The organism is Pseudoalteromonas rubra, from assembly GCF_005887115.1.
In the GTDB taxonomy this organism is placed as follows: domain Bacteria; phylum Pseudomonadota; class Gammaproteobacteria; order Enterobacterales; family Alteromonadaceae; genus Pseudoalteromonas; species Pseudoalteromonas rubra_F.
Genome location: NZ_PNCJ01000005.1, coordinates 230687 through 346029, shown reverse-complemented (window position 1 = coordinate 346029; position 115343 = coordinate 230687). Strand labels below are relative to the sequence as shown.

Sequence of the window (115343 nt, the reverse complement as noted above, 5' to 3'; positions counted from 1 at the left end):
GTTGCGGAAAAAAATACCAGTACCCACATCCAAAACTTCGCCACTGGAAGAACTGAGTTGATAACGCAAGCCTTCCACATCAGTGGAAATAAGGGCGGGTTGATCCTGAAGCGTATAAAGGCTAGTGCGTTGTTTGCTCTCGCCAGGTAATAATTCGATGTAAACGCCGGATAGCAGTGTGTTAAGCCCGCTGATCCCAGATTGATCGATGCGGGGCTTTACTATCCAGAATTTGGCATCTTCTGTTAGCAAGCCATCGTAATGTTTGTCAATTCTAACGGTCGCGACAACTGCTTTTTGCTCGACTTGCAGGCGCAGAGATTCTACAACCCCAATTTTGACGCTTCTGACTCTTACTTCTGTTTTACCCGCTATGACGCCATCTGCATTTTTCATCTTAATGTATATTTGATGGCCTTTACTTTGTTGATGTTGATAGAGCATCCAGCCAGTTATTAATATGGCCAATAAGGGCACAATCCAGATGACTGAAAGCCTGGGTTTGGGCTCGATATATGCTTCTTTATTCATGTTTATTCAAAGAGTCCCAAAGTAGTCGAGGGTCAAAATTGTTCACTGCAAAAATCTGGCAGATAACCATGGCAGTGAAAAACACGATGCCTGGCTGCGGCTCAACGCTCAGTACAGTACCAAGCTGAACGAGAGAAACCAAGAGAATCACGACGAAAACGTCTATCATTGACCATTTTCCAACCGCTTCAAGGGCGCGGTAGAACTTCGCGGTCACTTTTGGGTTGGCTGGACGCTTTACTCGGTATAGTAAATAAAACAGCGTGCCCGCTTTGAGCAGGGGAATGCAAATACTGGCAATAAAAATTACGATGGCGATAGGGTATGAGCCGTTTTGCCACAATACTTCAACGCCACCGTATATTGTAGCGGGTGTGTGCAAACCTAAATTGATGGTGTCCATGATTGGAAAAGACAAAGCCGGGATTAAAAATACCAAAGAGGTCAGCATCCAGGCTGCACTGCGGGAAACCGAATTGTTTTTTCGATAACTCAACTTAGCGAGACAGCGTGGACAGTGCTCATTGCGGCTGATCTGCTGGCAGACCTGGCATTGCTTTAATTGTTGTGAGCTGGCCCGCTTTGCACAGTGTTCTATCGTTGGGGTAAAATGGGCTTGCTGCAACTGCCATAATTGATGTTGGCTCAGTAGAGAAAGGGTCTCAATAAAGCAGAGTACAAACAGTATGTAGGCCCAAAAGCCAAGACCCACTTCTATTTCTGCAAATGCGGTCAGTTTAAATGCACTGATTAACACCGCGACTAAAAAAATATCAGCCAGATTGAGCGGCCGCAGAGTCATAATAAATTTCGCAACTGCGCGAGCATTGTGCGGATTGAGCTTTTGCCAGATTGGCGTGTGAACCATCAGAATCAGAGCGCTGGCGGCGAGTGGTAAGATAACGATACTGACGCTAAGCAACGCGGCTAAGAATACGCTGTAATTCTCTGCCAGTTGCATGATTGCGGCCATCAGACTAATGGTTTGTTTGAGTCCATGCTGAGCGTAAGATATAAAGTGTGGTTGCAAACTTAGTAGCAGAAATATAATTGATGACAGGCTAAAAGCGGCTATCCACTGAGTATAGTTTCGCTGGGTCGTGGCAAGCACATTACCGCAGTGTGGACAAACAGCTCTTTGCTGCTCGCCCAAATCACTTATAGACACTAAATAATCACAATGCTGGCAGGCGACTATCACTGTTCAACCAATACTTTAACTTACTCCTGCATATAGTGTGAGTGACTTAGTAGTTTTTATCAACTGTCAAATACTGCTACGGTTTGTCTACTTAAAGCTAGCAGCGTACCATCTTGCGAAAATAGCTTGGCATCCTCTATTGCGTAACCATGCTCAGCCTGGTGTGTGACAGCTTCCATGGCAAACCACTCTGAGCCTGGTAGCTCAATATCATTAAGAAACTCAATATACCAGGACATACTGCTCGCTGGTGTTGGGCCCTTGCACAGTTGCAGCAATGTGGGAGGCCAGGCGTCAGCCAGTGCCAGTAAATGCAAAACCGAAAGATGGGGCTCTGCAGGGGATTTAAACTTCATCCAGCCACCGATATCACTAGAGTCCGCACCACTGAATGGTAATGCACCTTGTTGCAGGTTAAGATCGATATGCTGGATAAAGGCGGGCATGACACCCTCTATATAAGGCAACGTTTGTTTAGGGTTAATCTCGCTTAATGAAAAGGCATCATCCGCAGGAACCGTGATCGACGAAGTGCGGGGTTTACCAAAACTGGCAAGAGCGACAAGGCAAACCTGATTATTTTGTGTGATGGTTGTTTGCATCTGGCTGGCGCTCTTTCCTGAGCGCAACAGGAGGGTGTTAAGCTCGAATGGTTGTTCGCTTAAAAGCGGGCCTACGAAATTACAGCTAAAAGAAAGCAGGCGTCTGTTTTGGTCGCCTAGTTGATGCAGCATGCTTTGTAACATTAGCGCAGCAGAGAGGCCGCCAAATACGGTTCTTCCCTGACTCCAGCTAGCAGGTAATGAAAGCCGGGCCTGTGCATTTTTTAATGCGGGTAAAGAAATGAGTTCGTCAAATGTCATAACAGTTATTTTAAGTTAGTTTTTGATATTTTATCTGGTCATACCAGGGCGGAAATGTCAAATTTAGCCAATTTTTGATGAAAAAAACGCCATGACGAAAAAATTTCAAAAAAAATCACTTTTTTTTTGTTGTGACGCTTGAATTACAAATTGCCGCCCCTATTTATCAAGTCATCTAACAGAACAACGAATTTTTGAAGTCGGAGAAGATTCACATGGGTAAAATTATTGGAATCGATTTAGGTACTACTAACTCTTGTGTAGCGGTACTTGATGGTGATAAGACACGCGTTATCGAAAACGCTGAAGGGGATCGTACAACGCCATCGGTTATTGCATTTACCGAAGAGGGCGAAACGCTAGTAGGTCAACCGGCAAAACGTCAGGCTGTGACTAACCCTCAGAACACACTGTACGCAATCAAGCGTTTGATCGGTCGTCGTTTTGAAGACGAAGAAGTACAGCGCGACATCGGCATCATGCCATTTAAGATTGTTAAAGCAGACAATGGCGATGCCTGGGTTGAAGTACGTGGCGAAAAGCGTGCAGCACCTCAGATTTCTGCTGAAGTCCTGAAGAAAATGAAAAAGACTGCCGAGGATTTCCTGGGCGAAGAAGTTACAGAAGCAGTAATCACTGTTCCTGCTTACTTCAACGATTCACAGCGTCAGGCGACAAAAGATGCCGGTCGTATTGCTGGTCTTGATGTAAAACGTATCATCAACGAACCAACAGCTGCGGCACTTGCCTACGGTATGGACAAAAAACAAGGCGACAACGTTGTTGCAGTATATGACTTAGGTGGTGGTACATTCGATATCTCAATCATCGAGATTGATGAAGTTGAAGGTGAGCACACATTCGAAGTACTTGCGACTAACGGTGACACGCACTTAGGTGGTGAAGATTTCGATAACCGCGTAATCAACTACCTGGTTGCTGAATTCAAGAAAGATCAGGGCATTGACCTGAAGACCGATCCGCTGGCAATGCAGCGTGTGAAAGAAGCAGCTGAAAAAGCGAAAATCGAGCTTTCATCTGCACAGCAAACTGAGGTGAACCTGCCTTATGTTACTGCTGACGCAACCGGTCCTAAGCACATGAACGTGAAGTTGACGCGTGCAAAACTTGAGTCTCTGGTTGAAGACCTGGTTGCACAGTCTATCGAGCCGCTAAAGCGTGCACTGGCTGATGCAGATCTGTCTGTAAGCGACGTAAATGACATCATCCTGGTCGGTGGTCAAACACGTATGCCTCTGGTACAGAAGAAAGTTGCTGAGTTCTTTGGTAAAGAGCCACGTAAAGACGTTAACCCTGATGAAGCGGTAGCAGTAGGTGCTGCGGTTCAAGGTGGTGTGCTGGCTGGTGACGTAAAAGACGTACTACTGCTAGACGTTTGTCCTCTGTCTCTGGGTATTGAGACTATGGGTCAAGTGATGACTGCGCTGATTGAGAAAAACACGACTATCCCTACCAAGAAGTCGCAAACTTTCTCAACAGCAGAAGACAATCAGTCGGCGGTAACTATCCATGTACTGCAAGGTGAGCGTAAACGTTCAAGCGACAATAAGTCTCTTGGCCAATTCAACCTGGAAGGTATTCGTCCTGCACAGCGCGGTGTACCGCAAATCGAAGTAACGTTTGACGTTGATGCGGATGGTATCTTACATGTATCTGCGAAAGACAAAGACACAGGTAAAGAACAGAAGATCACGATTCAGGCATCTTCAGGTCTGAGCGACGATGAAATTGAAAACATGGTTCGTGATGCTGAAGCGAATGCTGAGGAAGATAAAAAGTTCGAAGAGCTGGTAGGCGCTCGTAACCAGGCTGATGCTTTGGTTCACGCAACTCGCAAGCAGATTGAAGAAGCCGGCGACGACCTGCCTGCTGACGACAAAACAGCAATCGAAGCGGCACTGTCTGAGCTGGAAACAGCGATTAAAGGCGAAAGCAAAGAAGAAATTGATGCTAAGACCCAGGCACTTGCAGAAAAATCTCAGAAGCTAATGGAAATTGCTCAGGCTAAGGCTCAAGCGCAACAACAAGCTGGCGGTGACGCAGGTGCACAGCAAGCAAACAAAGCTGACGACGATGTAGTAGATGCTGAGTTTGAAGAAGTAAAAGACGACAAGTAATTGTTGACTTGTAAGCGCACGCAGGCCTAGCCTGGAGTGCTATACAGGGCCTGTTTATCCTTCAAGTTCTAGCGAATGGCAAAGGTAAGCAGGCTCTGACGTATTTAAATTAGAGCGGATAAGTGGACGAACAGAGGCAGTAAGCCTCATCTGTGGCACAATTAAACACCTATTCGCCAGGCGATCATCATAGTGGCTGATCGCTCAGTAAGATGTGTGAGAACTATGTCAAAACAAGACTATTACGACGTTCTTGGGGTATCAAAAGACGCCGGTGAACGTGAGATTAAAAAGGCCTATAAACGCCTTGCAATGAAGTATCACCCAGACAGAACGGCGGGCGATGCTGAGCTGGAAGCAAAGTTTAAGGAAGTAAAAGAAGCCTATGAAGTCTTAACTGATAGTCAAAAACGCCAGATGTATGATCAATACGGCCATGCTGCCTTTGAACAAAACGGTGGTGCAGGCCATGGTGGATTTGGCGGCGGTGCTGATTTTGGTGACATTTTCGGGGACGTATTCGGTGATATTTTTGGAGGCGGTAGACGTCAGTCACGCCAACAGCGCGGAGCAGACTTGCGCTACAGCCTGGATCTGAGCCTGGAAGATGCGGTACGAGGCAAAGAAGTCGAGATCCAGGTTCCAACCTGGGTATCCTGTAAGCCCTGTGATGGCAGCGGTGCAAAGTCTGGATCTAAGCCTAAGACCTGTTCTACCTGTCACGGTGCAGGCCAGGTGCAAATGCGTCAGGGGTTCTTTGCGGTGCAACAAACCTGTCCTACCTGTCAGGGTAGTGGCCAGGTTATTTCTGACCCCTGTGATAGTTGCCATGGTCAGGGTCGCGTTGAGAAGACCAAAACCCTGTCTGTTAAAATACCTGCTGGTGTTGATACAGGTGACCGTATCAGATTGTCAGGAGAGGGCGAAGCGGGTATGCACGGTGCACCAGCTGGTGACCTGTATGTTCAGGTGAGCGTGAGAGAGCACCCGATTTTTGTCCGTGATGGTAATAACCTGTACTGCGAAGTGCCTATCAGCTACACCACAGCCGCATTAGGCGGGGAAATTGAAGTACCGACACTGGATGGTCGCGCGAATCTAAAAGTGCCTTCTGAGAGCCAGACTGGCAAAATGTTCAGGATGCGCGGTAAAGGCGTGAAATCTGTGCGCAGCGGTGCTGTTGGTGACTTGATCTGTAAAGTCGTAATCGAAACACCGGTTAATCTGAACGACAGACAGAAAGAGCTACTGAAAGAGCTGGAAGAGAGCATGGGCAGCGACGCAGGCAAAAACCGTCCAAAAGCGCAGGGTTTCTTTGATGGCGTAAAGAAATTCTTTGATGATCTGACCAAGTAAAACGATCTTTTTCGTTTACAGTGTCAAACGCTCGAAAAACAAACGGCGCTTAATTGCGCCGTTTTCTCTCAGTTTAAAAGCATGAGATAATCCATATCTCCAGTGCATTTACATGCCAGCACCGTTCGACTGTGCCCTGTTAAAAGAAGTCCATCGGTACAGCCCAATCGTTTGCACTTGGACGTACAGGCCACACTGCTTTCCCAAAAGTAATACTCATTAGTCAAAAAAGATAATGCCACGTAGCTAACCGCACAAACGGCTGCGATACGAACAAGGTGCTTGCTCATAACGACTCCCCGGCGCAATAATACTGTGCGTGTAGAGGTAATTAGACTTTAGTCTAGTTTGACGTTTTGTCTACCCTAAATTGGGGTTATTCTCTATGACACCCCATTGAATTTTTTAAGACAGCCAGGTACAGGACGATAAGGCATGACACCCGCTATCCAACTACTCAATAAGCACAAAGCAGACTTCAACATACTTAAATTTGACCACGACCCGGGCATCACAGATTTTGCTCAGGAGGCGACAGAGGCGTTGGCTTTGGCACCGCAACAAGTGTTTAAAACTCTGGTTATCAGTGTTGATGGCCGACTCGTTGTTGCCGTTACGCCCTCTACACAACTGGTTGATTTAAAAGCTTTTGCTAAGGGCTGCAAGGGTAAAAAGGCGCAGCTTGCAACGCAGCAGCAGGCAGAAAATGCAACGGGTTATCAATTAGGCGGGATCAGCCCGTTTGCACACAAAAAACGCTTACCCGTGATGCTGCACAGTTCCGCACTTGATTATGAGGTCATCTATGTTAGCGGTGGTCGACGAGGTCTGGAGTTAGCGCTCAATCCTGATACGATTAAAGCACTGTGTTCAGCTCAGGTTGCTGATTTTTAGCGCTTCTGTTGTTTATCCAATCCGTGCCCGTGCAACGGCGGGCAGCGAAAGTTTTCTCTTCGACACTTTTTTAGTATGAAAATCACTCAAAAAAATCAATTCAGCGAACACCTGTAAGCTATTAATTATTTAGAAATTTTTTAAACAACTCAGACCTTTCAGTAAAAAACCCGTTAAAAAGTAGCGTAGAGTAATTGATCTAAACGGAATTTTGTGCCGTAATGTAACTATATCAATCTGGTCGGATGAGTTTATTATGAGTTTAAGAACACAACTAAGAAAAATATTGCCTAGCATTTCAGTTACCGAGCAAGAAGCGCTTGATGCGGGAGATGTCTGGCTCGAAGGCTCAATCTATCGCGGCAAACCAGACTTTGACGCATTGCGTGCGGTACCAGAAGCCAAATTAAACAGCGAAGAACAAGCGTTCCTGGACGGCCCAGTACAAGAATTGATGGCGATGATCGATGATTCTGTGATCCAGAACGAAAAACACTTGCCTGATCACATTCTCGAATTCTTGAAAAAAGAGCGCTTTTTCTCTCTTATTATCCCTAAAGAGTATGGCGGCAGAGAGTTTAGCCCTTATGCAAATTCAACCATAGTTGGCACGATTGCTACCAAGTCATCTGCAGTGGCTGTGACTGTAATGGTACCTAATTCATTGGGTCCCGGTGAGCTGTTAATGCATTATGGCACCAAAGAGCAACAGGCACACTACTTGCCACGTTTAGCTAACGGAACAGATATCCCTTGTTTCGCGTTAACCAGCCCTGAAGCAGGCTCAGATGCAGGGGGTATTCCAGATCAAGGGATCGTAACTAAAGGCGAATATAATGGCGAAGAGGTCCTAGGCCTGGAAGTCACCTGGGACAAGCGCTATATCACTCTGGCACCGATCGCCACAGTACTGGGTCTGGCTTTCAAAGTTTTTGATCCGCAAGGTTTGTTAGGGGGCAAAGAGTCTCTGGGCATTACTTGTGCGCTTATCCCTAAATCGCACCCGGGTGTTGAGCTTGGGAATCGCCATGACCCAATGGGCATTCGTTTCTATAATGGTACGACGCGTGGTGAGAAAGTGTTCATTCCGATGGAATTCATCATTGGAGGCCAGAATAATATCGGCCGTGGCTGGCAGATGCTGGTTAGCTGTCTCGGTGCGGGTCGTGGCATTTCACTGCCTGCACTGGGCGTGTCCACCAGTCAGGTAGCGCTTAAGTCAGCGTCTGAGTACGCGGCTGTCCGTGAACAGTTCGGATTGGCAATCGGCCAGTTCGAAGGCATCCAGGAAAAGCTGGCTGACATCGCGGGCAAAACCTATTTGCAAGAAGCCATGCGTGTGCTGACCACAGAAGGTTTGGGCATGGGTCTTAAACCCTCAGTCGTAACGGCGATAGCGAAGTATCACATGACCGAAACTGGTCGAGATGTGCTGGATTCTGCAATGGATATCCTGGCGGGTAAAGCCATTCAGAATGGTCCACAAAATACACTTGCCAGTGGATATGTGGCTCAACCAATTGCAATTACGGTAGAAGGTGCGAATATCCTTACCCGCAACCTGATGATATTTGGCCAGGGTGTAATGCGCTGTCACCCATACTTGCAGTCAATGGTTGAAGCAATTCACAGCGAAGAAGCTGACGCCGATAAAACCTTTAACAAGATTTTACGCAAAACGGTTGGTTACAGCGTTGCTAATAGTTTCCGTGCATTCAAGTTGGGTCTACTGCCTTTCACTGCGGGTAGTAAATCAAGTTTGCCAGAGGTACAGCAATACGAAAAAGCCGCACAGCGTTTGTCAGCGAAATTGGCTGTGTTTGCAGATTTTTCATTGCTTGTTTTGGGTGGAAAGTTAAAACAAGCAGAAATGTTGTCCGCACGTTTGGGCGACGTAATGAGTTACCTGTACGCCGCGATGGCCTCTATTAAGTACTACGAGCAAAAAGTGGCTGTTACAGACCGTGAAGCGGCTGCGCCTTACTTCCACTATGCAACACGCTATGCACTGGTTGAAGCTGAGCAGGCACTACATAAGTTCCTAGATAACTTCCCGGCACCAGGTACACGTAAGTTTATGCGAGTATTAACAATGCAGTTTAGCCACTCAATGCCGCAGATCAACGATGACATGGTGCGTGAGCTGGCTACAGCGGCACAGTTGGACACTGCGTTTAAAGCCCAGTTGACTCACCTGGTTAAACCACAAGCCGGCGATGGTCATGACATCAACGAGCAGGCATACAAAGCCAAAATTGCATGTCTGGATCTACTGAGCAAAGTGAAGAAAGCGTTGAAAAAGCGCGAGATCAAAGCGGGCGTACGCTTCTACGAAACTCTGGATAATGCGCTGATTGCTAAGGTCATTACTGAGACCGAGTACGCACAGTTGATCGACTACAACCGCAAACGTGAAAAAGCAATTCGTGTTGATGAGTTTGACTTTGATCTTAACCTGCTGGACGAACAGGCAGGGTCAGGCACTGTCAAATCTGCTGTGAATCAATAGGCAGTATAATAACAATACTCTAAAAAGCCCCGTTGACACGGGGCTTTTTCGTACGTGAGTGCCATCGCTATCCTTAAAGTATTTTCTGACGTGTTACACTGTGTGATACACACAGCTTCAGTATGCTATCGTCAACATAAACTTAAAACTCAGGGATTGTTATGTCAGTTTCAACACTTGTATCGCATGTCATGACCATGTTGCCAGATTCACAGCACAGCAAGGCGCTGTGGAGTGGATGTGGTCATATTTATAAGTTCTCTTATCAAGGAGACATGCTTGTTGCAAAAGTGGCTTCTGTGCCAGCACAGCTCGATCATAGACATATTACCCAAAGCGAACATTCACTGAATCGTAAACATCGTTCCTACGAAAAGGAACTGATGTTTTATCGAGATACAGCGCACAGTTATGCTATTGAATGTGCATTGCCAGAGGCAAAAGCCTTTGCAAATCGCGATGAGGCTTTTGTCTTTGTGTTCACTGACTTTGAAACTCAGGGTTATCGCAACGTTAGCAAAGCAGAACCAACGCACGTTACTCAAATGGTGGCATGGCTTGCGCGTTTTCACGCAATTGGGCTTGTCAGTTCTTGCGCGCCAAAGGTATATGGGCGTGGAAACTATTGGCATTTGGGTACACGTCCAGACGAATATGAACGCATGATGCCGGGTTTACTAAAAAGTAGTGCGAATCAGATTGACCAAAGGTTGCGGGACTGCCCATATCAAACCTTAATTCATGGCGATGCTAAATTGGCAAATTTCGCTTTTTCTCGAAACCAGGCGTTGGGCTACGATTTCCAGCATATTGGTCAGGGTATTGGGGTTGCTGATGTAATGTTGTTACTAACCAGTTTATATTGTGGACGTGATTTAGAGTTACATGCTGAGCATTATCTTAATCTGTACTTTGAACATCTATCAGAGGCATTAGCTCCGAGTTGGCCTTTAGAGCTGTTTAATGATCTGGAAAAAAGCTGGCGTAAACTATGGACATTTGTATGGGCTGATTTTCATCGGTTTTTACTCGGCTGGAAACCTGATCATGAAAAACTGACATCTTATATGCTCCTCCAGACTGAGCTTTGTCTTGCACAACTTAGAGAAGAGTAATGCTGATAGCCTTGTTTAGTGCTCTGTGCTGGGCGTGTTTTGATTTTTTGCGTAAGCAATTGGCGCAGCAATTTAGTGCTCCGTTAATGTCTGTTATGTTTAGCTTGCTGGTGTTGCCAGGCTACTTGATTTACTGGGCCTGGTTAGAAGCTCCTTTGCCTGCCGTCGCGTACTTTATACCAGGATCCGTTAGCGGTTTGCTCGCTGCACTGGGAAGTGTGTGCTTTATTCGCGGCTTAGCAGTGGGTAAAATTGCCGTTATGCTTCCCTTATTGTCTATTACACCTGTGGTGTCAGGGGCTTTTGCCTGGGTCTGGTTAAGTGAGCCGTTGGGTGAATCTGAGGTCTTGGCCTTGGGGGCTATTACGTTGGCATCTTTCATATTGCAAGGTGGCAGGTTGTCAATGACAGAGCAGGGCACTGGGTACATGCTCGTCACTGCTTTGTGCTGGGGAATGTGCATTGTGTTTGATAAACAGGCACTTGAGTTTGGCAGTGTCAGTTTTCATCTGATTTTTCTGACTTTGTCTGTGGTACTGATAAACAGTATTATTTTTAGACCTGAGTTACCCGTTAAATCAATTTTTAAATTCAAATGGCAGTGGGGGTGTGCGGCATTCGTGTTTTCATTTGCTGTGTTAGGTCAGCTCATCGCTTTACAACAATTGCAGCCCGGGGTTATGGAAGCAATTAAACGTGCAATCGGCATTATCAGTGCAGCAATCCTTGGTGTTTATTTCTACAAAGAAACGTTAAAGCGACACCAGTGGTTCAGCATTTTTGTTATCCTGGCAGGGACCTTTTCCTTATATTAAAGGAGCAAGCTAAGTGCCTGCTCCGGAGCGACAACCTCATCCTTGAGCGCTGCCTTTGTTTTAATTACTTACATTGTGCGCCTTTGCGCCATACATTGCTGAAGATGTCAGGACGAGCGCCCAGTGACCACCAGGTAGCCTGATACTCAAAGCCTTTGTAAGACACTTTATCGCCTGTGTTGTAGTAGGTGCCTGAATTCCAAGCTTCAACACCACTGCAGCCTCCACCATTGCCACCATCGGTGACAGTAACGCTCAGACTCTTAGTCGCAGTTTTGTTATTTGTACCAGTCACTGTCAGAGTAACGTTATAAGTACCGGCCTGCGCGTAAGTGTGGTTGGGGCTGGTTTGAGAGCTAGAGTTACCATCACCAAAGCTCCAGCTATAAGAGCCCGCGCTCGATTTGTTGCTGAACTGTACACTCAGGCCGTTTGGTGTTGCTGAGAAGTCAGCGATAAGGCCAGGACCACTACAGTTACCATTTGTCAGATAATCATAAGCAGCTTTTGCCTGTACGATACCGTGACCATAATAGTTATCGCGTCCAGCAGCACCTTTGTCCTTCGCTGTTGCATTCAACGCTGAGCGGATCTGATCAGCACTACAGCTAGGGAAGTTGCTCCATACCAGCGCTGCTACACCCGAGACGTGAGGTGTTGCCATTGATGTACCACTGATGCTCTTATAGCCATTGTTATTCCAGGTTGAATTAACATTTACACCCGGGCCAGCAATTTCTACTTGGCTATTGTACTGTGAAAACGAGGCAACTCTTTCAGAGCTGTCTACAGCAGCAACAGAGACAACTGCGTCATAAGAAGCCGGGTAGCTGAATGAGCTATTGGAGCCGTTGCCTGCTGCAGCGATGTGTAGCATGCCACGCTGTGCACTTTGGGCGAAAGCATTGCGTTCTGCTGTTGAGCTGCCGCTGCCTCCTAAGCTCATGCTGGTTACGTTTGCGCCAGCCGCTTCACATTGCTCAATCGCCTTGATTAGGTCAGAACCGTAAGCCCAGCGACCTTGGTCATTGAAGACCTTGACAATATGTAAACCAAGTTGGCCCGACGGATTCACACCGACGACACCCTGACCATTGCCACCCAGGGCTGCAATCGTACCTGCAACGTGTGTACCGTGGCCATTGCCATCCTGGTACCAGTTGCCGGTGTCATAAGAGCCATGGCCGTCGTTGCCAGTTACACCTGTGTTTGGCAGGTCAGGGTGGCCACGAGTATAACCAGTATCCATGATACAGACTTTTTTGTTTCCGGCACTGCTGTCACTAACCTGATTTGCCTGAACCATGGTGATGCCATAAGGGACTGACTCTGCGTAAGGAACGACAGATTGGCTGCTCACTTCAGGCAAAAAGCGCTTAGGATCCACCTCTACAGATGCGATGTTTCCGCTTGCTTCCAGATCTGCCAATTGCTCTGGAGTTAATTCCATAACAACAGCATTGACACTTGGCAAAGTCTCTATCGCTTCAATATTGGCCTGTGAGGCAATGTTGGCCAGACCTTGTGCTTTAAACTGAGACAGTTCTGCACCTGATACACGCATGGGAAGTGTATTGGCAACAGCTGAGTCTTTGACTGTAACGATGACACGCTGTGTTTCAGCAGCCTGCGCTGTGCCAAGTGCCGCAGTGACACCTAAGGCCAGCAGTGAGTATTTTACGCCTGTTAGAACTTTGGTTTTCATGATTTTACCTTTATTACATGTTGTTAACTCTTATAACTAAAACAGGGAATGCTAGCGCTGTCAATAATGAAAAAAATAGGAATATTTCCGTGGGGAAATTTTATACTCTTGAGGCCGGATCTGTGGATAGAAATTTGTTGCATATGCAACTTGTGTGGTAATATATTTTTTATATAAAGAATAAAAAAATTAAAATTTTATTTGCTGATTCAGTGTCTTAATATTGTAACTTTGGCCGCCAGTCGTAAATTGCTTGAAGTCTATGTGACGCAAACCACTGCCGTGGAGTGCGTCGTACAATGGTCTAAAATTTTCAGAGTAGGGTCGAAAAATAGCAATTTTTTGTTCTCCGATTGCACTAATCTTGCGATCATGGAATTTTCTAATCTCTGTTAACAAATAGCCGCCTAACAGAACGTGACCGCCCAGTGATACATCAATAGCCTTTTCGTGTCCTTCATCCCAGTTAATACCACCAATATGTACTTGGTCTCTTATATTAAGTTCAGTCGCTGCCTGTGCAGCGCCCCGAGCAATGGCATCATTAGCGCACCAGATCAGCTTTGTATCCGGAAATCGTTGCAGCAGTCCCGTCGCCAATTCGTATGCATTTTTTTCTGACCATTGTGCATCTACCCGATCAACCAGATTGACGCCATAGTTTCTGTTTGTATAGGCAAGCAAACCTTGTTCACGTTCAATTGCTGCATTGGTAGCGACATCTCCGAGCAGCGCTAGCATTGTATTGCGCTCGCCTGTTTTTTGTAATTCATCAGGTAAGGACTGATGGAGTAGTTTTGCAAGCATTCTGCCTGCCTGGTAGTTATCCGGTGTGACGGACCCTATTACGCCAACCCCTTTAGCTGCAAGACGCTTCAGCGCAAGTTTGTCGGGGCTATTGAGTAGGAAGGTGACCCGTTTATGTTCGCCTGCTGCTGTGAGCAATGCGTCGGTAATCACCCCTTTTTCGTCAACCAATACCAAATAATCTGAATTGGAAACAAGTGCTTGTTGAGCAAGCTTCTTCATGACGATATGATTTCTTTCTGCGTATAGCGTCGTGAGCTGGATATCAAGGTCTTCAGCTGCGGCGTCCATGACCTTAGACACATTGTGCCAAAATGCACCTGTAGGGTTATTTTGTTTATGGCCTGGATTGATAAAGGTGACTGTGATTGGTTGGGCGTAACTGGTTGATGCAACAAAAAACAGTGTGACGACCTGGATAAGTAATCGTTTCATTGCACCTCTCAATATGAAGACGTTAGTTTGTTTGCCACGTTTTTACTTATATACTAGCCCATTCTTAAATAAGGGGGGAAAATGAGACGCTTGGTAATTATTCTTTTTTCGCTGTTTTTTGTCCAGTCAGCTATTTCATCACAGAGCCAGGATTTAAATCAGACTATGAAAAATATGGGGCACGCATACAAGCAAGCTATGGAGGCCACAGAAGCGTACGAGATTAATAGACATCTGGATACTATGCTGTCTTTATTAAAGGACAGTAAACAACATAGTTTTAAAGCGGATGTTAAAGCTGAGTCTATACAGGGCCTTGAGAAAGTCACAAGCGTAATAGAGCAAGCTAAGAATTTATTGGCTCAAGAGCAAATTCAACAGGCAAAGGGTTTATTAAAAGAAGTCGATGTATTGCGCAAGCACTATCACAAATTACATGAGCCACCGGGTTTTTGGGAGCTGCTGTTTGGTAAGTAACTTCTAAAACTTCTTTGTTGCCCTGGGGGTCTGTAAGTGGTGAGCCCCAGGGTAACTTCGCTAAATTTGCCAGCTAATATCAAGCTTTATGGTGCGCTCGGTATGGTAGGGGGCATCTTCGTCTGCTGTGGTGCGATGTAGTCGGTTGAATAGGTTCAACACACCCGCTCTGAGTGTCCAGCTTTCATCGACATACCAACTCATATTCAGGTCTGCAACAAGACTACGCTCCAATACTGCTTCACCAGAGCCAACGTTTTGTTTTGCCAATTGATAATGAATAGCGGGTGCAAACTCAAAGGATTGCCCGGCATATCGACCAGACAGGCTCAGTTTGCTGGGTGAAATGTCAGCAAGGTAATCACCCGACTTGCTTTTTCCTTGCTGATGCGTGTACCCAAACGTGTAAGACAGCGCCTTACTGATTTCTATATTAGTGGCAACCTCTGCACCTGAAATTGTTGCTTGGTCCAGATTTTGATAGGTCCTGTCCCCAGACTCCAGTTTAACTCTTTCGATATAGTTATCCAGCTGGGTATGAAACAAGTTAACTGTGGTATCTATATTGTCTTTTACAAGGTGGTAAGTCAGTTCAAGTCCCTGGCTTGTCTCTGGCTCCAGTTCCACATTACCCAGCGTGTTTCCTCTTGGTGTAACGCCATTGAAGTATAGCTCTGTAAGTGCAGGGAATCGGAACGCACTGGCATAGTTTAAGGACAGGCTATGAGATTGCCATTGTTTGGTGACCCCAAGGCTGTGGCTGATATGATTGTCAGATTTGTTGATGCCAAAATTACTCGCACGGAAATGATCAAAGCGCGCGCCAAAATCGACTCTCCAACCCTCGTCTTCCCATATACCGTTAATAAAGGCCGCGATGTTGTCCTGTGTGCCATCGAGCAAAGTACTGCTCGCTGGGTCGCTGGCGACTTTCAGGTTTAATTCTTGATCTGTGACGGATACACCACGCCTTGCAGTCCAGTCCAAGCCTGCGCGCAAAGGAAGGCCCTGCCAGTCGTATTCGTGATACAGATTAGTTCCTAAAGTGTGGGATTGGTATTGGGTTAAGTTGTGTCGTTTACCAACACGTGTGACGTCACTATCCCAATTCTGATAATGATGAAACACATTGACAAACCACTGCTCAGAGTTCAAAGACAGCTGTGCGAGACTGTGCATGTCTTCTGGGTAAACCGCTATCTGGCTGTCAGGAAAAGTGACACTATTTTTTCCAACGTCTTTACTGATGGAGGGGAGCCATGACATGTTCAGTTCGATGCCATTGGTGAGCGTGTGTTGATAGCGTAAACTAGAGGAAAATTGCTCAAATCCATTGTTTAACTCATCGCCGTTTGGCGCGTAGCTTGTTTCTTTCTTCCTGTATGCAAACGCCAGGTTGTAGTGCTCTTCGCCTGTAACAGCAAGGAAACGACGACCATTTCCTGTGTCTTCATAGCCCAGCTCTAGTGTATCTTGCTCCCCCTGAACTGAATTCATGGAAATAACGCCTCCTATTGCTTCTGAACCATAGAGCATAGCGGCAGGGCCTTTTTGGACACTGGCAAGTTGCAGTAAACCGGGGTCAATAAATGAGGCTGAGTTGCCAGCACGTCTGTCTGTGAGTAAAACAATGCCGTTCACTTCTGTCCTGACACGCCAGCGGCTGAGGCCTCGTATACTATAACTCTGATATAAGCCCCCCTGACCAGTGAGCGCAACACCTGGGACCTGTATTATCCAATCTGCAATAGTGTTGTTAGCACCATGCAAATCTTCCTTGCCAATATGTGCAATGTTAACGTTTGTAAATGACTCTGAGGCAAGTAAATTTTTTCCGCCAATTACCTCAATTGTCTCGATAGCGCTGCCTTGCGCCGCGATAGTGGATAATAGTAAACACTGGATCATGTACTGCAAACCCTAAATTTGTTGTTCTTACTCGTTAAGAACTCATTCATATTTGATGAAATTCTGTTATTGTGACATTTCTAATGTACCTTTAATTGCTAATAAGGTTAAAGCAAATGCGGTGAAATGACATTGTTTGTAACTTTCTGTATTTGTGCTTAACTTTATTGATGTTTTTTGGTGTGAACGCTTCAAAAGTAAACTGATGTTTCGGTTTGCTGATATTTAATTAAAACGATAAATAAACTGAAGGGAAAAATATGAAACTCTTACATCCTGTTAGCCTGGCTGTAGCAATAGCGCTGGGCGGTGCCAGTTATTTGACTTATCAACATACGCAACATACGCCGTATGAGCAAAAGGCTGATTATCTGGCGGCAAAAGCTGAGAAAAAAGCCAATTCACCGAAACGTTATGACAAGCCGAAAGAAGCACAAGAGTTTTATATTTCGCAGCGTCTACCCAAAGGCGTAGAGACAATACCGACTGAAAAGTACTCACAGGCTCTGGCTCACATAAAGAATATGCGCCGCTACTCACTGGCTGATAATAAGATTGTTTTTGATTATGTGCCGCAGCTTAACTCTCCAGATGGGGTACATCGTGAACTCGGTCAATGGGAAGAGCTTGGCCCAGGTAACATAGGTGGCCGTACCAGAGCTTTAATTATTCATCCAACTGAACACGATATTATGTATACCGCTGGTGTTGCTGGTGGTGTCTGGAAAACAACTGATGCGGGCAAATCTTGGCATCCATTGAGTGATCTAGCAACAAACCTGGCAGTAACAACCCTGACTTTTGCTCCAAACGACCCTAATACTATCTACGCAGGTACGGGTGAAGGCTTTTTTAATGCAGATGCGTTACGCGGTGATGGGATCTTTAAGTCAACAGATGGCGGGGTGACCTGGACGCAACTGGAAGCGACTGCTGGTAATGAGCTATTCCACTACACGAATAAAATCGTATTTGGTAAGAACGACCCGTCGACACTTTATGCGGCCACCCGCGGGGGGGTTCAGCGCTCAAAAGACAATGGCACCAGTTGGGAAACTGTATTCGTAAAAGAGGAGGCGGCTGTTGGTTGTACTGATCTGGCCGTAGTTGATGGTGGCGATCATGATGTACTGGTCACCGCTTGCGGTTCTTTTGATACAGGTGGTATGCACCGAAGCGCCGATGGTGGTGATACCTGGGCGGCAGTACTGGAACTTGAAACCCAAGGCCGCTCGACGATTGCAGTAGCACCGTCTGACAGCAACATCATGTATGCGCTGCTGGCGAATATCGATGACCACGGTATGGAAGCGGTTTATAAGTCAGAAGACATGGGGGCTACCTGGACCGCGACTGTCACTCGAGACACGGCGGATGATTTTAGCCGATTACTACTTAGTAACACTGTGTACGGGTTATTCCCTCAGTGTGGGTATGGACCTGAGCCTCAATTCTTTAATCAGGGCTGGTATGACAGCATTATTGCCGTTGACCCAGTAAACCCTGACGTTGTGTGGACGGGTGGTATTGATACATTCCGTTCAGATGACGGCGGTAAGACCTTCGTACCGACCAGTATCTGGTGGTTTGATATGGATCATGAGCTGTATGCTCATGCAGACCAACATACCATTGTTTTCCACCCTGCATATGATGGTGTGAACAACACGACCATGTTCGTTGGTAACGATGGTGGTATCCAAAGAACGGACAACGCGCTTGATGAGCGCTTAGATCTTCAACAAGTCTGTGGTGCGTCCAACGATCCTAAAGGAAAAGTGAATTGGCAAACACTTAATAATGGGTATGCAGTAACGCAATTCTACCATGGTACAGTTATGCCTGATGGTACGGCTTATTTTGGTGGTACACAGGATAATGGTACTTTGCTTGGTGAAGACGGCGGATTTAACGATTGGCGTGAAATTTCCGGTGGTGATGGTGGTTGGACTGCTGTTGACCCAACCAACCCAAATATTCTGTTCTCTGAGTTTACAGGCCTGTCAATTCAAAAGTCGCTAGATGGCGGTCAAACTTTCGCGGATGCCACGAACGGCATCAGCGGCGATAATGGCTTCCCGTTCATTACTCGATTCGAAATGGCACCATCCAATCCTCAGGTATTATGGATAGGCGGAAGCCAGCTGTGGCGTACGACAGACCAAGCTGAAAACTGGATGGCAGGTAGCCCGGTATTAGACAGCTCCGTTTATGCTATCGGCATTGCGCCGCAAGACGAAAACATAGTTGCGGCAGGGACCCGAGAAGGTTACATCTATATTAATTATAATGCGGGTGAAGCAGATGCATCAACACCTTGGAATAGCTTCAAAATCGGTGATGAAGATGTTCGCGCAACTATTAGTGCAATAGCATTTGACCCAACAGATGACAAAATTGCTTACGCAACTGTGTCGACTTTTGATCAGCCACATGTATGGAAAACCATTGACGGTGGTAAGAGCTGGAAAGCTATTGATAAAGACATTCCAAATGTGCCTGCAACATCTGTCGCGGTTGACCCTAATAATGCGCAACGCATTATTATTGGCACCGACTTAGGTGTGTTTGTTTCAATAGATGGTGGTGAAAACTGGTTTGCTGATGGTTCAGGCCTGGCAAATACCAACGTCGCTAAAGTAACATTCCACGGCAACGAGGTCTTCGCGTTTACTCATGGTCGCAGTGCGTATAAAGTGGCTTCAGCTACCGATGAGCATTATGAGTTTACACTGGACGAAGACTCTTCAGTGAATGTTGCGTCTGCGTTCGCAGACAGATTCATGAACGCTTTTGTTTCGGTCGAAATAGCATCGCTACCAGAGTCAGGTGATTTGATGCTGGGAGAAGAGCTGCTGGCTGTTGGCGCTGTTATCGCGCCGGATAAGTTTGACATGGTAACCTACAAGCCTGATGCTGATTTTACCGGAGAAGATTCCTTCAAGTTCACAGGTACTACTGAAAAAGCTGAGTCAACTCAAGAGGTAACAGTTGAGCTTACCGTTGAAGGCGTGAATGACATGCCCGTGATCGGAGAACTTGAAAACCTTGAAGTGATGCTGGGTCAGGCTGTTGAAGTTGACTTTAATGACAAAGTTACCGATTTGGACAGTGAAGAAGTTACCCTGTCAATGGAGCCTCAGATCCCGGGCCTGAGATTTTCAGACGGTGTGTTGAGTGGTATTGCGAGCAGCGTATTCAGCGGTGATGTTACACTGCATGCAACAGATGGTGAGCATGAATTATCTGCAAGCTTCTCAGTTAATATTTATGATGCATCTCCTACAATTGAGCCGAATCAGAGCTTCGAAGTAGCTGAGAATACACCAATCGGTACTGTTGTCGGTCAATTGGTATTCAGCGACCCAGATGCAGAGGTATCTCCGGTCGGGAAGTTCCACGTTTACGGTGACAGCTTATTTAGTGTTGACGCAGAAGGTAATGTAATCGTTGCGAAAGAGTTGGATTTTGAGTTCCAGGAAGAGGTCTACTTTGGCGTTCAGGCTGAAGATACCTATGGTAACTTGTCTAACCATGCTGAAGTGCATGTCACAATCAGAGATCTGCGTGGTGATGACGATGATGATGATGATGGCGATTCAGGTTCATTCGCTTGGTTATCACTACTAAGTTTACCATTAGCAATGCTACGCAGAAGACGCAAGTAATCTAACTGAAGATGAATTTAAGGCGAGTCGGTGTTAACTGACTCGCCTTTTTTGTGTCCTGAGCCAGCGCGCAATTTGCACGTTATGCGCAATTTAGTCGAACTGAGGTTACTTTTTATAACAAATTGTTGATAGATTGACCGAACGGCATACAAAGCACTGGATCTTACGAACTAGGCTGATATAACTAGCTATGGATTGAGAAACAGGAATTCGTCATGATGGACAAAACACAACAATTGGATAACAGCGTGATTGCTGAATTACAAAATAAAGACCATTCAGAGCAATTAAAGCAACTGGATAACCTGAGCTGCACCCATGGCGATATCATTGAGCTATTGGCACAGTACCTGGCTTTGAGCGAGCAAGATGATGATAGCCAGTTTGACGCCTGGTACGATGCGTTATGCCCAGATCAACTGACCGTTTTAAAGGCGTTCGAAATTTTTCGGGCCCACTATGAGCAGGCCCATTAATCATTCGAAAGTTGCGGGTGTTCAAAGACCACACTCGTTAGCGTATTGAGAGGTCGTATTTTGCTACCAGGCACTCAATGTATTTATAACGGATAGACATGGGCTTTTCGTGTTCCATATGGTGACTAAGTGCCCGGTTTAAGAGTTTAAGCGCGCTAAGCAACTCAGCTCTGTGCTCTGCTGGGATATGGCTGGCTGTGCGCTCCTCAGTTAAAGCGTCGACTAGCGCACGGCCCAGGTCAATGTATACGACCTCTTCTACGAGCCCGTTTTGGCTGATAACACCGTACTTGCTGCACAAGTATTGCTGCCAGCTTTGCTGAATATGTTCCGGTAAGTCTTCGTTAAATCGACAATCGTGGCTGATCAAGCCTTGTTGAGCACATTTGCTCAATGTCTGAGTGTACTTTTGCTGGAACAATTCATAGGCATGCGATGATTGCTCTACCTGATGTTTAAGTAATTGCTGACCCCATTGTTCCGCTCCTCGTGGATAAAACTCTGTGTGCTCAACACATTCATAAAGCCCAAGATAGGAACTGCATTTTATCTGGTTTTCCAGACTGTAACTGGCATTAGGAAAAATACACAGCTCCTGCCAATTGAGCAGCTGATCCTGCGTGATTCTGAGCGTGCTGCATAGCTCTTCGGCACTGAAAAAGTGTGTATTAAGATGTTGGGACAGACGCATAAAATAAATACTGGTTATATGTACAGTGTTTGTATTGTGTCGGAATCAACCTGTTTAGGCAAGTTGTTTTACAAAATTTCCACTTGCCCCTCGGATCTGACATTTATTTATGTTAAAACTTAGCGCCAACAAAGAACTGAACGATATCCGTATGCGCAACATAAACACCATAAAACAAGCCAGTTTAATTACTGCTATCAAAACACCTTATGATTTGCATGGTAACATCGACCTTGCCGGCTTCGACAGGCTTGTCGACGCTCAGATAGCGGCGGGCGTTGATGGGATCATTGTGGGTGGTACCACAGGTGAAGGCCAGTTGATGAACTGGGAAGAGCACCTGATGCTCATCGCCCATAGTGTGAATAAATTTTCAGACAGACTGGTGATTGTCGGCAATACCGGTAGCAACAACACCCGTGAAGCGGTCAAAGCAACGGAATATGGTTTCGCATCCGGAATGGATGCTGCACTGCAGATCAACCCTTATTATGGACGTACGTCAGAGGCAGGGTTGAATGAGCACTTTTCGCGTTTGCTTGAGATTGGGCCTGCATTTATCTACAACGTGCCAGGGCGTACAGGTCAGGACCTGACACCCGATATTATAGAGCCGCTTGCTCAACACGCTAATTTTGTTGGTATGAAAGAGTGTGCGGGACATGAGCGGATCGCCCATTACGAAGAGAAGGGCATTGCTTGCTGGTCTGGAAACGATGATCAGGCTCATGACAGCCGCCATTTACATCAATCACATGGGGTGATTTCGGTTACCTCAAATCTTGTACCGCAGTTGTTCCGAACACTGATGGACAATAAGAATGATGAGTTGAATGCTCAGTTGCAGCCATTGATGAATTGGTTGTTCTGCGAACCAAACCCTATAGCGATTAACACAGCGCTAGCAATGACCGGCGCGGCATTACCTGTATTTCGCTTGCCTTATGTGCCATTGAACGAGGCGCAACAGAAGCTCGGCGCAGAGCTTATCAACAGTCTGAGTCACGAAGCTGTGGTCGGTGGTGCAGCTACAGTCATCAACTCTGAAGATGTTAAATTATATTAACCGCTTACTATTGGTGACACTGAACCCGTAAATAGCGTATAATCTGCGGCCCTTCATTATTGGTCGCAGGTTTTTTGCTATGAATTTTAAGTCTTTCAGTTTTCCCGATGCCTTACTACAGGCGCTTGATGAATTAAATTTCCATACCCTGACGCCGATACAGCAAGCTGCTATTCCAGTGGTAAGGCGTGGACACGATGTCCTGGCAACGGCGCAAACCGGAACGGGTAAAACCGCAGCGTTTGCACTGCCTGTGATCCACCGTCTGTTGGAGGGAGAGTCACTAGAATCGCCAAGAGCGTTGATCCTGGCTCCGACTCGTGAGTTGGCAGAGCAAATTGCCACTAACTGCGACGCATTTTGTCAATATACCCCTTTAACCGTTCAGGCTGTCTTTGGTGGTGTGAACGTTGATGGCCAAACACAGCGCTTGTCTCAGGGGGTGGATATCCTGGTTGCGACACCGGGCCGTTTACTTGACTTAATTCGCTTAGGTGCTGTCAGTCTTGCACAAGTTAAATACTTGGTGCTGGATGAAGCTGACCGTATGCTGGATATGGGTTTTATCGCCGATATGCAGAAGGTCATTAACATGGTGAGCGAGGACAGACAGTTGTTGTTGTTCTCTGCGACATTCCCTACAGCCGTAAAACAATTCGCAAAGCAAGTGCTTAGAGAGCCAAAACTCGTTCAGGCAGCCAAAGAGAATACAACTGCTGAAACTGTAAGACACGTTGTTTATCCGGTTGAACAAAAACGTAAGCAAGAGTTACTTTCAGAGCTAATTGGCAAGAAAAACTGGTTGCAAGTGCTGGTTTTCGTCAATATGAAAGACGATGCGGATCAACTGGTCAAAGAGCTCGAATTGGATGGTATCAGTGCTACTGTATGTCACGGTGACAAGAGTCAGGGAGCTCGTCGTCGTGCATTGCGCGAATTTAAAGAGGGTAAAGTCAGAGTGCTCGTTGCAACTGAGGTAGCGGCTCGTGGTATCGATATTGATGGTTTGCCACGGGTTATTAACTACGACCTGCCGTATCTTGCAGAAGACTATGTACACCGTATAGGCCGTACTGGTCGCGCTGGTAATTCGGGTCAGGCAATTTCTTTCGTGGCACGAGAGGAAGAGCAGACTTTGATCCACATCGAAACCTTAATCGGGCAAAAAATCAAACGGTATTACTTACCAGGCTATGAAGTTGCCAGCCGCGAGAACCTGATTGAAAATCTTGCCAGGAAACCGTCACATCAGCGCCGAAAAGCGCGCACGAATCGCCCAAGCAACCAGGCCAGTGGTGAAGCTCGTGCTAAAAATCGCGCTAAAATTAGCAATGTGCGTCAGAGATTAAAAGGTGCTCAGCTAAAATTACAGAAATAACTAAAAGCTTGAGGTCTGGTCCGGCGGGCCAGACCTCAGCGATCAGCGGTACATCCCTAATTCAGTCCCTTCTTTTTTACATACCGCTTCAATAGCTGGGTGTCTTGAGATACCAGCTAAGTAGCGTCCCAGATGCTCGAATTGCAGTGGAGGTTTGGCAAGTTCGTCAGCCCAGATGCATAACATAAATAAATAGCAGTCACAAACCGTGAATTGTTCTGCGACCATATAGGTCTTATCTGCAAGATGCCTGTCTAGCAAAGTGAGCATCTCCTGCACCCGTGATTGCTGAGTACGGATAATGTCATCATACATGAGTGCACTTTGTGTATGCCGCTCCGGATAGAAATAGATCATCAACTCTGCCTGAACTGTTGTTGTAAGGTACATCAGCCATTGATAAAACTCAGCTCTGTGCTGTGACTCAGAAGGTATTAGGTTCCCTTCGGGGTGTTTTTCACATAAATAGAGGCATATTGCAGCACTCTCGAACAGAACAAACTCGTCGTCTACCAGAGTAGGGATCCTTCCTGTGGGGTTGAGCCGTAAATACTGTGCCGATCTTTGGACATTTTTTTTTCTGTCGACAAGTTCAAGCTGGTAAGGGATCTGGAGGGCTTCTAGAACAAAGTGGGGTGCTAAACTCGCATTGCGTGGATAGTAAAACAGTGTATACATGGTTAGCCTTAAATAGTTTATGTCGTAGGTTGTAAACTCCTTTTCGGCGATTCCTATAGGACTGTAGGACAGCATCGACTATTAAACAAATAGAACCTTGCATATTCGCCAAAAAAAATGCCAGCAAGCGCTGGCATCATTTAGTTAGGGTTGATAATAAATCGGTGAATTAGGCCCGACAGGTAAGCCAAACCCAAACACCCAGATATAGAAAAGCGCTACCCAGCCGATAAAGAAACACATACTGTAAGGCAGCATGGTTGCGACCAGTGTACCTATTCCCATATCCTTTTTATACTTGGTGGCGACGGCCAGGATCAGGCCGAAATAACTCATCATAGGGGTGATCAAATTAGTTACTGAGTCACCAATCCGGTAAGCGGCCTGAATCGTTTCAGGTGCGTAGCCAACCAACATCAGCATTGGCACAAAAATCGGCGCTGTTACTGCCCACTGAGCCGATGAAGAACCAAGGCTCAGGTTAACAACTGCACACATTAAGATAAACAAAACGAAGACTTCTGGTCCAGTCAGGTTCAGTGCCTGCAACATAGCTGCGCCATTGATAGCCAGAATAGTTCCCAAGTTTGTCCATTTAAAGAAGGCAACAAACTGAGCGGCAAAGAAGACAAGCACTATATACATGCCCATTGAGCTCATGCTTTTACTCATGGCGTCAATGACGTCACGATCGTTGCGCATAGTGCCAACAACTCGCCCATAGACAAAACCGGGAATGGCGAATGTCACAAAGATAAATACGACTATGCCCTTAAGGAAAGGAGAGCCGGCTACGGCGCCTGTTTCCGGGTGACGCAGAATGCCATTTTCTGGCACTATGGTTAATGCTAGCAGAGCAGAAACAACCAGTAAGGCGACACCTGCCCACTTTAGACCTGACTTTTCTTTGTCAGTGAGGTGTTCAATATTGTTGCTTGACAGATCGATACTGGCTTCATCCGGGTTATATTTACCCAGTCGAGGTTCAACAATTGCTTCTGTTACCCAGGTACCCACGATGGCAATCAGGAATACAGATATCATCATGAAATACCAGTTTGCTTCTGGCCCAACTTGATAGCTAGGGTCGATCATCTGAGCTGCTGGAGTGGTAATACCGGCAAGCAAAGGGTCTATCGTACCCAGCAATAAGTTGGCACTGTAACCACCCGAAACACCTGCAAATGCTGCTGCCAGACCAGCCAGAGGATGGCGTCCCAGGCTATGGAATATCATCGCAGCCAATGGAATTAAAACAACATAACCGAGTTCTGAGGCGGTATTTGATAGAATCGCAGCAAATACAACCATAAAGGTAACAAGGCGTTTTGATGCGCCCATTACCATGCCACGCATGGCAGCAGATAGCATGCCTGAATGCTCGGCAACACTCACACCCAGCAGTGCAACCAGAACGGTTCCAAGTGGCGCAAAGCCGGTAAAGTTAGTAACGAGTCCGGTGACAATACGCTGCAGACCTTCTGCGCTCATCAGGCTTACTACCTCAATCACACCGTCTGGCGCGCGACCTTTTGCACCTTCTGGGCGAGGGTCTATGGCACTGAGGCCCATCCAGTCGGCAATGCCACTGAAAACGACAATGGCGACACAGAACATGGCAAACAGAGTGATGGGGTGGGGCAGCATATTGCCCAGAAACTCAACCGTTGCTAAAAAGCGGTTAAACAGGCCGCCTTGCTTTTGGTTGGATTGATCAGCTGACGTCTCTACAGCATTCGACATAGCAAATTTCTCGGTTATAAAAAATGCCGTTACTCTACCACCAATCACTCGCCAGGTTTATAGCAAAGCGTTAATTTTGAAAGATTCTGAGACAAAATGAGTAAAATACGCAGCTGTACCTAACAATAAAGGTCAATCTTTGGCCTCGTTAGCCATTTGATATATAAAGTTGAGCTTATTGATAAAGTCTTCTTTATTCTTTTCGTGCTGGTAATCCATATGATAAGTATTGTGAAAACCAAACCTGAGTAACAAAGCACTGCCTTCAAGATAGATGGTATATCCATCGGGATCTGAGTAGGCACGGATCCCTTCAAACAGCTTACCGTTTTCGTCTGCTTCACCATGTTGCTGAATGTATTCATATACGCCGAGTATTTGACGACTATCGATTTCATTTTTCATATCTTACTCCTGTCATAGCAAGGGATTTGCAAATTCCTTCGACCAGGGCAGTGCAGCCAACCTGACTGAATTCAACTGGCCCTGGTTCCACTGTAACCTAAGCTGTGGCAGGATCAATGTCTCTGACCGCATTTTAGGAGTTGTTTTGCAGTTACATTTTTTGGGGACTTCATCAGGAAGCCCGAGTCTGAGCAGAAACATGTCAGCAACCGGTGTCAGTTTCGACAAAAGCAAATCCTGGTTGCTGGTGGACTGTGGAGAAGCGACTCAGCACCAGCTTCTAAAGTCCGATTTATCCCCTTATCACTTAAGTGTGATTTGTATCAGCCACCTGCATGGTGACCATTGTTATGGCTTGCCGGGCCTACTGGCGTCTATGGCGATGTCAGGCAGACAAGACCCTGTGCATCTAATTGCGCCCCAGGCGGTCATCCAGTTTGTTATGTCGACATTGTCACTGACTCAAGTGGCTTTGCCCTTTAACCTGTATACGATGCCAATTGAGCAAAATGATCAGTTAGTGTGCTTTGAGTTTTGTAAGATAGAAATCATTGCCCTGAAACATAGGGTTCCCAGCTACGGGTTCAAAATCACAGAAACAGGCATCCCCCGTAAATTGAGAGTGGCCCAGTTGGCAAGTGACGGTGTAACGAGTGGCCCGCATTACAACTTGTTGCAAAAAGGTCTGGATGTTGATTTTGCAGGGCAACGATTGCGCGCTGACACTTATGCCTTTCCTAGCTGGCAGCCGCGGGTTTTGATCATTTGTGGTGATAACGAAAAACCTGCATTATTGACGCCTCATTGCGCCGATATTGACATGCTCGTTCATGAGGCAACGTTTACCCACTCTGACCTTATGAGGATTGGCACACACACAGGGCACAGCGATGCGAAACGCGTTGCGCAGTTTGCACAGCAGCAAAAGGTCAGGGCATTAACTTTGACTCATTTTAGTGTCAGATATCATGGTGAAGGCATGCTGGACGCACTTGAGCAGGAAGCCAGAGCCTATTTTCAGGGAACATTGCATCTGGCTTACGACTCTTTGGTGGTCACTATTCCTAAACGACTACTTTCTGAGTGAGCAGAACAGGCCCCAGTCTTGCTCAACCTGACTTGCATATTGGTTTGCTGACGCGATAAGTTCGGCTTTATACTCAGGCATGATGTCACAGACAACTTGCTGGAACATCAATGAGCGACGGTCGCCACGCATATGTGCATAGGCAAGGGCTTTGGCACAGGCTTCCGTATACTGACTCAAACCATTGCGCTCGGCGGCACGTTTGCCTAACACAATGTGCTCCGGATCAATGCCAACACGTGCATGATGCCGGGAGCGTACTAGCCAGTGGACTCCTTGCCATAACGCATCATCCAGAACCAGATCGGGCCTGCGCTGCATCTGGCGCTGACAATTGACCGTCAGGTGAGCATGATTGAGCCGGTTTGTTGGGCTCAGTTCGGCATTGTAATGTAAAGGGGCGGCGAGTCTTTGCTGTTTGACTTCGACGATGTGGTATAGCTCGGCTGAAGAGCAACATTTTGGACCTACCAGTAAGTAATAACGTTTGAGGTTATTCGAACCCGTTCCGGCATCAATTCGCTCGACACAATCGATTATATCATCGTCCACATAAGGGCGAAAATATTCAACTAAGGTATTGTAAAGATCTTCATGAACCCGAGAGAACCTCTCATCATTGTCTTTGAATTTCATCGGGGTGGTGTTGAGGTCTACTTCTTTGGCCAGGCTGCTTTTTATATTAAATGCTGCCCCACCGACCAGGCGTTGCAGGCCTTTTTGCCAACGTTTGTGCAAAATATGCTCCTGACCGAACTCGGTCAGGGCACTTTGATTATTGTTTTCTCCACGCAACGAGGCTTGGCAGGTGGCAACGTAATTGTCAATGAAAGCATGTTGCGCTTGATTTACTTGCGCTGAGTCCGCAAGTGGCTTTTGTCTAAGCTTCAAATCATCGCTGCTGCTTTGAAGCAAGGCACCCTCTTGCTGGGCAAGCGGTATGCTGACTAAAAAGCGCAACAGATCCCAAACAGCATGACCAATACAGGCATCATCAAAATCGTTGGGTGAAAAAACCAATGTTTCTCCATGAGAGCCTTCTTCACTCAAAAAGCCAAAATTACTGGCATGACAGTCGCCCTGAACATAAGTCAGGGGTAACTCAAACAGCGGCTGCGGCAATGTAATGACATCATTTGCAATGTCCCTGTACATTAATGGGGCGCTGCCACGGAAAAAACGGAATGCGCTCGACGCCATTTTACTGTGCTTAGGCAAAGTCATGCTTGGGTGTGTACCATCATGGTGGTCAAAATACTGACCAAGTACATCTGCTCTTTCCATTAGTCCTTCCTTTTATGTTTGATACCTAAATGCTCTTTTGCCAGTTTAACCACATTTGGGTCAACCGGAGGTGGTGTAATATCGACACCCTCACTGAGCGTTTTTACCAGCGTTTTTAGTACTTCTACCCGGGTATACCATTTATGTTTCGCCAGTACCAGATGCCAGGGAGCTTGTTGGGTATCGGTTAGGGTAAACATATCATCTACAGCTTGCTCATATTCTTTGCGTTTATTGCGATTTCTAATATCTTCTTCTGTCAGTTTCCAGCGTTTGTAGGGGTTGTTTAGTCGTTCCTCGAAACGTTTGAGTTGTTCGTCGGCGCTGATATGTAAAAATAGTTTCACCACTTTGACGTTGTCATCATGGAGCAGGCGTTCAAATTCATTGATTTCCTGGTAAGCACGCTGCCACTGAGTTTGCGTAGCAAACCCTTCCACACGTTCAACCAATACTCTGCCGTAATAAGAGCGGTCAAAAATAGTTAAGGTCCCGGCTTTGGGCAACTTGTTATAGAAACGATAGAGATAGTGTCTGCCTTGTTCTTCTTCTTTTGGGGCACTGATAGGGAAAACCTGATACCCTCTTGGATCCAGGCGCTCGGTTATACGACGGATAGCACCGCCTTTGCCAGCAGCATCCCATCCTTCAAAAATGATCAGCGCTCTGCGGCCCTGGTGGTAATACGCTTGTTGTACATGTAGCAGTTCATTTTGCCAGTACTTGAGTGCCTGACGATAGGCTTTTTTGTCATCCAGCGCAGGATGCTCCAACGGCGCTTTGACCGTGATCTTGCGATTCAGTAGTATACTTAACTTTGGTTCAATATTCACAGCTGCACCTCGTTGGCCGTTTATACTGTCATGACCGCGATACGCTGCCAGCTATTCAACCTCTACGCTAGCTCACATAAATGACAGTTTCGTTAAGGTCATTATCCGACAACAGAAAACTTAACCTGTAATCTGCGCTGAAACAACCGATGTGTAGTCACATACTGACATAGTTTTTACAGTGGAGTATTGATCTGGTAAGGGAATAGATTTGACTGACAATAAAAAAGCAGCCGAATGGCTGCTTTGACAAGTTACTGTGATATTCGCTTAGCGCGCGTTAGTACTTTCGAAAATCTTATCGGCTGATGCTGCAACAAATCCCGTGTAGATCTCACCATCAGGTTTGTTATAGCGTAGTGCGAATTCGTAGAAACAGCTTGGAATGCTGAATTCACCATCGCTGAAACCTACAGTGTGGTGGTCTGCCAGGGTAGATGACTGTTCTAGCAACACTTCAGGCGAGCCTTTAATTTCGCCGCCCGACGCGTTTAGTTCAAATCCAGCATCTTTCAGAGCTTGGTTTACGGACTCAATCGTCTCGAAGTTGCTCAGGTGGTTGATGCTTACTGTAAAGTGGTTAGCACGGTAGCCCCATGCTGCCATCCAGGCTGCGTATTCTGATTCGGCTAGTAGCTGTGTGTAAGTTTCATGGCTGACCTGCCAGTGTGTACCTGAATACAGGAAGTTGTCAGCGGTGACTACGTTCTCATCGATCTGCTCAACAAGTGCGTTCACAATGGCCTGAAGTTCTTCAGAACACTTTTCAACCAGTAGCTCAGAGATAAATACTTTTGGCTTAGTCGGGTCGCTGTGTTCGTAATGTTTAGCATATAGTTTTTTAGCTTCGAAGTGGTATTCACCGCACTCTGTATAGCCTACCGCTTTGAAATGAGCAGCCAGCTTTTCCAGGCCAATTTTCTCGTGGTTAAAGGTACGCAGTGCAATATGGTCGTTGATCACGTCATCTTGCTGTGTTGAACCAAGTAGTTCATGAACTTTAACAGCAGATGGAGTAACTTCTAGGTAGTTATTCCATAGTTTTTCAAATAAGCTATCTACATTGTTGTGCATAATGACAATCCTTAAAATGGCGGCCCAGCCGCGTTAAATGTTACGACTAAGCACGACGTAAACGTTTAATTCGGTTGTTACATCAGGTGATGACATTGGCTTGCCACATGGCCTGATGCACATATGTGTTTCAGAGTATAAACCCGCTGATCTCTTCGCCGTCACAGACTTGAAGCGCTGCAGCAATGTCTGCACTTATTTTGAATGTACGGGAGTCTCCACACCATCTAACTTGGGTATCAAAAGTGGCTCTAAAGTCGGCTAAACGACAGTTAGAGACGGACCAGGTTTCGCTGCCAGCCTGGCTAAGTTCAGCTGAGCTGACGATACGGGCAATGCCGCGTTTGGTTTCACGTACTGTTTTAATGTTATGCAGCCTAGACTCTACGGTTGGACCTGCATCGAACAAATCAACATAGCCCCTATGTTCGAAGCCCTCTTTTTGTAGGAGTCGCAGGGCAGGCTTAGTTTTTTCGTGCACCTGGCCGATCACTGCTTGTGCCTTTTTGCTCAGTAAGTTTGCATAGATGGGGTACTTGGGCATAAGCTCATTGATGAATACTTTATCGCCGAGTCCAACCAGGTGATCCGCCTGCGGAAATTCAATACTGAAAAAGTGTTCCTGCAACCATTGCCAAAAAGGTGAATGTCCATCTTCATCACTGACGCCACGCATTTCGGCAATCACTGTATCGCTGAAACGCTCAGCATGCAGCGCCATAAAGTTAAAACGCGTGCGTGACAAAAAACGGCCAGCCAGGCCCTGGCGAAATGGCTCTCTCAGGAACAGGGTACAGATTTCTGATGCACCTGTGTAGTCATTGCACATAGTCAGGATATCGACTGTGTTGTAAACATTCAGGGTGCGTGAGTGATGGACTGTTTTGCCTAAGTGATAGTGATATAGCGGAGTTTGCATGCCGACAGCGGCTTCAATTGCAGTGGTACCTAATACTTCACCACTTTTGCTGTCTTCCAATACAAACAAATAGCCCTCGTCGGTACGCAGCCCGACAGTTTTTTCAAAGCTGTTTTCTGAGCGCGCAATTTTACTGCTTAGTAAATCATCATCAACAGGCAGGGACGTGAATCCGTGGCCAGACTCGATGGCGATGGTTTTTAAAGCCGCAAAATCTTTTTCTGAAATAGGTCTGAGTACTTGCATAGTTTTAGCAGGGCGCTTTCGCGCCCCTCATCATTAACCGTTCACAACATCCGCTACTGCCAGCTCAAAGCGAGCCAGACCAGCCTGGATGTCTTCATCCGGAATAACCAGTGATGGTGTGAATCGAACCACATTCATACCTGCAACCAGTGCCATTAATCCATGCTTGCCGCTGGCTACCAGGAAGTCACGGGCGCGACCATTGAATTTGTCGTTCAAAACCGCACCAAGCAGTAACCCTTTACCGCGCACTTCGCTGAACACATTGTACTTTTCATTGATTGCAGCCAGGCCGTCACGGAAAAGTTGCTCTTTACGTTTTACATCTGCAAGTAATTGCTCATCATTAACAGTATCGAATGCTGCTTCAGCTACCGCACAGGCTAGTGGATTACCACCGTAAGTTGAGCCATGAGTACCGATTTTAAGGTGTTTCGCAATGTCTTTAGTCGTTAACATCGCACCAATTGGGAAACCACCACCGAGTGCTTTAGCCGTAGTGAGGATATCAGGTGTCACGTTCAGACCCTGGTATGCATAAAGGTCACCGGTACGGCCTACACCTGTCTGTACTTCGTCAAAAATCAGCAGTGCATTATGTTTATCACATAATTCACGTACGCCCTGAATGAATTCTTTGGTGGGTGGTATGATACCGCCTTCACCTTGCAGTGGTTCCATCATGACCGCACAGGTGTTGTCAGAGATTAGTTTGGCAAATGTTTCAAGGTCATTGTAATCAACATGGGTTACATCCTGTGGCTTAGGTCCGAAGCCATCTGAGTATGCAGCCTGACCGCCTACGGTAACTGTGAAAAATGTGCGACCGTGGAAACCTTTGTTGAATGCGATAATTTGAGTTTTTTCTTCTGAGTAGTTATCAATTGCCCAGCGACGTGCAAGTTTCAGTGCCGCTTCGTTGGCTTCGGCGCCTGAATTGGCAAAATAGACTTGCTCACCAAAAGTGGCGTCTGTTAGTTTTTTTGCTAAGCGAAGGGCTGGTTCATTGGTCATCACGTTAGACAGGTGCCAGATTTTCTCACCTTGCTCTTTTAGTGCGTTAACCAAAGCTGGGTGACAATGGCCAAGACAGTTTACGGCGATACCACCCGCGAAGTCGATGTACTCGTCGCCTTTTTGGTCCCAAACACGTGAACCCTTACCTTTTACAGGGATCACTTCTGAAGGATTGTAGTTTGGTACCATCACTTCGTTAAACAACTCTCGATTCACTTGCATGATAACTTCCTCTTAATAAATCTCTACTTCTCAGGGCTGTATTGGGCGCTCATCTGCAACAGACGAATTCGCTTCCCCCGCTTTTTTGTCATTATTACGCGTTGTGTTGTCAATTTGCAGTGCAAAAATAAATAAAATGATTAAAATGTCGGTCAAAATGACGATTGAAGTTTTCACAATGATCCATACACAAGACGAACGTTTACTTTCTGAACTGAGGAAAAATGCCCGTGCAAGTATCTCTGAGTTGGCAAGAACGCTTGATATGTCCAGAACAACGGTTCAAAGCCGACTACAAAAGTTGGAACAAAGTGGCGTTATTCAGGGCTATAGTGTTGAGCTGGGCAGACAATATCAGGCGTCTCAGGTTGCTGCTCATGTGTCTATCAAGGTCAGGCAGAAGTTGACCGCACAAACTAATAACGCACTTAAGCAGATCAATAATATCTCGGCTCTGTACGCCATCAGCGGTGAATACGATATGATTGCAGAAGTAGAAGCGCAAAGCCTGGAACAGCTTAGTCAGCTGCTCGATGACATAGGGAATCTGGAAGGGGTTGAGCGCACCACTTCTTCGGTGATTTTAGAAACCAAGTTTAAGCGCTAGAAAGCCGGCTGCGATAGACCTAACTAGATTCCGGCAGCCATACACTGGTTCCCGTGGATGCGATGTGGTTCATATTGCTTTTAAGTACTTTATTACCAACTCGGCTTGAGGTTTCGGGGCGCGAGACCAGGTAACCCTGGACACAGCGTATGCCCATTTGTTTGACCAGCTCAAACTGATCCACCTGCTCGACCCCTTCTGCAACAATCTTAAGATCCAGCTGTGTACCCAGTTCGCTGATTGAATTGAGTATCTTGTAGTACTTAGGGTTATCTTTGGCTTGTGAAATAAATAGCTTGTCAATTTTAATCACATCAATTGGCAAGTCTGCCAAAGTACTCAGTGAGCTAAACCCAGTACCGAAGTCATCGATAGCAATGGTAACGCCCGCTGCACGACAGCGTTCCAACTGAGCGATGATTTCATTACTTGCGGTGATAAGCGTTGACTCTGTAATTTCCAGCATTAAAGAGGTGGGTGGCAGACCTGTCTTTTCTAATGCTGCCATGACCCAGTCGAAAATAGCGCGGTGTTTGAGCTGTATTCCAGAGACATTAACCGAGATGCGCACGCGTTTCATCCCGGCATTGTGCCAGGCAGACATCTGGCGGCAAGATTCAAGTAAAATCCAGTCCCCAAGGTCCAAGATAAGGTTCGACTCTTCTGCAATCGGAATAAATTCAGAAGGGGGAATCAGCCCTTCAATCGGGTGGTGCCAGCGAGCCAAGGCTTCAAAGTAATCGATTGAGCAGTCTTCGACATGTACTATAGGTTGAAATGACAGATGGAAATTTTGTGATGCAATAGCCAGTCGCAACTCTTCCAGTAAGTAATGATAGCGCCTGATTTTGTTGCCCATTTCGGGGGAGTAGACGCGGAATATACCTCGGCCATCTGTTTTCGCGCGATACATGGCAACATCAGACATCTGCAGCAAGGCATTTGGGGTCGCTGCGCTGTCTGGGTAAACCGCAATGCCGATACTTGCGCTGATTTTTACCAGCTTATTGCCCAGTACAAAATCGCGCTCAATCTCGCCCAGAATAGTTTGTGCTACTTCAGTGCAAAACCCTGTATCTTTTAAGTCTGGTATAAAGATAGAAAACTCATCGCCGCCAAGTCGCGACAGGTTTTGGTCAAGTCCATGCACAGCATGCAGTGCTTGCAACTGATATTGGCGTACTACCTGACACAAACGCTCGGCAACCTGAATTAAGATTTCATCACCAAAACTGTGCCCGAACGAATCGTTCACTTGTTTAAATCCGTCCAGGTCGATAAACAGCAACCCGCACTTACTTTGTTGTTGCTCAGCCATCGCTAATTCGTTGCTGATGTGCTCAATATAAGCATGGCGGTCTATCAGTTTGGTCAGTTTATCCTGGAAGACATGACTGTCGGTCTTTATTTTTATACGCTGGATATTGCTTGCTATTGTGTGAACGGCGTGGCTTATCTGGGCGACTGAGCCACCTATTGGGAGTGCTTTGTAGTCTATTTCAAGGTTGCCAATGATGTCCTGCAGGTCTCGGTCAATATCTGATAACGCCTTAGAGCGTGTATGCTGTTGTCTTAATTCACGCAGTCTGGTCAGAGTGAGTAACAACATAACCATAATCAGCAACAGCAAAACGGGTGAAGAAAGCACACGCGTTAAGACGTGCTTTACAGTTACTGAAGTCGTACCCGTTTGATCTTGTTTTATCAAAACATGCGCTTGGTCGTTTACATCTAAAAACCGTTGATCAGGGAACAGGAACCTGAACCAAGGCGCATACTGGGTTTGTACGTTTAGCGGCTGTGTATGTAATACTACAGTGGTACGACCCGTTTGAACGTCGACTACATGCTTTGTAAACAGTAGGCTAATAACGATGCCAATCACAACAAAACAGACAATACAGGTTGCTATATTTTTAAAAACACTTTGCATGATTGAGCGTATCCACCTACCTAATGAAATTCGTCCCTGCCAGGAGCAGTAAGTATACTATAAATAAGCCCTAAGTATGACATGTTTTACACCTAATTCAGGGTGACCTTAATCGCAGCTCAGTGCCTCAGTGTATTCTAATTTATTAATACTGCGGTGATGTGTTTGAGATCAAGTATCAATTAAATTCACTTTACACGAGAATAGTTCTCACCTAACTTTTTAACAAGTTTTGGCGCGTTTATTGCCCGTATACTAATATACAGGCAGTTGTGCCAGCTTTCTAAGTGAAAATCACCATATTTGTGCAAGACTGGACTGTCATTGCACTGTAATGAAGCGTACACACTGTATGTAGACAATGAGCAATTATGCTTTGTAGTTTCACAGCAACCGTTCGTCTAGCTGTAACGGGCACGGCACTGTGGCAAGGATAAACAACCTAGCGGTTTTTTGGAGCCCACAATGTTAACTAAGCGTTTTTTCAAAACAAAAAGCGAAGCGGAAGTCACGTTTGAAATCACTCACCCTGAGGCTCTTAAAGTAGAGTTGGTCGCTGAATTCAACGACTGGCGGCCTTTAACGATGAAATTCCACAAGAAAGACAAACGATTCAAGCTTAAGTATCGCCTACCAACCGGGCATGAGTATCACTTTAGATATCTAATTGATGGTGAATATTGGGATAACGACGAGCAGGCCGATGGTTACGTGCCTAATGGCTTTGGAACGCAAAACAGCGTTGTCGATACACATAAACAGGCCTAATTACGATGCAAGGGCTGGAGCAGCTGTTTTACCTGCATGGAATAGGCTATGACTACACTAAATACAATGGTGAACATGTCTATTTCGACTATCAAACAAGGCTCAGCGCGCTACGCTGCTGTGGTATAAACACTGATGATGGCTCTCGCATTGATGGGTTGAACTTTGAACTCGATATCAAGCCGTGGCTCAATGTGGTCGAAGAGGTGACTCTGGCCGATGCTGGCAGTGGAGCATTTACACTTAAGATACCTGAGTCTTACCATAGTAGCTCGGTACTTATTCGCATTCCAGAATTGTCTGTATGTATCACTGCTGTATTGTCACAAGCACCAGTGTGCGGTGACTATCGCTATGAAGGTCAAACTTACCTTGAGATAAAAGTTGAGTTAGGCCAGTTGCCTGTTGGCTATTTTGAAATGGAAATTGAAGGTCCCTTCGGGACTAAGGTTACGCAACTTTGGTCAGTGCCGAAGCGCTGCTATGCAATAGAAAATGATCATAAGAAACGCCTTGGCCTGTCGGTTCAACTTTATACTTTGCGAAGTACACGTAATTCCGGGGTAGGTGACTTTAGGGATCTATACAAACTGGTAACCAGTGCAGCTGACACTCACTGTGACTTCATCCTGCTAAATCCGCTACATTTATTGTTTGAAGCGCAACCGGAGCGGGCTAGCCCATATAGCCCTTCACACCGTTGTCTCATCAATCCTTTATATATTGCATTGGATTGGGCAGTTGAATTACTCAGTGCGGGCTACCACCAGACTATTGATGTCACTTGCGATTCTGTCCAGAACACTCACCAAGAAGACTACATTGACTATTGCGCTGTAGCTGAGACGAAGTATCGGCAGTTGACGCATTTGTTTGAGCAATGTAGTGATGTGTCTGCAGTTAGCTCAGCGGTAGAAGCGTTTAAAGTAACCAGAATGAAGACATTAAGTTTGGGTTTTCTCAGCGAGCGAGAATGGTTTTTTCAATGGCTCGCCTATGAGCAACTGAGTGCATGTCAGCTGCATGCTAAGGCTTCTGGAATGGCTATCGGGTTGATTAATGACCTCGCGGTTGGGTGCGCAAAAGAAGGGCATGAGTTTGCTCAAAATGAAGCACTATTTGCACAGGGGGCTAACGTTGGCGCGCCACCGGACCCGTGGGCGGAATCAGGTCAAAACTGGGGACTTCCTGCACTGAATCCAGTCACCTTGCAACAAAATAGGTATGCCTATTTTCGTTCACTGGTGCGGAGCAACATGATGTCCGTTGGTGCACTACGCATTGACCACGTTATGGCTATTCGGCGTTTGTGGTGGTGTTTTGAATCCGGCGGTCACCAAAGTGGGTGCTATGTTTACTATCCGTTTGAACATTTACTGGCCATATTGAAAATTGAATCTCATCTCAATCAAACCATGGTGATAGGAGAAGACCTGGGCATAGTACCGCCTGAGATATCCAACGCCATGGAAGAGTCGAACTTATACGGCAATATTTTAATGTATTTTGCCAAAGATCAGCGTGGTCATTTTAAACCGACTCACCGTTATCGCCCAGATACGTTACTGATGGTAGCCAATCATGATGTTGCGCCGTTTTTTGCGTGGTGGAATTGTTTGGATGTTGGTCTTAGAAAAGAGTATCAATTATGTAATGAACAAGATGCTGCGCAGATGGCATTGGCAAGAAATGGAGATAAAGAGCGCCTGTTGTCCTGGCTTGAACTCAGCGCAGAGCGAGTTGAGCAGGTTAAAAGCGATGCAATGAGTGTGTACTGTGCGGTACTTAAAAAGCTCGCAGCGAGTCCGAGTAAGTTGCTGGCTATCCAGCTAGACGACCTGGAACAGCAGCAGTTACCAGTTAACATCCCAGGCACAGATAGGGAGTACCCCAACTGGCGCCGTCGCTTGTCAGTGCAAGCAGAGCAAACGATTGAGCAAAACACTAATTTAATAACAGAAATTAAAAGGATCAGAGAGCAGGCATGAATTCAGCGAGCAAAGCGTCCATTATTACCTATGACTATGCAGCACAGATCTCGGCACTGAAAGCCGGATGTTTTCGTGATGCCTTCTCTTTCCTCGGTTTACACAATGTTGGGCAGGGTTCCATTATTCGAGTATATGTGCCAGGTGCACTGTCGATCTCTGTGATACATGGCAAACAAGTGACCGAGCTGCACAGAATAGACGACTCTGCATTGTTTGTGATGCAGTTTGGGCAAACAGTTTCATCTGGTTACCTGCTGAGAATCGAATACCCGGAAGCGACGATTACAACCCGGGATGCTTACGACTTTAGCAGCGCGCTTGACGAGGCTGCCATGTACCTGTTTAACGAAGGGTCGTTAGAGCATGGTCATTTGCATTTTGGCGCCCGTGCTATTTCACATCAGGGATGTGACGGTACACAATTTTGTGTTTGGGCGCCGAATGCACGCAGTGTATCTGTGATAGGCGAGTTTAATCATTGGCAGGCTTCCCAGCATTTTATGCGCTTTCATCCAGCCAGTGGCGTGTGGGATCTGTTTATACCGCATCTTACAGAAGAGCAGGGATATAAATATTCTATTGTTGGAGTAGATGGTGTTGTGACTGAACGCGCTGATCCATACGCTATCAAAATGCAACAAGCCCCAGGTACCGCAAGTGTTATTCAACCTGCGCAGCAAAATCTGCCTCTCAGCCAGCATGAGCAGGCGCGGCGTCGTAAGCGCAACGCTGTAGATGCACCCATAACAATTTATGAGGTACATTTAGGGTCATGGAAACGCAGAGCTCAAGAAAATGGTCGTTACCTTACCTATCGAGAACTGGCCGATGATTTACTACCTTATGTGAAGGAGCTCGGGTTTACACATATTCAGCTTATGCCCATCAGTGAGTATCCTTTTGATGGCTCGTGGGGATACCAGCCCGTGGGCTTATTTGCACCAACCAGCCGGTTTGGCAGCCTAGAAGATTTCCATTATTTCATTGGTCTGTGTGCTGAGTTGGACTTAGGCATATTAATCGATTGGGTTCCAGGGCATTTTCCCTCTGATCCACATGGGTTACATCGTTTTGATGGTACACATCTTTATGAACATGCCGACAGCCGGCAGGGCTTTCATCCTGACTGGAATACCTATATCTACAACTACGAACGGCCGGAAGTTAAGAGTTTTTTACTGTCCAATGCAAACTACTGGCTGGACGTATTTAAACTCGATGGGCTAAGAGTGGATGCTGTCGCTTCTATGCTCTACCTTGATTATTCTCGTAAAGATGGCGAATGGGTCCCAAACCAGTTTGGTGGCAGAGAAAATCTGGGGGCGATAGACTGCATAAGAGCGGTAAATACACGCGGATATGGCCGGCATCCGCATATTATGATGGTTGCTGAAGAGTCAACGGCATGGCCAGGTGTCACTCAGGCGGTAGAACACAATGGGCTGGGGTTTGGTTATAAGTGGAACATGGGCTGGATGAATGACAGTTTGAGTTACATGCAGCGAGATCCCGTTCATAGAAAATATCATCACCATGAAATGACGTTTTCAATGGCTTACGCTTACTCGGAAAATTATATTCTCCCTCTAAGTCACGATGAAGTCGTACATGGTAAAGGTGCACTTTTGAGTAAAATGCCAGGTGATGACTGGCAACAATTCGCCAATTTGCGTGCCTATTATGGTTTTATGTATGCACACCCAGGTAAGAAGCTTTTGTTCATGGGCAGTGAACTTGCTCCGCGTACAGAGTGGGATCATAATTCAGGGTTGGACTGGACGCTACTGGATTCACCAGCGCACAATGGTATATATCAGACTATCAAGTCTTTGAATCACCTTTACACTAACTCACCGGCTTTGTTTGAGCTTGATAACTCGCCGTGCGGATTTCAGTGGATAGATTGTCACAATGGTGAACAATCGATTTTAAGCTTTGCCCGTTTCGGTAAGTCGCGGGCAGATCTTATGCTAGTGGTCAGCCATTTTACGCCGCAGGTTTTGCACTGCTATCGGATTGGTGTGCCTCAGGCGGGCATATATCAGGTCGTGTTCAACTCGGATGATGCTGATTTATATGGCAGTGGCATAACCCCCGTTGCACATCAACAGCAAATGCTGCAGAGCAAAGCAATTGGTAGCCACGGTTTTGAGCACAGTATAGAAATAACTATTCCTCCGTTAAGCACCGTGTATTTGCAATACCTGGGTACAGATGAACCATGTTAACGTCGCACCGAGGTCAATCTGCCCCATTAGGGAGCTCATTACACGAACAAGGCGTGAACTTTGCTGTATATGCCCCAGATGCGACTGAGGTACAGCTGTGCTTGTTTGATCAAAGCGGGCACAGTGAAATCGCCGCGCTAACTATGTATCGTCATGAGGGAGGCTTGTGGTCTGTGTTTGTTTCTCCCTTGCGTGCTGGTGCGTTATACGGCTTCAGGGTCAAAGGGTTATATGAGCCCGATAAAGGACACCTGTTTAACCATCATAAGTTGCTGTTAGACCCCTATTGTAAGGACTTTCAGGGCGAGTTTACCTGGAGTGAACGACACTTTTGTCATTTACCTGTTGGCACATTCAACACGAGCGACAACGCGGTAGACATGCCCAAATCCAGGGTTGAAGATATCCCCAAATATGACGGAGCCAGGCCCTGTATTCCCTGGTCTAAAACACTCATTTATGAGTGCCATGTGCGTGGTGCTACACAACAATGTGAGTTTGTGCCCAAGCATCTGCGCGGGAAATTTCTTGGCCTGAGTCATAGCAATTTTGTGGCACACCTCGCTAGTCTCGGTGTTACCACGCTCGAGTTGCTTCCTTGTCATGCATTTATTTCTGAGCAGTTCTTAACTGCCAAAGGATTAAAAAACTACTGGGGTTATAACTCTCTGAGCTTTTTTGTGCCTCATAAAGCTTATCTGGTTGAAGGACAGATCAGAGAGTTTCAGCAAATGGTACGTGAGCTCCATCTTGCAGGGATCGAAGTGATCCTGGATGTGGTTTATAACCATACAGCGGAGGGGGGAATGGATGGCCCAATGTTGTCGCTCAAAGGGCTAAATAACACGGGTTACTATCGTATGGTGAGTGAGCCTGCTAACTATATTAACGATACCGGGTGTGGCAACACGCTTAATATTGATGACCCTTTTACCTTAAAACTGGTTGTAGATAGCCTGAGATATTGGGTTGAATATATGGGGGTGGATGGGTTTAGGTTTGACTTAGCAACAATATTAGCACGGACTGAACATGGCTTTACTCATAAGCATGCGTTTTTACAGGTCATTGCGCAGGATCCAGTGCTTAGCAAAGTAAAATTGATTGCTGAACCCTGGGATGTGGGACCTGGCGGGTACCAGCTTGGAGGTTTTCCATCGCCCTGGCGTGAATGGAATGACAAATATCGGGATACGGTAAGGCGTTTTTGGCGTGGCGATGCAGGCACTTTATCAGAGTTGGCTAAGCGGGTGCATGGCTCACATGAGCTGTTTGAACACAACCAGCGTGGGCCGCTCAACTCAGTGAATTTCCTTACCAGCCATGATGGGTTTACGCTGGCGGACTGGGTGAGCTATGAGCAAAAACATAATTTTGCCAATGGAGAAGATAATCGTGATGGCCACAGTGAAAACATCTCATTCAATTGTGGTGTAGAAGGTGAAACAGAACATGAGCACATTCTTTCTTTAAGGCTTCAGATCCAGAAAAGCGCGCTTATAACGCTGATGATGTCCAAAGGCGTACCAATGTTGGCAGCAGGCAGTGAGATTGTTCACTCACAACAGGGCAATAACAACGCCTATTGTCAGGACAATGAAATTAATTGGCTGGATTGGCCTGCGAGTATCGTCGAACGCTTGAGTCATAATAGAAGGTCGACTGACTGGTGCACTAAGGATGAGGCCAGTGCGCTATGCGAGTTGATGGCTCGGCTACAGAAGTTAAGATGTGATTACGCCATATTCCATCATCCATTTTATATTCATACCAAAGAAGAGCGATTCAATATTAGTTGGTTTAGTAAAAGTGCAGCGCCTATGACGGAGGGCGACTGGCATGACAGCCATAACAAAACGCTTATCTATATGCTGACAGATACGCTTAGAAAGCAAAATTTGTTAGTGATATTGCACGCCGGAAACGACGATCAGCAGGTCAAGCTACCCGTGGTTCCAGGAACAATCTGGAAGCTGCTACTGAGCTCAGTACATCCTACTGAAACCAGTGATACTGGCCATCAGACCCAAACCCTGAGCGCGCACAGTGCCTGGGTATACCAATCTCTTAACGAGGATCTCAAGAATGACTAAGAAAACGTCAAATGTGTGTGTTGTAAAGCATTGGCAGGAAGCCCCAAAGCTGGACGAAAGTACGCTTGCGGATGATCTGATGCGACACTTTTACTATACCCTGGGGCGCGACAAAGTTGGAGATTCAAAACACTATTTATTTCAGGCACTGGCGCTGACAGTCAGAGATCGACTGGTAGCCAGGTGCAGAGCAACCAATCAATACCTGGCAGACAATAAATGTAAGCGAGCAGCCTATTTGTCGCTGGAGTTTTTGATGGGGCGAGCATTAGGTAACGCAGTACTCAGTCTTGATCTGGAGAAGCAAACTCGTGATGCACTCAAGGAATACTGCACTGAATTTGAATCCGTGGAACAGGCCGAGCACGATGCTGGTCTCGGGAACGGAGGTCTGGGTCGTCTGGCTGCGTGTTTTTTGGATAGCTGTGCAACGCTTGCATTACCCGTGATTGGTTATGGGATCCGTTACGAGTATGGCATGTTCAATCAGTCGCTGGATCACGGGTTCCAGGTTGAGCATCCGGACAACTGGCTACGAGAAGGTCATCCCTGGGAAATGCCCGCACCGGAGCAATCCCGAGTAATTAAGTTTTTTGGCCATGTTGAGGCCCATCAGGATAAGCAAGGTCGCTCTCATCGCATCTGGGTGAACACTCAGGATGTACTGGCGGTGCCTTACGATGTACCGATCCCCGGATATCGAAATGGGGTTGTGAACACACTGAGACTCTGGAAATCAGAGGCTACGGATGAGTTTAACCTAAAAGAGTTTAATGCCGGAAGTTACTCTGAAGCGGTTGCTAAAAAGAATTTGGCAGAGCAGATCACTATGGTGCTATATCCAAACGACAGTAGCGAAAATGGGAAAGAGCTCAGGCTTCGGCAGCAATACTTCCTTTCCAGTGCCAGTTTGCAGGACATACTGCATCAATGGGTAGAACAACATGGAGATGATTTCAGTGAATTTGCCGATTTGCATGTTTTCCAGCTTAACGACACACACCCAAGTATCGCAGTGGCTGAGCTGATGCGTCTGCTGGTGGACGAACATGAACTGGAGTGGGAGGTTGCCTGGTCGATCACCACCTCGACTATGGCGTACACTAACCATACATTGTTGCCTGAGGCGCTCGAAAAGTGGTCGGTTTCCTTGTTTTCACGTCTGCTACCCAGGTTACTTGAGATTATTTATGAAATTAATGCGCGTTTCTTATCTGAAGTGGCACTTATGTGGCCGGGGGACATGGAAAAACAGCGTGCATTATCTTTGATAGAAGAGGGCGACTCTCCTCAGATCCGTATGGCTTATTTAGCTATTGTGGGTAGTTATTCGGTAAACGGTGTTGCTGCACTGCATACTGAGTTACTCAAATCCGGACTCTTTCATGACTTCTACCAACTTTGGCCTGCTAAATTTAACAATAAAACAAATGGCGTAACACCCAGACGCTGGTTGGCGTATTGCAATCCGGCGCTGGCTAAACTGATTACCAGTAAAATTGGAGCGCAATGGCAAGCTGATTTTTCCGAAATAAAGACTTTGCGACGTTATTACGATGATAAGGCTTTTCAGGCGCAGTGGCAGTCCGTTAAGGAAGGTAATAAGCGTAAGTTAGCACAACTTGTAAAAGCGCGATGCGGCGTTGAGTTTGATGCCAAGATGATGTTCGATGTGCAGGTTAAACGGATCCACGAATACAAGCGTCAGCTATTGAACATATTGCACGTCATTTCTTTGTACGACCGCATTCGTCGCGGTGATACGCAAAATATGGTACCACGCTGCGTGCTTTTCGGCGGAAAGGCAGCCCCCGGTTACGCCATGGCCAAACAAGTGATTAAGCTCATTAATAATGTCGCTAATGTCGTTAATAAAGACGAACAGGCAAATTCATTGTTAAGAGTAGCGTTCTTCCCAAATTATAATGTCACAGCGATGGAGACAATTTGTGCAGCAACCGATCTGTCAGAACAAATATCAACGGCAGGGAAGGAAGCATCGGGAACCGGCAATATGAAGTTCATGATGAACGGCGCACTGACCATCGGCACTTTGGATGGTGCAAACATTGAAATCAGAGAGCAGGTAGGGGCGGATAATTTCTTTCTATTTGGTGCCACTGCTCAGCAGGCAGACGAGGTCCGTCAGCACTATGACCCTAATGCCATAATTCAGTCCAGCCAGGCTTTAAGTAATACGATGACTTTGCTTGAAAGCGGTCATTTTAACCTGTTTGAGCCTGGTATTTTTAACGACATCATTGCCTCAATCCGCAGTCCCCACGATCCCTGGCTGATCGCGCACGATTTTGATAGCTATCTTGAAGCTCAGCAACGTGCCGCTGAAACCTATCAGGACCAATCGCAGTGGCTGCGAATGAGCATACTTAATACGGCCGCTAGTGGCAGCTTTTCTAGCGATCGAACTATTCAACAATATTGTGACGATATTTGGCGCTTAACCCCAATGCAGTAGATCGTAGATAGACTTTTAATGGAGATAATGAATGCCCAGTTATGCAAACCGATATATTAGTAACCTGACCAGAGAAACGTATGCACTGATACTGGCAGGTGGTCGTGGTAGCAGGCTGCACGAGCTGACCGACTGGAGAGCTAAGCCCGCAGTGTATTTTGGAGGCAAACACAGAATAATAGACTTTCCGTTATCAAATTGTATTAACTCGGGTATCCGCCGAGTCGGCATCGCTACGCAGTACAAATCTCATTCTTTGATCAGGCATGTTAATCGTGCCTGGGGTCATTTTAAGAAAGAGCTTGGAGAGTCGGTGGAAATATTGCCAGCGTCTCAGCGTTATGGCGATGAGTGGTACTGCGGCACGGCAGATGCCGTGTTCCAGAATATGGATATTATTCGTCATGAACTACCTAAGTATGTAATGATTTTGTCCGGAGACCATGTTTACCGCATGGACTATGGTGCGTTGCTTGCTAAACACGTGGAAACCGGTGCGGACATGACGGTGTGTTGTATCGAAGTGCCTTGTGAAGATGCTGCAAATACATTTGGTGTGATGACCGTAGATGAAAACAAGCGGGTCAGGCGCTTTGATGAAAAACCACCTGAGCCCAGTGAAATCCCGGGTAAACCCGGTTTATGTCTTGCGTCAATGGGGAACTATGTCTTTAATACAGAGTTTCTTTTTGAGCAGCTAAAAGAAGATGCTGAGCGTGAAGGGTCTGGTCGTGATTTTGGGCATGATATCATCCCCGCAATCATTGAAGAGCATAATGTGTTTGCGTTTCCATTTCGGGATCCCAGTCACCCTGGGCAGCCTTATTGGCGCGATGTAGGGACAATCGACTCGTTTTGGGAGGCCAATATGGAATTGGTTTCACCTCAACCTCAACTCGATCTGTACGATCCGAGCTGGCCAATCTGGACCTATCAAGAGCAGCTACCACCGGCAAAATTCATATTTGACGATGATGAGCGCCGTGGCATGGCGGTCGATTCTACCGTATCTGGCGGCTGTATTATTTCAGGCTCGCGAGTGCGCAAATCTTTGTTGTTTTCAAATGTCCATGTTCATTCATACTGTGAGATTGAAGGCGCGGTTGTGTTACCCGGAGTGGTGATAGAGCGAGGCTGTCGTATAAAAAATGCGATTATTGATCGGAGCTGTCATATCCCCGAGGGGATGGAAATTGGGTATGACAAAGCACAAGACGAAAGAAACGGTTTCAGAGTTTCTAAAAAAGGCATCGTGTTGGTCACTCGTGATATGCTTACTGCATTAGAAAAACAACAGCGGCTGTTAGCAGGGCAAGCCCAGGAAACAGCATAAAAAAGGATAAGCATGCACGTAGTTATGGTGGCAGCGGAGAACGACCGTCTGCCTAATTGTAAAGTAGGGGGAGTTGCGGATGTGATCCGCGACATTCCTTATGCATTGGCAACACAGCAAGTGCGTTGTTCCGTTATTGTGCCTGATTACGGTCAGTATGCATTAAACCGCTCGTTTGTTGCAGACATCGCAGTGCCCTTTAAACAGCACCTGGAGACTGCCACTTTATGGCGGGTTGCCAGTGACGCTGGTGTGGACCAATATGTTGTTTCGCATTCCTTGTTCTCACAGCATAATGGCGCCATTTATTGTAATGATGGTGATCAGCCGTTCGCGACAGATGCCAATAAGTTTGCGCTGTTTTGCGCTGCGGTAAGTGAGCTGCTTGAGCACTCGATGATTGGTACTGTCGATGTACTCCATTTACATGACTGGCACGCAGCAGTTGTTGCGGTACTTAAGGCGTTTAGTCCGCGGTTTGTAAATCTGAAACAAATTAAAACGGTTTACACAGTACATAACCTGGCTCTACAGGGGATCCGTCCCTTTAAGCATGATGATTCCAGCCTCGAATCCTGGTTCCCCACGTTAAGTTATGATGGCAGCCAGATTTGTGATCATGTGCACCCTCACTGTTTTAATCCGATGCGAGCTGCGATTAGTCTCTCTGACAAAGTCCATTTGGTTTCGCCTACCTATTGTCAGGAGGTGCAGCTTAGTAGTGATCATGAAAGAGGCTTCTTCGGCGGTGAGGGGTTGGAGCATGATATGCAAGCAGCGGCTCGAGCAGGAAGGCTCGAAGGGATTCTGAATGGGTGTGCTTATAACACTCAACCTGAAAAAGCAAATGATATCTCTTTACATCAATATTGTGATTTGGCTGAGCAGGCACTGTTTGTGTGGATGGCAAACGAAAGTACGCTTAAACCGGCTCATTATATTGCTCACCAAAGAGTCATTCAGTGGCGTCAGCACTGCGTATTTCGCCGTCCGCTTATTACCAGTGTTGGCCGCCTGACAGATCAGAAAGCTTTGCTGCTGAGGCAGCCAAAAGATGGACGGCTCATTCTCGATCATATTGCAGCTTTGATTAACGAGTATGGTGGTGTACTGGTTATTTTGGGTTCAGGTGACCCCCATCTGGAGTTCCTATTTACTCAGGTGATGGCACGTAATGAGAATGTGCTTTACTTGCAAGGATATGGGCAAGCTTTGGGCGATCACCTATATGCGTTAGGCGATTTGTTTCTGATGCCCAGCTCATTTGAACCATGCGGCATTAGTCAAATGTTAGCCATGCGTTCTGGACAGCCCTGTCTGGCACATCAGGTTGGTGGTTTGAAAGACACCATAATACATGATGAAACAGGGTTTTTGTTCGGTGGCGATAATTTGTCGCAGCAAGCAGAGCTGTTATTGGAGCGCTTAGGGCAAGCGCTTGATGTACACAGAGATGACCCACAGAAATACCTTGAGATCAAAGCAAATGCAGGGGCACAACGCTTCAGCTGGGATACGATTGCAAGCCAATATATAGAGAAATTGTATGAGTAGGCGTTTGCCTGCTCACTCAGCTATCGACTATTCTAATACATTAATGTTTTAGTTTGATTTTTTTTCTAATGAAATGGGGTTAAAATATTCCCCAATAGAACAAACTAATAAAACAAAAGTGCTATTAATTTGAGCAGTAGATAGCTGGGAGCAATGATTTGAAAGTGTTTGTGGCAAGGCAGGCCATCTTTAATCGAAAGAAGCAGGTGGTTGCGTATGAATTGCTGTTTCGTGATGGTAAACAAAATTGCTTCCCCAACATTGCTGATGATGCCGCGACAGCCAGGCTGATTATGGACAACCAGCTTAATTTGGGAACCCGTTATCTGACGTCGGGAAAGAAGGCGCTTATTAATATCGGTGAAGAGTCACTGAATCAGGAGCTTGCACATTTCTTACCAAGCAGTGACGTAATCCTCGAGCTACTCGAAACCATTCCTCCAACGAAGGATAATTATGAAAGAGTGAGACAACTGTTTCATAATAATTATCGTTTGGCGCTGGATGACTTCACCTACTCTAAAGACTGGGAGCCTTTTCTTAAGCTGGTCAGACTTATTAAGTTTGATTTAGTTGAAAGTCCGCTGGAGACGATAGCCCCACTGGTAGAGCAACTAAAGCAGCGCAAAAACCTCAAGCTACTCGCCGAAAAAGTCGAGACTGAAGAAGAGTTCGTGCAAGCGAAAAAGATGGGCTTTACATTTTTCCAGGGTTACTTTTTTGCAAAACCAACCATGATATCCCAGCAGGACATCGAAATTAATTATGCCATAGTCATGTTGATTTATGCCGAAGTGCTGAAACCTCATATGAATTTGGGGCGGATCTCCGAGCTATTCGCCCAGGATACAGCATTGGCCTACAAGCTGCTACGTCTGATAAATTCTGGTGTCTTTCCGATAAAAAGCCGCATCGAATCCCTGAAACAGGCGCTTGTTTACCTTGGTAATGAGCGTGTGCTCAAGTTTGTAAATCTTATCATGACGGCACATGTAGCAACGAACAAGCCAACCGAGCTGACCCGTCTGAGTATTGTTCGTTCACGCTTTTGTGAGCTGATTGCCCAGCAGATCGCCCCTGGCATTGCAAGTATGAGTTTTCTGACGGGGCTGTTTTCATTGCTTGATGCAATTTTAGATAAGCCAATGGAGTTGTTGGTGGGACGTTTGCCATTTCCAGAAATAATACACGACGCGCTGTTAGGTAAATCAAACACGTTGTATTACATTTTGAATGTCGTGAAAGCCTATGAGAGTGGCAGCTGGTGGGCATTACAAGAAGCCTGTGCATTACTCAATATGCCAGACGAAAGCTTACCCGAGTTCCATGCGTCGGCTGTTACTTGGGCTGATATGTATCGTGATCATGTGTATTAATGTCAAGAAACTCATTTATTGACAGTGTAAGGGGGTTTGCCTTACTTGGTTTGAGTCTGACCAACCTGTTTTTTATGGCCAATGTTGAGTACGGCTATATTCCTCCTGTCGACACAGACCTATTTGAACTTGGGTTGTCTTTTGTGACAACTGTATTGGCTGATGGGCGATTTAGAACCTTGTTTTGCCTGGTGTTTGGTGCTGCTTTAATTATCCAGTTTAAAAGATATGAGCAGAGCGCTGATTGCCTTTTCCATATCAAAACCAGGCTATGCGTGCTCGCTGTGTTTGGTATCGTGCATGGGTACTTGCTATGGCCCGGAGACATTTTGCTAAACTACGCGTTGTCAGGATTGCTGGCTCTGATGTGGTTAGACTCAAAACATAGACTGTTTGCAGCTGGCTTACTGACCGTTTTGCCAGTGGGGTTATTGGTTATGCTCAGTTATCTTGTGCGCGAACCCGCGATAGATCGTGCAAGCTTAGAGTATGCCATTATGATAAATACCTTGCCGCTGACCTACAACGAGTTGCTGAGCCAGAATATGGGCAACTTCACCATGATGATTTTACTCATTCCCATTGCCACTTTATGGAATACCCTCGGATTAATGTTGCTGGGTATGGAGCTGTATGAACGCGGATGGTTTACACAGAAAATATTACTTGCTCGGAAGTGGCTATGGGCGGCATGGTGGGCCAGTTTTTGTGTCTCGTTGCTCCTTTGGCTTGTGAAAGAGTCGGTCATGGGGCAGGTGCTCGAAACAGTAAACTGGCTTGCAGCCATCCCTATGGCACTATGTTATTTAGTTTTGATTCAAGCTATATATAAAAACATCCCCACGTTGAGCGGCGTGCTGGCGATAGTGGGGCGTTATTCTTTGACGCTTTACTTAACCCAAACGGTAATCGGAATTGGCTTTTTTCATTTCGTTTTTCCGGACAGCCGACTCTCGTTTACCCGTATCGATTACTTTTTGTTTTTCCTGATCCTTACGCTGGGGCAAGTGATTTTAGCTATACTACTTAATAGGGCTGAAAAGCTCGGCCCAGCAGAGTACATATTGAAGCGTTGCGTAGGGTATCTGGGCCGTGCGTGATACAAAAAAAGGCAGTTTATCGTGAAGTTTATGCAGTGTATTTTCTGGCTATTTCTGTGCTTGTCATCTCATTTGAGCTTTGCAAAGGCGGACTTTTCAGTCCTGTTGGTTAATCCTTCTATATCCGGTGAGCCTTTTTGGCAGAAAGTTGAATCTATTGCACAGGCCGCCAGTAAACAGCTCAATGTTAAACTCGATGTGATATATGGTGACGGAAGTCGCTATATTCAGCTCGCCGAGCTACAAAAGTATCTGGAATATCGTGCCACCCCCGACTTCGTTGTACTGATGCTATATCCGGGCAACGCAGAACAGCACCTGGATCTGTTGGAAAAATATGGGGTTCAATATCTGACCCTGGAACAAACCATTAGTGGACCTGAACAGACAGAAATAGGTAAACCCGGACAAAGGTATAAAAACTGGCTGGGAGAAATTTACTTTAATAATTTTCGTGCCGGGGCCGACCTGGCAAAGGCATTGACAGAGTCTCTGCGAGAGAAAAACAGCGATGTTAAACCTCTGGCGTTTGCAATTAATGGTCACTATGGCAGCGAATCAGATGCTCGCAATCAGGGGGCACAGTCGTATTTCGGAAGTCAGGGGGTCGCGCTACAGCAATCTATCTATGCTAGTTGGTCGAAGACTCAGGCAATGGAAAAGACTCAACGACTACTCAAGCGCTATCCTGATACAAATATTATTTGGAGTGCGTCTGATTTAATGGCCATGGGGGCACTTAGCGCGGTCAAGCAGCAAGGAGGCGACAAAGGCAGGTTTGTTGCAATTGGCGGCTTTGACTGGCTCAATGATACACTTGGACTGATCGAAAAAGGTGAGTTACAGGCCTCCGTTGGTGGGCATTTTATTATGGGCGGTCTTGCCATTTTGTCCTTGTACGATAGATTTCACGGTCATAAATACTGGCAAGAGCACCAGTCAATTACGTACCCTTTGGTTGTCATTAATAAGCATAATGTGCATCGCTATATTTGGTTGGCTGATAAATCAGACTGGTCAGATGTTGATTTTAGCAAGTTCAGTTTACTAAAAAACAATCAGGCGCAATATTTGGTCTCTCCTGCATTTCTGGCACGAGACTTGGCCTCCGGTTTGATATCTGAGTAACAGTTTCTAAGCGCCTGTATCCTTTGGGTGTACATTGATAACGAAACATTTCTACTGGCTGGTAAAGTTTGTTACCATGCGCTTCCTGTAACTCACCTGGTCGTAAGGTGAGTATTGCCTCTATGTACAAGAAAAGATAACAGCTTCTTTATGAATGAACTTAAGCGATTGAATAAATACATCAGTGAAACTGGGTTTTGTAGCCGCAGAGAAGCGGATTCGCTGATCAGCGACGGTCGGGTATCAGTAAATGGCCAGGTCGCCGAAATGGGACTCAAGGTCGGTGATGCAGACACCATATTGATTGATAATAAACCGCTAAAATCTAAGCCAAAGCGGGTGTATATCGCTTATAACAAGCCAGTGGGTGTAACCTGTACAACAGAGCGTAAAATAAAAAGTAATATTGTCAGTGCAATCCAGTACCCTGAGCGTATCTTCCCCATAGGCCGATTGGACAGGCCTTCTGAGGGCTTGATCTTTTTGACCAACGAAGGCGATATCGTCAACAAAATCCTTCGAGCTGGCAATAACCATGAAAAAGAGTACGTGGTGACGGTCGACAAGCCTGTTACTGATGAGTTTATTCGTGGCATGCGTTCAGGTGTGCCAATTCTTGGCACTGTGACTAAAAAGTGTTTTGTTAAGAAAACGTCTGCGAAGCAGTTCACCATAATCTTGACACAGGGGCTTAATCGCCAAATACGACGCATGTGCGAATACTTTGACTATGAGGTACAAACGCTTAAACGTGTGCGCATCATGAATGTCAATTTGAATGGACTGCGCCCGGGGCAGTGGCGTCACCTCAGTGAATCGGAAATGGCTGAGATCAATGCCTCAATCGAAGGGTCATCGAAAACGGAAGAAGCATCCGTGGATGAACAAAAGCGTGTTGCACGACAACCGGCGAGGTCAGACCATAGTCGTCATGAGTCGTCACCAAAAAGTACCAGGAGTGCATCAGGTCAGGCTAAAAAGCATCATGGCCCAAGCAAAAATCGACCTGAAAAAGCAGCACGTTCTGAAAAGCCAAAAAGCCGTGCGGGTGCTAATCCACGCAAGCGAGTTAAAGGGACATTGTCTTTGAAAAAATAAATGAAAAAGGGCCGCATAGCGGCCCTTTTACTATTTCGGTGCGGTTACTTTAAAAAACAAACAGTAAATGACAGGCAGGACTATCAAGGTCAGGACTGTCGCAAAGCCCAGGCCAAACATGATGGTCACGGCCATGGATTTAAAAAACACATCGAACAACAGAGGGATCATACCCAAAATGGTGGTGACCGCAGCCATCGACACGGGTCGCACACGGCTCACACCGGAATCGAACACCGCCTGGTAGGGGTCTTTACCACTGTCCAATTCCAGATTTATTTGATCCATCAGAACTATGCCGTTTTTAATCAACATACCAGATAAGCTGAGTAACCCAAGTAGTGCCATAAAGCTGAAGGGGGCCTGAAATATGACCAGCCCCGCTGTCACTCCTATAATGGCAAGGGGTACCGTGCTCCAGATCACCAAAGGTTTGCGTACAGAGTTGAACAGCAGCACTGTAATGATAAACATGGATAAGTAACCCAAAGGAAGTGAGCCAAAAATTGCCTTTTGCGCTTTGCTGGAGGACTCGAATTCGCCGCCCCATTGCATTTCATAACCTTGAGGTAGCGCTATGGCTTCAATGTCAGCACGGACTCGGGCAAACAGCTTTGCCGGTGTTTCATTGCCAATGACATCATGGTCTGCCATGACAGTGATAGTCCGCTTGCGGTCGCGGCGCATTATCAGGCTGTCCTCCCAGACAACCTCTACGTCATCGAGGATCTGGCCTAAAGGCACATAGACATTGAGAACAGGGCTGAATATCTGCAGGTCAACGAGATTTTCAACATTGCGTCTTTCAATTTCCGGGGCACGCGCCACGATTGGCAGCATTTTGGTCCCATCTCGATACAAGCCGACTTTGTTGCCCGATACACTGGTCAGCAATAGTTGGTCGAGATCGGATTTACTGATCCCCAGGCGGCGTGCTTTTTGCTCATTAAACACAGGCTCCAGCACTTTAGAACGCTGACGCCAGTTATCACGGATATTAAATGCCCCTGAGTCTTGCGCTAACCGATTTTTTGCCTGATCTGCAAGCTGACGCAGGACCACAGGATCTGGCCCAGAAAAGCGGGCTTCAATTTTAGCATCTGTCGATGGGCCAATCTCCATGCGCTTGATTTTGAGTTTGCCGTCGAGTTCATTGTTAGCAGCAAAGTCTCTTACCTTCGCTATCATTGTTGCCACGGCGTCCCGGTCGGTAACCCGAATGATTAACTGGCCATAAGAAGCATATTGTTTTTCCGGGCTATAGGTGAGCATAAATCGGGGGGCACCCTGACCTATAGTAGTTGTGATTTCCTCGACCAGATCATCAGATTGTAAAAACCGTTCAAGTTTTTCTAGGTTGTCTGCTGTACTGCGAATATCAGCCCCCTGATAATGCCAATAGTCGACATAAAACATAGGTGTGTTTGAAGCTGGAAAAAAGGACTGCTTGACTGATTTAAAACCAACCATTGCACACCCGAGTAGTGCAATCATAGCAACAACAGTTGTCCAGCGGAATCGCAGGCAAGCTCTTAGCAGGGCTTTGTATGCGGTGAATATCAAGCCCTGGTAGGGGTCTTCATTGTCGTTACCTTGTCGGATTTCTTCTTTGAATAATATATTTGCAAAAAAAGGTGTGAGAGTGATGGCCGTTACCCAACTAAGTAGCAAGGAAATGAGTAACACCCAAAACAGGGAACCGGCAAATTCACCACTGGCATCAGAACTTAGCCCAATAGGTGCAAATGCGGTGATGCCAATCACTGTCGCACCTAATAATGGCCACTTAGTTTGCTCTACGATGTTGACTGCTGCTTTAACCTTAGTTTGCCCGCGTTTGAGGTTGATTAGTATTCCCTCAGTCACGACTATGGCATTGTCGACTAACATACCGAGTGCGATGATCAGAGCACCCAGTGAAATTCGTTGTAAGTCAATTGCAAACATCTTCATGAAAACGAATGTACCAAGCACTGTGAGAAGCAGGATACCGCCAATCAGAATACCGCTTTTGACTCCCATAAAGATCAACAGTACGACAATAACAATGGCAACGGCTTCAAGCAGACTGACGATAAATCCGTCGACGGATTTTTCTACTTCGTTGGGCTGGTTGTAAACTGTATGGACAGACATGCCGTGAGGGCGTTGATACTCCAGCGAGGCGAGGTGCTTGTCTATGGCTTTACCTACTTCTACGACATTGACACCTGAGCTGAACGAGATACCGAGCAGCAAAGACTGATCGCGATTGTAGCGAGTGATATGCGTCGGAATTTCTGCATACTCACGTCTGACCGTTGCAACATCACCCAGGTAGATTAGCTCTTTGGCGCCTGGCTTTGAAATCAGCAGGTCTTCGAGCTCGGAAACCTGGTTAAATTCTCCTGTGGGATGAATACGGATAGACTCGTCCCCGACACGGATCTTACCGGCATTTGACACACTGTTTTGTGTCTGGAGTAGCGAAAAAATACGGTTGTGTGATATCCCGAGTTGCGAAAGCTTCTGACTGGATATTTCAACGGTAACCTGAGCTTGTTGCTCTCCGGCAATGGTGACCTTGCTGACGCCATCGACTAACACGAGCTCTCGTTTTAGGTAATCTACGTATTCCTTAAGCTCTTCATAGGAGTACCCATCTCCGGTTATAGCATACAATACGCCATAAACATCGGCAAAATCATCCATGATCTTAGGCGGGTAGACACCCGGTGGTAAATTGGGTTTTAAATCGTTTATTTTGCGCCTTAACTCGTCCCAGATTTGCTTGAGATCTTCCTTGCGGTAGGTGCTTTTCATTTCTACCGTAATTTGAGACTGGCCTGGCGAAGAAATGGACGTGACATAATCAACATAAGGCAGGCTTTGAATGGCATTCTCTATGGGATAAGTGACCTCTTCTTCAACCTGCTGAGGGGATGCACCTGGATAAACGGTGATGACCATCGCCTTTTTAAGCGTAAACTCAGGGTCTTCCAGTTGCCCAAGGCCAAAATACGAGACTGTCCCTGCTAATAGCAGCAGCAGTGCAAACATCGCACTGATGACTTTGTTTTCAATAGACCATTTGGCAAGACTCATATTACAGGCCCCGCTCTTTAGTCCAAGGGCGGACTTTCAGGCCGTCACTTAGGTGATGCACGCCGGCAGAGACAATGATTTCGCCCGGTTGCAAGCCACTCTTAATCTCAAATCCTTGTTGGCGTAACAAACCCGGTTGTACTGCCCGTTTTGAAACAAGCTGAGTATTGGGGTTATAGATCCAGACGTAGTGGTTGCCTTCAGCGGCCTGAGTTTGCTCTGAAAATACTGCTTCATTAGGTACGATAATCGCGGAAGTACTTTGATTGGTGATTTTACTCGGGTCGACATAGACATGTCCCGTCATACCTGCAAGCAGATTAAAGTCCTCCGGAATGGGCAGTGAAAACACGACTTTATATGTGAGGGTGACAGGGTCGGCTTGCGTGTCCCACTCTTTAATGTTTAGCAGATAAGATTTGTCCGGGTAGCCGTCGAAAATGACTGTCGGGTGATAATCTAGGTCTTTATTAACGCGGGCAACCAGTTTTTCGGGGACCTGAATAACCACATCCATACGGTCGCGTGTTTCAAGACGCAAAATATTTTGTTTAGCGACAATGTTCTCAAAGTTTTTCACGAATACTTTGGCAATCGTACCGTCAAATGGTGCTCTGAGTTCACTGTTTTCAAGGTTAGTCTGAGCGATTTTAAAGGCTGATTCGGCGACCTGCTCATTTGCCAAAGCTTGATCATACTCCGCTTTACTGGCAATTGACTTTTTATATAGAGACTCAATTCGGTTGAGCTGAGCAACGGCCAGCTCAAATTGAGCTTTCCGTTGTTGATACTGTAGCTCGAAGTCTTCCGGGTCGAGCTTAGCCAAAAGCTGTCCTTTTTTCACTTCCTGACCGGCCAATACCGGAAACTCCATTAGCTCGCCATTGACTCTGAAAGCAAGATAGGAGCCTTGGTTGGCAACGACTTCGGCAGGAAAGCTACGTAACTGACTGGCTTGTGGATCGGACACGGTATGCAGTTTAACAGGGCGAATGACTTGACTGGTTGATGCCGGCTGTGTGGCTTCCTGACAGGCAGACAATAACAGTAAAGCGGGAAAAAAGAGTGCGAGTTTATTCACGAATATTACTCCCTCAGACTAAAATTTAGTGCAGGATAATGAATTTAGGCATAAAATAAAAATTATTAAAACTTTGGTTTAAAATAAATATTATTTATGAAGTTGGCAGACATTCAAGTACTCGATGCCGTGGCAAATGCACAAAGCCTGAGCGAGGCCGCAAAACGATTGTATAAATCACAGCCGGCGGTAACGCAAGCCTTAAAAAGGCTGTCAGATGAGCTGGGCTTTGCACTGGTAACGCGAGAAGACTATCGGATAAGGCTTACAGAACAGGGCAAACGCTTTCATCAGCACGCCCAAAAGTTGTTAGAGCATCACAACCACCTAAAAATTCTGGCGGATGAATTTTCTCAGGGCAATGAAGCAAAATTTCGCATTTGCTATGAACCCATGTGCCATCAGGAGACGTATAACGCCCAGATTAGTAGCACTTTTAAGCAATTTCCTTCAACTGAGCTGGTGATCTCTAGCGGGAGGCGTTTTGTTGCCCTCGAGCAGGTCAATGCTGGCGCTGCTGACCTCGGGATAGGCCCTTGGTTCGACTTGTTTCATGCCACCGGAGAGCTTGAATCCGTTGCAATCGGAGAAACTAAGCTTGGCGTGGTTGCTAAACGAGGCCTGTTGCCTAAACGTATGTACTATGATCAATTGAGTCTCTATCCTTGTCTGGCAATGGTAGAAAGTGGTTTTGATTTTGACAGTGAACGTTTGGCTTATTCCAGGGGATTACATGTGATGAAACTGGATGATGTCAGTACCATTAAACTATTCTTATCTCAGGGGGTTGGGTTTGCATTGACCAGCCTTAATACCTGTCGACAGGAGTTGGAAAGCGGCGAGCTTGAGCGCATTGAGATTATTGACAGGCAACATGAGTTCACTGCAGCAATACACGCATTTCGTCGCCACCAGAGTCATTATGGGCCGGTTGCCCGGCATTTATGGCAGCAGTTCACAGTATTAGGAGCGCAGTTTGCTAGAGGAAGCTAGAGAAGAATTCAGAAGCAAAGTCTTCACCCTGATTGGTGCCATTCCATCTGGCAATGTAGCAACGTACGGGCAAATAGCGGCTCTTGCCGGGGCTCCAAAGCATGCTAGGGCAGTTGGTTACTTGCTGAAGCATTTACCAGTGGAGTCGAGTCTGCCCTGGCACAGAGTGATCAACAGCCAGGGAAAGATATCTTTCCCACCTGAGAGCGATAAGTTCAGTGAGCAGAGTGCGTTATTGCGCTCAGAGGGAGTGCAGATACAAGGTGGTAAAGTTGCTTTACGCCGGTATCAGTGGTGCTAAATCTATCCGTCATTTTTAAGTTATGGAGAGAGCAATGATAGAGCAAGCTTTTAACTTCAACAGCCCAATTAAAATAGGGATTAGCGCATGTTTGGCAGGGGATAAAGTGCGTTTTGATTCCGGGCATAAACGCAGTAATTTTTGTATGGACGAACTGGCTGAGTACGTTGAATATGTACGTTTTTGTCCTGAAGTAGCCATTGGCTTACCCATTCCGAGAAAAACCATTCGTCAGGTCAGAGTAGAAGATGTCATTAAGGTTGGTCCTGCACACAGCGACGAAGACTACGCGCCGGATCTGGCACAATACGGAAAGAAAGTGTCAGATGAGCATGGTGCGCAGTTGTCTGGCTATATCTTTTGTGCCAAAAGCCCCAGTTGTGGCATGGAGCGGGTGAAAATCTACAATGAAGCCGAAACGGGCAATACCTCTGAAGGCATAGGCATTTTTGCTGAACAGATCATGGCACGTAACCCTTTATTACCGTGCGAAGAGAATGGTCGACTGAACGACATGCATCTGAGAGAAAATTTTGTAATGCGTGTTTACGTGTACAAAAGTTGGCAGGAGCTGGTGGTCAGTCACCCTGGGTTACACGAGCTAACAACTTTTCACGCCCGCCATAAGTATTTACTGATGAGTCATAATTACGAGGCTTATCGTGAACTTGGTCGGCTGTTGGCCGAAGGCAAGGGAACAGATTTGGAAGCGCTTAGAGGCACTTACATCAAAGGGCTGATGGAAGCTTTATCGCGTCCTGCTAGACGCAAAGATCAAGCGAACACTTTGTCGCACTTACAGGGCTACTTTAAGAAAGTGCTGGGCAAGGTTGAGAAACAGGAACTTTGCCGTGCAATCGATGATTATCGCATTGGCCAGGTGCCTTTGCAGGTTCCGCTAACCTTATTACGCCATCACCTTATAATGCATCCAAACGACTACCTGATGCAACAGGTGTACTTTCATCCTTATCCTAATGAACTCAAACTGAGGTATGCGATTTAATGTCTGCACTGTTTTGGTTTCGTCGCGATTTACGTGCATATGGTAATGAAGCGCTCATAGAGGCCATAGAAAATGGGGCCCGTGATGCACTTTTCTTTGTCTGTGAGCAACAGTGGCAACAGCATAATGCTGCACCTGTACAGGTTGATTTGCTTAAACGACGCGTGGTGTGGTTGGGACATAAACTGGCCGAGCTAGGTGTGCGCTTGCACGTACTCGATGCCGGTAGCTTTGCCCAGGTACCTGCATTGCTAGCTCAGTTTTGTCAGACCCATGAGGTTAATCAGGTTTATGCCAACCGCGAGTACGAAGTGAATGAGCAGGCCAGAGACAGCGCCTGTCATGAGGCAGGGATACCGTTGCGTCTTTTCGATGGCGATGTGATAGCACCACCGGGGAGTGTTACGACGGCCAGTAACGAAATGTACAAAGTCTTTACGCCATTTAAAAAAGCCTGGCTCAAACAGTATGAGCAGCAACACTTTTTTCTGCCTGGTTGGCCAGAGTTCGATATGACGCCACACAAGTGGGAAGTCCCTGAGCTGCTAATGGGCGACGGAAGCTCAGATAAGTGGCCAGTGGATGATGAAACCCTTGTGAAGGTCGCTCAGGCGTTTATTCAGGATAAAATGGCAGACTACAAAGAGCAGAGGGACTTTCCGGGTGTAAAAGGCACCTCAGGACTGAGTCCTTATCTTGCATTGGGAATGGTGTCGGTGAAGCAATTATTGGCTGAAGTCCAGCTGCATTTTCCTGATCTGCTGCACCTGACCAGTACACCTGCGTTCAGCTGGGTGAATGAGTTGATCTGGCGCGAATTTTATCGACACCTTATCTGCGCTTATCCAAAACTGTGTAAAGGCTTTAATTTCAATGAAAAGTACAATGATGTGAATTGGCGTCAGGATGAGGCTCAGTTTGAAGCCTGGTGTGCAGGAAAAACAGGTTATCCGATAGTTGACGCTGCGATGCGCCAGCTTAACCAGACTGGCTGGATGCATAACCGTTTGCGCATGATAGTGGCAAGTTTCTTAACGAAACACCTGTTGATTGATTGGCGCAGAGGTGAGCAGTACTTTATGAGCAAGCTGATTGATGGTGACCTGGCCAGTAACAACGGTGGCTGGCAGTGGGCTGCCAGTACGGGATGTGATGCACAACCTTATTTTCGGATTTTCAACCCAATCAGTCAAAGTGAAAAGTTCGATCCACAAGGCGATTTCATTCGTAAGTTTGTGCCAGAACTGAGCGAGGTACCCGCGAAGTCCATCCATTTCCCTCATGATTATTTACAGGCATTTGCCATAGATGGTTACGTTGAGCCCATAGTGCAGCACAAAGTTGCAAGGGAAAGAGCATTGGCCGCGTTTAAGGTTTAAGCGGCTACAGAGGGTTCCCGTGGGCTCAGTAATGACGGGGGCTGAGACAGGGTGTGTGCAAATCAATCAAAAAGTGTACGTTTTTGTGCCTGATATGATTACACCCGCGTCATATAAGGCCAAATTGCGTAAATATTTTAGTTAAAAGGGGATTTTAGGCTTGCACAAAGAAAAAAAATGGATAACCATAGAATCCGCTTCGGCAAATTATAAAAACATAGGAATTATACAATGAATAAAGCTCAACTAGTTGAAAAGATGGCGGCTGACGCTGAGATCTCAAAAGCTGCAGCGGCACGCGCGCTGGAAGCATTCACTGGTGCTGTAACTCAGTCTCTAAAAGATGGTAACTCAGTGGCACTGGTTGGTTTTGGCACTTTCTCTGTAAAAGAGCGTTCAGCGCGTACGGGTCGTAACCCTCAAACTGGCGCTGAAATCCAAATTCCAGCGGCGAATATCCCTTCTTTCAAAGCGGGTAAAGGCCTTAAAGATCAGGTTAATCCGTAATAAACTGTCAGCACAGTTTTATCTTTATTAAAAAAGGGGCGTTAGCCCCTTTTTGTATTAAGCTCTTAACGCCTTATCTCCTCGCCCGATACCGACTGTACCGGAACGAACGATTTCAATAATATCACTTTCATGCCTGAGCATATCCAGAAACGACTCTATTTTGTCACTGCTGCTTGCTAGTTGTACGGTATAACTGCGTTTACCCATATCGAGTATTACGCCACCAAAGACGTCGGTAACACGTGTCACAGCGGCTCTGGTCTGTTCATTGCCAGCGAACACCTTTGCGAGCAATAACTCCCTTTCGATATGTGCGGTTTCTGTCAGGTCGATGATTTTAAGCACGTCAACGAGTTTGTTTACCTGCTTGGTTATCTGTTCAACAACTCTGTCATCTCCATGTGTCGTAATGGTAATGCGAGAAAGTGTTTTGTCATCGGTTGTGCCAACAGTTAAGCTGTCTATGTTATATGCGCGTTGAGAAAATAATCCCACAATGCGTGACAGTGCACCCGGTTCGTTTTCTAGTAAAATAGCTAATATTCTGCGCATTATGCTTTTACTCCCTTTTTCAGCCACATATCATCAATGGCCCCGAGTTTAATTTGCATTGGGTAAACATGTTCATTTTCGTCAACGCAAATATCCAGAAAAACGAGGCGATCATTGATGGCAAAGGCCTCAGATAAGGCATCGTCTAATTCATCGGCGTGATCGACGCGGATCCCGACATGTCCATAACTTTGAGCAAGAGCAACAAAATCTGGCAGAGACTCCATGTACGAACTCGAATGACGACCTCCATACATCATGTCTTGCCATTGGCGTACCATACCCAATGAGCGGTTATTGAGTGAGACAATTTTCACATTGAGTCCGTACTGAAGGCAGGTAGAAAGTTCCTGAATATTCATTTGGATAGATCCATCACCTGTTACGCATACAACATCTGCATTAGGGTAGGCAACTTTTACCCCCATTGCTGCGGGCAGACCAAAACCCATAGTTCCCAGGCCGCCAGAGTTAATCCATTGCCTGGGGTGCTTAAAGGGGTAGTACTGGGCTGCGAACATTTGATGCTGGCCCACATCCGAGCATACATAAGCTTCGCCCTGAGTAATTTGATAAAGTTTCTCAATCACGGTTTGTGGTTTGATTTTTTCCCCTTGAGCCTCGTACGACAAACAGCGCTGCTCTCGCCATGCCGTAATTTGTTGCCACCATGACTCTTGTGCTGCACGGTCAATACGCAATGCGCTTTTCTCTATTGCACTTTGAAGCTGTTCCAGCACTGATTTTAGGCAACCGACAACAGGGATATGTGCCTTTATAGTTTTGGAAATTGAAGTCGGGTCTACATCGACGTGCACTATGGTTGCATCGGGGCAGAACTTTTTGACATTATTGGTTACCCGATCATCAAACCTTGCACCAAGCGCCAGAATCACGTCTGCATTGGCCATTGCCTTGTTTGCTTCCAATGAACCATGCATGCCCAGCATACCAACAAAGTTGGGGTGCTTACCGCTGATCCCGCCCAACCCCATTAAGGTATTCGTAATGGGAGCGTTTAGTGTCTCAACCAATTGGGTTAGTTGTTCTGAGGTATTGGAAAGAATAATCCCACCCCCTGAGTAGACGACAAGCCGCTTAGCACCCAAAATTGCATCTACAGCTTTCTTGATTTGGCGAGCGTGTCCCTTTGAGCTTGGGTTGTAAGTTCGCATTTCAATTCGTGTCGGCATCTCATAATTGAATTTAAGCTGGGGATTGAGAATATCCTTTGGCAATTCGACAACTACAGGGCCAGGCCTGCCTGAATTTGCCAGATAGAATGCTTTGGCCAGAACTGACGGGATCTCCTTCGCGTCACGGCAGTTAAAGCTATGTTTAACGATGGGGCGTGAGCAACCGACTATGTCTGTCTCCTGAAACGCGTCATCTCCAATTAAATTTGAAGGTACCTGACCCGACAGTACCACCATAGGAATGCTATCCATATAGGCGGTCGCGATGCCCGTTATACAGTTTGTGGCGCCGGGACCAGAGGTTGCAAGTACAACACCGGTCTTTCCCGTACTTCTGGCGTAGCCATCCGCCATGTGTGTAGCAGCCTGTTCATGTCTGACCAGGATATGCTCAACCTGATCTTGTTCAAACAGGGCATCGTAGAGATCCAGCACAGAACCACCTGGGTATCCGAAAATATAGTCAACTTCCAGTTCGGCCAACGCCTTAACAACTAGCTCTGAGCCGTTAAATTGCTCATTCATTACCTCATTCCTCAGCAAAGTTTAAATTGAAGGCAAAAAAAAACCCCGCTAGTGCGGGGTCTGTGCAAACGTTAGCTCACAACGGCCCCGCCGGACTTACCACTAAGACCAGTACGAGTACCACAACTGTGAATAAAATAGTTTGCATAGTTAATTTCTGCGTAAAAAGTTTAATCTGATGTTCTTTATTTAAAGGGTAATCACACGAGCTGTCAAGTTACAAAACGGGCTAATTGCATTATTGTGCCCTTTTTGTGTTTTAAATATTGAAATACAGTATTTCATGGCATTTTTTGGTCGTTGTTGTGAATAAATCATGCGTATTTTAAGCCTTGTCGCTTGTTTAGAATTATACTCAGCAACCTGTTACTATCCATTTGACTATCGTATTGGGTATATTAGTATGAAATTCAACCTTTTAGTTCTTATGGTATTGATTGCACAACCGTTGCAAGCGCTACAAGTAGACCAACAGCAGCTGCGTTACTGGCTAGAAAAGCGTGCGGGTCGAGCTCTTTCTGACTATGAGGCCAGTCAACAAATTTCAGATTATCTATCAGGGTTAGATAACTTGGCAATGCGCGTGCCTTATAATGGTAAACCGCCTACAGGTTCTTCCTATTTACGTGGCTATCAAGGCGCATCAGGCAGTTCAGTGAATGGTGCTAAAATACTGGCTATTTTGGTCGATTTTCCTGACTTACCACATGACGATAACCGCCTGACACAATCTGACTCTGATATGTTTTATCCAAGCTATCCTGTCAGTCATTACGAACAACTCATATTTTCAGAGCAAGGGTTTAAAGCACCTGATGGACAAGTACTCAATAGTGCAAGTCAATACTATCAGCAGGCTTCCGGTGGGAGTTATGCTCTCACGGGCGAGGTGTATGGCTGGGTCACGGTAGCACAAAACGCACAATACTACGGCCAAAGAGTCGGTGTCAGCAGGGACATTAATGTCGCATCGCTAGTGAAGGAGGCTGTGGAGCTGGCAGTTAGCCGTTATGACATTAATCTAAGTGATTATGACCTTACCGATTTAAACGATCTGGATGGTGACGGTATCATAAATGAGCCCGACGGTGTAGTGGACCATATTATGTTGTTTCATTCGAGCATAGGTGAGGAAGCTGGCGGTGGAGTTCTTGGCACCGATGCCATTTGGTCGCATCGTTTCGTGGTATCAGAAGACGGTTACACACCCGTTGCAATTTCCAATAGTGACATACGCATACACAATTACACTGTCAACCCAATTGATGCCAGCACAGGGGTAGTGGTACACGAATTTGGCCACGAATTAGGTCTGATAGACGAATATGACCTGAGCAATGGCAATATCGGTGAACCGGTCGCAAACTGGTCTGTGATGTCTAACGGAAACTGGTTGGGCACTCTGCGTGGCTCACAACCCGTGTCTTTTTCTCCCCGTAATCTGGAAAGGTTACAAGCAAAGTTAGGTGGAAACTGGATAAATCTGAACGAGTTACAGCTCGCTCAGTTGACCCAGGCCAGCCAGGTCGAGTTGCATCATGTTGGTGAGCATACTGGCAAAACGAATCAACTAAAGGTGAATTTACCTGCCTCTCTTGAGTATATAGGAGAGCCAATAAACGGTCAGTATCAGTATTACTCTGGTCAGGGCAATGCTAAGGTCAACCGCGCTACTATGTCTTTGACATTACCTGACACGGGGGAGCTTCGTCTTGTTGCTCAGGCTCGTTTTGATATTGAGGACAGTTACGACTTTTTCCAGGTAAAGGTTAATGAGCAGCCTATTGCCGGTAATCTGACTAAAGCACAGCATCCTATCTATCCTTCTGTGGCGAATTATATCGATGGTGACAGTGGTCAGGTTGAAGGTGGTTCAAATGGGAGTAAGATTGTCGAACTATCATACCCCCTCTCTGATTATGCCGGTCAGCAAGTGAAGGTGGACCTGATATACCAAACGGATAGCGTTGAATACGGTTTCGGGATTCTGCTGGATGATATCACCATATACGCTGGAGAGAATGTTATCTTCGTTGCTGACGCGGAATCATCCGAGCAGTTCAGCTTAGCTGGCTTTAGCAGAATAGCCAAATACAGAGCGGGTCTTGAGCAGGCATACTATGTACAACTAAGGTCTCACCTTGGTATCGACGCAGGGCTAAAAGGAGCGAGTTATGCGCCTGGTGTACTGCTCTGGTACGGCAACGAGAATGTTGAAAACAACTCAGTGTCTTTGCATCCGGGCAAAGGAAAAATCCTGGTTATCGACACTGATCAGCTTATTATTCCAGGTGCAAATGGTGTGACACCTGCTGTAACACGGATCCAATTACGAGACGCTGCGATGAGAGTACAAGATCAACCCGCTGGTCTTGGTGATAATCGCTTGCAGGCTGTGTCACAATTCAATGATAGTCAGGACTATAGCCATCCTCATCAGCCTTTATCCGGGGTAGTGTTGCCAGAAAACGGACTCTCGATTGAAGTGCTTGAAGTAAGCGAAGACTACCGAAATGCACAGCTCGAAGTGTCTGTAGATACGACGCCTAAAATCCAGTTACAGGTGAATGAGCTGATTGTCGACTTTTCCGTCTCAGGTTTGGAGTTAAATACGACTGATACTTTTGCATGGCAATTTGGCGATGGTAACCGCAGTGAGATGCTTAAGCCGAAACATCAGTATGAGGCCCAGGGGGTGTATAAAGTGATGTTCACACGAACCAATGAGGCAGGGGAGGCACAGTCGATTGAGCAACAAGTTGTTATCACCGCGCCATTGGTGCTGACGGGTACAAATGTCGCTATTGATAATGGGCGCTTGGAAGCAAGTGTCGATTTTAAGGGGGGCGCTAACCCGGTCACTGTACACTGGGAGCTTGGTGATGGCCAGATATTGGAAGGGCATAATATTGAACATCAATATCGCTTGTCTGGTCGTTACTTAATCGTAGTGACACTAGAAGATGCCAATGGCAGCAAAGTGAGCAAATCTATCGAAAAGAGTATTGCCGTGCCACTGAGCGGAACCATTAACGTGGTAAAGAATGGATTATCAGCAGATTTTTCGCTTAGCGCTCAGGGTGGCTCAGGAAACTATGAAATTAACTGGGATTTTGGTGATGGTCAGATAGGGCGTGGCGCATCTGTCAGCCATAGTTATCAGAATGCAGGTAGCTATCAGGTGTCAGCAACTGTGTCGGATCAGAGCAATGATCAGCAAGTGGTGCTGAGAGCAGATGTAACACTTGTTGAGTCAGCTGGAGAGGGTGGATCAGCAGGTGGCTTATTCGCGTTGAGTATGCTGATGCTTGTTATGACAGGGATAAGAAAACGCCCTGCATACGCAGGGCGCTGAGAAATTTAGAGCGTTTGTAGAGTTTACAGGCGCTCGATAACTGCTTGTGTAAAGTCAGTTGTACCGTGGTTGCCACCCAGATCGCGTGTTGTACGGTCACCAGATTTGATAACATCAGCGACTGCATTACGGATCTTGTCAGCCGTCTCACCCATATCCAGATATTCAAGCATTTGAATCGATGCCAGGATGACAGAAGTTGGGTTTGCCAGGTTTTTACCTGCGATATCTGGAGCACTACCGTGAACTGCTTCAAAAATGGCAGCGTTTTCACCGATATTTGCGCCCGGAGCCATACCCAGTCCACCAACCAGACCTGCACACAGGTCAGAAATGATGTCACCAAACAGGTTAGTAGTGACAACAACATCGAACTCTTCTGGTGTCATAACCAGTTTCATACAAGTTGCATCGACGATCATTTCTGCTGATTCAATTTCAGGATAACGCTCACCGACTTCGCGCGCTACCTTCAGGAACAGGCCAGAAGTAGACTTAAGGATGTTAGCTTTGTGAACCGCTGTTACCTTTTTGCGGCCTTCACGCTGGGCTAGCTCGTACGCAAAGGTAACGATTTTCTCTGCGCCTTCACGCGTGATTTTAGACATAGCTTCTGCTTCGCTACCGTCCTCAGAGACAACCTGACCCAGACCTGAGTACATACCCTGTGTGTTCTCACGCACTGTGATGATATCAATATCGTCGTAGCGTGCTTTAGTGCCTTCAAAAGACTTAACCGGGCGAACGTTTGCATACAAACCAAAGTGCTTACGAAGTGTTACGTTAATTGAAGTAAAGCCTTCACCAACAGGAGTCGTCAGTGGGCCTTTAAGGGTAATTTTGTTACGTTCAATGGCTTCTAACGTTTCAGGAGGCAGCAGCTCACCGGTTTTTTCCAGTGCAGCCAGTCCCGCGTCAACGTATTCATAATCGAATTCACAACCAGCAGCGTTCAAAATTTCAATTGCTGAGTCGATGATGCTTGGACCGATGCCGTCGCCACGGATCACCGTGATAGTTTGCTTAGCCATTTATGTTTCCTTTATCAAAAGTAAATTTACATCTAAGAACAGATCTAGACTAGTGTAGTTGACCTTTTCCGTGATGTTAGATCGCTTGAAAATTTAAGCGCGTTTTATAGCAATTTATTCATTTATATTCCAGTAAGGAATGAATAAAAGACATAAATTCAGTGAATACCCAAAATGCATGGTATTTATCGGGTAAATATCAGTCAATTAAATTATATAGACCAATAGACTGAAGGTGTGCTAAAAGGGCATCAAAACTGGACCAGTCATGTAATCTAGCCTGTTCATCTAAAACCTGACGCTGCCATGCTGAGGTTTCAAAGTTTGAGTCACAGATCAACAAGGTTAATATCTTCACAGCAGTGAAGGTCAGTGCCAGTCCAGATAATTTTGATTTACGAGATAACTCGGACAGCTCAAATGCACGGTGGGCTTCACTGGAAGCAAAATGGTTATGAAAGTAATGCTTGAACTCCTCTTCATTGAACGCCCCAAAGCCAAATAATTGTGCCAGAGAAACAGGGTGAGCACTGTCAGTTGAATCGAGCGCAAAGGGAAATCGTTTTATGTCTACACTGTGTCGCTTGAGCATAAATGCGACAGCTGCACTGACCGGAGAGAGGATATTTTCATAGTGATGGCCATAATTTTGTTGTACAAGTGCTGCTAGTACCTGAGCAAACAATTGATACTTGTGCCAAATATCTTTAGCAAAAGGGTGCTTAAGTTGCACTATTAATTGCTCCACTAATACCCGTTGGCAAAGTAAGGCCGCAGCGTCCAAGCCCACCATGGTAAGACAATGTCTCAGGTTTGCCCCTTTCTGCGCTTCTCTATTGTAGAGCCTTGCTGCTTGCGCTAAAGCTGTTTCAATTTCTGGGAATGGGGCGATTGTTTTTTCGATGGCTCTGAAACTGCCGAAGTTTGCGCCCCCAAGCTGTTCGACCACATGTAAGGCTTCGGTCATCTGATCTGATGGTGTAGCCAGCGGTTTGGGTGGGATACGTGACCATACTCGATAAAGTAGCTGCGAGTCTGACACCTTTAACGCATGGTAGCGCTGCTGATAACGCCTTTGTGTTTTGATAAGGCGAGTGATTTTGCCTGATTGCATAATCGCAAGTATTGCATGGTTTTCTTCCTCGCAAAGCAGCAGTGCCTGATGATCCGGATGTCGTTGCACCGCACCTGCCGGATAAGCATCAAGCTGCCTGGCAAGTAGTTGCAAACTGGTTTGCAAAAAGGTGTGGGTATTATTTAGATACAGTTGCTTAATAACGGCCGGTAGAGAAGCACGATGATTCTTTTTCATCAATGCAACAGATATCTGGGTCGCAATTGCTACGAGTAATGTAACATTGTCATACAAAGGAGAGGTGCGTTTGCGACTGATAGACAGCTCATAGCTAGAGAGCCTTGCGAGGATCCGGGTTACCTGAGGCGAGTGCAGTTGTCCGGCACTGAGTACCTTAACCGCAAGTTGGTGACGCAGCCTAAGTTTTTTTGACTCGATACTTGATAAGGGCTTACCAGAGGCGACCTTGTCATATTCGCGACTGGCGCACAATACACTGGCAAAGCTTGCGATCAAGAGTTCATGGAGCATTTGCTCTGTATAACCATGGGCATAGCCAAGCATACACAGCAATATTGACTGTTTAACCAGTACGTTAGTTGAATGTCTGTAAGGGATTGCTACAAAGTGCAAGTGAGCATGTAGGGCATTCGGTGCCTGACGGTATAAACGGGTGTATTGCTCAGCGAGTTGGGTAAGTGTTACATCAATTTTGGGCCAGCTTTGTTTGTCATAATACAAGGACAAAACAGACTCAGACTGAGTCAGGAGTTTATGCAGTTGTCTTGCGATATCCTCATTGACGGTCATTAGAAAGCCTTGTCATACGCCACGATTGCGCCAGCTCCCCAAAGCGTAAGCTGACCGTTCTCAAACAGTAATCCGGTACATTCATCCTGTGTGGTGATCCCATCCGGCTTGACCAGTTGTGTTCTGTAAAAGACGATTTGCAGGACGCGATCACCTTCAGACTTAACATAGGTCAGGTCAGGGCTGCCAAGTGTTTCTAAAACTTCATCCAGCTCGACGACCATGTCGGGCTTGAGCTTGCTGATATAACGTTTGTTAAAGGCTTCTCTGTCTTGCCAGATCATGGCCTGAGGGTCATCTTTATAGAAATTAATGACCAGATATACTATTACGCCATATACAGCAAGGCCAAGAAAAACGTATTGTAAAACCTTTTTAATCATTGAAATGCACCAAAAACTCCCAAAGCTAGCGTAACGGAAGCGCTTAACCGGAACAAGCTATTTGCGCTCAATCACTCTAAGCTGACTTAAATTAAAGCCAAGATTGATGTCAGTTTGTAGTGAAACGAGTGTTTTACTCAAAATAAAGTCATCCAGGCCATCCTCTAGCTTGCGTCGAGTTGTCGGCGAGAGGCTTGACGCTTTTAAGGCTTGTTCAACATCACCGAACTCCCCGATCAGATCTATGGCGGTTTTTTTTCCTATGCCTTTGACTCCCGGGATATCATTGGTTTTATCACCCATCAACGCCCATAACTCTGTGAGTGCGTAATAAGGTACTGAAAACTTATCTAAAATTTGCTGATGACCCATATAGGATTGGGAAAAGTAGTTATAAACGTCTATCTTTTCAGAGCACAAAGGTAAAAACCCTTTGTCTGTCGACACAATCACTGAATGCACTTGGTTAGAGCTTGCTTTGCTAGCCAGCGTGGCAATAACATCGTCAGCTTCATCCTGCTCAGGGAAAAACGCGGTGATACCGCATGTTTTAAACCCTTCGGCAATCAAGGTGAGGTTTTGCTTGAGTGACTCAGGCATGGGTTTTCTACTGTGCTTATAATTTGCGTAATAATGATAACGCCAGCTTCGTTCGCCATCAAAAATGGCAATCGCATGGGTTGGTTCAACGCGCCGAAGTAGTTTTGTGCAGGCATTGCTCACGCGAGCTTTACATGACTGCATGACTTGCTGTTCACTCACCCCTTGTTGGTCAACGTCAATTGCATAAATTCGCCGGATAAGATTAAGTGCATCAATAAGAAGTAATTTTGCCATGTGTGAATTAAGGGGATTTCTTAGCGGTTAAAAAAGATGGGGTAAGGCATCGCCTTACCCTGGTATTATGATTTTATTTCGTAGCAGGGTACATAGGTGCTGCCGGGTAACTTCATTCTGCCTTGCGCAACAAAAGCATGTAGCAGCTTGTCCATATCGCTCATTAAAGACGAGTCACCGCTTAGGGTATATGGCCCTTTTTGTTTAATGGCCGTGATACCTTGCTCCTTTACATTACCTGCTACTATACCAGAAAACGCTCTGCGCAGGTTGGCAGCCAGATCTTGCTTTGGCTGTGCCAAGTGCAAATCCAAGCCGGCCATATTCTCGTGAGTGGGTTCGAATGGCTGCTGGAACTGATCTTCAATTTTTAGCGTCCAGTTAAAGTAATAGGCATCGCCTTGAGTTTTACGATACTCTCTGACTTGATCCATCCCTTTACGTAACTTTTGTGCAACTAACTCAGGTTGATCAACCAGCACCTCAAATTTACTCAGGGCCTCTTTACCCAGTGTTTTTTCTACAAAGTCACAGAGTTCGTCAAAGTACGCCTTTGCAGAGCTTGGGCCTGTCAAAATAACGGGCAGCTGTTGCTTGGCATTGTCTGGGTGGAGTAAGATCCCAAGCAAATAGAGCAGTTCTTCAGCAGTGCCTGCGCCGCCTGGAAAAATGATGATGGCGTGTGCGGTTCTTATAAACGCTTCAAGGCGTTTTTCAATGTCAGGCAGAATGACCAGCTCATTGACTATCGGATTTGGAGGTTCAGCAGCGATGATACTGGGTTCAGTCAACCCAAGGTAGCGGTTGCTCGTTATCCGCTGCTTAGCATGGCCAATGGTAGCGCCTTTCATTGGCCCTTTCATTGCACCCGGGCCGCACCCAGTACAGATATTCAGGCCTCTGAGTCCAAGCTGGTAGCCGACTTCTTTTGTATATTTATATTCTTCTTCATTGATAGAGTGACCACCCCAGCAGACAACCATATTAGGGTCGGTATTGACTTCGAGTGCATCTGCATTGCGCAACATATCAAAGACCATGTGGGTAATAGCTCTGGGGTCTTTAATCTGTTCTTCGTGACGTTGGCAGATAAACAGGATGTCTCTTATTACGGAAAAAATATGCTCATGTATCCCGGCAATTATTTGACCGTCGACGAAAGCAGATTCGGGTGGATTTGTCAGCTCTATTTTTATGCCGCGTTCACGAGCAATCAGCTTAATATCAAAGTCTTGATACTTATTGTAAATCTCGTAGCTAGAGTCTGTATGACTGCCTACATTAAGTACTGCTAGTACACAATTTCTGAATAGTCGGTATCGTTCAATCGTTGAGGACTTTTGAAGTAGGTCGACTTCCAGTTTAGATAGTAGATTTAGTACACCTGTTGGGTTCAACTGTACATGCATAGGCAGTCTCCTTGTTAATCACGTAAGCAAAGTTTATCTCTGCCGCTGTTTTTGGCCTCATACAGAGCTTCGTCGGCACGATCAAAGGCTGTCAACTTAGAGTCACCTTCTTTGAGCTGTGTTGCTCCTAATGAGATAGTGATCCGCACTTCTTTGTTTTTGAAGCGAAACGGAATCGATTTAACCGTAGCACGAATTTTCTCTAGCGGTGCATAGGCCGCTTCAATCGGCATACCAGGCATCAGAATGACGAATTCTTCGCCGCCATATCGTGCGATAAAATCAGATTTACGAATGGACTTTTTCAGTGCACGAGCTATCACCTGCAGGGTTTTGTCTCCTGCACTGTGGCCATATTGATCATTGATAGATTTAAAATGATCGACATCGACAACGACCAAAGTAACGTCGTTACCCTGTATCTCAAACAAATGAAATTCCTGACTATATCTGTCGTCAAAAGCGGATCTGTTGGGCAGTTTGGTTAAACCATCCAGAAGGCTCTTAAACCTCTGCTCATTGAGGCGCTTTTTGTAGGTATTTACTTTGTTTTCCAACACATTGATACGACTGTTGATTGTATCAAAGCTTTCAAGCAAGGCTTCTTTATCCCGGCGCTCGATGTTTTCACGCTCCACCAAGTCTTTACTTATCTGAGCAAGCTCATCGTCAACTAGCCCTTTAAGTTCAGCAATGGAGGAGGCTTTTTGTGTGTTTTCCGTTAGCCTTTTGATTTTAGATTCAATACGTTCGTTTAAAGCGTTGAGCTCTTTGTTGATAGACTTCGAGTGGCTTGTGGTATCTAAGATTGATTTATGCAACTCTTCCAGAGTTTGATTTAGAGATACTAAAAACCCCTGCGCTGATTGCCTTTCCCGAGCTATCGACTTCGCAAAAATACGAATAACGGCAATCGCATTTTCTAGCAGTGAGTCAATATTTGAATCGGTCGAAATACTGTGTTTGATGGCTTTGACTTCGTCCGCCACATCATCTTCGAAAACAAGTTCGTTGGTCAGCCCCAGCAATTCAGTCGCTAACTCTGGGTTGTTATGCTGCGTTGAGGTATCAATGTCGTATTTAGCATCAAAGACCTGGAGATAAAATTGTAAAAGTTTATCAAGCAAAGGAACAAACTCTGGGATAGCGTCGATGTCCCCCAATTCGTTGTCGAGTAAATTGCGTAACTTACGGCGGGTATCTTCTGGTACACCACGAAGCTTTTGTAGCTGTTTACCTGCACTTTGAATATGGGTCACCAGATTGCGGTGATTCGCAGAGTTGGTGCTATCTAGCTGTTTTAACTGAACGCTGGTATTGTCTATTAAGGGGGCAAGGTGCTCAAAGTCCATACCCTTTGCAAGTGCACTACGATACTTAGCCAACAGGTTGTCCAAAGACACATCTTGTCCTTTACAGCCAAGGGTAAGCTTTGCAGCAAATTCCGACAGGGTATCTACCTGCTGTTTTCTCGCTTCTTCCAGCGCTTTTCTTGCTTCAATTGCTTGTGATAGTTTTTTCTCTAATCGCGCAGTATTATCAGTCACAGAAACCTAACATCTTCATTTTAACCTACTCATTAGCAAGTCTACATCAAATTACTGATTAATGTGGAAGATTTTAGGTGGTAGATCTACCTATTTTGGCCGTCGACTCGTCGTGTTTGGTGGTACTGACTCAGACTTTTTTGTTAGCTTAGTGCCATATTTGCAATTTTACTGATTTATTATGAAAAGAATCTGTTCCCTGCTCATCGCTTTGAGTGCTTTCCCTGCATTCGCAGATGTAGAATATACCCTGACCATCACAGAACCAGAACATCACCTTGGCGAAGTAGAAATTACCTTTCCAAAAAGTGCTCAGGCACACATGGATATCAAACTGGCAGACTGGCGAACGGGGCGTTATGAAATCCTTAATCTTGCAAACGGGATCCGCGCATTTGATGCGACCGATGCCAAAGGGCAAGAACTTGAGTGGCACAAAGTAGATAAAAGCACCTGGCGCGTTCACCTGCAGAGCCCCACCGAGGTGACAGTAAACTATCAGGTATACGCTAACGAACTCGGCCTCAGAGCAAGGCATATTGACGATAGTCATGCTTTTGTTGATGCTTCCGGTTTTTTTATGTTCAGCGAATCATTTCGTAATGAGCCGGTTTTGGTACAAATGAAGGTACCAGAGCAGTGGCGCTCTGTTTCAGGTATGGAATTCGCGGGCAACAAACATCGCTTTTCTGCGGCGAACTTTGATGTCCTGGTCGATTCTCCAATTGAGTCGGGGATTAATCAACTTCACACGTTTAGTGTTGATGACCGGGACTATGAATTAGTGATTTGGGGTGAAGGTAACTATGACGTTGACTTGATGCTGAGTGACCTTAAGAAGCTAGTTCAAACGGGCAGTTTGATATGGCGGGATTATCCTTATGAGCGCTATGTGTTTATGGTTCACGCAACCAGTGGTGCCAGAGGCGCGACGGAACACCTGAACTCAACTATCATTCAGCGCCACAGAGATGCCTTTGCTAAACGTGATGATTACATCGGCTTCATTTCAACCGCAGCCCATGAATTTATCCACACCTGGAACGTAAAGAATTACCGTCCAGCCGGGCTTGTGCCTTATGACTATGTTAACCCAAACTACACCGACTTACTTTGGCTATCTGAGGGCTCAACCAGTTACCTCGAAGACTTTTTGCTGCTAAGCGCAGGGATCATCACGAATGAGGAATATTATAAAGGTCTAACGAAACGATTAAATCGACATCTGAAGACGCCGGGCAGAGAAATACAGAGCGTTGCGCACACCAGCTTTGATAAATGGATTAATCAAGGGGGCGATCACGGAAAAAACTTTAGTACCAATATTTATTCAGAGGGCGCTTTGGTCTCCATGATGCTGGATATTAAGCTGCTGGATGATAGTGATGGTAAGGTGAGCTATCGTGATGTTCACCGTTTACTAGCACAACGTCATAGCTTGCCAGCCTCCTTTAAGAGCGAGGACGTGTTAAAGATCCTGAAAGAAATCAGTGGTCAGGATTACACCCATTGGTGGGCGCAGAATATAGATAAGCCCTTCACTCTGGACGCTGATACCTTGCTGAAAAAAGTGGGGCTGAGTTATGACTATCCATCAGGTAGTCAGGTTGTCGCTGGTTTTGACGGACAGGCAACAGCAACAGGAGAAGTGTTGGAGCTAAATCATGTCGCGCGCAATGGTAACGCATGGCGCGGTGGGTTAACCAGTGGCGATAAGCTGGTGGCATTCAACAGGCACCATGTCCGCGACTCCATTGACAAAACGCTGGCGCTTTTTAAACCTGGTCAGCAGGTCACCGTTGACTTTATCCGCCGTGACAAGCTGATGTCGACGGAGATCACACTGGGTGAAGTGCAATCTAAACCAAAGCAGATAAACGCGGTATTGAGACCAACTGAGAGACAACAGCGCCTATATCGTGCCTGGATGGGTGTGACACACCCTAATGCACCGCAATCTCAGCAGTAGTAAAAAAGGGAGCGTAAGCTCCCTTTTTTGAAAGCGATTAAGTTACATAATCCGCGAAAAGAATCGCGATTTCTTAGCGCCAGAGCGGTTGCGACGCATAGAAGAGCGGATTTGAGAGCGCGTACCAGCCAACCAGCTTTCGCGGTCTACCTTTGCAGCATCACCACGGCGGGCTTCCTCAGTTGCGCGGAAGCCGCAGAATTGACGATAAGCACTTAAGTCCAGCGACAGCTCCTGCAGTACCAGCTCAATCATAATGGCGTCGTCAATATACCCAAGTACTGGGACGTTATCTGGTACAATGTCTTCAGGCTCACTGAAATAGGCCAGAGATAACATGATTTCGCGCTTTTCATCTTCAGGCATTTGCCATTCTTCATCTTGCACCGCATCGATAAGCGCTGCAAGTGACATCATGCGGGTGCGTACAAACTCAGGTAAGTTAGACTTCTCCATGTTGTTGACCAGCTCTTTGGCTTTGCTGATGATCTCTTCGTCGCTTAAACCTTGGCTTTTTTCGATTGTCGCATTCATCATGCTACGAAAATGCGCCAGATCGGCATCGGATAATTCAAAGTTGATTTCAATTGACACTGGATTCTCCCTGAGGATTTTAATTTTTTATTGTGATGTCTGAAGTTAGGCGGTTACAAGCAGGTTGTCAAACTCACCCTAACGACTAACAACACTATGCCACTTTAGGTACTAATAATTAAGAGCTGAGTAAAGATTTATTAAAGAATGGCGCGCGTTTGTTGTCAAATTAGACAAAATCTGGGCAGATGATAGCCATCAGGCTCAGACTGTTTTATTTCGTTACTTCTAAGGTGATCACCCAGGGTAACCGGCGGTCTAAGCCCTTACCCTGGTTTAGGTTAATACTGCCTTTGTTGCTCAAGCTGGTATAACGTATCTTGTTGGTGGTTGTTTCATTGTTTTGCCAAGATGATCCCAGACACCTGTTTAACTGGTTTTTAACTGACTGGAATTCTTTATTGGTTTCAGCTTTTGAGCTCAGAGACTTTGTGCACTCATAGGCTATACGGCCATTACTATATTGATTAATTTGGCAACTGTTCTTGAGCAAATGCGCTTTGGGCTGCCACGCATCCATCAATGATGAACTCACCTTTGCCCCTTTTAGCTGCTCAAAACCATCTTGTACGCCCTGTGTCAGGGCAAGTACTTTGTCACAGTCACTCATTGTATCAACGCGTTGTTGTATGTCATGTGGAAGTTGCTGGCATGCTGCAAGCGACAATAAGACTGCAGAGGTAGAAATGATCTGATAGGGCATGGTCACGTCCTTTATCTTAACGTAAACACCAGTTGAACCAGGCAGGGTCGTTCAACTGGCAAAGGCTTTACATAAACTATAGATAAAAAAGCGTGACGGGGCTTATTTATGACGCTGATTAAGTGTTTGCGTTACTTTCTCCAGAGATAAACCGCTGCGCTGCAGCAGTACAATGAGATGGTACAGTAAGTCAGCAGACTCATTGCAAAGTTCGTCCTGGTCTTGTTTCATCGCCGCAAGCGCCACCTCTACACCTTCTTCTCCCACTTTTTGACAGCTACGGCTAAGGTCTTTGGCGAACAAAGAGGCAGTATAACTTTGTTCAGGGTCTGCGTTTTTACGCTCACAGATCACCTGCTCGAGTTGTGATAAAAAAGAAATGGCCGGACGAGCGTCGCCAAAACAGCTTTGCGTACCAAGGTGGCAGGTGGGCCCTGCAGGGTCTGCTAGCAGTAACAAACTGTCGCGGTCACAATCGGTATAAGCTGAGACTAGTCTCAGGACGTTTCCTGACTCTTCACCTTTGGTCCACAGTCGTTGTTTTGAGCGTGAATAAAAAGTGACTAGCCCTTTTTCAAAGGTCATTTTCATAGCCGCCAAATCCATGAACCCTTGCATCAGAATGACACCGCTCTGGGCATCCTGAACGATGGCCGGGATCAGCGCCATTTTATCGAAGTCTACACTGGTTAGGTTTTCTGGAGTAAGTTTCATAATCTGCAAGGTACCTTGTTAGTCGCTAAATATTGTTTAAGAGCATCTATCTCGATAAGCTGTTTGTGGAATACGCTCGCTGCCAGCGCGCCGTCGACATCGGCTTGCTGAAAAACATCAACAAAGTCCTGCATAACGCCCGCACCGCCAGACGCAATCAGTGGTACGTCACATTGTTTGCGAATGTTGCTCAGCTGTTCAATGTCATAGCCTTTTCGTACGCCATCCTGGTTCATGCAGTTGAGGACTATTTCCCCGGCTCCGAGTTCCTGAACACGCTGTACCCATTCACTAGTTTTATAGCGTGTCTGGCTGGCGCTGTTAGGGTCGCCGGTTAGCTGATATACCAGGTATTCGCCGGTGTTGGCATCAAAAAAGCTGTCTATACCAACGACCACGCATTGTTTGCCAAATTCATCGTGTAGCTCTTTGATTAGCTCGGGCCGCGCGATAGCGGGGCTGTTAATGGAAATTTTATCGGCGCCTTGCTCAAGCACTTTCGCGGCATCCGCCACCGATTTAATGCCACCAGCGACGCAAAAAGGAATATCAATATGGCGGGCTATGTCCCTGACCCAGTTGACATCCAGCAAGCGTTTCTCAACACTGGCACTGATCTCATAAAAAACCAGCTCATCGGCCCCGGCCTGACTGTAAAGCGCGGCAAGTTCAAGGATCTCACCAACGATTTCGTGTTGTTTAAACTTAACGCCTTTAACAACCTGGCCATTTTTGACATCGAGGCAGGGGATTATGCGCTTTGATAACATGCGATTGCCTCCTCAACAGTAAATGCGCCATCCAGTAACGATTTACCCAGAATAATTCCATTTACGCCCAGCTCAATCAACTGGCGAATATCATCTAAACTGCTTACGCCACCCGAAGCCTGAACCCTGACGCCTGGATTGTGCGCGACGATTTCCTGGTAGAGTGCAAAAGAAGGACCTGTCATGGTGCCATCCTTACTGATGTCCGTGCATAAAAAATCATACACGCCCAATGTCAGGTAAAAATCAATGAGTTCAAACAGGCTTAACTGAGACTCCTCGAGCCAGCCGTGGGTAGCAACTGCCCAACCCGATGCGCTGCGTTTTACATCCAGTGCGATGACAAAGCGCTCGGCACCAAACTCTTCAATCCATGCGGCGACTTCTTCTTTGCTATCTACGGCCATGGAACCAATCACGACTTGTTGCGCACCCGCTTTAAGCCATTGCTTCACGTCTTCATAACGACGGATCCCGCCGCCCACCTGATAAGGGGCCGTCAGCTCGGCAGTGGCTTGCTGGATCTGTTGCCATTGCTTTTTTTGTGGGTCGCGCGCGCCTTCCAGGTCAACCAGGTGCAATTTAGCGGCACCCGCATCCTGATACGCTTTTAAGCGACTTGCCAGTTCGAAAGGGTAGAACTGTGCGGTGTCATACTTGCCCTGATACAGGCGTACAATCTGGTTTTGTAATACATCTAATGCAGGAATGATCATTATCTTGTCCTTATAATTGCCAGTTCAGGAAGTTATTCAGTAAGGTTGCACCGACTTTGGCGCTTTTCTCCGGATGAAACTGCATACCGGCATAGTTGTCTTTGGCAACCACGGCAGAGAAACGTGTGCCATACTCGCTTTCGACCAGCGTGTTGGCGTTGCTGGCGTGGGCAAAACTATGGACAAAATACACCTGATCGTCCGGATTAAGCCCTTGTGTCAGGGGATGTGCCTCGCACACAGACAAGGTATTCCAGCCCATATGCGGACTGGTTAACTGACCGGTTTCAAGATAGCTGATTTTGCCGGGAATTTGGCCCAGACACTGAACGTTCCCTTCTTCGGTTTCGTCGCACAGCAGCTGCATGCCAAGACAAATGCCCATGAGCGGATTCTGATACTCAGCAATCGCGGTGTCCCAACCCTGGTCGCGCAGGCGTTTCATTGCCACAGAGGCATGTCCGACGCCCGGTAACACAGCTCTGTCAAATTGCTCTAACTGCGCCGGGTCGCGGATCACTTCCGGGTTGACACCCAGACGTTCAAAGGCAAAGCGTACCGAGTTGATATTGGCACAGCCCGTATTAATGATGGCAATCATAAGCACCCCTTAGAGCTTGCAGTTTGCTGGCTTGTATCTTTGGCGATGGCCATACGCAGCGCTCGTGCAAAGACTTTAAACAAGCCTTCGACCTGGTGGTGGCAGTTGCCTTCGCTGACTGACAGGATCAGACTGATACAGGCGTTATCTGCCAGCGATTTAAAGAAGTGCTCAACCATTTGTACATCCAGATCGCCCACTTTTTCACGACTAAAGTCGGCGTTCAGCACAAATGATGCCCGGCCAGATAAGTCCAGCTGACATTCAGCTTTGCATTCATCCATTGGCAGCGCGAAGCCATAACGGGCGATCTGAGATTTAGTACCGAGCGCCTGTTTCAGTGCCTGGCCAAGGGCAATGCCAATGTCCTCTACCAGGTGGTGCTCATCAATATGCAGGTCGCCACTGGCTTCTATCGTCAGGCCGATGTTTGCGTGAGTGCGAATTTGATCCAGCATGTGATCAAAAAAGCCAAGGCCAGTGCTGATAGACCCCACACTATTTTGGTCCAGATTAAGTGCCAGACTGATCTGCGTTTCTTTGGTATTACGCTGAACAGACGCCTGACGGTTTTGGGTTGTCAGGCGGGTGACAATTTCAGGCCAGTTATCGTCATAAAGAATTCCTTCAATACACAGATTGTTAGCCAGTTCGACATCGGTTTGCCTGTCACCAATCACATAGGAGTTCGCCAGATCGACTTTACCCGAGCGCATCAGGTTGGTCAGCAAACCCGTCTTAGGCTTTCGGCACTGACAGTTGTCTTCATCAAAGTGCGGACAAATCAACACGTCTTCAAAACGGATCCCCTGACTGGTAAAAATCGCCATCATTTGATTGTGGGGAAGGGCGAAGTCTTCCTCGGGAAAGCTGTCGGTGCCCAGTCCGTCCTGATTTGAGACCATGACCAGCTTGTAGCCAGCGGCCTGCAACGACAGTAAAGCCGGGATCACGTTGGGCAGCAAGGCCAGTTTTTCCAGACTGTCTACCTGTTTGTCCGAAATGGGTTCTTCAATTAACGTGCCATCTCGGTCGATGAATAAATAAGGTGTGCTCATTGTTATTGTTCTGCCTGTGGTTGTGTCAGCCAGCGTCTGACTTGTTCTAATTCCTGCTCGCTACCAATTGAAATGCGCAACCAATTATCCTCTCCGAAGAGGGTAAAGGGGCGCATGATAAGACCCGATTGCATCGCCTGTTTAATGTCGTTTACTTGTAGTACCTGGACTGTAATAAAGTTGCCTTCGCCAATCATGACCTTGGTAATTTTCTCGGATCCCCCAAGAGCCTCAGTGAGCTTTTCTTTTGCTTTATTGAGAATACAGACCTGACGGCGCATCTGGGTAATGGCATCCGGGGTCAGCGCTTCCTGTGCGATTTGCGCCACTACAGCAGATACCGGATAAGGGGCGATGACCTTGCGGATTGGCGCAAGCACGTCGGGTGAAGCCAAAGTAAACCCGGTTCTGAGCCCTGCAAGGGCAAAGGCTTTTGACAGGGTTCGCAGTACCACCAGGTTATCGAAATCCGATAACAGGCTCGCTGCGGTGAGTTGTTCACAAAACTCAATATAAGCTTCATCGACGACGACCAGTGCCTTGCCTTTGAGGGCTGCTGCAATTGCAGCAATTTTATCTGTACTTACTGTTGCGCCGGTTGGGTTATTGGGGTTGCAGATAAACACCAGCTTGGCGTTGCCAACAGCGTCTGCAATTTCTGCAGCGCTGCCTTGTTGTAACAGGCTCTGCTCAAGCGCTGTGATCCCGATATTGTGGGTATCTGCCGTTACTTTATACATGCCGTACGTGGGCAGGAACAAAGCGATTTTGTCTTGTCCGGGTGTACAATAAGTGCGTACTAACAGCTCGATGCCTTCATCAGCGCCGCGCGTCATCAACACCTGCTCTGGGCCAAGGCCCGCATAACTGGCGTAGGCGTTTATCACCGCTTCGGGTTGTGGGTCCGGGTAGCGGTTAAGTGCTTCAAAGTTGAGGCTCACGCTTCGTGAATAAGGGCTTTCGTTGGCATTTAGCCAGGTTGTGCCGGTGAGCTTTTCGCTCTTAGCTGAACTATAAGCGCTCAGTGAAGCGATGTTTTCAGGTAATTGAATTTGGCTCATGCGTTGTTCTCCAGCCTTATTTTTACAGCATTGGCGTGGGCATCCAGGCCTTCAGCCTCAGCCAGGGGTAAAATAGCCTTGCTTAGCAACTGTAAACCCCCTTTACTGATTGTCTGTTGCGTGTAAGTGCGATAAAAGTCGAGCAAGTTGAGGCTCGAATAGCAGCGACTGTAACCATACGTTGGCAATACATGGTTAGTACCTGACGCGTAATCACCCGCTGACTCTGGCGTGTAGTCACCAACAAACACAGAGCCGGCATTTTTCACTAAAGGCAGATAGGGCTCTGGTTCACCGAGCTGTAAGATCAGGTGCTCAGGTCCATACTCGGCGCTAACCGCAAATGCTTGTTCAATATCTTCGACCAGAATAAGAGTGCTATTTTCAAGCGCCTGTTTGGCGATATCTGCGCGACTTAGTTGCAACAATTGACGGTCCAGCTCGCCCTGGACCTCATTGATAAGCTGTTTGCTATTGCTGAGCAGCAGAACCTGAGAGTCGGGACCGTGTTCAGCTTGAGAGAGCAGATCAGCAGAAACGTAGGCTGGGTTAGCGCGCTCGTCGGCAATGACCAATACTTCTGAGGGTCCTGCGGGCATATCAATGGCAAATCCAGGCAGCGATTGCGACAATAGCTGTTTGGCCATAGTCACAAAGGCATTTCCCGGTCCAAATACTTTGTCTACTTTAGGCACGCTTTGGGTACCCAGGGCCATCGCAGCAATTGCACCGGCGCCACCGCTTTCAACAATTGTGGTAATACCGCATTTTTTCGCTGCATATAAGATGGCCGGATCGATACCTTGTTCGCCGTTTACCGGAGTACACAACACAATTGTTTGTGCCCCTGCCAGTTGCGCACAGACCCCTTGCATCAGTACCGAAGAGGGCAGTGGCGCACTGCCTCCCGGGACGTACAGACCAACCGCTTCAATGGCTTGATACTTAAGCTCGCATTTAACACCAGGTTGTGTTTCGAGACGTTTTTCTACAGGCACTTGTAGTTCGTGAAAAGCGCGAATATTACTGTAAGCCTGGTCGATTGCCTGTTTAAGTTCCGTTGAAATAGCACCTTCACTGGCCTGTATTTCTTCAGCTGATACCAGTAACCTAGGTTGCGCTCGGTTGTCGAACTTACGGGCATATTCCAGCAGTGCTTCATCACCGTTTAGCTCGACTTCTGCAATGATTTTTGCAACAACTTTTTCCAGCTCATCACTGATAGTGACGGCCGGGCGTTCAAGTGCTGCCTTTTGCTGAGCCCGGTTCGCCTCATTCCAGATAAACATGCGTCGTTACTCCATCATTTTTTCGATTGGCATAACAAGAATGGAGTTTGCGCCAAGCGCTTTGAGTTCTTCCATTGTTTCCCAAAATAGCGTTTCGCTGCTGACCATGTGCAGAGCAACATATTCTTCGCTTCCGGCCAGAGCAAGCAGGGTTGGTTGACCTGTCCCCGGCAACAACGCACAGATCTCATCAAGTTTCGCTTTTGGCGCGTGCAACATAATGTATTTGCTTTCTTTTGCCTGTTTAACACCACGCAAACGAGGCATCAGTTTGTTGATAAGTGAGAGCTTATTGTCGTCACTGAGGTTAGCGTTTTGGATAAGGCAAGCGTTAGATTCTAAAATGGTGTCGCCCTGCATCAGGCCGTTTGCTTCGAGCGTTGCGCCGGTCGATACCAAGTCGCAGATTGCATCGGCAAGGCCAGCACGAGGGGCAACTTCTACCGAGCCCGTTAGCATAACGACACTGGCATCAATCTGCTCTTGTTCGAGGTACTGCTTCAAAATTTCTGGGTATGTGGTTGCGATGCGTTTGCCGTTGAACCAGCTTTTATCCTGCATACCCAGCTCCTGAGGCCAGGCCAGTGCCAGACGACAATAGCCAAAGTCGAGCTTTGCGAGCTTACTGACTTCGCTGGGCTGCCCATTGCGCTGACGTTCAGCCTGCGTTTCAACCAGCACATTTTCACCAACAATGCCCAGGTCGCACACACCATCCATCACCAAACCCGGGATATCGTCATCACGGACTCTCAGGACATCGATTGGCATATTGGTAGAGTGGGCTATCAGGCGCTGTTCGCGCAGGTTTAATTTAATTCCAAGCTGTTTGAGCAGTGACTGACAATCCTTAGAAAGACGGCCAGATTTTTGAATTGCAATTCGTAAACGGTTGTTGGTGTTCATAATTTATTTCCTAAGTTTAAAAACTAAAAGCCCCGAGGGAACCTCAGGGCGAAAATAAATTATGTTGAGTGCTAGTTCGCCGGAGGTTCCTTGAAGGAATAACCCACCAGCGAAATACCTGACAGGTTATCCCGGTGTATGATGGTGATGATGGATAGCTGTCAGTGTAATAAGCATGTCAGATTCTCTTGTTGTTTATCTAAAACTGGTGCGCATCAGGCGCTCAAAATGTATTTATAGATAAACACAGGAGAGGAATTGCGTGCAAGTACTTTTTTGCATAAATTAAAGAATAAATTATAACTGTCGATAATAAAGGCATGAAATACCACGAAATGAGGTGGATTATGGATGCATTTAAGCCATTCCTGGCGCCGATAGTTCGGTTGCAGGTGAGCCATGATGGGCCATTTAAAGTTGCGGGTGTACTCGACAACAGGACCGAGAGAATTAAACGTAAAAAGCACTTACTGGAGATGGCGCAACAAAAACATCAAGAGGAAGATGCCCGCAAGAACGATGAAGATGACAGTGAAATCGACGACGAAGAACAGCATTTGGATACCTGGGCCTAAAAACATCCATGGCCCGGACAAGGTGCTTTGTCCGGGATTCGTGGCAGATTTTATCTTGGGGGGTCTATTTTGCCCGCTATCGAAGTATTAACCCTGAACCAACCAGCAATGGAATATCTATCCCGTTTAGCGGGAAGTACTTCATGGGGGAACTCTTCGCTCAAAAACAAGGCAACAGTGCCATGTAAAGGGACCACTTTTATGCCTTCAAGGTCAGTATCGTCACGATAGAGTACCATTTCCCCTCCGTCATCATGTCCCCACCCAGGGTTCAAATAGGTAACCAGTGACAGGATCCGGTTGGTTTCACCTCTAAACGCATCGTAATGACGCTTGTAATAACTGCCGCTGGCGTAATGAGCAAAGTGGCTTTCGAATGAGAACAATCCCATAAACAAGCGACGGTTCAAAAATTGCTGTAACCGGCTGGTCCAATCAAGCCAGCGCTGTCCGGGCTCTGACTCGCCGTTTATCCAGCAAATTTCGTCTGTACGCACAAAGTCGTTATGTAAAAAATCATCACCCCGGCCAATGCCAGCGTGTTCATATTTTTGGTTACTTAAACTGTGCTGATAGGCCAGTAGATCGTCTGCCAAATCAAGCGGCAGCGCACCGGGGCGAATGCTATAGCCCTGGCTCAGTAAATCATCAGCAATAAGTGAAAACAGTGTATCGTCTGTGGGGGAGTCGCCGTGCGCTGCACGAAAATGAACTAAAGCGGCCAACCTGATTTCCTATAATAAGTCGTATCAAAATCAAAAAGTGTGTCATTAAAGCAAAAGAGAAGAAGTAATCTTAACCTCGTGGCTCTGGGCTTTATGGCTTGCTGCCTGCTCTGCTGGGCGCATCATAGTCATTTTTTATCCGCTGGCAAGCAAAATATCTCAGCTCGTGTCTAATGGGGTATAATGCCTGGTGCAGTGTTACGGAGTAGAGTGATGAGCGTAAACAAAGAACCCAATTCGACGCCTGAAAAAGCGGTGCAGGTACCATCGCCTTGTATCCGTCATTGTTGTCTCGACGATAACGATATTTGTGTCGGGTGTTTTAGAACGCTAAATGAAATCATGAACTGGCAGTCATCCAGCAATGAGCAGAAAAGAATTATTTTACAGGCCTGCGAGGAGAGAAAAGCGCGCTGATGTGTGCATTAATCTATTTGTTGACTGTAAACGGCCTTGAATATTTATCGACCATAAAAATAAGAAATACATGAAGTTAGAAGCAAAGAGTATTAAGTTTTTGTCACCGGCGGATGAGCAGAGCTTTTTTGACCGATTAAATGCGTTGTCAGGTGTTAATGATGTCTATGGGCAAGGGTTTTCGGTAATCATTGATACAGACAAGTCACTTGATGATGAAGAACTAAGAGAGATCATCGCCCTGTTTTATCGCTACGGCGTCAATATGAAGCAGCTTAGGGCATTTCTGTGTGAAAGCAACAGAATATGGTTTAAGCACAATCAACAGTCATATTGGTATAAAAAGGTATTTGGAAATCGGTGAGAGGTCTCAAGCTGCCTGTAAAAGGGTTTAGAGTTGCCGCCATCGAAATACTATCTCGGGTTTGATTTAGTTAGGTATCTAGTGCTTCTAATTTTGTCCATCACTCAGTATTTTTCAGAAAACGGTCCCTTTGGTGGTCTCTTTAACGATTATCAGCCATGTCAAGCTCAAATAATAGCGATGATGACCAAAAGTGGGGGCTGTGTGGTCGAGGCAGGCACTAGTAAGAGTTAAACATTTATTTGCTTACTTGGCTTTAGCCATTCTGAAGGTTAAAAAGTAATTTTTTCAACCCTCTCTAGAGTATTGCAGGAACAGCTTTAAATTTTAGACCTGCCTAAATGAATCACGATGCAGCAGAGAGGAGAGTGCAGCAATGATTGAGTTTTTAAAAATACTTTTCTTGTCTGAGTTTGTGTTGTTAACACCTGAGCCAATTACTATTGATGGCCAGCATGAATTTAGGTTAACAGAGTCTGTTGAGGCTTTAAATTACAACGCGAGGATTAATATTGATGTAACATCGATGGTTGATGAATTCTTAGGAACTGGTGTTGTAGAAGAATTGGATATTTTGTCTGAAAAGTTCCCTAAAGGCAGTGTTGAAGTTCATCTAATTGAAAGTAGTGCTGGAGATAAGATAACGCTAAAGAATTTGGGTTATTCGACAAGTAAAAACTCTATGGATTTATCACTTAAGTATCCTAAAAATGCTGAATTAGGAAGAAGTTATGACACTATCATTATTCAATCGAATGTCTTGCTAAAAGAAGTTGTAATTGGTTGGGCTAATTCTAAATGAAGCTTATGGCGCTTGATTTGTTCTTTTATCTGGAATTATATCCCTATTAAAATTTCCGAATAGTTATTACTTAAAGCCAGCAGTAGCTGGCTTGTTTACCCCAGAATCATTAGATTTCAAATCTGAGATATCAAGCTTGCCAGATAAAGTTCTCCTTTTAAGGAATTAGGCATTGCTCCACGGGCTGTCTCACAAGCAAAAGGCCACCGGGGTTATAAAATGAATTAGCGCATTATATTGACAGGCCCCAACTGCGCCAGGGCGGCAAAGCCAGACACCTCTTTTTTTTAAGTATTCGCAATGTGGTATAACAACACTCCCTGTGTACCAAAGAATGTTGAAAAGGTTCTGATGTAACGCTTTGCAAAGCCACACTGACTTGACTAAGCCATACCGATTTGCGCTTACCCTTTACATGCCATAAAATTGCGTCGCCCAGTCATTATTCAGTGCTTTAATTTTGTCTATCACACAGATTTTTTCAGAAAACGGTCCCCTGGCTCACCATTTTAGTGGTTATCAGCCAAGACAACCTCAAATCGATATGGCTGAAGCCATAGATAAGGTAGTCAAAGAGGGCGGTCAGTGTGTGGTAGAAGCGGGAACTGGTACGGGTAAAACATTTGCTTATCTGGTTCCGGCGCTGTTGAATGATAAAAAGGTCATCATTTCGACCGGCTCTAAAGCATTGCAGGAACAACTCTACCACAGAGACTTGCCCGAACTACTCAAAGCGCTTGGTAAGGGTCGCAAAGTGGCCTTGCTCAAGGGCCGGGCGAATTATCTGTGCACTTATCGTTTGAATGAGCACGTGGCGCATGTACCCAGTGACGATCCTGATGTTATGCATCAGCTGGCGATGGTGGCTAAGTTTGCCACAGAAACACAAAGTGGCGACCTGGCTGATTGTGTGGGCATTGAAGAAGACGCCAAAGTACTGCCTTATGTTAATTCCACTGCGGATAACTGTTTAGGGAAGGACTGTCCTGACTTTGCAGAATGTTATATACGTAAGGCAAGGGTTAAGGCAGCTGAAGCGGACCTGGTAGTCATTAACCATCATCTGTTTTTCGCCGATATGTCAGTCAAGGAGTCTGGCTTTGCTGAGTTGATGCCGACCGCAGATAGCTATATTTTTGACGAAGCGCACCAGCTGGGTGAAATTGCATCGGATTACTTTGGGGAATCCATCAGTACCAAACAGCTACAGGCGCTGATCAATGATTTAAGGTTGATTTATCGCAGTGATATACCCGATATGCTGCAGCTGGGTAAAACGCTAAATAAACTGGAGACCAGTGTCGCGGATCTGCGACTGGTGTTTGGCAGCGATGGTGCCCGGGGAGATTGGCGGGAAAAGCTTCAGGATAAAGTGATATGCGATGCGCTTCACAGAGTGATCAGCAATCTGGATTTTTTATATCAAGTACTCAAACTATGTCTCGACCGTTCAGACAAAATTGAACATCCACTGGAGCGCGTCTTATCTTTTAAAGGGCAACTTGATAGAGCTTTTGACGTTGGTTTGTCTGGCTTTAGCTATTGGTTCGAAACGACTCGACGATTTTTGACAATTCATATCACGCCTTTGGATGTCTCCAGTCGGTTTAAAGACATGATGGCTAAGAGCGAAGCCAGCTTTGTCTTTACCTCCGCAACTTTGTCAGTGGACAATAGCCTTGCGCACTTTAATGCCAGTCTGGGGCTTGAGCCTGATCATCATGCTATTGTAGACAGTCCGTTTGACTATGAGTCGCAAGCCATGCTCTGCCTACCTCGCTATCTTCCTGAAAGTAAAGATGAGCTGATGCCCCATGCATTGGTAAAGATAGCTAAGCAGGTGATTAATGCTGCCAAAGGCCGAACATTTTTACTTTTTACCAGTTATCGGGTAATGCACCTGGTATACGAAGGCTTGAGTACAGCAACTGAATATCCTGTGTTTATGCAAGGGCAAGCCTCTAAGCGTATTATTCTGGAGCAGTTTGTTCGCCATGGTAATGCGGTACTTATGGGCACCGCATCGTTTTGGGAAGGGGTTGACGTGCGTGGTGATACGCTAAGCTGTGTCCTAATTGATAAGCTACCATTTACTTCTCCTGATGATCCCCTGCTGCAGGCACGGATGAAGGATGCACAACTGCAAGACAAAGAGCCGTTTGATGATATTCAACTTCCTCTTGCTGTAATCGCTCTAAAACAGGGGGTAGGGCGTCTGATCCGAGACAAAAAAGACAAAGGTGTGCTAATTATTTGCGATAATCGTTTGGTTACGCGAAAATACGGGGAAACCTTTATTAAAAGTTTGCCTGCCATGTCACGGACTCGTGATTTGGATAAGGCGTTGTCATTTTTAGAGAATATTGACCAGCATGAAATATAATTTGCTTGCCCTGGATGCTTCAACAGAAGCACTCAGCCTGGCGTTGTCGTACAACAACAAGATCTATCGTCATTTTGAAGAATGTCCTCAGCAACATAGTCAGAAAATACTGCCCTTGATCGAGCAGATTTTGTCTGATGCTGGTTGCGAGTTAAAAGACCTGGATGGACTTGTGTTTGGACGTGGTCCCGGAAGTTTTACCGGGGTACGTATAGGGGTCGCAGTCGCTCAGGGGTTGGCTTACTCAGGTAATTTGCAATTAGCGGGTGTTTCGACATTACAAGCGATGGCCCAACAAGCATTTGTCCAAACAAATGCTCAGCAAGTCCTGGTGGCTATTGATGCCCGGATGGGTGAAGTTTATCTGTGTAATTACACCAGAGGAGAGAATGATCAGGCCGTAGCACTGGGTGAAGAAACAGTGATCAAGCCAGAGCTAATAGAGGGTGATTATCAAGGTGTATTAGCTGTGGGTACCGGCTGGCAGACATATTCAGACGTTGCCGAAAAGCTATTATTGGATGTGAATGCCGATATTACTTTGCCTCATGCTGAGTATATGCTCAGTACAGGTGCTGAACAGTTTGAATCCGGGCAGGTTGTTAATGCCGCTGACGCTCAGCCGCAGTATGTCAGAGATACGGTCACCTGGCAGAAGTTGCCCGGGCGCGAATAACAGGCTAGTCTTAAACTGGTGTGTTGTGTATTTGAGTGACAAAGACTGATGAAAATCAACCAGCTTGTTCAGAATCAGGATACTTATCAGCTCAGGCAGTCGGTTGCTAAACCTGCTGCCAGTGATCCTGTTACGCCCGCCAAACCTGCTGCGCAGCTAAAGTTTTCGGAAGCCGGCGTAGCGCTTGCGCAGCAGTACAATGCAGACAAGCGCGACGTTATCTACGACCAACCCAGTTACAAAAACAGTGTTGCCATGCAAGCCTATAGCGCCATCCAAAATCAGGATCGGCGCAGCGAAGTACAGTCTTTACTTGGTGTCAGCATTTACGCCTGATCTACCATCTCTCAATGCTATTCGTTCACGTTTGCTCAAAGCGCACGCTCGCTTGAATATTTTTCAGCAAAAATTTAGTCAAATCATTTGTTTTAATCTGCTTTTGGAGTAGTGTTAAAAGAAAAGAACAATTTATGGTTACGAGTTTGCTGAACAGATTTAACCAGTTTGCACTCAAGCTTTCTTCAAATACGATTGTTTTGTCTTTGCGGGAAGGCTATATCGCTCTTATCCCGTTTTTTATCGTTGCCTCCGTGATCACCCTTTTAAATCAGTGGCTTGGCGACGACTTAGGCAAGCTTAAGTATCAAGCCTTAGGCGATTTTAATACTTTGGTTTGGGGGATATTTCCCTTACTAACTTTAATTTCTTTTAGTTACTATCTGTCAAAAAACCTAAAAATCCACACCATTGCTGGTCCTGTATTAGTGCTTGCCTGTTTTACAGCGACAACGGGCTACATAGAAATAAGCCAGGGAACCCTGACTATCGTGCATAGAAACGGGATGTTGTATTCGCTACTTATGCCTGTGCTTTGCTGCTATTTACTTTCACATATAGAGCGCATTCGCTGGCTCAGACTAGTGGGGATAAGCTCAATTAGTCTGTTTTTACGAAAACACCTGAATCTTATCATTCCTTATATTCTGGTCACTGCTTTGATCTTATTTGTGATCCCTGTGTTTGACCATTTTACAGGACAGATCCACAGTACTTTAAAATTGCTTAATCCCACTTGGAATGTGTTCGAGAAAATTTCCGCCCAGTTGATTTTTTCACATTTACTGTGGTTTATCGGCGTCCATGGTGACAATACTTATCATTTACTGGTTTCCGGTGAACTGACCGATTATCAGGTGTTGCCTCAGCTTTCGAGTTATGACTTTTATACCTGCTTTGTGATTATCGGTGGAACTGGTTGTATCTGGGGGCTGATCATTGCATCAATGTTACTAAAAAATGCACGCCATGAACGAAGCATCGCCATGATAGCATCGCCACTGGCCCTGTTTAATATTAGCGAGGTAATGCTCTATGCACTGCCAATTGTATTTAATCCTTATTTGCTCATTCCTTTTTTGCTTAGTCCGCTGCTCAACGCATTAATCGCTTATACCTGTATCTCTACGGGGCTTATTTCTCTGGACCCTGCAATGGATATTCCCTGGTTTACCCCTGTTTTTGTTAGTGGCTGGCTGCTGACACAGAATTTCAGTGGTATTGCGCTGCAAGTGGCGCTGATAGCGCTGAATGCTTGTCTCTATTTTCCATTTTTAAAGTTTAATCGCGATCATAATTTATCGGGAAAAGCGTTGGATGTACTGCTTAAGAGGTTTACAACAGGCAGGCTGATTGAAGCCGGCGCGGAAAGTTCATATACGCGCTCCCAACGAGAAGAGCAGATCAATGTTCATAGTTTGAAAGAAGTCACAGATGCACTGAATAGAGGCGAGCTGATGCTGTTTTACCAGCCCAAAATTAACCCCTACACTAAGGACGTGGTGGGATTTGAAGCGTTGCTGCGTCTCAAAGACCCAGATGGTCGGGTACAGGGGCCCTGGTTTCTGGCAACGTTAGAGCATCATTCACTGTTGCACATCATAGATAATTTTGTTATCGACCAGTTGGAAGTGGACTTGGAGCAATTTGCCCGGGATGGGTTCAGGCCAAAAGTGAGCTTTAATATCTCACCGCAAAATTTGCTGACAGGCGGCTATAAACGCATTGTAAAGGCGTTTGCCGATTACCCTGGGCAAGTTGAAGTTGAGCTGCTCGAATCGAGTTATATAGAAGACTTTAATCGGACGGTCGATGTAGTAAATTTACTTCGTGAACATCAGATTGCCTGCGCAATGGATGATTTCGGTACCGGCTATTCATGTCTTTCGGTGTTGTCCAAACTCAATATAGATACCATTAAACTAGACCGGAGTTTATTGCCTGAGAGCTATAACAGTAAGTCTGTGTCTTTGTATACCAACCTGTCTGAGATGATTGCTAAGCTAGGGTTTAGGTTAGTGGCGGAGGGGGTAGAGACTAAAGAGGAAGAGAGTCTGGTTAAGCAATCACAGGTAGACTGTGTGCAAGGGTTTTTATATTACAAGGCGATGCCTATTGATGAGGCAATGGATTTATTAAAAAAGCAGCACGAATCTCATCAGGACATTAAAAGCCAAGTACTTTGATGATAATGGGCCTGGCGTTCAGGCCCATTATACATGACGGGTTACTTGGCTATATAGGAGATGAGCTTATCTGCGATTTGGGTATTGTTTAAAGAGCCAATAAAGGCATCTCGACCTTCTCCGTAGGCAAAAATTTGCACATCAATGGCGGTATGTCCTTTGGTGGTCCATCCCGTAAAGCTTGCATCATTGATCAGCTTATTAGCTGCCTTGTAAAGCGCTTCTTTTGACTCCTTTTGCGCACTTGTAAGATGCTTTTTAGTTTCTGCATCAAAAGGTAGGCCTGTTAATTCAATCCAGGCTTGCTGCATTTGCTCGGGCTTCATGTCGTACAGGGAGTTGGTTATTTCTTTAACAGAGGCTGTTACCTTCGCAACAACGTCTGTCTTCCATTCATATACGCCATTACTTCCAAGGGTTAGTCCCCCGGTTGAGTGGTCTGCAGTGACAACCAATAAGGTATCTGGATTAGCGTCCACATATGCCTTCGCAAGAGAGATCGCTCCAGCGAAATCATCCATCTCTTTCATTGCACAGGCTATGTCATTTGCATGGCCACACCAGTCAATTTGACTGCCCTCAATCATGACAAAAAAGCCTTTTTCATTGTGTTTGTGCAACAATGAAAGCGTTTTATCGGTCATAGCGGAAAGCCGGTTTGGCTGATCACTATCTATGGCATGAGGAAAGGCAACGTCTGCGAACAGGCCTAAGGCTGGTAATCGGTTTAGTGCGTTTAAATTGCTAAAAGCGTCTGTGTATTGATAACCCGCCTGCTTAAATTCGTTAACCAGATTTCTGTCTTCACGGATGAAGTATTTTGTACCTCCACCCAGCATCAAATCGACAGGAAGCTTGCCTGCAATCTTGTTGTCGATGTAATCATCGGCAATTTCGTCATAGTTGCGGCGCGATTCGTTGTGCGCTGCGAAACTTGCTGGTGTAGCATGGTTAATCTGTGAAGTTGCAACCAATGCGGTTGTCATTCCTTGCTCTTTTGCCATTTCGAGCATGGTCTTCAGCGAGTGTTTATGTGTGTCGACTGCAATAGCGCCATTATAACTTTTTGACGCGGTACTGAGCGCCGTTGCGCCCGCCGCACTATCTGTGACGACAGTATCATCATCAGGATACGTGTGAGCCATCCCAACCAAAATAGAATCAAATACGGTCGGTTCAACAACTTTCGTTTCGTGATTGTCTTGCATGTAGCGGTAGGCAGTAGTAAAAGCCGGGCCCATACCATCTCCAATCATGTAAATGATGTTCTTTGGTGCCGCGAGGGCAGTATTAGGTAAGGTACAGCCCAGTGCTAACGCTATGGCACTAATTTTTCGTATCATTGGTGGTCCTTAATTTCCCGTGTGTGTGCTCGCCTTGGTGCAAAAACACTCACTGCTGATGGGTGATTAATGCTTTGAACGCGAGCTAGAATGCGTAGAATATTAATGTAAACCGCTCAATAAGAATATGAATTTATGTTGATTGCTAATAAAAATAAGATAAAACAAGGAAAGGTTGCCGGGTACGCTTACCAGGAGTTGGGTAAGGGGAAGCGGACGGTGTTGATGTTACATGGTTGGCAGGATAACAGTAACAGTTTTTTGCCAATGTTATCAAAGCTATCAAGTGAACAGCTTGAAGAATTCAGATTTATAGCCTTAGATTTTCCAGGGCATGGCCAGTCAAACTGGCGAAGCTCCGATGCTCATTATTACTTTGTTGAATATGTTTATGATATCTTGAGTTTTTTTCGTTATATGGAACTAGAACGCTGTGATATCGTCGGACATTCGATGGGAGCATTGGTTGGTGGGTTGTTTACCAGCCTATACAGGGAAAAAGTGGGTTCCCTGACATTGATAGACGGTATAGGGCTTCTTTACCAAAGCGATAAAAACGCCAGACAACAGTTGCTGCAAGCTTTTACGGCGCGCGAAGTATTCGATGAAAAAGATAATTCAACCAGACGACTGTTTGCAGATAAGCAGGCGATAATTAAAGCTCGGGTTAAAGTCAGCGATTTCAACGAGGAAATTGCTGCTATATTAATGGAGCGAAATATTGAACTGAGCGAGAAGGGGGCCTGGTTAACAACTGACCCGAAACTGAAACTCCCTTCGACAACACGGTTTTCGCGTGCTCAGGCGCTTAGTTTACTGCAAGACATTGAAACCCCAACATTAGCTATAATGGGGACGTCTGGGTTTGCACAGATGAAGCATAGTTTGGCACAATTTTCCGAATGTTTTAAAAGGTTTAGATGTGTTGAAGTCGGTGGTGGGCATCATTGTCATATGGAAAGCGCGGATCAGGTGTTAGAAAAGACCTTAACGCATATTAAACATCTGAACCTTTCCTGATTGTATATTTATGCCAAATGTGGGACTATCCCAGCTTTAGAGTATTTACTCAATTGTTTATGTACCTTAATTATATTAAGGTAGGTTCAATATAAAAAATAACGAGAACACAGGAGCTAAGAGTGGAAAAAATCTGGTTAAAGCGCTACCCCGAAGGGATGCCCGAAACAATCGACCCAGAACACTACAACTCGCTGCTAGAATTATTCGACAACAGTTTTAAAGAGTTTGGCCAGTTACCAGCCTATAGTAACATGGGCAAAACAATGACTTACCAACAAGTTGATGAAGCGACTAAGGCCGTAGCCAGTTACATTCAAAATACCCTCAAGCTAGGCAAAGGGGATAAAGTAGCGGTGATGATGCCAAACCTGTTACAGACACCTGTAACAATTCTGGGCGTGCTGCGAGCCGGTTGTACCGTGGTAAACGTTAATCCACTGTATACCGTACGCGAGCTTGAACATCAGCTAAATGATTCTGAAGCGAAAGCAATATTCATACTGGCTAACTTTGCCCATACACTCGAAAAGGCACTGCCTACAACGGGTGTAAAGCATATTGTTGTAACCCAAATTGGGGATATGCTGGGTGGATTCAAAAAGCATTTAGTCAACTTTGTGGTCAAAAAGCTTAAGAAAATGGTCCCAGACTATACACTTCCTAATGCTTTACCTTTTGCACACGCTATCAGTGCTGATCCTGGCCTGTATAAGGTACCGGATATCACTCTGAATGACCTTGCATTTCTTCAGTACACGGGGGGGACAACCGGGGTTTCTAAAGGGGCTATGCTGACCCATGGAAATATGGTTGCAAACCTGGAACAGGTATCTGGGTGCCTAGATAAAGTACTCGATAAAGGACGTGAAGTCGTTATTACAGCATTACCGCTTTATCATATTTTTGCATTGACAGCTAACTGCCTCACCTTTATGAAGTATGGTGGCCACAATATCCTGATCACCAACCCTCGCGATATGCCAGGTTTTGTCAAAGAGCTGGCTAAGTATCCATTTACAGCCATCACAGGTGTTAACACCTTATTTAATGGTTTATTGAATACCCCAGGGTTTGCAGATCTTGATTTCTCTACTTTGAAGATGTCTCTGGGCGGTGGTATGGCAGTGCAGCGTCCTGTTGCGGAGCGATGGCAGACAGTGACTAAGAGTAAGCTAATGGAAGGTTACGGGCTGACAGAGTGCGCGCCTTTAGTGACGATTTGTCCATGGGATCTTGATGGATACAATGGTTCAATCGGTTTACCAGCCCCAAGTACTGAACTTAAAGTGATCAATGATAGTGGAGAGGAAGTGCCATTAGGAGAGCCAGGCGAGCTGTGCGTCAAAGGTCCCCAAGTCATGGCTGGCTACTATAACCGCCCTGATGCTACCGCTGAATGTCTGAAAGACGGCTGGTTCGCAACGGGTGACATTGCAATTTATGATGAGGAGGGCTTCTTCTATATCGTCGACCGTAAAAAAGACATGATCTTAGTGTCAGGGTTTAACGTGTTCCCGAACGAAATCGAAGAAGTTGTCGCGATGCACGATGGCGTACTGGAAGTAGCCGCTGTTGGCGTACCACATGAGGTCAGTGGTGAACAGGTTAAAGTTTTTGTCGTGCGAAAGGATCCATCTTTGACAGAAAAAGATATAATAAAGCATTGTCGCGATGAGCTAACCAATTATAAAGTCCCTAAATTGGTCGAATTCAGAGATGAATTACCAAAGACCAATGTCGGCAAAATATTGCGTAGGGCATTAAAGTAAAATGAAACCGGCGAAAGCCGGTTTTTTATAGGGAGTAAATGTGCAGTATCAATTTATCCAGCAGCAAGCAGAGCTCGATGCCTTTATAGCAAACCTGTCAGATAGTCAGGTGTTGGCTATAGACACTGAATTTATGCGTCGCAGAACTTTGTATCCTGAGATTGCCTTGATTCAAGTCTACGATGGCGAGCATCTGGCGCTGATAGACCCGCTGAGTGAGCTAGATTTTTCAGGTTTATGGCGTTTACTTCGCGATGAGCAGGTTGTTAAGGTATTGCATTCACCCTCTGAAGATATTGAAGTATTTCAAAAGTTCGCGGGCTTTGTGCCAACACCTCTGTTTGACACGCAATTTGCGCTGCAATTGCTCGGAGAGGGTAATTGTGTGGGGTTTGCCAATATGGTCAAGTCGATGCTCGATATCGAGCTTGATAAGAGCATGTCCAGAACGGACTGGCTAAAGCGTCCATTGCAGGCAAGTCAGCTGGAGTATGCCGCAGCAGACGTATTTTACCTCTTGCCATGTTATCAGACCATTAGCAAAAAGATTGCCGAAAAAGGGTTATCCGACATAGTGATGTGTGAATCGCAGCTGATCGCCCAAAAGCGGGCGTTCAGAACGCCGGATCACTACCTTTACCTGAGTATCAAAAATGTCTGGCAGCTCAAGCCACGCGACCTAGCCATCTTAAGAACACTGGCCAGTTGGCGACAGAATAAAGCAGAGAAGAAGAATTTGGCCCTAAACTTTGTGCTAAAAGAACATAATATGGTCGAAATAGCAAAACGCAGACCCAGCTCTTTAAATAGCTTGCGAAATGTGCCGGGTGTTGAGCCAATGGAAGTGAATCGCTCAGGTAAAGAAATTCTCGCCTGTATTGAAACGGGTAAAGCGGTAGTAGAATCAGAGCTACCTGCACGCGTGCAGCGGCTGATTGACTACCCTGGTTACAAAGGGGCTGCGAAAGAAATAAAACAGGCAATCGCAGAAGTGGCGAGGGAACATGATATTCCGGCGGATGTGTTTGCATCGAAAAAGCAGATCAATCAGGTAATAGGCTGGAACTGGAAGTTGGATGAACAGCAGAGAGAGACCTTCCTGAAGCCTGATCTATTTCAGGGTTGGCGTCACGAGATACTTAAAGACGCGCTGTCGAAGTGGCATATTGCCTAACGCGAAGATGAAAAAGCCGCACAGTGTGCGGCTTTTTTATTGTTGTTTTATTTTTGCTCATCATCCGGAAGCGTTACGTTGAGTTCCAGTACCGCTAAATCATCTTCATTTTGCTCAAACTGCACATTGACTGCGTCAGAGTCTACCTTGACATACTTACGGATCACTTCCAGTATGTCCTGCTTCAACTGAGGCAGATAATCGGGGGTGCCACGCTTGGAGCGTTCATGGGCAACGATTATTTGTAGCCGCTCTTTAGCCAGCGATGCGCTGGACTTTTTCTCGGATCGAAAATAATCAAGTAAAGACACATTAACCTCCAAAAATCCGCTTTAGCAGTCCTTTCTTTTCAACATTCAAAAATCTGAAGTCGACGATTTCACCCAACAAACGATTGATGGCATCGCTGTATGCCTGACCTGCATCCGACTCTGTATCCAGAATAACGGGTTGTCCTGAGTTAGACGCATTTAATACCGCTTTAGACTCAGGGATGACGCCGAGTAAATCAATGGCCAGAATTTCCTGGACATCTTCGACCGATAGCATGTCGCCGCTTTCGACGCGCTCCGGGTTATAGCGGGTAAGCAACAGGTGCTCTTTAACCGGCTCCAGGCCATCTTCTGCACGCTTTGACTTGCTTTGTAAAATGCCTAAAATGCGGTCAGAGTCACGTACAGAAGATACTTCCGGGTTAGTAGTGACAATCGCTTCGTCAGCAAAGTACAAGGCCATCATTGCACCGGCCTCGATGCCCGCTGGTGAATCGCAGATGATGAAATCAAAGTCTTCCGACATTTCTTTCAGTACGCGTTCAACGCCCTCTTTAGTCAGGGCATCTTTGTCGCGAGTTTGTGAAGCCGGCAAAATATAAAGCTTTTCAACACGCTTATCTTTTATCAGTGCCTGATTCAGATTGGCTTCACCGTTAATGACGTTGACAAAATCATAGACCACACGGCGTTCGCAGCCCATGATGAGATCTAGGTTACGCAGGCCAATATCAAAGTCGATAATGGCTGTTTTGTATCCTTTAAGTGCCAGACCTGTGCCGATCGCTGCACTTGATGTGGTTTTACCTACACCACCTTTACCTGAAGTTACGACAATAATCTTTGCCATCTGAATTATCCTTTGACCAATGCTGTTAATTCTAATGATTCGTTATTTTGTGAAATCTGACAGGCTTTGCCCCAGTGTTCTCCTTGTAAAGAGTCACTGATCCAATAACTGCCGCCCACCGAAACAAGTTCTGCTTCGAGTTTTTGGCAGTAAATGCTTGCCTCATGATTCCCTTGCGCACCAGCGATAGCACGTCCTCTAAGCGTGCCATAGATGTGAATATTGCCATCGGCAATGACCTCAGCTCCATGACTCACAGCCCCCAGTACAATGAGGTCTCGATCCTTTGCATAAATTTGTTGCCCAGAGCGTACTGTACTGTTAATAACCTGAGCGCCGAGATAAACTTCTTTTTCCACCACTTGCGTGTCAGGACTTTCCTGCGTTACCGGCTTTACGTCTTTAGTATAGTTAAGTACGGAGAGGCCTATTTCTTTCGCCTCAGCATTGTGCTGTTCTGTACCATTACAAATACCAACCGGATTCAGTGCCAGCTCTGCAAGAATGCGTTTTAAATCGCTGAGGACAATACTCTGTTCCTGGACGTCGGCGAGATTGATGACGATAGGTGCTCCTTTAAAAAACTTAGGAGCCTGGGAAATCTTATCGCTCAGTTGTTGTTTTACATTGCCAAGGTCGGCGTCGAAGAGATGTAAAACTGAGAGTGTAAACAAGTTTCCCTTCAATTCAAAAGACTGTGTAGACATAAGCGCTCAATACCAGTGCGAACTCTGATTAATATTGTTCTGACCCCGTACTCTGTACGTTTGAGAGTCGCAAAACTTTCCAAATAGTATATAGGTCATGGTATAGTGCTGCTCTAAGATTAGCAAGATTTTATAGGGTTATAATGCTAGCCGCAGTATATAAAAGTAGTAAAAAAGCCGATACTTATCTTTTTATTGAAAAACGAGACGATTTTAGCAAAGTCCCTGACCCTTTAATGGCGACTTTTGGCACGCCTATATTCGTAATCATTGTGGATTTAGCAAAACGCACAAAACTTGGGGTTGCTGATTTAAGTAACGTTAAGCAAAAATTAATTGATGATGGGTTTTATTTGCAGCTGCCACCTCCACAAGAAAATCTTCTGGACGAATTAAAAAGACAAAACGGAGTAAAAAGTGACTAAAACACTATCCGCATTATTAGTATCTTTATGTCTGGCGTCGCAAACCGTGAAAGCGGATGACCAGGCGCGCTTCGATAGTTACGTAGAAGTGCTAAAAGCTGAGGCTCTCGAAAGAGGCTATGAACAAGCTTTGATTGACAGGGCATTCAGCACAGTTAAGTTTAAAAAGAAAGTAATTAAACAGGACAAGAACCAGCCAGAAATAGTAGAGACGCTGGAAACATATTTACCTAAGCGTGTACCAGACTGGAAAGTACAGCGTGCAAGAAAGCTCTATAAAGAAAACAAAGAGTTGCTGGATAAAATAAGCAAAGACTTCGGCGTGCAGGGCCGCTTTATCGTTGCCTTATGGGGGCTCGAAAGTAGCTTTGGTCGCGTACAGGGCGGCTACCCTGTGATCAGCTCACTCGTTACTTTGGCCTTTGATGGTCGTCGTGAAGCCCTTTACAAGCGTCAGTTATGGGCTGCATTGGATATTCTGAAAGATGGTCACGTCAATATCGACAACTTCAAAGGTTCCTGGGCTGGCGCCATGGGCCAGTCTCAATTCATGCCAACCTCATTCAACTCTTATGCCGTTGATTACAACAATGACGGTAAAAAGGATATCTGGACCAGCAAAGAAGATGCATTGGCGTCGATAGCAAACTACCTTAAAAGCGTGGGCTGGAATGACAATCTGACCTGGGGTCGTCAGGTAAAACTGCCAGAGGACTTCCCGAGCCAGTATGTGCTTAAGCGTGGTTCAAAAAACCATAAGCAATGGCTGGAGTTCTGGCGCGATTCTGAGCGCTCACTCGAAGAGTGGCAAAGCCTGGGTGTAAGACGTGCAGATGGCACTGACTTACCTAAGGTAAATATTAGCGCCGCTTTAGTTATGCCCGATGACATGAACGGTCGTATGTATCTGGCTTATAACAACTATAAAGCGCTGATGAACTGGAACCGAAGCTACTATTTCGCAACCAGTGTAGGTTATTTATCTGATCGTATTGGCTATCCGAAAATCTAGTCGTTCAGATAAAATACAACAATAAAAAAGGCAGCGTGCGGGCTGCCTTTTTGGTTGGGCTAATGCAAGTGAAAATCAGTAGTAGCTCAGGTCTTGTGTTTTGCCCCAGAAAACCCGATAAGAAAATAAGGTGTAGCCAATGATTGCCGGCACTACCAGCACCACGCCGTAAAGCATAAAGGTGAGGGCAGACGGATCAGCTAGCGCGTCGAATATGGTGAGCGTACCTGGCACAACATATGGAAAGAAGCTATAAACCAGACCAAAGAAACACAGTAAAAAAATCATCACTGTGATGGCAAAAGGTAACCAGCAACCATAGCTTGGATTTTGGTTTAGTTTTACCAGCACTCTGTCCTGTATGATAAAGAGTACCATGCAGATCAATGGCAGTGGCAGCATTAGCAGGCTAATCTCGGTACCAAACCAACGTGTCTGAACGTAGGCGTTAATCAGCGGGTTAACCATGGAGACGGCCAACACGCCCAGCAAAGCAATGAGGTTACTCAGGCGACACCAGCGAATAGCAGAGTTTTGTATCTCACCTTCACACTTCATGATCAACCAGCCTGCCCCTATTAAGGTGTAAGCGGCAATTACACCGACGCCGCTGAGTGCCGCGAATAGGTGACTCGCCAGGCTGTGTTCAAAAGACATCACATACAGGCCCAGCATATACCCCTGCGTAAAGGCGGTGATCAGGCTACCCAGTTTGAAACAGCGATCCCAGGTTTGCCGGTAACGAGTTTTTGCTTTGGCACGAAAATCAAAAGCGACCCCTCTTAAAATTAATCCCAGCAACATAAACGCAATGGGCAAATAGAGGGCCTGCAAGATAATCGAGTGGGCGGTAGGAAACGCGATTAATGCAAGGCCTACAGCCAGCACCAGCCAGGTTTCATTGGCATCCCAGAAAGGACCAATTGACGCTATCATGGTATCCGCTGCGGGTTTATTGTTACCCGGTAACAAAATACCGACCCCCAGGTCATAGCCGTCCAGTACAGCGTAAACGATAATCGCCAGTGCCATCAGCGCACTATAAAGCAAAGCAAGATATTCAGCGCTAAACATATTGGCCTCCCTGAACAGGTGTTGTCTGATACTCTTCAACTTGAACGGCATTGCGCGCGGTGTAAAACAAAGTTTTTATGTAAGCCGTCAGTAAAACTGCATATAAAGCCAGGTAACCAATCAATGTTAGTAACACATGTTCGCTGGGAACGGTCGTAACCAGCTCCTCAATTTTAACCAGACCATTGACCATAAATGGCTGGCGACCAATTTCAGTGACATACCAGCCAGCCAGCGTGGCAATCCATCCTGAAAATGTCATGACTACTAAAGCTTTCAGCTGCCAGGTTGGTAGAGTTGAGTGCTTCCATAAGGTATAACGGGCCACTAAGGCGACGAGTATCATCAGAACGCCTATCCCTACCATGATCCGAAAGCCGAAAAACACAGGTTTAACAGGAGGGTGCTCTCCTTTGAACTCATTTAGCCCTTTGATTTCGCCATCTTTATCGTGCGTGAGGATCAGACTAGCCAACTTAGGAATAGCGACTTCAAAGTGATTAGTTCTGGTTTGCTCATCCGGCAAGGCAAAGAGCAACAAAGGCGCACCTTGTTCGGTTTCCCAGACACCTTCCATTGCGGCTACTTTTTGTGGTTGGTGCTCAAAGGTGTTCAGGCCGTGCAGATCGCCGACAAACATCTGCATTGGAGCGAGCAGGGCTGCGACCGTCAGCGATACTTTTAAGGTTAGTTTAGGGGCGTGCTTATGATCCTCTTTAAGCAGTCGATACGCGCTTATTCCAGCCATCAGAAAAGATGCGGTGAGGGCGCTTGCTAACAACATATGAAAAAAGCGATAACCAAATGACGGATTAAAGATGATCTCAAACCAGTCTTTGGGATAGAACACGCCATCTACCAGGGTGTAACCCGTCGGGGTTTGCAGCCAGCTGTTTAAAGACAAGATCCAAAAAGCCGAAAGAGTAGTGCCTATAGCAACGATGAGTGTCGCAAAGGTATGCAGGCGCGGACTGACACGTTTCATGCCAAACAGCATAATGCCTAAAAAGGTGGCTTCCATAAAAAAGGCGGTGAGCACTTCGTAACCAAGTAAGGGTCCTGCTATGTTACCAATGCGCTCCATAAATCCGGGCCAGTTGGTGCCAAACTGAAAAGACATGGTGATACCACTGACGACGCCAAGCGCAAAAGTGAGGGCAAATATTTTTACCCAAAAACGATAGGCCCGAAGCCAAACCGCTTCGCCGGTTTGGTCATAACGGAATTTGAAGAACACCAGAAACCAGGCCAAAGCAATGGTGATGGTAGGAAAAAGAATATGAAAGCTTATATTTGCCGCAAATTGAATACGCGACAACAGTAGGGTATCAAGCATGACGCACCTCGCATATTATATCAGCCTGGTCGAGCCTGAGTCAGGCAAACGGTGACTGATACGAATCAGCGCGCGGGCACGAACCGCGCACAATGAAAAAATCCTTTTCAAAAGCCACTCTTTTAAGATTTTCTGAGTAGCTTGTCCTTCAAATCAATCACCTTGCTAACCGACGAGCCGAGCTTCATCAAGGATTGCAATTGCTCAGGTGTCAAGCGTTGCAGTTCGGCAGACCACTTGGTCACTGTCTCCAGCAAGTCGTGGATAGATTGCATTTGCTCTTGCGCGTATTTTTCTTCTGGTGAATTCGCGCTGTCGAGAATCTGATCGCGCAACAAGGTTAGGGTGGGGTCAATTTCACGCTTACGGCGTTCTTCAAAAACGCGGTTTGCCAGGTCCCAGATACTGCCATTTGGCGAATAGTACTCTTTTCTGTCACCGGGAATATGGTGGACCTTAACCAGTTGCCATGATTGCAGCTCCTTGATCCCCATGCTGACATTGCCCCGCGATATTTTGAGTGCTTCAGCAATCTCATTGGCCGTTAAAGGCTTCTCATTGATGACCAGCAGGCCAACCATTTGGCCAATGGTGCGATTGAAGCCCCAGCGGCTTCCCATCTCTCCGCAATGGAGAACGAAGTTTTCGATTTTAGGTGATAGCTGCATTTTTAAAGTTTCAGTAATTATTGAAACTTTAATATATAGTGCGTTTTGATTTGGATCAAGCCAAATATTCGACTAATTTAGAGGGCAGGTGAAATTAAAAAATGGGAAAGCACAGATGTTTACTTTCCCATCGGTTGAAGGATGTTCTTATCTTGGATATTACACCTTTATAATGCGTGTTTGCCTGTTTCCCAGCGCTCATTCAGCAACGTTTCACCCGCATCAATGGCGCCTGGCTCTAATGTTGTCGCCATAGAGTCGTTCCAGCGATTGAGATAGCCAAACAGGGCGATCACACCAAGAATTTCAACGATTTCCCCGTCATCCCAGTGCGCTTGCATGGCGCTTTCTATCGAGGCGTCTACGGCGTTTGGCACGCTGGATGCGGCCAGGGCAAATTCAAACGCCGCTTTTTCTGCGTCGCTATAGACTTCGCTGTCACGAAACTGCCAGATTTGATCCAATCTTTCGTCAGTACCACCGTAACGTTGTGCCGCAAGAATGGTATGTGCTTCGCAGTATCGACACCCAGTGTTTGCACTGGTGATATACCCTATCAGTCTTTTAAGTTCTGATGTAACCCGGCCATGGTTTTCCATGACTGCCTTGTTCAGGTTGATGAAGGCACGGGCAATGGCTGGTCGAATTTGCATGGTCAGCACACTGTTGGGGCAAAAACCAAGTGTCTCATTAAAAAACTTTGCTAATTCTGCGACTTCCTGATCATGTTCTTGTGACAATGGGTTAACTAAAGGCATACTGTTTTCCTGTTAATGTTTATATGTTGCATATGCAACAACTATATGTGTAGAGGTACAAATTGTCCAGTGACAATGAAATGAAAATTGCTATTGCTAACAGAAAACGTGCTTTGGCAGTAACAAACCCAAAAAAAGACGCACTTGATCTGGCTGCCCATGTGCCTTTTCAGGTTGCTGTTGTAAGTAATCTTTTATCACTAGACCGTGATCCGGTTATTCGTTCCTTGACTGAGCTCAATACTCGGGAGTTGCGCGTGTTGCTCAACGTGGGGTCCTATGGGCCAATCACAGCTGCTGAAGTAAGCTATCAATCTCGGCTAGACCCTTATTCAGTCACGCGGGCGGTGAATGCCTTATTGAAGCTTGGGTTGGTGCAGCCAACGGAAGTAACAGGTAAAAGTAAACCTGTAGTATTAACCGCTGACGGTGAAAATATTTACCACGAAGTCACTGCGCATGTACGAAAGAGGGAGCAGAGGCTTACAGCGCATATGACAGAAGATGAAAAGGCATTACTCGAAACCTTGTTGATTAAACTTGAGCTGACAGCAGAAGAAATATTGGCAAACGAAGTGACAGAGATGGAAGCACAAGGTCAAGTGGTAACCCGCGACCACAAAGAAATGCTACGTTGGCATAAACGTAGCAGATACGGATAAGTTAGAGCACGTCCATGCGGTCGATAACGACATTGCGGTTATTGAATAAACAGCGCACGGAGTCATAGCTGAAGCGGTCAAGGTAGCGGCCGTTGATGACTTTTGTTATTTCTGGCTGAGCTTTGTTCTTTAGTAACAAGATGAAATGTGATTCTGCTTCCAGTTGGTCATCGTTCAGGTAGAATCTCGAAGATGTCATCATATGGATGGTATTGGTGTTGCTACGCGCTTTATCAAAGCGCTCGACTATTTCTGTTTTACCGTCCAGTGCTATATTGAGTTTCTCAACTGTAAAACGGGCACTGTCAGTAAACAAATTAGCGTATTGTGCTGATGTGCCATTATCGCGTATTTCCGGATACGCATAAACAAGTGCCTTGCAGGCGCTTTCCTGTGATGGAGGGGAGAAGGATGCACAACCGCCAATAAATAACAGCGGTAAGAGTAGACGATACATTTGTATGGCCCCTGTTAATTAAGTGTGTGTGGATAATTACACATATTTAATCAGTGGCCAAGGTAGGAATTTAGGTTGCCTTAGTGCTTTTTGTTCGCGTGTTTACTTGCGCTTCTAAAAGCTTCTCGAGCGGCAATCATGCGGTATCCGAGTGCACAGGCAATATAAACTAGCACTAATGCGCTACCTGCGAGTAAGGTCTCTTTATCCTGAACGAACATCCATAACATTGCCAACGCGATACTCGCGAAAGTAAAGTGTGTAACGAGTGGATTCATTCTGGCTTTCTTTTTCATTTCGATAAAACTGACTTGGCTAAATATCGAACATATTATAAATCACATTGTTCTGATGTGATAGTAATTTCCGTTTTTTATTATTTTACCCAATCATAAAGTGCTGTGTTTTTATTCCTTTCTCATCCTTTTCATAATTTCATTTGTATCTGCTTGAACACATAAGTTCCACAAATCGTACATGGAAACGAATTAGGCACAGAGAATTTGACCCAGAATAAGTTCTTCATCCTGCAATATTTTACAATAGTACAGGTCGCAACGATCGTGCTTGAGATAGGGAGGATGTAGTGAAGGTAACCGAACGTAGAAAGCTGGACCTTAAGCAGCTTATCTTATTACTAGTAAGTGCTGGGATTGTTTTGTCCGTTTTTAGTGCACTAATGGCCAGCTATCGTGTGCATGAACGTGCTTTTATTAAAGATACTTTGGCATCGAATCAGGCTTATGCTGAAAAGCTCGCAGAAGTTACCGAGCTGTTCTTGCAGTCCTTGAATAGTCAGTTGCGAGTAAGCGCGGGTCACATTGCAATTCACTTTGAAGATCGTAACGCGATAAATGCAGAGCTAGCAAGGTTGTTAGCTCAGACCAATAGCTTTGATTCTTTGGTGGTCATAGATGCAAAGCGCAAAGTGGTCTCAGCCCAACCTTCAAGTCTTGAGCTAACAGGTCATACCTTAGACTCGTCGTTAGCATTGCCCATTGAGCTCCAGGCGCCCCATATTCTTGACCCATTTATATCACCAGCGGGTAATCTTATGGTCAGTCCGACCTTTCCGATTTTTGCCACCGACGGCACTTATCTCGGGTTTATCGCAGGAGGAATCTACCTGCAAGGCGATACCATCTTAAACCAGCTACTGGGTACTCATCATGTATCGGAGCATTCATATGTGTACGTGATAGACGAGGATAAAAGGCTCATTTACCATAGAGATAATAAGCGAGTTGGCGAGCGAGTCGTCGGTAATCTAGCGGTGAATAAGGTACTAAGAGGTGAATCTGGCGCAACAGAAACCTTAAACAGTCAGGGTATCAATATGCTGGCCGGTTTTGCTCCTATATCCAGCACTGGTTGGGGAATTGTGAGTCAACGTGCGCTGACCAGTATAGTGGCTGAATTGGATCTGACACATAAAAACGTCCTCTATTCAACGTTGCCATTCGCGTTGGCAATCTTATGCGTGACATTAATAGCCGGTTTTGTAATAGCCAGGCCACTTGCCCAGCTGGCGCAAAACGTTAGTTCTTTGAGCCCCCGCAACTTACGCTGTATTGATCAGACGCCAGCGTGGTATTTCGAGGCTGAAAACTTGAAATCTGCGATTCTCAACAGCTCTGAGATGCTCGGTCAGGAGATAAAAGAACTGGAGCAAGACAGAAAAATGGACCCACTAACCAAGCTCAACAACCGTTTTGCTATGCAGCTATGGCTGGACAATGTGAAAACAATGCAATATCAGTTCTCTGTGCTAGCTTTAGACGTGGACCACTTTAAATCTATCAATGACGAGTTTGGTCATGCTGTCGGCGACGACGTGTTATGTGCACTTGCAGGAGTCATGAAGAAAAATGCCAGATGTCATGACTTTGTCTGTCGAAGCGGAGGGGAAGAGTTTCTGATTTTTATGCCATTTGTAGATGAAAAGCGGGCTTATAGTATTGCCGAGCGTTTGCGCGTTGCGATAAGTGAGCACCCCATGCCGACTCAGAGGCCGGTAACAGTGTCAATTGGTATTTCCAGTTGGCCGATGAATCGCAAAAGCATAAAGGATACGCTTGAGATGGCAGACAAAGCACTCTATCAGGCAAAACGTAACGGCCGCAACAAAACATGCCAGGCACAAGCCCACAGTGATGCAGCGAACAATGACGTTGCACAACATGCGGTTTAACGCACGTCTGTTATAAACATTGTACTGTTTTATAAAGGAGTGTTTGAACCTCGTTCTGTGTTGTGATATGAATAATATCATATTGCTGGTCAGACGTTATAGTTGATACTCTAATCTGATCACGATAAGCACAGGGATTGACGATGCTCAGAAAAAAGTTCGATTTATTGATCTGTATCGAGAATAAGACTTGCTTTTAATTCTATCATTGCAATTTATTAAAATACCTGTTGATATTGAAAACAATAAAATATAAGAACTTAGCCGAAAAATGACTTTTTCATTCAGTACTTTTTACAATTTGTGCAGCAGCGAAGCGCGCTATGAACTAGCGCTCGATTTGATCTATGAGAAATTCAAACCGGCGCATTGCTTGATTGGCAAATTTATTGATGCCGACACGCGTGTTAAAACGGTCGCTTATTCTGTAGATGGGAAAAGGTCAAATGATATCATTTATGATCTTGAAGGAACGCCCTGCAACGATGCCAAAACCAGCCAGGGAGTGTGCTCTATTAGCTGTAATCTGCAGCAGATGTACGCGGAAGATGAAATCCTAAAAATATTCGATATCGATGGCTATCTGGGCGTTACTTTACGTGCGCTCGACCATAAGCCGATCGGTATTATGGTCTGTTTGTTTGATGAAAAAGTAGAGGTTAGTGACGACGACCGCCATTGGTTTAGAGAATTAAGCTTACTTGTAGGGGCGGAGCTTAACCATAATCTAGAAATTGCGGCACAGCAAATTCTGGTCAAGCAATTGGCAAAAGGCGAACGTATTGCAAAACTGAGTTCCTGGACTTGGAATATCAGCCGGGATAAGCATGTGTTTAGTCACGAAATGCGCCGTTTGCTGCAACACAGAGAAGAAACCCTGACGTTAGATGACTTTACCGATTGTCTAACCGATGCGGATCAAAAACGGCTCAGAGTCATTATCCAAAAGCTTCGGACGGGTCATTTGGACTATATCGATGTCAACGTCACTCATAAAAAACGCACTAACTTAAGAGGCCTATACAGGATTATAGGTCGTGTCGAGCAGTGTGAAGAGCAGCGTGATGAACGTGTATTCAGTGCGACGGTGCAAGATGTTACTTACATCTACTCTTTGAATAAGCAGCTGGAACTAACCAATGTCGTGTTCGAGCATGCTACAGAAGCAATTATGATCACCGATGGCGAAAACAAAATCATCATGGTGAACAAGGCTTTTGAGCGCCTGACAGGGTATACGGGTCATGAATTGATGGGGCGTGATCCTTCTGTACTGTCTTCAGGTCAGCATAGTAACGATTTTTATCATCAAATGTGGAACAGCTTGATGAGTGCTGGTTGCTGGAAAGGTGAAATATTTAACCGGCGAAAAAATGGTCAAATCTTTCCGGAAGAGTTAACACTTAGCCTGGTAAAAGATGAGCAGGGCGAAATACTCAATTATGTTGCTATTTTCCGTGATATTACAGAATGGAAACGTAATGAGGCGCAGCTGACCTTTTATGCAAACCATGAGCCTCTGACGGCACTGCTGAATCGGCGTTGCTTCATCGATATAGTTGAAGAGAAGATATCTGCCAGCCGCAGTCTGCATACACCCTGTTCCCTATTGTTTATTGGTCTTGATCACTTTAAAGAAGTCAACGATATTTATGGCCCGGAAATAGGTGATAAAGTCTTAGTGTCTGTAGCAAAAAGACTGAGGAACGGGATCAGAGAGAATGATACGATATCTCGGTATGGCGGCGATGAATTCGCTATCTTACTTGACAACACAGACGTAAAAAGTGCCCTGCAGGTTGCTAAAAAGCTAAGTGACAAGATTAAACAACCATACGTTTTCAACGATTTGACCGTTGAGCTCAGTGCAAGTACCGGGATCGCACAGCTAGAAAACAGAGGCAGAATCACCGCTGCTAAATTTATACGCAATGCAGCACACGCACTAGAAAGTGCTAAGAAAACTCATCGAGGACATGTTGCTTTACATAATGCAGCCATCCAAAATGCTTATCTGAACAAGATCAAGCTAAAGGACAAACTTAAAGCAGCATTGAAAGCAAATTTACTGACCGTTTACTATCAACCTATAGTCGATGTACAGCGCAGAAAAATCGTCAAATTTGAAGCCCTGGTAAGGTGGTTCGATGACGAACAGGGGATGGTGTCACCCGGTACCTTCATTCCCATCGCGGAGGAATTCGGTTTAATACATATGATAGGCCAGTTTGTTTTGGAAAAAGCCTGCCAGGACCTTAAAGTGTTACATCTTCATGGATATGACGATGTCAGTATTTCTATAAACCGCTCGGTTAATGAGTTTAAGACCAGTAATGATCAGTTCAAACTGGTCACTGAGGCAATCTCCAACGCTGACGTTCCTTTCGAAAAAGTTACGCTTGAAGTCACTGAGTCTATGGCGACAAATCGTTACACCTGGGAGCTATTGTCCAAATTAAGAGAGCAGGGTGTGAAAATTGCGCTTGATGACTTCTGTACTGGTTACTCCTCTCTTAGCCACCTGATAGAAAATCAGGTCGACTACTTAAAAATAGATAAATCGTTTGTGGATAGTCTGATGGCAGACAGAAACAAAAAGGTGATGATCAGCTGTTTGCTTAACCTGGCTGAAGAGCTGGGTATTAAAGTTATCGCTGAAGGGGTCGAGTCTCAGAGTCAGTTGACTATGCTGGAACAACTGGGTTGTCATCATATACAGGGTTTTTACTATAGCCCTGCTCAGCCATTATCTGCATGCTTGAGGTTGCTACAAGAATTTAATTCTGGCCAAGTGTTTAACGACGAACTCATGTATATCAGTAAGTCGTCACAGCAACATTAACGAACAGGGGCCACCAACGGCCCCTTTCCTTTACCTTAAATAAGGTTTTAGTACGTCAAGCAATGCATTGAGATGATCATCTCTGTCGTTTAATGCTGGGATATAATGATAAGTTTCTCCACCGGCTTCCATAAAGTATTCGCGGTTTTCCTCTTCTAACTCTTCGAGTGTCTCAAGACAGTCTGCACTAAAAGCTGGACTTAAGATAGCAACTTCTTTAACGCCTTTTGTTGCCAGTTCTTTCAATGTGACATCAGTATAGGGTTGGAGCCACTCTTCACGTCCGAATCGGCTTTGGAAAGTTGTCATGATTCTGTCTTTATCTAGCTTTAGCTGCTCACAGACCAGACGCGTGGTCTGGTGACAAAAACAATGATACGGGTCCCCACTATCTAAAAAGCGTTTCGGTGTGCCATGGTAAGAAAAGAGTAGCTTCTCAGGTAATCCATGCTTGTCAATATGCTCCTGTACCGAATTAGCTAAAGCCGTAATGTAACTCTGCTGTTTGTGGTATCCATTTATAAAACTCAGGCTTGGGACCCAACGCCATGTTTTGAGTACATTAGCGATTGCATCAAATGTTGACCCCGTTGTCGCGCTTGAATACTGTGGATAGAGAGGAAATACAACGATATTTGTGATCCCTTTTTCTCGGAGTGCTTCCAGACCACTTTTTATAGATGGATTACCATAACGCATGGCCATTACCACTTCGACATGCTCGTAGTTTTGTTGTTTTAATAACGCGCTAAGCTTATTACATTGATCTTGTGTTATCTGAACGAGCGGTGACCCATTCTCTGTCCAAATACTGGCGTAGGCTTTCGCCGAACGGCTTGGCCTGATCCTCAGGATGACACCATGTAAAATTAACCACCAAAGCGCTCTGGGAAGTTCGACGATACGAGGGTCTGACAAAAATTCTCTTAAGTAATTTCTTAATGCAGGGGCAGTTGGCGCGTCGGGGCTCCCCAGGTTGGTTACCAGAACTCCGATTTTTTCATTAAATCTGTTATCATGCGGGTTATCAGTTATTGCAGAAAGCTTTGGCACTCACGGCTCCTTTGGTGTGTTCTTCTAGCCCTGCTATTCTACATAAAAGGCCAGAGTGAAAAAACGATTTTCGCTTATACGCGCGTCGTATCGCATTGGATCTAATTATTTTGTCTTAAAAAACCGGCGAAATATAGATTTGTTGTTGCAAAAACAGCGCATTAGTCGTATTTTCTCGCTCCGCACCAGCAATTTACAGCATAGAATTCGAGTTAAAAATGCGATTAAATCATCCCGTCACGAATCAGGAAAAGCGCTTTTCCGCAGACACCCGGCTTATCTCAGTGACAGATCTGAAAGGGACCATACTGGATTGTAACGAACATTTTGTTGAAGTCAGTGGCTACGCCAAAGAAGAACTGATAGGGCAACCTCATAATCTCGTTCGCCATCCTGATATGCCAGAACTCGCATTTAAGACCATGTGGGATCAGTTAAAGGCAGGCAAGCCCTGGATGGGGTTGGTAAAAAACCGCTGCAAAAATGGCGACCATTATTGGGTAAATGCTTACGTTACTCCGATGACGCAGGATGGGAAAATTATTGGTTACGAATCCGTTCGAAGCTGTCCTGATCGTGCTTCCGTCGAACGAGCAGAAACGTTGTACAAACGTGTTAAATCGGGACAGCGCGAAGGATTTAAGTTGCCTAAGCTACGTTCTATTTGGTCTTCGTTGGCAGTGGTTATTGCAATTTTACTCTACATGTCAATAGGAGAAGCGATCGGGTTTGCTTGGCTGGTTGTTAATACACTCGCATTATTTGCATATAACACGTATCGCGATAATGAGCAGCTTAGTCGAATTGATAAGGTGATGTCCCATAGCTTCTGTGATGATATTGCGACTCAGGTTTACTCTCCCTGGACAGGAAAAATGGCTCAATTGCATGTTAAGTTATTGAGTGAGCGAGCTCACCTGGACACCATAATCACTCGTATTGAGTTTGCTGCAAAAGGGGTTGCCAGTGGAGCGACAATTAGCAACTCCAAGAGTATTGAAACTACAGAGTGCCTAACCAAGCAGCAGCTAGAGACAGAGCAAGTTGCAACTGCTATGAATGAAATGGCTACTACAATCAATGAAGTGTCTCATAGCGTTCAGGCAAGTTCTGAAGACGCAAAAGGGGTGCTTCTTCTCGCGCAGGAAAGCGCACGAAGCTCTGAAGAAACCCGCGCTTCAATCGAGAATCTAGGTGCAACGGTCGTTGATATAAAAGACTCTGTTCTGGGTGTTGCCAAGCAAACCTCTAAAATAGCTGAAGCCGCGCAGATAATTGAACAAATCGCTGAGCAAACAAATCTACTGGCGCTGAATGCAGCAATAGAAGCTGCTCGGGCAGGGGAACAGGGTCGTGGCTTTGCGGTTGTTGCAGATGAAGTGCGCCACCTTGCGCAAAGAACACAAGAGTCCACGAAAGAGATCCATTCTATAATCGAGCAGTTGACGCAAAGCACTCAAAACGCAGAGTTTATAGCGCAGCGAGGTGAGGATGAATCTCGTCAGGGGATAGAGCAACTCTCTCAGTCTTCAATGAAGCTGGAAGGTATTTATCAGCTGATAGAGAAAATCAGTGCGAGTAGTATGCAAATTGCTACTTCCGTAGAAGAGCAAGCAGCTGTTTCTGAAGATATTAACCAGCAAGTTGTCAACATTGCCACATTGGCGAATACGAGTGTTAGCAGTTCTAATGAAATGCACGTGATCAGCGAGGAGCTGACCACAGTTGCAAATGATATGTATGAGCTGGTTGTGCGTTTTAAACGCTAGGCTTTAATCAGGATCCTAAAGGGAGTAGGTTTTTGTGTTTCCAACTGCTGCAGTTTTGCGACAGTTACATCGGTAAAAATATGCCCCTTTGGCAACAGCATGATCCCTTTATGGCTATGGATAGCCAGTCCAAGTTCCATACCCGGTTTAAGTGCTTGAGCATTGATGATGTTCATTGACCCAACCTGGTGTGTAGTGGACCTGTCGGCTTGTATCGCTTGTTCCAGTGCTAAGACCACTTTGGGGTGGTAGAACGACCCGCTATACATTTTAATAATTTCAAGTGCATGCGCACGTCTGGTCTCTTTATCTCCCTGGTTTTTTAAAAGGTTCTCTACATAATCTCTTGCTGCGGCGAGTATTTGTGCGCCAATAGGAATTTGTTTGCCTTTCAGTCCTTTTGGGATCCCCTGACCGTTATATTTTTCAAATTGATGATAAATCGCTTCGCCGACATCGCTGAGGTGCTGAGCTGGCATAAGCATAAGTTGTGCTGTGGCAGGATGTGTAAAGAATAGCTTTCGTTGTTCCGAACTCAGCTGCTCGAGCGGCTTATCGTATAGTACTGGGTCCATCGCCAGTAGTCCGACCTGTGCCAGGTAACCAGCCATTTTTGTCAGCTGTACCACTTTGTCTCCCAGGCCAAGATTTTGTGCAACTAACCCACTAAGGCTGGCAATCTGCTTTGCCATGTTTGCATCAATGTAAGGGTTGGCATTGATGAAGTTGTAAAGTAGTTCTACTGTAGCTCTGTGTTCATCCTGCTCGTGCTTGTTTGCGGTTTCTAATTGACGAAGTACTGTGCGGATC

97 protein-coding genes (2 of these 97 running past the window's edge) are annotated in these 115343 nt (G+C 45.9%); 48 read left to right on the top strand and 49 right to left on the bottom strand.

Annotated features, from left to right (window positions below):
* The 3 genes in view from pqiB to CWB98_RS02390 are tightly spaced (at most 59 nt apart) and all read right to left on the bottom strand, a layout consistent with a single transcriptional unit that may run on beyond the window.
* Positions 1–531: the 5' end (the start) of an intermembrane transport protein PqiB gene (gene pqiB / locus CWB98_RS02400; protein WP_138543376.1), read on the bottom strand. 1128 nt of this gene lie to the left of the window's left edge; only the first 531 of its 1659 coding nucleotides appear in the window; it begins with the start codon at positions 529–531; its stop codon lies off the left edge, out of view.
* Positions 524–1732: a paraquat-inducible protein A gene (locus CWB98_RS02395; protein ID WP_138543375.1), complete on the bottom strand. Its 1209-nt coding sequence runs from the start codon at positions 1730–1732 to the stop codon at positions 524–526. The genes pqiB and CWB98_RS02395 overlap by 8 nt, the downstream gene beginning before the upstream one ends.
* Positions 1733–1791: 59 nt before the next feature.
* The gene (locus tag CWB98_RS02390; RefSeq protein WP_138543374.1) at positions 1792–2595 is read right to left on the bottom strand and encodes an acyl-CoA thioesterase; all 804 of its coding nucleotides are present in this window, start codon (positions 2593–2595) and stop codon (positions 1792–1794) included.
* A gap of 215 nt (positions 2596–2810) precedes the next feature.
* Between CWB98_RS02390 and dnaK the strand changes: the two genes are divergently transcribed.
* The 6 genes from dnaK (at position 2811) to CWB98_RS02360 (ending at position 11422) form a co-directional block, all read left to right on the top strand.
* Entirely contained in the window at positions 2811–4733 is a 1923-nt protein-coding gene (gene dnaK, locus CWB98_RS02385; RefSeq protein WP_138543373.1) for a molecular chaperone DnaK, read from the top strand.
* A gap of 225 nt (positions 4734–4958) precedes the next feature.
* Complete coding sequence (gene dnaJ, locus CWB98_RS02380) at positions 4959–6089, top strand: molecular chaperone DnaJ (RefSeq protein ID WP_046004268.1); 1131 nt, start codon at positions 4959–4961, stop codon at positions 6087–6089.
* A gap of 435 nt (positions 6090–6524) precedes the next feature.
* Positions 6525–6983 carry an aminoacyl-tRNA deacylase gene (locus tag CWB98_RS02375; RefSeq protein WP_138543372.1) on the top strand — a complete coding sequence of 153 codons (459 nt, stop codon included), beginning with the start codon at positions 6525–6527 and terminating at the stop codon, positions 6981–6983.
* A 256-nt stretch (positions 6984–7239) separates the two neighbouring features.
* Positions 7240–9492, top strand: a complete 2253-nt coding sequence (locus CWB98_RS02370) for an acyl-CoA dehydrogenase (protein WP_138543371.1) — start codon at positions 7240–7242, stop codon at positions 9490–9492.
* A gap of 161 nt (positions 9493–9653) precedes the next feature.
* Positions 9654–10607: a phosphotransferase gene (locus CWB98_RS02365; protein ID WP_138543370.1), complete on the top strand. Its 954-nt coding sequence runs from the start codon at positions 9654–9656 to the stop codon at positions 10605–10607.
* A complete protein-coding gene (locus tag CWB98_RS02360; protein WP_138543369.1) occupies positions 10607–11422 on the top strand; it encodes a DMT family transporter in 816 nt (271 codons plus the stop codon). The genes CWB98_RS02365 and CWB98_RS02360 overlap by 1 nt, the downstream gene beginning before the upstream one ends.
* A 64-nt stretch (positions 11423–11486) precedes the next feature.
* Here CWB98_RS02360 and CWB98_RS02355 read toward each other — a convergent pair whose 3' ends face one another.
* Together CWB98_RS02355 and CWB98_RS02350 are read right to left on the bottom strand one after the other, a co-directional pair.
* Positions 11487–13127, bottom strand: a complete 1641-nt coding sequence (locus tag CWB98_RS02355) for a S8 family serine peptidase (RefSeq protein WP_138543368.1) — start codon at positions 13125–13127, stop codon at positions 11487–11489.
* A 189-nt stretch (positions 13128–13316) separates the two neighbouring features.
* A complete protein-coding gene (locus CWB98_RS02350; RefSeq protein ID WP_138543367.1) occupies positions 13317–14369 on the bottom strand; it encodes an ABC transporter substrate-binding protein in 1053 nt (350 codons plus the stop codon).
* Between the two features lie 81 nt (positions 14370–14450).
* Between CWB98_RS02350 and CWB98_RS02345 the strand changes: the two genes are divergently transcribed.
* Positions 14451–14846 (top strand): cytochrome b562, encoded by a 396-nt coding sequence (locus CWB98_RS02345; RefSeq protein WP_138543366.1) that lies wholly within the window; start codon positions 14451–14453, stop codon positions 14844–14846.
* Between the two features lie 60 nt (positions 14847–14906).
* On the opposite strand, the gene CWB98_RS02340 is transcribed toward CWB98_RS02345, so the two are convergent.
* The gene (locus tag CWB98_RS02340) at positions 14907–16754 is read right to left on the bottom strand and encodes a TonB-dependent receptor (protein ID WP_138543365.1); all 1848 of its coding nucleotides are present in this window, start codon (positions 16752–16754) and stop codon (positions 14907–14909) included.
* Positions 16755–17014: 260 nt separating this feature from the next.
* Here CWB98_RS02340 and CWB98_RS02335 point away from each other — a divergent pair, with 260 nt between their 5' ends.
* Positions 17015–20422, top strand: a complete 3408-nt coding sequence (locus CWB98_RS02335; RefSeq protein ID WP_138543625.1) for a rhombosortase-dependent cadherin domain-containing protein — start codon at positions 17015–17017, stop codon at positions 20420–20422.
* Positions 20423–20643: 221 nt separating this feature from the next.
* Entirely contained in the window at positions 20644–20901 is a 258-nt protein-coding gene (locus CWB98_RS02330; protein WP_138543624.1) for a hypothetical protein, read from the top strand.
* Between the two features lie 37 nt (positions 20902–20938).
* Here the strand turns inward: CWB98_RS02330 and CWB98_RS02325 are convergent, their stop codons facing one another.
* Complete coding sequence (locus CWB98_RS02325) at positions 20939–21592, bottom strand: DUF6058 family natural product biosynthesis protein (protein ID WP_138543364.1); 654 nt, start codon at positions 21590–21592, stop codon at positions 20939–20941.
* Positions 21593–21743: 151 nt separating this feature from the next.
* On the opposite strand from CWB98_RS02325, the gene dapA reads away from it, so the two are divergent.
* On the top strand, positions 21744–22658 hold the full coding sequence (dapA, locus tag CWB98_RS02320; RefSeq protein ID WP_138543623.1) for a 4-hydroxy-tetrahydrodipicolinate synthase: 915 nt from the start codon (positions 21744–21746) through the stop codon (positions 22656–22658).
* A 79-nt stretch (positions 22659–22737) separates the two neighbouring features.
* Complete coding sequence (locus tag CWB98_RS02315; protein ID WP_138543363.1) at positions 22738–24036, top strand: DEAD/DEAH box helicase; 1299 nt, start codon at positions 22738–22740, stop codon at positions 24034–24036.
* Positions 24037–24078: 42 nt separating this feature from the next.
* Here CWB98_RS02315 and CWB98_RS02310 read toward each other — a convergent pair whose 3' ends face one another.
* The 3 genes from CWB98_RS02310 to CWB98_RS02300 form a co-directional block, all read right to left on the bottom strand.
* Positions 24079–24714 (bottom strand): glutathione S-transferase family protein, encoded by a 636-nt coding sequence (locus CWB98_RS02310; protein WP_138543362.1) that lies wholly within the window; start codon positions 24712–24714, stop codon positions 24079–24081.
* A gap of 144 nt (positions 24715–24858) precedes the next feature.
* Positions 24859–26457: an AbgT family transporter gene (locus CWB98_RS02305; protein WP_138543361.1), complete on the bottom strand. Its 1599-nt coding sequence runs from the start codon at positions 26455–26457 to the stop codon at positions 24859–24861.
* A gap of 132 nt (positions 26458–26589) precedes the next feature.
* Positions 26590–26862, bottom strand: a complete 273-nt coding sequence (locus CWB98_RS02300; protein ID WP_138543360.1) for a DUF3081 domain-containing protein — start codon at positions 26860–26862, stop codon at positions 26590–26592.
* A 145-nt stretch (positions 26863–27007) separates the two neighbouring features.
* Here CWB98_RS02300 and CWB98_RS02295 point away from each other — a divergent pair, with 145 nt between their 5' ends.
* The gene (locus tag CWB98_RS02295; protein ID WP_212751120.1) at positions 27008–27949 is read left to right on the top strand and encodes a ribonuclease Z; all 942 of its coding nucleotides are present in this window, start codon (positions 27008–27010) and stop codon (positions 27947–27949) included.
* Here CWB98_RS02295 and CWB98_RS02290 read toward each other — a convergent pair.
* From CWB98_RS02290 to CWB98_RS02270, 5 genes are all read right to left on the bottom strand, one after another.
* Positions 27935–29233 (bottom strand): DUF2252 family protein, encoded by a 1299-nt coding sequence (locus CWB98_RS02290; protein WP_138543359.1) that lies wholly within the window; start codon positions 29231–29233, stop codon positions 27935–27937. The two genes, CWB98_RS02295 and CWB98_RS02290, sit on opposite strands and share 15 nt — an antisense overlap.
* Entirely contained in the window at positions 29233–30066 is an 834-nt protein-coding gene (locus CWB98_RS02285; protein ID WP_138543358.1) for a polyphosphate kinase 2 family protein, read from the bottom strand. Before CWB98_RS02285 ends, CWB98_RS02290 begins: the two co-directional genes overlap by 1 nt.
* Before the next feature lie 270 nt (positions 30067–30336).
* Positions 30337–31140: a DUF1338 domain-containing protein gene (locus CWB98_RS02280; protein WP_138543357.1), complete on the bottom strand. Its 804-nt coding sequence runs from the start codon at positions 31138–31140 to the stop codon at positions 30337–30339.
* A 130-nt stretch (positions 31141–31270) separates the two neighbouring features.
* Positions 31271–32305, bottom strand: coding sequence for an arginine N-succinyltransferase (astA, locus tag CWB98_RS02275; RefSeq protein WP_138543356.1), 1035 nt, complete (start codon positions 32303–32305; stop codon positions 31271–31273).
* A 33-nt stretch (positions 32306–32338) separates the two neighbouring features.
* Entirely contained in the window at positions 32339–33544 is a 1206-nt protein-coding gene (locus CWB98_RS02270; protein WP_138543355.1) for an aspartate aminotransferase family protein, read from the bottom strand.
* 178 nt (positions 33545–33722) lie between these two features.
* Between CWB98_RS02270 and CWB98_RS02265 the strand changes: the two genes are divergently transcribed.
* Positions 33723–34151 carry an Lrp/AsnC family transcriptional regulator gene (locus CWB98_RS02265; RefSeq protein WP_138543354.1) on the top strand — a complete coding sequence of 143 codons (429 nt, stop codon included), beginning with the start codon at positions 33723–33725 and terminating at the stop codon, positions 34149–34151.
* Between the two features lie 19 nt (positions 34152–34170).
* On the opposite strand, the gene CWB98_RS02260 is transcribed toward CWB98_RS02265, so the two are convergent.
* Complete coding sequence (locus CWB98_RS02260; protein ID WP_138543353.1) at positions 34171–36084, bottom strand: putative bifunctional diguanylate cyclase/phosphodiesterase; 1914 nt, start codon at positions 36082–36084, stop codon at positions 34171–34173.
* Positions 36085–36549: 465 nt separating this feature from the next.
* Between CWB98_RS02260 and CWB98_RS02255 the strand changes: the two genes are divergently transcribed.
* The 11 genes from CWB98_RS02255 to rluF all read left to right on the top strand — a co-directional run bounded on the left by CWB98_RS02255 (position 36550) and on the right by rluF (position 53229).
* A complete protein-coding gene (locus CWB98_RS02255) occupies positions 36550–36852 on the top strand; it encodes an isoamylase early set domain-containing protein (RefSeq protein ID WP_138543352.1) in 303 nt (100 codons plus the stop codon).
* A 5-nt stretch (positions 36853–36857) separates the two neighbouring features.
* Positions 36858–38840: a 4-alpha-glucanotransferase gene (gene malQ / locus CWB98_RS02250; protein WP_138543351.1), complete on the top strand. Its 1983-nt coding sequence runs from the start codon at positions 36858–36860 to the stop codon at positions 38838–38840.
* A complete protein-coding gene (gene glgB, locus CWB98_RS02245; protein ID WP_138543350.1) occupies positions 38837–41071 on the top strand; it encodes a 1,4-alpha-glucan branching protein GlgB in 2235 nt (744 codons plus the stop codon). Before malQ ends, glgB begins: the two co-directional genes overlap by 4 nt.
* Positions 41065–43164, top strand: coding sequence for a glycogen debranching protein GlgX (gene glgX, locus CWB98_RS02240; protein ID WP_138543349.1), 2100 nt, complete (start codon positions 41065–41067; stop codon positions 43162–43164). The genes glgB and glgX overlap by 7 nt, the downstream gene beginning before the upstream one ends.
* Positions 43157–45640 carry a glycogen/starch/alpha-glucan phosphorylase gene (locus CWB98_RS02235; protein WP_138543348.1) on the top strand — a complete coding sequence of 828 codons (2484 nt, stop codon included), beginning with the start codon at positions 43157–43159 and terminating at the stop codon, positions 45638–45640. The genes glgX and CWB98_RS02235 overlap by 8 nt, the downstream gene beginning before the upstream one ends.
* Positions 45641–45671: 31 nt before the next feature.
* Positions 45672–46973, top strand: coding sequence for a glucose-1-phosphate adenylyltransferase (gene glgC, locus CWB98_RS02230; protein ID WP_138543347.1), 1302 nt, complete (start codon positions 45672–45674; stop codon positions 46971–46973).
* Positions 46974–46985: 12 nt separating this feature from the next.
* Positions 46986–48527, top strand: a complete 1542-nt coding sequence (locus tag CWB98_RS02225) for a glycogen synthase (protein ID WP_138543346.1) — start codon at positions 46986–46988, stop codon at positions 48525–48527.
* Between the two features lie 158 nt (positions 48528–48685).
* Positions 48686–49903, top strand: a complete 1218-nt coding sequence (locus CWB98_RS02220) for an EAL and HDOD domain-containing protein (RefSeq protein ID WP_138543345.1) — start codon at positions 48686–48688, stop codon at positions 49901–49903.
* Between the two features lie 74 nt (positions 49904–49977).
* Complete coding sequence (locus CWB98_RS02215) at positions 49978–51003, top strand: DUF418 domain-containing protein (RefSeq protein WP_171045563.1); 1026 nt, start codon at positions 49978–49980, stop codon at positions 51001–51003.
* A gap of 30 nt (positions 51004–51033) precedes the next feature.
* Positions 51034–52131, top strand: coding sequence for an ABC transporter substrate-binding protein (locus tag CWB98_RS02210; RefSeq protein ID WP_138543621.1), 1098 nt, complete (start codon positions 51034–51036; stop codon positions 52129–52131).
* 150 nt (positions 52132–52281) lie between these two features.
* Positions 52282–53229 carry a 23S rRNA pseudouridine(2604) synthase RluF gene (gene rluF, locus CWB98_RS02205; RefSeq protein WP_138543343.1) on the top strand — a complete coding sequence of 316 codons (948 nt, stop codon included), beginning with the start codon at positions 52282–52284 and terminating at the stop codon, positions 53227–53229.
* 30 nt (positions 53230–53259) lie between these two features.
* On the opposite strand, the gene CWB98_RS02200 is transcribed toward rluF, so the two are convergent.
* Both CWB98_RS02200 and CWB98_RS02195 read right to left on the bottom strand, forming a co-directional pair.
* Positions 53260–56313, bottom strand: coding sequence for an efflux RND transporter permease subunit (locus CWB98_RS02200; RefSeq protein WP_138543342.1), 3054 nt, complete (start codon positions 56311–56313; stop codon positions 53260–53262).
* 1 nt (position 56314) lies between these two features.
* Positions 56315–57394 (bottom strand): efflux RND transporter periplasmic adaptor subunit, encoded by a 1080-nt coding sequence (locus CWB98_RS02195; protein WP_138543341.1) that lies wholly within the window; start codon positions 57392–57394, stop codon positions 56315–56317.
* Between the two features lie 96 nt (positions 57395–57490).
* Between CWB98_RS02195 and CWB98_RS02190 the strand changes: the two genes are divergently transcribed.
* From CWB98_RS02190 to CWB98_RS02170, 5 genes are all read left to right on the top strand, one after another.
* Positions 57491–58387, top strand: a complete 897-nt coding sequence (locus tag CWB98_RS02190; protein ID WP_138543340.1) for a LysR family transcriptional regulator — start codon at positions 57491–57493, stop codon at positions 58385–58387.
* A complete protein-coding gene (locus tag CWB98_RS02185) occupies positions 58371–58688 on the top strand; it encodes an MGMT family protein (RefSeq protein ID WP_138543339.1) in 318 nt (105 codons plus the stop codon). The genes CWB98_RS02190 and CWB98_RS02185 overlap by 17 nt, the downstream gene beginning before the upstream one ends.
* A 34-nt stretch (positions 58689–58722) precedes the next feature.
* Positions 58723–59694: a YbgA family protein gene (locus CWB98_RS02180; protein WP_138543338.1), complete on the top strand. Its 972-nt coding sequence runs from the start codon at positions 58723–58725 to the stop codon at positions 59692–59694.
* Positions 59694–61073, top strand: a complete 1380-nt coding sequence (gene phrB / locus CWB98_RS02175; RefSeq protein WP_138543337.1) for a deoxyribodipyrimidine photo-lyase — start codon at positions 59694–59696, stop codon at positions 61071–61073. Before CWB98_RS02180 ends, phrB begins: the two co-directional genes overlap by 1 nt.
* 231 nt (positions 61074–61304) lie before the next feature.
* Complete coding sequence (locus CWB98_RS02170; protein WP_054016655.1) at positions 61305–61580, top strand: HU family DNA-binding protein; 276 nt, start codon at positions 61305–61307, stop codon at positions 61578–61580.
* 57 nt (positions 61581–61637) lie between these two features.
* On the opposite strand, the gene ilvN is transcribed toward CWB98_RS02170, so the two are convergent.
* Both ilvN and CWB98_RS02160 read right to left on the bottom strand, forming a co-directional pair.
* Positions 61638–62135: an acetolactate synthase small subunit gene (ilvN, locus tag CWB98_RS02165; RefSeq protein WP_138543336.1), complete on the bottom strand. Its 498-nt coding sequence runs from the start codon at positions 62133–62135 to the stop codon at positions 61638–61640.
* Positions 62135–63856, bottom strand: coding sequence for an acetolactate synthase 3 large subunit (locus CWB98_RS02160; protein WP_138543335.1), 1722 nt, complete (start codon positions 63854–63856; stop codon positions 62135–62137). The genes ilvN and CWB98_RS02160 overlap by 1 nt, the downstream gene beginning before the upstream one ends.
* A gap of 403 nt (positions 63857–64259) precedes the next feature.
* On the opposite strand from CWB98_RS02160, the gene CWB98_RS02155 reads away from it, so the two are divergent.
* A complete protein-coding gene (locus CWB98_RS02155; RefSeq protein ID WP_171045562.1) occupies positions 64260–67211 on the top strand; it encodes an immune inhibitor A domain-containing protein in 2952 nt (983 codons plus the stop codon).
* Between the two features lie 23 nt (positions 67212–67234).
* Here CWB98_RS02155 and CWB98_RS02150 read toward each other — a convergent pair whose 3' ends face one another.
* The 6 genes from CWB98_RS02150 to CWB98_RS02125 form a co-directional block, all read right to left on the bottom strand.
* Positions 67235–68242, bottom strand: a complete 1008-nt coding sequence (locus tag CWB98_RS02150) for an isocitrate dehydrogenase (RefSeq protein ID WP_054016651.1) — start codon at positions 68240–68242, stop codon at positions 67235–67237.
* A gap of 199 nt (positions 68243–68441) precedes the next feature.
* Positions 68442–70127 (bottom strand): hypothetical protein, encoded by a 1686-nt coding sequence (locus CWB98_RS02145; RefSeq protein ID WP_138543333.1) that lies wholly within the window; start codon positions 70125–70127, stop codon positions 68442–68444.
* Positions 70127–70510 carry a DUF3192 domain-containing protein gene (locus tag CWB98_RS02140; protein ID WP_138543332.1) on the bottom strand — a complete coding sequence of 128 codons (384 nt, stop codon included), beginning with the start codon at positions 70508–70510 and terminating at the stop codon, positions 70127–70129. The genes CWB98_RS02145 and CWB98_RS02140 overlap by 1 nt, the downstream gene beginning before the upstream one ends.
* 57 nt (positions 70511–70567) lie before the next feature.
* Positions 70568–71347 carry a flap endonuclease Xni gene (gene xni / locus CWB98_RS02135; protein WP_138543331.1) on the bottom strand — a complete coding sequence of 260 codons (780 nt, stop codon included), beginning with the start codon at positions 71345–71347 and terminating at the stop codon, positions 70568–70570.
* A 65-nt stretch (positions 71348–71412) separates the two neighbouring features.
* Positions 71413–72756, bottom strand: a complete 1344-nt coding sequence (gene ppnN, locus CWB98_RS02130) for a nucleotide 5'-monophosphate nucleosidase PpnN (RefSeq protein ID WP_138543330.1) — start codon at positions 72754–72756, stop codon at positions 71413–71415.
* Positions 72757–72770: 14 nt separating this feature from the next.
* Positions 72771–74303 (bottom strand): GGDEF domain-containing protein, encoded by a 1533-nt coding sequence (locus CWB98_RS02125; protein WP_138543329.1) that lies wholly within the window; start codon positions 74301–74303, stop codon positions 72771–72773.
* Positions 74304–74484: 181 nt separating this feature from the next.
* Here CWB98_RS02125 and CWB98_RS02120 point away from each other — a divergent pair, with 181 nt between their 5' ends.
* A complete protein-coding gene (locus CWB98_RS02120; protein WP_138543328.1) occupies positions 74485–76272 on the top strand; it encodes a M61 family metallopeptidase in 1788 nt (595 codons plus the stop codon).
* 42 nt (positions 76273–76314) lie between these two features.
* Here the strand turns inward: CWB98_RS02120 and CWB98_RS02115 are convergent, their stop codons facing one another.
* The 10 genes from CWB98_RS02115 to hisG all read right to left on the bottom strand — a co-directional run bounded on the left by CWB98_RS02115 (position 76315) and on the right by hisG (position 84684).
* Positions 76315–76866 (bottom strand): YkvA family protein, encoded by a 552-nt coding sequence (locus CWB98_RS02115; RefSeq protein ID WP_138543327.1) that lies wholly within the window; start codon positions 76864–76866, stop codon positions 76315–76317.
* Positions 76867–77080: 214 nt separating this feature from the next.
* Positions 77081–77569, bottom strand: coding sequence for a hypothetical protein (locus CWB98_RS02110; protein WP_138543326.1), 489 nt, complete (start codon positions 77567–77569; stop codon positions 77081–77083).
* Positions 77570–77671: 102 nt separating this feature from the next.
* The gene (gene hisIE / locus CWB98_RS02105) at positions 77672–78283 is read right to left on the bottom strand and encodes a bifunctional phosphoribosyl-AMP cyclohydrolase/phosphoribosyl-ATP diphosphatase HisIE (protein ID WP_138543325.1); all 612 of its coding nucleotides are present in this window, start codon (positions 78281–78283) and stop codon (positions 77672–77674) included.
* On the bottom strand, positions 78280–79053 hold the full coding sequence (gene hisF / locus CWB98_RS02100; protein WP_138543324.1) for an imidazole glycerol phosphate synthase subunit HisF: 774 nt from the start codon (positions 79051–79053) through the stop codon (positions 78280–78282). The genes hisIE and hisF overlap by 4 nt, the downstream gene beginning before the upstream one ends.
* Positions 79035–79769 (bottom strand): 1-(5-phosphoribosyl)-5-[(5-phosphoribosylamino)methylideneamino]imidazole-4-carboxamide isomerase, encoded by a 735-nt coding sequence (hisA, locus tag CWB98_RS02095; RefSeq protein ID WP_138543323.1) that lies wholly within the window; start codon positions 79767–79769, stop codon positions 79035–79037. Before hisA ends, hisF begins: the two co-directional genes overlap by 19 nt.
* 10 nt (positions 79770–79779) lie before the next feature.
* Positions 79780–80370, bottom strand: coding sequence for an imidazole glycerol phosphate synthase subunit HisH (hisH, locus tag CWB98_RS02090; RefSeq protein WP_138543322.1), 591 nt, complete (start codon positions 80368–80370; stop codon positions 79780–79782).
* A complete protein-coding gene (gene hisB, locus CWB98_RS02085; protein ID WP_138543321.1) occupies positions 80367–81428 on the bottom strand; it encodes a bifunctional histidinol-phosphatase/imidazoleglycerol-phosphate dehydratase HisB in 1062 nt (353 codons plus the stop codon). The genes hisH and hisB overlap by 4 nt, the downstream gene beginning before the upstream one ends.
* A 2-nt stretch (positions 81429–81430) precedes the next feature.
* The gene (gene hisC, locus CWB98_RS02080; protein ID WP_138543320.1) at positions 81431–82489 is read right to left on the bottom strand and encodes a histidinol-phosphate transaminase; all 1059 of its coding nucleotides are present in this window, start codon (positions 82487–82489) and stop codon (positions 81431–81433) included.
* Complete coding sequence (hisD, locus tag CWB98_RS02075) at positions 82486–83778, bottom strand: histidinol dehydrogenase (RefSeq protein WP_138543319.1); 1293 nt, start codon at positions 83776–83778, stop codon at positions 82486–82488. Before hisD ends, hisC begins: the two co-directional genes overlap by 4 nt.
* Before the next feature lie 6 nt (positions 83779–83784).
* On the bottom strand, positions 83785–84684 hold the full coding sequence (hisG, locus tag CWB98_RS02070; RefSeq protein WP_046005230.1) for an ATP phosphoribosyltransferase: 900 nt from the start codon (positions 84682–84684) through the stop codon (positions 83785–83787).
* 347 nt (positions 84685–85031) lie between these two features.
* On the opposite strand from hisG, the gene CWB98_RS02065 reads away from it, so the two are divergent.
* A complete protein-coding gene (locus tag CWB98_RS02065) occupies positions 85032–85259 on the top strand; it encodes a hypothetical protein (RefSeq protein ID WP_138543318.1) in 228 nt (75 codons plus the stop codon).
* 50 nt (positions 85260–85309) lie between these two features.
* On the opposite strand, the gene CWB98_RS02060 is transcribed toward CWB98_RS02065, so the two are convergent.
* A complete protein-coding gene (locus tag CWB98_RS02060; protein ID WP_138543317.1) occupies positions 85310–85984 on the bottom strand; it encodes a 2OG-Fe(II) oxygenase in 675 nt (224 codons plus the stop codon).
* A gap of 213 nt (positions 85985–86197) precedes the next feature.
* Between CWB98_RS02060 and CWB98_RS02055 the strand changes: the two genes are divergently transcribed.
* The 7 genes from CWB98_RS02055 (at position 86198) to CWB98_RS02025 (ending at position 93148) form a co-directional block, all read left to right on the top strand.
* Entirely contained in the window at positions 86198–86401 is a 204-nt protein-coding gene (locus tag CWB98_RS02055) for a DUF1289 domain-containing protein (protein WP_138543316.1), read from the top strand.
* Positions 86402–86471: 70 nt separating this feature from the next.
* On the top strand, positions 86472–86765 hold the full coding sequence (locus CWB98_RS02050; RefSeq protein ID WP_138543315.1) for a hypothetical protein: 294 nt from the start codon (positions 86472–86474) through the stop codon (positions 86763–86765).
* Positions 86766–87141: 376 nt separating this feature from the next.
* Positions 87142–87567 (top strand): hypothetical protein, encoded by a 426-nt coding sequence (locus CWB98_RS02045; RefSeq protein WP_138543314.1) that lies wholly within the window; start codon positions 87142–87144, stop codon positions 87565–87567.
* A gap of 460 nt (positions 87568–88027) precedes the next feature.
* On the top strand, positions 88028–89950 hold the full coding sequence (locus CWB98_RS02040) for an ATP-dependent DNA helicase (protein WP_138543313.1): 1923 nt from the start codon (positions 88028–88030) through the stop codon (positions 89948–89950).
* Positions 89940–90626: a tRNA (adenosine(37)-N6)-threonylcarbamoyltransferase complex dimerization subunit type 1 TsaB gene (gene tsaB, locus CWB98_RS02035; protein WP_138543312.1), complete on the top strand. Its 687-nt coding sequence runs from the start codon at positions 89940–89942 to the stop codon at positions 90624–90626. Before CWB98_RS02040 ends, tsaB begins: the two co-directional genes overlap by 11 nt.
* Positions 90627–90674: 48 nt before the next feature.
* Positions 90675–90962, top strand: a complete 288-nt coding sequence (locus CWB98_RS02030) for a hypothetical protein (protein ID WP_138543311.1) — start codon at positions 90675–90677, stop codon at positions 90960–90962.
* Positions 90963–91096: 134 nt separating this feature from the next.
* The gene (locus CWB98_RS02025) at positions 91097–93148 is read left to right on the top strand and encodes an EAL domain-containing protein (protein WP_138543310.1); all 2052 of its coding nucleotides are present in this window, start codon (positions 91097–91099) and stop codon (positions 93146–93148) included.
* Between the two features lie 41 nt (positions 93149–93189).
* Here CWB98_RS02025 and CWB98_RS02020 read toward each other — a convergent pair whose 3' ends face one another.
* Complete coding sequence (locus tag CWB98_RS02020; RefSeq protein WP_138543309.1) at positions 93190–94491, bottom strand: alkaline phosphatase; 1302 nt, start codon at positions 94489–94491, stop codon at positions 93190–93192.
* 135 nt (positions 94492–94626) lie between these two features.
* Between CWB98_RS02020 and CWB98_RS02015 the strand changes: the two genes are divergently transcribed.
* The 3 genes from CWB98_RS02015 to rnd all read left to right on the top strand — a co-directional run bounded on the left by CWB98_RS02015 (position 94627) and on the right by rnd (position 98457).
* Positions 94627–95511, top strand: a complete 885-nt coding sequence (locus CWB98_RS02015; RefSeq protein WP_138543308.1) for an alpha/beta fold hydrolase — start codon at positions 94627–94629, stop codon at positions 95509–95511.
* 122 nt (positions 95512–95633) lie between these two features.
* Entirely contained in the window at positions 95634–97283 is a 1650-nt protein-coding gene (gene fadD, locus CWB98_RS02010) for a long-chain-fatty-acid--CoA ligase FadD (protein WP_138543307.1), read from the top strand.
* A 40-nt stretch (positions 97284–97323) separates the two neighbouring features.
* Complete coding sequence (gene rnd, locus CWB98_RS02005; RefSeq protein WP_138543306.1) at positions 97324–98457, top strand: ribonuclease D; 1134 nt, start codon at positions 97324–97326, stop codon at positions 98455–98457.
* 47 nt (positions 98458–98504) lie between these two features.
* On the opposite strand, the gene minE is transcribed toward rnd, so the two are convergent.
* From minE to minC, 3 genes are read right to left on the bottom strand one after another with little or no spacing between them, the layout of a single operon-like run.
* Positions 98505–98768, bottom strand: a complete 264-nt coding sequence (minE, locus tag CWB98_RS02000) for a cell division topological specificity factor MinE (RefSeq protein WP_010381216.1) — start codon at positions 98766–98768, stop codon at positions 98505–98507.
* Position 98769: 1 nt separating this feature from the next.
* Positions 98770–99579, bottom strand: a complete 810-nt coding sequence (gene minD, locus CWB98_RS01995) for a septum site-determining protein MinD (protein WP_054016622.1) — start codon at positions 99577–99579, stop codon at positions 98770–98772.
* A 5-nt stretch (positions 99580–99584) separates the two neighbouring features.
* Positions 99585–100286 (bottom strand): septum site-determining protein MinC, encoded by a 702-nt coding sequence (gene minC, locus CWB98_RS01990; protein ID WP_138543305.1) that lies wholly within the window; start codon positions 100284–100286, stop codon positions 99585–99587.
* Between the two features lie 143 nt (positions 100287–100429).
* On the opposite strand from minC, the gene CWB98_RS01985 reads away from it, so the two are divergent.
* Positions 100430–100711 (top strand): YcgL domain-containing protein, encoded by a 282-nt coding sequence (locus tag CWB98_RS01985; protein ID WP_054016620.1) that lies wholly within the window; start codon positions 100430–100432, stop codon positions 100709–100711.
* Positions 100704–101723 carry a lytic murein transglycosylase gene (locus CWB98_RS01980; protein ID WP_138543304.1) on the top strand — a complete coding sequence of 340 codons (1020 nt, stop codon included), beginning with the start codon at positions 100704–100706 and terminating at the stop codon, positions 101721–101723. Before CWB98_RS01985 ends, CWB98_RS01980 begins: the two co-directional genes overlap by 8 nt.
* A 75-nt stretch (positions 101724–101798) precedes the next feature.
* Here CWB98_RS01980 and CWB98_RS01975 read toward each other — a convergent pair whose 3' ends face one another.
* The 4 genes from CWB98_RS01975 to CWB98_RS01960 form a co-directional block, all read right to left on the bottom strand.
* The gene (locus CWB98_RS01975; RefSeq protein WP_138543303.1) at positions 101799–102797 is read right to left on the bottom strand and encodes a cytochrome d ubiquinol oxidase subunit II; all 999 of its coding nucleotides are present in this window, start codon (positions 102795–102797) and stop codon (positions 101799–101801) included.
* Positions 102790–104133 carry a cytochrome ubiquinol oxidase subunit I gene (locus CWB98_RS01970; protein WP_138543302.1) on the bottom strand — a complete coding sequence of 448 codons (1344 nt, stop codon included), beginning with the start codon at positions 104131–104133 and terminating at the stop codon, positions 102790–102792. Before CWB98_RS01970 ends, CWB98_RS01975 begins: the two co-directional genes overlap by 8 nt.
* A gap of 122 nt (positions 104134–104255) precedes the next feature.
* Positions 104256–104801: a GbsR/MarR family transcriptional regulator gene (locus CWB98_RS01965; protein WP_046005214.1), complete on the bottom strand. Its 546-nt coding sequence runs from the start codon at positions 104799–104801 to the stop codon at positions 104256–104258.
* Positions 104802–104968: 167 nt separating this feature from the next.
* Positions 104969–105559, bottom strand: coding sequence for a carboxymuconolactone decarboxylase family protein (locus CWB98_RS01960; RefSeq protein WP_138543301.1), 591 nt, complete (start codon positions 105557–105559; stop codon positions 104969–104971).
* Positions 105560–105639: 80 nt separating this feature from the next.
* Between CWB98_RS01960 and CWB98_RS01955 the strand changes: the two genes are divergently transcribed.
* A complete protein-coding gene (locus CWB98_RS01955; RefSeq protein WP_249364577.1) occupies positions 105640–106221 on the top strand; it encodes a MarR family winged helix-turn-helix transcriptional regulator in 582 nt (193 codons plus the stop codon).
* Between the two features lies 1 nt (position 106222).
* On the opposite strand, the gene CWB98_RS01950 is transcribed toward CWB98_RS01955, so the two are convergent.
* Positions 106223–106678, bottom strand: a complete 456-nt coding sequence (locus tag CWB98_RS01950; RefSeq protein WP_138543299.1) for a nuclear transport factor 2 family protein — start codon at positions 106676–106678, stop codon at positions 106223–106225.
* 80 nt (positions 106679–106758) lie between these two features.
* The gene (locus CWB98_RS01945) at positions 106759–106956 is read right to left on the bottom strand and encodes a hypothetical protein (protein ID WP_171045561.1); all 198 of its coding nucleotides are present in this window, start codon (positions 106954–106956) and stop codon (positions 106759–106761) included.
* Positions 106957–107264: 308 nt separating this feature from the next.
* Between CWB98_RS01945 and CWB98_RS01940 the strand changes: the two genes are divergently transcribed.
* The gene (locus CWB98_RS01940) at positions 107265–108869 is read left to right on the top strand and encodes a sensor domain-containing diguanylate cyclase (protein ID WP_138543297.1); all 1605 of its coding nucleotides are present in this window, start codon (positions 107265–107267) and stop codon (positions 108867–108869) included.
* 271 nt (positions 108870–109140) lie between these two features.
* Entirely contained in the window at positions 109141–111711 is a 2571-nt protein-coding gene (locus CWB98_RS01935; RefSeq protein WP_138543296.1) for a putative bifunctional diguanylate cyclase/phosphodiesterase, read from the top strand.
* A 30-nt stretch (positions 111712–111741) separates the two neighbouring features.
* Here the strand turns inward: CWB98_RS01935 and hemH are convergent, their stop codons facing one another.
* Positions 111742–112764 (bottom strand): ferrochelatase, encoded by a 1023-nt coding sequence (hemH, locus tag CWB98_RS01930; protein ID WP_138543295.1) that lies wholly within the window; start codon positions 112762–112764, stop codon positions 111742–111744.
* 218 nt (positions 112765–112982) lie between these two features.
* Between hemH and CWB98_RS01925 the strand changes: the two genes are divergently transcribed.
* Positions 112983–114533 (top strand): methyl-accepting chemotaxis protein, encoded by a 1551-nt coding sequence (locus tag CWB98_RS01925; protein WP_138543294.1) that lies wholly within the window; start codon positions 112983–112985, stop codon positions 114531–114533.
* On the opposite strand, the gene CWB98_RS01920 is transcribed toward CWB98_RS01925, so the two are convergent.
* A protein-coding gene (locus CWB98_RS01920) for an HD domain-containing phosphohydrolase (protein WP_138543293.1) crosses the window boundary here: on the bottom strand, positions 114530–115343 show its 3' portion. 521 nt of this gene lie beyond the right edge of the window; only the last 814 of its 1335 coding nucleotides appear in the window; its start codon lies beyond the right edge, outside the window; it ends in the stop codon at positions 114530–114532. The genes CWB98_RS01925 and CWB98_RS01920 overlap by 4 nt on opposite strands.

Excerpts from the sequence above, each read along its gene's own strand:
- CWB98_RS02390 (WP_138543374.1), bottom strand. The coding sequence starts at position 2,595 with ATGACATTTGACGAACTCATTTCTTTACCCGCATTAAAAAATGCACAG.
- dnaK (WP_138543373.1), top strand. The coding sequence starts at position 2,811 with ATGGGTAAAATTATTGGAATCGATTTAGGTACTACTAACTCTTGTGTA.
- dnaJ (WP_046004268.1), top strand. The coding sequence starts at position 4,959 with ATGTCAAAACAAGACTATTACGACGTTCTTGGGGTATCAAAAGACGCC.
- CWB98_RS02375 (WP_138543372.1), top strand. The coding sequence starts at position 6,525 with ATGACACCCGCTATCCAACTACTCAATAAGCACAAAGCAGACTTCAAC.
- CWB98_RS02370 (WP_138543371.1), top strand. The coding sequence starts at position 7,240 with ATGAGTTTAAGAACACAACTAAGAAAAATATTGCCTAGCATTTCAGTT.
- CWB98_RS02365 (WP_138543370.1), top strand. The coding sequence starts at position 9,654 with ATGTCAGTTTCAACACTTGTATCGCATGTCATGACCATGTTGCCAGAT.
- CWB98_RS02360 (WP_138543369.1), top strand. The coding sequence starts at position 10,607 with ATGCTGATAGCCTTGTTTAGTGCTCTGTGCTGGGCGTGTTTTGATTTT.
- CWB98_RS02355 (WP_138543368.1), bottom strand. The coding sequence starts at position 13,127 with ATGAAAACCAAAGTTCTAACAGGCGTAAAATACTCACTGCTGGCCTTA.
- CWB98_RS02350 (WP_138543367.1), bottom strand. The coding sequence starts at position 14,369 with ATGAAACGATTACTTATCCAGGTCGTCACACTGTTTTTTGTTGCATCA.
- CWB98_RS02345 (WP_138543366.1), top strand. The coding sequence starts at position 14,451 with ATGAGACGCTTGGTAATTATTCTTTTTTCGCTGTTTTTTGTCCAGTCA.
- CWB98_RS02340 (WP_138543365.1), bottom strand. The coding sequence starts at position 16,754 with ATGATCCAGTGTTTACTATTATCCACTATCGCGGCGCAAGGCAGCGCT.
- CWB98_RS02335 (WP_138543625.1), top strand. The coding sequence starts at position 17,015 with ATGAAACTCTTACATCCTGTTAGCCTGGCTGTAGCAATAGCGCTGGGC.
- CWB98_RS02330 (WP_138543624.1), top strand. The coding sequence starts at position 20,644 with ATGGACAAAACACAACAATTGGATAACAGCGTGATTGCTGAATTACAA.
- CWB98_RS02325 (WP_138543364.1), bottom strand. The coding sequence starts at position 21,592 with ATGCGTCTGTCCCAACATCTTAATACACACTTTTTCAGTGCCGAAGAG.
- dapA (WP_138543623.1), top strand. The coding sequence starts at position 21,744 with ATGCGCAACATAAACACCATAAAACAAGCCAGTTTAATTACTGCTATC.
- CWB98_RS02315 (WP_138543363.1), top strand. The coding sequence starts at position 22,738 with ATGAATTTTAAGTCTTTCAGTTTTCCCGATGCCTTACTACAGGCGCTT.
- CWB98_RS02310 (WP_138543362.1), bottom strand. The coding sequence starts at position 24,714 with ATGTATACACTGTTTTACTATCCACGCAATGCGAGTTTAGCACCCCAC.
- CWB98_RS02305 (WP_138543361.1), bottom strand. The coding sequence starts at position 26,457 with ATGTCGAATGCTGTAGAGACGTCAGCTGATCAATCCAACCAAAAGCAA.
- CWB98_RS02300 (WP_138543360.1), bottom strand. The coding sequence starts at position 26,862 with ATGAAAAATGAAATCGATAGTCGTCAAATACTCGGCGTATATGAATAC.
- CWB98_RS02290 (WP_138543359.1), bottom strand. The coding sequence starts at position 29,233 with ATGGAAAGAGCAGATGTACTTGGTCAGTATTTTGACCACCATGATGGT.
- CWB98_RS02280 (WP_138543357.1), bottom strand. The coding sequence starts at position 31,140 with ATGCACAACAATGTAGATAGCTTATTTGAAAAACTATGGAATAACTAC.
- astA (WP_138543356.1), bottom strand. The coding sequence starts at position 32,305 with ATGCAAGTACTCAGACCTATTTCAGAAAAAGATTTTGCGGCTTTAAAA.
- CWB98_RS02270 (WP_138543355.1), bottom strand. The coding sequence starts at position 33,544 with ATGCAAGTGAATCGAGAGTTGTTTAACGAAGTGATGGTACCAAACTAC.
- CWB98_RS02265 (WP_138543354.1), top strand. The coding sequence starts at position 33,723 with ATGATCCATACACAAGACGAACGTTTACTTTCTGAACTGAGGAAAAAT.
- CWB98_RS02260 (WP_138543353.1), bottom strand. The coding sequence starts at position 36,084 with ATGCAAAGTGTTTTTAAAAATATAGCAACCTGTATTGTCTGTTTTGTT.
- CWB98_RS02255 (WP_138543352.1), top strand. The coding sequence starts at position 36,550 with ATGTTAACTAAGCGTTTTTTCAAAACAAAAAGCGAAGCGGAAGTCACG.
- malQ (WP_138543351.1), top strand. The coding sequence starts at position 36,858 with ATGCAAGGGCTGGAGCAGCTGTTTTACCTGCATGGAATAGGCTATGAC.
- glgB (WP_138543350.1), top strand. The coding sequence starts at position 38,837 with ATGAATTCAGCGAGCAAAGCGTCCATTATTACCTATGACTATGCAGCA.
- glgX (WP_138543349.1), top strand. The coding sequence starts at position 41,065 with ATGTTAACGTCGCACCGAGGTCAATCTGCCCCATTAGGGAGCTCATTA.
- CWB98_RS02235 (WP_138543348.1), top strand. The coding sequence starts at position 43,157 with ATGACTAAGAAAACGTCAAATGTGTGTGTTGTAAAGCATTGGCAGGAA.
- glgC (WP_138543347.1), top strand. The coding sequence starts at position 45,672 with ATGCCCAGTTATGCAAACCGATATATTAGTAACCTGACCAGAGAAACG.
- CWB98_RS02225 (WP_138543346.1), top strand. The coding sequence starts at position 46,986 with ATGCACGTAGTTATGGTGGCAGCGGAGAACGACCGTCTGCCTAATTGT.
- CWB98_RS02215 (WP_171045563.1), top strand. The coding sequence starts at position 49,978 with ATGGCCAATGTTGAGTACGGCTATATTCCTCCTGTCGACACAGACCTA.
- CWB98_RS02210 (WP_138543621.1), top strand. The coding sequence starts at position 51,034 with ATGCAGTGTATTTTCTGGCTATTTCTGTGCTTGTCATCTCATTTGAGC.
- rluF (WP_138543343.1), top strand. The coding sequence starts at position 52,282 with ATGAATGAACTTAAGCGATTGAATAAATACATCAGTGAAACTGGGTTT.
- CWB98_RS02200 (WP_138543342.1), bottom strand. The coding sequence starts at position 56,313 with ATGAGTCTTGCCAAATGGTCTATTGAAAACAAAGTCATCAGTGCGATG.
- CWB98_RS02190 (WP_138543340.1), top strand. The coding sequence starts at position 57,491 with ATGAAGTTGGCAGACATTCAAGTACTCGATGCCGTGGCAAATGCACAA.
- CWB98_RS02180 (WP_138543338.1), top strand. The coding sequence starts at position 58,723 with ATGATAGAGCAAGCTTTTAACTTCAACAGCCCAATTAAAATAGGGATT.
- phrB (WP_138543337.1), top strand. The coding sequence starts at position 59,694 with ATGTCTGCACTGTTTTGGTTTCGTCGCGATTTACGTGCATATGGTAAT.
- CWB98_RS02170 (WP_054016655.1), top strand. The coding sequence starts at position 61,305 with ATGAATAAAGCTCAACTAGTTGAAAAGATGGCGGCTGACGCTGAGATC.
- ilvN (WP_138543336.1), bottom strand. The coding sequence starts at position 62,135 with ATGCGCAGAATATTAGCTATTTTACTAGAAAACGAACCGGGTGCACTG.
- CWB98_RS02160 (WP_138543335.1), bottom strand. The coding sequence starts at position 63,856 with ATGAATGAGCAATTTAACGGCTCAGAGCTAGTTGTTAAGGCGTTGGCC.
- CWB98_RS02155 (WP_171045562.1), top strand. The coding sequence starts at position 64,260 with ATGAAATTCAACCTTTTAGTTCTTATGGTATTGATTGCACAACCGTTG.
- CWB98_RS02150 (WP_054016651.1), bottom strand. The coding sequence starts at position 68,242 with ATGGCTAAGCAAACTATCACGGTGATCCGTGGCGACGGCATCGGTCCA.
- CWB98_RS02145 (WP_138543333.1), bottom strand. The coding sequence starts at position 70,127 with ATGACCGTCAATGAGGATATCGCAAGACAACTGCATAAACTCCTGACT.
- CWB98_RS02140 (WP_138543332.1), bottom strand. The coding sequence starts at position 70,510 with ATGATTAAAAAGGTTTTACAATACGTTTTTCTTGGCCTTGCTGTATAT.
- xni (WP_138543331.1), bottom strand. The coding sequence starts at position 71,347 with ATGGCAAAATTACTTCTTATTGATGCACTTAATCTTATCCGGCGAATT.
- ppnN (WP_138543330.1), bottom strand. The coding sequence starts at position 72,756 with ATGCATGTACAGTTGAACCCAACAGGTGTACTAAATCTACTATCTAAA.
- CWB98_RS02120 (WP_138543328.1), top strand. The coding sequence starts at position 74,485 with ATGAAAAGAATCTGTTCCCTGCTCATCGCTTTGAGTGCTTTCCCTGCA.
- CWB98_RS02110 (WP_138543326.1), bottom strand. The coding sequence starts at position 77,569 with ATGCCCTATCAGATCATTTCTACCTCTGCAGTCTTATTGTCGCTTGCA.
- hisIE (WP_138543325.1), bottom strand. The coding sequence starts at position 78,283 with ATGAAACTTACTCCAGAAAACCTAACCAGTGTAGACTTCGATAAAATG.
- hisF (WP_138543324.1), bottom strand. The coding sequence starts at position 79,053 with ATGTTATCAAAGCGCATAATCCCCTGCCTCGATGTCAAAAATGGCCAG.
- hisA (WP_138543323.1), bottom strand. The coding sequence starts at position 79,769 with ATGATCATTCCTGCATTAGATGTATTACAAAACCAGATTGTACGCCTG.
- hisH (WP_138543322.1), bottom strand. The coding sequence starts at position 80,370 with ATGATTGCCATCATTAATACGGGCTGTGCCAATATCAACTCGGTACGC.
- hisB (WP_138543321.1), bottom strand. The coding sequence starts at position 81,428 with ATGAGCACACCTTATTTATTCATCGACCGAGATGGCACGTTAATTGAA.
- hisC (WP_138543320.1), bottom strand. The coding sequence starts at position 82,489 with ATGAGCCAAATTCAATTACCTGAAAACATCGCTTCACTGAGCGCTTAT.
- hisD (WP_138543319.1), bottom strand. The coding sequence starts at position 83,778 with ATGTTTATCTGGAATGAGGCGAACCGGGCTCAGCAAAAGGCAGCACTT.
- hisG (WP_046005230.1), bottom strand. The coding sequence starts at position 84,684 with ATGAACACCAACAACCGTTTACGAATTGCAATTCAAAAATCTGGCCGT.
- CWB98_RS02065 (WP_138543318.1), top strand. The coding sequence starts at position 85,032 with ATGGATGCATTTAAGCCATTCCTGGCGCCGATAGTTCGGTTGCAGGTG.
- CWB98_RS02055 (WP_138543316.1), top strand. The coding sequence starts at position 86,198 with ATGAGCGTAAACAAAGAACCCAATTCGACGCCTGAAAAAGCGGTGCAG.
- CWB98_RS02050 (WP_138543315.1), top strand. The coding sequence starts at position 86,472 with ATGAAGTTAGAAGCAAAGAGTATTAAGTTTTTGTCACCGGCGGATGAG.
- CWB98_RS02045 (WP_138543314.1), top strand. The coding sequence starts at position 87,142 with ATGATTGAGTTTTTAAAAATACTTTTCTTGTCTGAGTTTGTGTTGTTA.
- tsaB (WP_138543312.1), top strand. The coding sequence starts at position 89,940 with ATGAAATATAATTTGCTTGCCCTGGATGCTTCAACAGAAGCACTCAGC.
- CWB98_RS02030 (WP_138543311.1), top strand. The coding sequence starts at position 90,675 with ATGAAAATCAACCAGCTTGTTCAGAATCAGGATACTTATCAGCTCAGG.
- CWB98_RS02025 (WP_138543310.1), top strand. The coding sequence starts at position 91,097 with ATGGTTACGAGTTTGCTGAACAGATTTAACCAGTTTGCACTCAAGCTT.
- CWB98_RS02020 (WP_138543309.1), bottom strand. The coding sequence starts at position 94,491 with ATGATACGAAAAATTAGTGCCATAGCGTTAGCACTGGGCTGTACCTTA.
- CWB98_RS02015 (WP_138543308.1), top strand. The coding sequence starts at position 94,627 with ATGTTGATTGCTAATAAAAATAAGATAAAACAAGGAAAGGTTGCCGGG.
- minD (WP_054016622.1), bottom strand. The coding sequence starts at position 99,579 with ATGGCAAAGATTATTGTCGTAACTTCAGGTAAAGGTGGTGTAGGTAAA.
- minC (WP_138543305.1), bottom strand. The coding sequence starts at position 100,286 with ATGTCTACACAGTCTTTTGAATTGAAGGGAAACTTGTTTACACTCTCA.
- CWB98_RS01985 (WP_054016620.1), top strand. The coding sequence starts at position 100,430 with ATGCTAGCCGCAGTATATAAAAGTAGTAAAAAAGCCGATACTTATCTT.
- CWB98_RS01975 (WP_138543303.1), bottom strand. The coding sequence starts at position 102,797 with ATGTTTAGCGCTGAATATCTTGCTTTGCTTTATAGTGCGCTGATGGCA.
- CWB98_RS01970 (WP_138543302.1), bottom strand. The coding sequence starts at position 104,133 with ATGCTTGATACCCTACTGTTGTCGCGTATTCAATTTGCGGCAAATATA.
- CWB98_RS01965 (WP_046005214.1), bottom strand. The coding sequence starts at position 104,801 with ATGCAGCTATCACCTAAAATCGAAAACTTCGTTCTCCATTGCGGAGAG.
- CWB98_RS01960 (WP_138543301.1), bottom strand. The coding sequence starts at position 105,559 with ATGCCTTTAGTTAACCCATTGTCACAAGAACATGATCAGGAAGTCGCA.
- CWB98_RS01955 (WP_249364577.1), top strand. The coding sequence starts at position 105,640 with ATGAAAATTGCTATTGCTAACAGAAAACGTGCTTTGGCAGTAACAAAC.
- CWB98_RS01950 (WP_138543299.1), bottom strand. The coding sequence starts at position 106,678 with ATGTATCGTCTACTCTTACCGCTGTTATTTATTGGCGGTTGTGCATCC.
- CWB98_RS01945 (WP_171045561.1), bottom strand. The coding sequence starts at position 106,956 with ATGAATCCACTCGTTACACACTTTACTTTCGCGAGTATCGCGTTGGCA.
- CWB98_RS01935 (WP_138543296.1), top strand. The coding sequence starts at position 109,141 with ATGACTTTTTCATTCAGTACTTTTTACAATTTGTGCAGCAGCGAAGCG.
- CWB98_RS01925 (WP_138543294.1), top strand. The coding sequence starts at position 112,983 with ATGCGATTAAATCATCCCGTCACGAATCAGGAAAAGCGCTTTTCCGCA.